This window comes from Vibrio sp. R15-SG3-ISO1A, from assembly GCF_059833955.1.
The window spans coordinates 1-103,980 of sequence record NZ_JCBDGH010000012.1 but is presented as its reverse complement, the minus strand read 5'-3'; the positions used below and the strand labels follow the sequence as shown (position 1 = coordinate 103,980).

Sequence of the window (103,980 nt, the reverse complement as noted above, 5' to 3'; positions counted from 1 at the left end):
TTATCCCAATACCACGACCACTTGGTTGACAGAGCCTTGAGGCTGAACCGGAACCACACCCTCGAAGACTTGGCCGTTCACCGTGATGGATTGAACCCCTTTGCTCACCGAATTCGGATTGTCGACTTTGATGTGATAAGTGGCACCTAGCCACTCACGCGTAACCTCAAAGCCCGGCCAATCGGTCGGAATACACGGGTCGATGGTTAGGCCATCAAATCCACTGCGCACACCCAAAATAAAGTTGGTGACCGCAAAGTAAGCCCAGCCTGAGGTGCCGGTTAGCCAAGGGTGGTTGGCGCGGCCATGATCTTGATGATCGCGCCCCATGATGAATTGGACGTAGGAGTAAGGCTCCGCGACACGTTTCTCGATGATGTCGTTTTGGTTGTATGGGTTGAGCGCATCGTAGAACTTCATCGCACGATCGCCGCGGCCCAGTTTGGCCTCTGCGACCCAAGCCCAAGGGTTAGGGTGTGAGAAGATGGCGCCGTTTTCTTTCACGCCCTGGTAGACGCGAGTAACAAAGCCGATGTCGTCATTAGGGGTCGCAAATGAGGGCGAGTTGAGATGCAAGCCGTATTCGGAGAATAGGTGTTCATCAACTGCGTCCATGGCTCGCTCGCCACGCTGCTGCGAGACCGCACCAGAGAGGACGGCGAGGGTGTTCGACTCCAGATGGACACGGCCTTCTTTTTGCTGCGCAGTACCAATCTTGTCGCCATTTTTGGTCAAGCCGCGAATGTACCAACCGCCTTCGTCGTCCCAGAGGTGAGTTTCACACGCTTCACGGACATTAGCCGCCATTTGGCTGTATTTCTCCACATCCTCCTCTTTACCAAGGAACTTGGCCAAGTCGATGAACTCTTGCAGTGCCCAGAAATGGAGGAAAGAGACCATCGATGACTCGCCGCCACCAAGGTTGAGACAGTCATTCCAGTCAGCGCGCAGGCCTTTACAGATGCCGGTTTGACCGACGTACTCAGCCGAGAAGTCGAGCGCGGCTTTCATGTGCTCATAGACACTGGCTTCGCCGCCATCGGCATACGGAATGGTCTCATCAAAAAATCCGTGCTCGCCCGTTTCCATCACGTATTTACAGATGGTCGGCACCAACCAAAGGTGATCGTCAGAGCAGGTATCTTCAATGCCGTGGATCTTATCTTCATCGGAAGGGGTTGGAACCACGGTTGGTGATTTGGAGGGTTTCACATCTGCTTTTTCAGGATCGAACCAGTCAGGATCAAACAAGTGCAGACCGTACCCCGCTTTGACCTGACCGCGAAGCAGATCGACAATGCGCTTGCGCGTCATTTTCGGGTTGGCGTGTGGGACGGAAATCGCATCCTGAGCCGTGTCACGATAGCCCAACCCAGTACGTCCACCCACTTCAATAAAGGAAGCGAAACGTGACCAGACAACACAGGTCTCGGCTTGGTACAGCGTCCAAGTGTTGATCATGGTATCCAGACCTTCGTTCGGCGAGCGGACTTGGAACTTGTTGCAGCGCTCGTCCCAGTGCGCTTTGATGCCCGCAAAGGCGCGATCGATCTCACTCACATCTTGGTATTTGGCGCGCAAACGCTCGCCATTACCTTTTCCGATACCCAGCAAGTAGGCGAAACGCACTTCTTCACCCGGTGCAAGTGTGAACTGTTTGTGCAGTGAGCCACAGTGGTTGTAACAAGTTTGCGCGCTGTTCGAGCAGCGTCCTTGCTCGACGGCAATCGGATTGGCTTCGTCACGATAGAGACCAAGGAAACGATCGCGTTGACCATCATACGAGTCTGGATCGAAGGTGGAGGCGAGGTAATAGAAGCCTTCAAAGTCGTTGGTGTTGTAGTAGAGATCATACTCAATCACGCCGTCACGGTATTCGGTGCCCGCAGAGTAAAGTGACATCTGGTGGTTTTGATTGTCCGATTGAATATGGCTAAATGAGAATTCGATGAACGAAAATGCGCTGATCGTGCGTGGCGTATCTGAGGTGTTTTTGATCACCACATCCCAAATTTCAACGTCTTCGCCTTTCGGTACAAATAAGGTTTTGGTCGCGCTAATGCCACTGTACTCACATTTGAATTTGGAGTAAGAGAGGCCGTGGCGCACTTCATAGGTCGCTTCGTCTAAACTCTTCGCAACCGGCTGCCATGAGATAGACCAGTAATCACCGCTGACATCATCGCGCAGATAGACGTAATGCCCAGGGCGATCAAAGCTGGCATTGGGGCGGAATTTGGTGACGCGATTGTACTCAGGGGAGTTGTAGAAAGAGTAGCCGCCCGCATTGTGCGAAATGACGGTACAGAACTTTTCTGTGCCTAAGTAGTTAGTCCATGGTGCAGGGACGTCTGGTCGAGTGATGACGTATTCACGATGTTCGTTATCGAAATAGCCGTATTTCATGTGTCTTTCCTTTTAACAAGTTACCAATCAGTAACCAAATCTAAGCTAGTGAAAACTGTAAGTAGTGATTCAATGGGTTAAGTTCATCGTCAGGATTTCGGGTCTCTAACCCGCGCTATCCGACGCTCATTTTTTTGTCTCGTCACCTCGTTATTTGGGGGCTTGAGGTTTGGCGCCAGTGCTTGCAGCTGTTCGCCAAGGTGCTCTATAGGCCACCCCTTGTTTGTCGAGCAGCGGTAAGTGGGCGTTGAGTCGCGCAAGGTAGTCCAACCAATCGCGCTGGTGTTTTTCACTCCAGCCCGCTTCGGCAAGCGCGGTTAGGCGCGGGAAAATCATGTAGTCCATGCGTGCAGGCTCGGTGACAATTTCGCTCCATAGCGCACATTGAATGCCTAAAATGCGACGTCGAATTGGGTCGTTGTCGGCGATGTCAGCTAGTGGCTCGTAGCGATACGCCTTTTCAAGCGGGATCACGCTGGCCCAATCGACGCCCGGCTCTTCAGGGGCGTAATCTTGGCTCATATCGAGATAGGTGCTTTGACCAGGCTGTAAGATGACGTCAAAGCCTTGTTTGGCGCAGTGCAATGCAGCGTCCTCACTGAGCCAAGAGTAGATCACGGTATCTTTGCTCACTTTGTCACCATGTTGCGCTTCTTCCCAACCGACCATTCGCTTACCTAAGCTGCGTAACTTGCGTTCGGCGTAACGCAGCAGATGACCCTGTAGCTCTTTGCTGCTCTGGTAGCCGTGCTCTTTCATTAGCGCGATGCACGCTGGACTCTCTAGCCACACTCCTTGTGGTACTTCGTCGGCGCCGATATGCACCCAAGGAGACGGGAAAAGCGCCGCCACTTCCTCAAGTACCGCGTCGAGAAACGCATAGGTACCAGGCAGAGCGGGGGACAACACGTTGTCGCTGTAATGCTGGATACTGCGGTAGTTTGAGCGATCACTGGCGTCATACAGCCATTCCGGTAGGGATTGGATCGCCGCTCGGCAGTGGCCTGGAATATCAATTTCAGGGATCACTGTGATGCCGCGTTCTGCGGCATAGTCGATCACGGCGGCGATCTCTTCTTGGCGGTAGTATCCACCGTAGCGCTGTCCTAGATGACTAAATTGCGCTTGTAACGCCAAATCTGGACCGCGAAACGCCCCAATCTCAGTTAATTGAGGCAAGGATTTGATTTCAATGCGCCACCCTTCGTCATCGGTAAGGTGCCAATGGAAGGTGTTGAATTTGTAGTGCGCCAGTTGGTTGATGAGGCGTTTGATCTGCGCCACCGAGTAAAAATGGCGCGCGCAATCTAGCATCATGCCGCGATAGCCAAAACGGGGTTTATCGCTGATGGTGACTAACGGCAGGGCGAGCCCATTGCCTTGTTTCGCGGGTCTGATGAGCTGCAGCAAGGTGGCGCTGGCATGGATAAAACCGACGTCCGAGCCGGATTCAAGCTGAACACCATGATGAGTCACGGTTAAGTGGTATTCCCCCTCATCAAGTGTTGGGTTCGAGCGAAAGAGGATGTCACTTTGCCCAATCGTGTGCACCTCAAAATCATGCAGTGTGGCTAGCTCTTGTTGCAGCCAAGTAGCGCCGCGTTCTGCCAATGCGGTTTGCAAGGTGATTTGGCTGTGTTCAGAGAGACGATATTCGCCCTCTTTGAGTGCTAGAGCATTGGGCTTTGGAATCAGAGCCAAGGGCGCTGACGGCAGCTCTGAGCGGGCTGGGATCTCGGCGCGCTCGCGGTAGGGCGAGGCGAGCGCGATCGGCGAGACATGCACCGCGTGTGTTTGGTGTTGCTCAAGGTCGATCAGCAGCGCATCTTTTAGTCCATCAGTATAAAAACGTAGCGGCGCGGTTCTGATGTTAAATTCGCAATAAAAGTGTTGGTTAGCGGTTAACGTGTCGATATCTGGCGTTAAAGTGCAAAAACTCCCAATCTGCACAATCTGCCCGTGGCTGACACTGTTTGGCTGAATGTAGCGATCAAGAATGAACTGTAACTGCCAGGTGGGCAGGTCTTGATCGGTTAAGTTGTGCAAGGTGAGGCCAAATCGGCAACCTTCTTTGCTCTCATTGAGCACCGCAAAATCCACTCGATAACTCATTGTGCACCTTCGTGTTGAATGTCGCTCAGTCTATAAAGGTTGTGCTCAGGTTTACCTGCAAACATCAGTGCCCCTTCGATGGCGTCGAACTTAGCAGGCACAATCAGACTTCTCATCGGTGGCGATAGCCACGCTTGCATGCGCTCCGCCACTCCGCCCATCAAACAGATGCGCGTCGCGCCTCGGCGGCGTAATGCTTGCAGCCACATTTCGATATCGTCACGGGTTTGTTGTAAGAGTGCCTGTGCCAACGGGCATCCTTCATCGGCGAATTGAAATATCTGAGGCGAAAACTGACCATAATCGCGAGGCAGCGCTTGTTTTGACCAGGCAACAATCGCATCGACGTCATGGTGAAAGTGTGTCATCACGTAATGGTAGAGTGGTGTTTGGGGCTCAATGTCATCGTAGGCGAGCAGCACTTTTTGGATTAGCCTTAGCCCCATCATCGCGCCACTGCCTTGATCGGAGATGGGAAACTCACGGCCACCGACCACTTGCTGCTCACCACCGTTGATCAATAGGCCGCATGAGCCTGTACCAGCAATCAGAATGGCACCATCTTGGCCGTCATGCGCACCAAGACAAGCGCCATAGGCATCCGTATTGAGAACGATGGAGGCGAATGGGTGAGGCTGCTCCATCATCGCAAACCATGCAGACTTTTGCTCCGCGCCCGCGAGGGCAAGGCCAAGGTGCATGCGTGTGAAGTCAGTGCTCGTCAACTCGGCCTGAGTAGCTGCTGTCGTGACGGCATCGACAATGGATGTCAGGGCAGATTCGATGCCGAGTAAAATGTTAGCGCTGCCGCTTTTTCCCTCGCCAAGTAAGCGCCCCTGCGCATCTCGGATTCGCGCTCGGCACGAGGTGCCGCCGCCATCAATGCCGACATATAAATAGGTCATTGCGCTTGCTCCTTTGAGAACGGGTGAGTTTGAGAGAAGCGACGCGCCTGGTGACAAATGGCGAGCAGATACCACGCCGCATGAGGAATCCACTGTTCGCCCCAACGCCAGTTTTGCAGCATGTCATCACATTGAGGGGACGGATTGAAGGCGATGTCTCGTTCATCATCAAATCCGCTGGTAATGCCGTTACAAATCCCCCCTTTGGCGTTAAAAAAGCCCAGCTCAGGCAGGTAGTCTGGGTTGTTGTGACCTGCGCCATCAAGCATGCAGAGATCAAATGGGTTCAAACCCAAAATCCAGCTCAAACAGTCCTCTGCAAACCTATCTAGTTGCTGATATAGAGCCGGGTTATCAAGGTGGCGCTGAGCGATATGGGCCATGCTCGCGAGAGAGCCGAGCCGCGCGTTTTCGCCTTGCCACCAGTAGCCGGTTTCATTGTCATGGGGAACGAAAAAGCGCGCGCTTTTCTCCTCTGATAGAGGCTTAGTGTACTGGCGAGGGTAACCAAAGGGATTGTGCACCGCTTGTGTGATGGAGAGTTCAAACCGCACCGCTTGTTCAATCACACGCTGGACGCTGTCTCGCTGCGCCGTATCGGTTTCAATATCCAGATAGCGACACAAGCTGATGACTGGTAATCCTGCGTCACTGGCATGAAAGTAGGGGCGTGAGCCATCGTGATTCGCGGACCAGAAATGGCGCTGATCGTCATCGCTGCATTGACGTGCCATCAGTTTGTTGGCCCACTCTTGGCATTGTTGCAGATAGCGTGTCTGTTTTGTAGCGCGATAGAGCTCGCAACAGGCCAGTAATGCGCAGTACTCATCGATGATGTTTTCAACGCCATCGTCTAAGTACTCGCGGTTGTGTGAGATAAGGTGCCAATAGCCTTTTTCCGCCGCCGCCAAGTAGTCGTTGGGTCGATATTCTCCGCCTTGCTCGCACTGTGCGGCGGTAGCGAGCGCAGCAATTGCAATGCCGCCGCCTTGACGAAATCCAGCTTGAAAGTCCGAGGACTTATGGCCCAATTGTGTCGCATAGGCGCAAATATGGCGTTTGCTGGTCTCTTTTGACCACTGGTCAAACACTGTCATGTAAAAGTAGCCATCAGGATGTTGCATTCGCACTAAAAAATCGGCGCCGTGCAATGCTTCTTCTGCCATTCTCAGGCGAGTAAACGCGGGGACGGAATCGAGCGTTTGCAGCTGCTCTAAGCCATTGAATAGGTTCCACACGACCATGGGAATCTGCTGTGGATTGAAGTGATTAGCGTAAGAGAGGTGGCTGAGGTATTTGCTGACATCGCCGGAGGCATCATACCAGCCGCCGTGGACATCCGCGTACGCATCATGGCCGTAAAGGGGCACGTGGCGATCTTGCTGATCAAACACGCCCGTACAACGCTGAGACTTAAAGTAGTGCAGCACATCGGACAGCGTGGCGCTGAGCAAGTGTTGATGGCGAATCTCGAAAGTGTGGGAGCGGACAGAGTCGTCATTGCTCAAGTCACTTTCACTCGACGTATCTTTTTTTAACGTATCTTTGTTCAACCTATCAATGGCCAAGTAGAACTGGCCGATTTGGTCAAAATTGGAAAACGGAATGCGAAAAAAATGCCCTTGGTGCCAATGGTCGACGGTGCCACCGGGCTCGGTTTGATAGGTGGCGAGCGTCTGATGACTCTGCGCGCACACAAGACGAGCAGTGGGGAGCGTCTCTAGTGCGTGGTTTGTCATCAGTACCGCCTGTTTTGGACCAAGGGCTTCATAACCAAGATGGTTAGTCAGTAGCTGCATTCTGTTCTCCGAACGTGGTATGTCTTATGCCGCGCAAGCGCGGGTATTCAAGGTGTTCATCACAGCCAAGGAGCGCCCTTGGCTGCGTTTTTGGTGCGATGGCTGTTTAAGCGCGATTAGTGTTCAAACAGATAACAACGCACAAAGTGGTTTTCAGACAGTTGAGTGACCTCAGGTAATTGCTCACGGCAGCGCTCAGTAGCGTGCTCACAGCGCCCTGCAAATGGACAGCCAGTTGAGACGGGCGTCCAAAGCGGAATCTCCCCTTTATTGCCTTTGAGCTTCTCGTGAATCGATTTACTCGGATCGGGCACCGCAGAAACCAGCAGCTGCGTGTAGGGGTGTTGAGGTTTATGGATGATCTCTTCGGTATCGCCCCACTCGACCATGTGACCCACGTACATCACCGCCAGATCTTCAGCGATGTAGCGAGCCGTGGCGATGTCGTGCGTGATGTAGAGCAGTGACATCTGTTTGTCGAACTTCATCTCTTCCATCAGGTTCAATACCCCGGCACGAATCGACACATCGAGCATCGAGGTCGGTTCATCGGCAAGTACAACCTCAGCGCCAACGGCAATATTACGCGCTAAGTTGACCCGTTGGCGCTGACCACCGGAGAGTTGGTGCGGGTATTTTTCTGCGGTCTCTTTCGGCGGAATAAGGCCCACTTGTTCCAGCAGATCGTACACTCGCTCTTGCAGCTCTTTTTTGTTGCCCGGCGTGACTTTTTTATGGATCAGCAAGGGGCGGGCAATGTGGTGGAAAATATTGTGTGTTGGGTTGAGCGAGCCAAATGGGTCTTGCCAGACCATTTGTACCCCTTCGCGATAACTCATTAAGTCCGATTTTGACTTGATGGTTTGAATGTCGCGGCCCTTGTAAATGATGTCGCCTGAGGTTGGCGCATACATCTTGGCGATCATTTTCGCGGTCGTGGATTTACCCGAGCCGGATTCGCCCACCACCGACAAACCGCGGCTTTTGTACATTTTGAATGACACGTCGTTGATCGCGCGCATCATAGGTTGTTGCAGTGCATTGCTGTTGATCGGGAAATCTTTGACCAGATTTTTTCCCTCAATCAACAAGTCGCCATATTCTGTGCTCATAATGGTCTCCAATGAAATTCTTCAGCTTCTCAATTCGTTACAACTTTGCTTGCGCAATGGGCTCACCGTATAGGTGGCAGTTTGAGAAACGACTTGGCTCGATTTCTCGCAGTGAGGTCGCTTTGCGGGTACAGGTGTCATGGACACGATCACAGCGCGCTTGGAAGCGACAACCTTGCGGTATCTCCAGCAAGTTGAGTGGGTTACCAGGAATGCCCGTCAATTTGGTTTTCGGCCCGGTTAATGGAGGGAAAGAGCTACCCAACCCCTTGGTGTAAGGGTGGTATGGACTTTCAAGAATTTGTTTTGAAGGTGCGACTTCAATCAGTTCACCGGAATACATGATGCCGATACGGTCTGAGAACTCGACCATCAGGGACAAATCATGAGTAATGAACAAAATAGAGAAACCGAACTCCTCTTTCAGCGCGTAGATCTTTTGCAAGATTTCGCGTTGCACCACCACATCAAGCGCGGTGGTAGGCTCATCCATGATGATCATTTTCGGATTCAACGCGAGAGCGATGGCAATAACCAGACGCTGACGCATGCCACCAGAGAACTGGTGAGGGTAGTCGGTCAGGCGACTTGGGTGAATATCGACGATCTCCAACAAGCCTTCGGCGCGGCGTCTGGCTTGTTCACGCGTCATATTGGTGTGGCGCATGATCACATCGCAAAACTGCTCTTCCATGGTCAACACGGGGTTGAGTGCGTTCATGGCGCTTTGGAAGACCATCGACATCTCGCTCCAGCGGAACGACTGCATTCTGTCATCGCTGTATTTGAGGATGTTTTCACCATTGAAGATCACCTCGCCACCGGTAATAAACGCGGGCGGCTTGTGCAGACGCATGAGCGAGAATGCGACAGTGGATTTACCACAGCCCGATTCACCGGCGAGACCGAAGACCTCGCCCGGAGCAATATCGAAGCTGACATCATTACAGGCGCGCACGTCACCGGCGGCTGTGATGTAATCAACGCATAAGTTGCGGATAGAAATGAGAGGTGCTGTCATGATTATTTGTCTCCGCTCCAGATTGCAGGTTGAGGTTCGAGCTCAGGTTTACGCTCTTTCTTGTCTTGCTCGGCTAGTTTCTTCCAGCGCTTCATACCTTTGTGGGAACGAAGTTGCGGGTTAGCAATTTCATCAACAGCAAAGTTAAGCAGGGCAAGGCCAGTCACAAGCAGTACAAGCGCCGCACACGGAGCCAGTAGTTCCCACCAAGCGCCAATCAGCATCGAGGAGGAAGTCTGGACGTTGTAGAGCATGATGCCCCAGCTGACCGTGTTCGGGTCACCAAGACCCAGGAAGGAGATGGTCGCTTCCATCATGATGGCGTACATCACTGAGCCAATGAAGCTAGCGCCAACAATGGGGATAAGGTTTGGCAAAATCTCGACGAAAATGATGCGCCAAGAGGACTCACCCAACACTTCCGCTGCTTTGACGAACTCTTTCTCACGCAATGCTAAGGTTTGCGAGCGTATCACCCTCGCGCCCCACGCCCAGGCGGTAAAGCCGATAATGAGCGCAATCGTTAGCGGGCCTGCTTCACCGATGAAGGCGGCAAGAACAAACAGCAATGGGTATTGTGGGATAACCAGCATGATGTTCATTGCGGCAGTGAGGAAGTCATCAATGCGCCCACCAAAGTAGCCTGCAGAGATACCGATGATGGTGGCAAGAAAGCAGACGGTGATCCCTGCGCCAAAGCCAACCGCCAGTGAAACGCGAGCGCCGTGGACAAACTGAGACCAAACATCGCGGCCCATACGTGTGGTGCCCATGACATGATCCGCCTTTTTCGACATGATCAGCGTGCGGCGATCCGTGGCGAGGTTTTCAGCCACCCAACCTTCAGGGTTGCTCTGCGCAGCTTTAACCACAAAAGAGGGGTACTCATGCGGGTTGCCCGAACGTTTGTCTGGCGCATGCTTGGTCAGCATGGGCGCGGCGAGGGCGATAAATAGGAACAGGCTCAAAATAATGCAGCCAACGAGCGCAATCGGGTTGCCAACGATCAGTTTAAAGAAACCTTTCATGATTATTTCCCTCCCTTACGTAGGCGAGGATCGAGCACGACATACAGCATGTCGGCAAGAAGGTTAAAGAACAGCATAAATAACGTCATGATCAGGAGCTGACCTTGCAGCACTTGGTAGTCACGCGCTTTGATGGCGTTAAACAAGACAGAACCAAGACCGGGGTAGTTGAAGATGATTTCGATGATCAACTGACCACCGATAGCCATACCCAATGCCATCGAAAGTGCGGTAACACTTGGCAAGAGCGCATTACGTGCCGCGTAGTTGAAGACCACTCGGTTCTCGCTCAGCCCTTTTCCTTTCGCCATGGTGATGTAATCTTCGGCGAGTAGGTTGATCATGTTGTTACGCATGTTGACCAAGAAGCCACCGATCTGAACGATAGAGGCACAAAATAGGGGCAGAACCGCGTGATAGGCGACATCTTTAATAAAGGCCCAGCTGGTCCAGTCGGGAATGGTGCCTGCGGTATAGGCATAGCTTGTCGGGAACCATTTCAAGCCGATGGCGAAGACAAACATGGCGATCATGGCGATGACCACTTGGGGCACCGCTTGGATGATCAGCATGCCTGGCGTGACAAACGCATCGTATTTGCTACCTCGTTTCCAGGCGGCGAAAATGCCCAAGATAGAACCGAGTGAGAACGAAATCACCACCGCGGTACCCGCGAGAAACAGTGACCAACCGAACGCACTGCCCAACAGCTTGTTCACCGAGAGTGGGTAGAACTGAATCGAAGTGCCGAGCTCCCAGCTCAGAATGTTTTTCATGTACGCGTAGTACTGAGCGAGATAGCCGCCTTCGACAAAGCCGAGTAGCTCTTTCATAGCAGCGATACGCTCAGGCGTCACTTGAACCGATGCATTGGCAAACATCATGGTGACGGGGTCGCCTGGCATGGCGCGCGGAATAATAAAGTTTAACGTCGCAGCAACGAGCAAAGCGACAAAATAAAAGGACAAACGTCTTAAAAAGTAACCCATAACTCACACCTTACTTATCCAGATTTTTCCTGTTTCTGGTTTCAGGTCGCTCAAGCAAACCGTAAATTTTGAGCGAAAAATCCCCTGACGACGGGCGCCATAGCTTTAACAACTTAAAGTTTTGGGGATTAAGCGGCGTACGGATGCACGCCGCAAAGACAAAGCAAACTCACTTATTTCACTGGTTTTAGGTCCAGTACGTGAAGTAGACGCTCTGGGATACCAGCCCAAATGTTTGGACGGCCTTTTGGATTCTCTTCGTTCCACCAGCCAGTGAAGCGAGTGGTGTTGTATTGGTACATGTAAGCACCAGACATCACAGGAATCGTCACTTGGTCAGCGGCAATGATTTGCTGGATACCGTGAGCGATCTCTAGCTGCTCATTTTTGTCCGCTGTTTTGTAGAAGCTATTGAGTAGTCCATCTAGCTTGTCGTTTTTGTAGAAGTGCATCGCGAAGCGCGGCATACCTTCACCCGATTGCAGTGCTGAGTTGTACGCACTGTTCCAGTAAGTGTATGGGTCGGCACCGTGGAAGTAGTTGGTGTACGCCACATCGTATGTCCCTTCAAGCATGGCTTGGTTGTAGACAGAGAAGTCTGGAGTACGTGCGCGGGCTTTGATGCCCACTTCTGCGAGTTGTTCAACTGCAAGCTGTACTGTGTTGTTAAAGTCGGTCCAGCCGTTTGGTGATTGAATCAATAGCTCAAACGATTTGCCTGATGGCGTGTCGACAAAGCCATCTTTGTTGACGTCTTTAAAGCCCGCTTTCTTCAGAAGTTCTTTCGCACCTTCCACATTGTACGTGTTGTAGCCTTTGTACTTGTTGTGAGTGCTCTCATCAGACCAAGCTTCAAACGCGTAACCCAGACCAGAGGCAAAGTCATTCACTGTACCGCCGCCGTAGAACGCGATGTCGATGATGGTTTGACGATCCAGTGCCATTGAGAACGCACGACGGAAATCAACATTCGTCAACGCTTCGTTTTTAGCTGGATCTGGGTTTTTGTAGTTGACGACAAACGCTTGTGTGCCCGCTGGCGGGTACCAGTATTGGTGATTCGGACTTGCTGCTGCGTACGTGCGATCGATGTCCGGAATGAAGGATGATGTCCAGTCCATCTCACCGTTCACGACTTTACCTAGGAATTGGTCGTTATTCGCGATTTGTGGAACGCGTAGACAGTCAACCTCAAGGTTGTCGGCATCCCAGTAGTTAGGGTTTGCACACTGAATGTAGAGCTGAGCGGTGAAGGTGTCGATTTCAGTAAATGGACCTGAACCTACTGGGTTTTCGTTAGTAAATGTCGCAGGATCTTTGACGTCTTTCCACACGTGCTCAGGGACGACAGGCACTTTCGCAATTTCGTAAGGAACGTTTGAGTTCGCTTCCGTTAGGCGGAATTTCACTTGGTAGTCGTTGATTTTCTCAACGCCAGTAACCCAAGAGTTGATACCGCTTTGGTCCAGTTCAGGTTTGTTTTTCACTAGGTTGAAAGAGAACACGACGTCGTTCGCGTCAAATGTTTCGCCATCAGACCATTTCACGCCTTTACGAATGTCAAAAGTGACGCTCATTAGGTCGTCTGACATCTTGTACGCTTCTGCCAAACGGAACACTGGTGTGTTGCCGTGCATCTCATTGAAGACAACGAGTGGCTCATACATGAAGTCTGTTGTGGTGTGAAGGTTGGTCGCACCTAGGTACGGGTTGAAGTTACGAACAAAGGTCGTGAACTCTTTAGGGTGTACGGTTAGCTCACTGCGCTCTGCCGCTGTTGCTACTGATGCAAAACCTGTAGTTGCAGTTGCGATAATCGCGGTTGCTAGTGCTGTTTTCTTAATGTTGGCAAGCATAGCTGTTCCTTACTATTTGCTTTCATTTCACAATGGTTGGAATGTCATCAATTGATAAACACTCACTAAGGCCTACCTCAGATTGGTGCTGACCAAGACGGAGGATCCAGTCAGCCAGAGTGGCCTGTAGGCCTTAGGCACAGTAAGAAAACACCGGAAGCGGAAAACGTGCAATCCTCTTTCCCGTTAAAAACGTTAAAACCAATCAATGACTCGTTAAAACCGTTAAAAAACACAGTAATTGTTTTAAATTTAATCAATTTTTTGCTTTGAAGTCTATCGCAGAAAAGCGCCATGCTTGGTGTGTTTGTAAGTGCATACTATCGCGTAGGATTTTTTAATAAGGTCTTGTTGACGGGGCTTGCTTTGATTGAGATCTTGGTCACGTGCCCAGATTTAGGTTAATTTACCCCGTTAATTATAATCTGCCGTTCTGTTGTGATTGGCTTCGCAAACTGCCGTAATAATTCCTTCTTGCCGGTATTTGAATGTGTTAATCGTCGATATTTTGCCGCATCACACGAGAGAAATAACCTGGCTATCATGGTTTTTTTACGCCGTGTAGTAACTGTTTGAGGCGTGAGGAAGGGTGTTTTTCAGGGCAGAAAAAAGCCCGCTAGGCAGCGGGCTCAATCAGCTTAGTTGGTCAATAAGTGATGCAATTTATCGCGCAATTCTTCGATATGTTCGCGCTGTGGACTGCGTTCCTGGCAGTGCTCCAAGATGTAATCGAGCGAGCTTAATACCGTGCGCCAGCGTGGCGTTTTAGGCAGTGTTTCAACTCGTAGGTATTTGTCTAATGTACGAGTTTGCAGTGTGCTGCGGTCTAAATAGACGCGCCACAACCCACTTTGTTCAGCGAAGGCGAATTTCGTCTGACCGGTCACGCTCTCCCAATAGTCTAACGCTTGAGTCATGGCATCGACCAAGACTTCGCGCATCAGATCTTGCTTGGATTTATTGTCACCGCTGACGCGCTCGGCTAAACGAGTAAATTCGCCACCGAGCTCTTTGAGTTCTTGCAGTTTGGCCTTGTCGCCTTCAAAGGCAAAGGTAGAGAGTGCCTCAATGGCCGTCTCTAGGTTGTGGATACGAGTGGCATTGACACTGCCACCCACATTGAAGATGTACATGGCGCGCAGGTCGGAGCCCTCAGGCATACGCAGGATGTCGGCGGAGATATGCTGACGAACATCTTCTACATAGACATCGATAGTACCGCAGTAGTGATCTTGTTTGACACTGAGGTATTTTGGCGCAATAAGCTCGTCTGCGTTTGAGCGTTTGAGCTGCTCCGCAGAGCGGCGGAAGAGGCGTGAAGCCGCTTCATTGGCAAAGCGCACTTTGCCATCTTCACGCACACAAATGATGGCTTCAGGGGCCGATTCAAGTTGCTCGAGCAGTCGTCCTTGCGTTTCCAGTAAGCTGGCTTCGACCGCTGCCCGTCGTTTTAACTCGATTTGCAGCTGCTGGTTCTCTTGTCGACGCAGCTCCGCTTTACTGGCGGTCAAGTGGGCTTGAATGCGCGCCGCCAACTCTTGCTTGTTGAAAGGTTTGGATAGGTAGTCATTCGCGCCCGCATTGAAGCCTTTGACGCGATCGTCGCTTTGGTTAAGCGCCGTCAACATGATCACCGGCAGCGCTGCGTGGTCGTATTGTTGACGCACTTTTTCACACACCTGATAGCCGTTCATTCCGGGCATCATGATGTCGAGCAGTAACAGTTGTGGTGGCTCTGCATCCAAGGCTTCCAACGCTTCTTGGCCATCTTTCGCGCAGCGTACACGATAGCCTTCAAGGCGCAGGAAGCTATCAAGCACCCGCAAATTGACCGGTTCATCGTCGACCACCAGTAGCAACTGACCGTCTGGATTTTCTGGCAAACTCGATATTTCAGGCAGCTCGATCTTAGTATTATCAGGCGCTTTAAAGTGAGGCAGTACGGTCTGATTGGCTTGGGCAATTTGTTCGTCGCTTGCCACCGGGAGTGTAAAGCTGAAGGTCGTCCCCACCATGGGCTGGCTGCTGACGTACAGATTGCCGTGCATTAAATCGATCAATTGACGACTGATCGACAGACCAAGCCCCGCCCCTTGGCGGTATCGATGGGCGTCACTGCCTGCTTGAATGAGTGGCTCAAAAATGTGTTCCAGTTGATCGGCGGGAATACCTTGACCGGTATCTACCACTTGCACGCGTATTTGATCATCCACCACGCTGGCTGAGATAACGATCTTCCCTTCGCTGGTGTATTTGATGGCATTGCCAATTAGGTTATAGAGCACCTGTTCGAGGCGTTGCGGATCGGCACTGACCCAAACCGGCTCAACAGGGACCTGATTGATGATTCGAATCGGTTTGTTGCCCAGTAGGTGCGATGAGAGCTCAAGCACTAAGCGAGTGGCAGAAGAGAGATCCACTGCGCTGGTTTCAATATCGAGATTGCCATAGCGCATCTTGTGGTAATCGAGCAGATCGTCGACCAAGGTAGCGAGACGCTGGCCGCTGCTGATAATGATCTCTAGCTGGTATTTATGATCTGAGGTGATCGGGCCATTGGCGCCCGAGATCAGCGCTTCGGCGATGCCAACCATGCCATGCAGCGGCGTTCTGAGTTCATGAGAGGTGGTGGCTAAAAACTCATCTTTGAGTTTATTGGCGAGCTGTAACTCTTCATTTTGCTTTTTGATCAGCTTTAGATGGCTTTCGAGCTCTTCATTTTGCTCTTTAATTAACTGAATTTTCTCTCGAATGGAGCGCTGCATGCGCTCGAAACTGACCGCAAGTCGGCCAATCTCATCTTTACGGTTAGTGTTGTTAATGTCCGCTTCTAAGTCGCCCGCCGAGACTTTTTCCGCCGACCAGGTCAGTTGCAGCAGCGGCGAAGTGATGAAGTTGGACAGGTAATGCGAGGCGACAACGACTAAGACGATGGCACCTAACATGGCGAGAATAAACAGGGTTTCTAACTGATTGACGCGAGCAAAGGCGACCTTCATCGGCACTTCAACCACCATAGCCCAATGAATGCCGTTGACTTCAATCGGTGTGTACGCGGCAAACATCGACTCGTTATTGGCATTGGTGTAGGTGCCAACGGCACTTTCCCCGCTTAGGGCCAAATTGACCACCTCAAGGCTTTTTTCGACCTCGCTCTCATCGTAAGAGAGGGTGCGCGAGCGGTGATCTTGGCCGACCAATAAGGTTTTGATTGCCACCTGATTGCTTTTGTCCGCGATGAGTTTGGTGATGCCATTATTGGGGAGGCGAAACATCGCATAGCTGTGTAGGTAGCCTTGTTGAACAATGGGTGCACCAAACCACGCCACCATGCGACCTTGCTCGAGCGAAAAGTCAGAGATAATCACCGGGGTGTAATCTTCGTTGGTTTTGCGTCGTTCGGTCACTTGCTTGCGCAGGGCTTGAAAGGTTTTACCGAGATTTTGATCTTTGTAGCGGCCGCTCAGCAGGTTAGTGCCATAGTTATCGTACTTGTAAATGGAGTAGGTGACATTACCTTCGCGGTCAACCAGCAGAATATCGTCAAAGTCGGAGCGTTTGAGCAGCTCTAGGTACGCCCAATGGTAGCGTTTGTGTAGCAGGCGATAGCGCTCTGTGCCGGTGTAGACACTCGATTGAGGCAAAATAGAGGTTTTGATTTGATCACCAGAGCCAGGAATATAGCGTTTTTGTGCGTACTCGCGTGCTTGTTCAATATCCAAGCCCAAGCTTTGAAAGGCGTTGACTAAGCCGTAAAAGCGACCACCACTGGCGTAGGCCAGTTCTGAGCGAACAAAGCCCATGACTTCCGACTCTTTGGCGTAGAGGTAATCCTCAACCTGCTGCTGTTTGGTATCGCGCACTGAGGTGAGGTGGTAGGTGCTTTGCTCTTGCAGATCTTTGGTATGAGATTGGAGAAAAAAGATGGCCATTAAAGTCAACGGCGTGATGCTCAGTACCAAAAACGCCAACATTAACGTGTTTTGAAGACGCTTAAATCTTTGCTTTTTATACAACTTAAACATGTCGTGGGGGCTTATGGCTAAAAACGTTAATTTCTTAAACTGACAAATTTAACGAGTTTTTTTACTTTGACAAGTAAGTTGCCCGCAAAGCGTGGTTAGCGGCGCATTTTTAACGAAAAGAGGACAAAATAGCCCAACTTCTGAGCGAGGTTGGGCGAGATAGGCTAGCGTTTGGCGTGATAAATAGCGAACTTGTTGGTCTTATTTAGCGTCTCGCATTTACCGAAAGCGGCGTCGATAATCGGCGGGTACTTGAGAAAGCTATTGGCAACAATAAACAGCGCTCCTTGGCGATTAAGGTGAGTGGGCGCTTGCTCTAGTAAGGTCTCGGTTGCGCTGTAACTGGTATCAAGGCCTGAGTGGAACGGTGGGTTGCTGATGATAAATTGATAGTCATCATCGGTATCAGAGTAGATATCGGACGCAAACACACGCCCGGTTAAACCATTGGCGGCTAAGGTCGCTTGGCTTGATGCCACGGCCAGGGCGCTGATGTCACACATCTCTAGCTCTATACCAGGGTTGAGTGCAGCCATCACGCTGCCAATCACGCCCGCGCCACAACCAAAGTCGAGTACTTTTCCGCTGAGTGGCGGCAGGGTATCAAGCAGCAGTTGGCTGCCAATATCAAACTCACCGTGACTGAATACCCCAGGCAAACTGTGGATCGTCAGGCGCGTCTCTTGGTAGCTCACTTCATAGCGCTTAAACCAAGCGTCCAATTGAAACGCTGGGGGAGTTTGTGTGCATTGACCCCAATAGAAGGAGCAGCGGCGTGCTGAGTCATATTTGCGGATTGTGCCGTAGGGCTTGAACATCTTTTCGATGCTTTTAATGCCTGAGCGATTTTCCCCAACAACGACGATTTCGCACCCTTCGCCCAATTGGGCCATCAACATTGCCAGTAGGTATTCTGCTTCCGCTTTGGCTTTTGGCCAGTACAGCAGCACTAAATCCGCTGGCGCTTTATTCTCGTCTTTGGGTTCGTATTGCACGCCAAACTGACAATCTATGGTGGTATGCGCACTCAACTGGCGATAGTAGCCATAGTGGGTGGTGAATACGGTGACCGATTGGCAGTGGTTGGCCAATTCAATGGGAAAGAGATCTTCGGATTCTCCTGCCACTAAGACGTGTTTACCTTCAAAGTAAGCGAGTTGACGTTGGGCAATATGGCTAGGCGCGATGTAAGCAGACATAATGAGCTCTGACGGAAAAAGACGGGGGATTTTCGCACAATCCCCCGATGATACCAAGCGCCCAGTCATACTAAGCATTAGACGTGAGGTCAGTTTTGATCTTGGCGGTCGAGAAAGTCTTGAAACTCTTCCTCATAGATGTTGAACAACACCATGGTCACGGCAAAGATCAGCGGACCGTAGATTAAGCCAATCAAACCAAATAGATGGATGCCGCCAAGCAGGGAGAAAAAGATCATGAGCGTGTTCATCCCCGCGCTGCCTTGCATCAGCAAAGGTCTGAGTAAGTTATCGATGGAGCCCACCACCGCAACGCTCCACACCGTGAGGAAAATCGCCCAAGTGGTATCGCCACTTAAAAATAGGTAGCTCACGGCAGGAATCCAAATCAGAGCAGTACCGACGACGGGGATAAACGATGCAAACCCCATCATGGTGCCCCAGAACAAACCCGGGAATCCCGCCAACCACATGCCGATGCCGCCTGCTACCCCTTGCGCAATAGCGGTTAAAAACGATCCCATCACCGCCGATTTGGATACCTGTTCTATCTCATCAAGCAATTTGTCTTCTTGGCTGCGTGAAAGCGGCAGGATATGACGAATGGCGCCAATGATCTTCTCGCGATCGCGCAACAAGAAAAACAGTACAAACAGCATGAGGAAGAAATCCATCAAGAAGGTTGTGGCATCACCTAAAATTTTCGCGCTGATGCCGACCAAGTTGGAGCCAAAACGGGTGGCAAACTGGCCCACTTTTTGGGCGATTTGCGAGGGCTCAATCGCATCAAAGGGGAGGTAGTTGTTGACGATAGATAAGCCTTTGACAACCCAAGGATGCTCAAACAGCGCTTGAATCCCACCTTGCGTGACCCATTGATAGACGTTTTGTGAAAAGGCCGAGCCTTGCTGCACAATCGCAGCAAACACAAACAGCAGAGGGACGACGATAATGAAGGTCAAAATCACGCAGGAGAGCAGGGCGACGACATTGTTGTGCTTGGGCATTTTACGCTCAAGAGCCTGATGAATCGGCAACATGAGGATGGAGATGATAAACGCCATGACGATGGAGTTGACGTAGGGTTCGACTAACAGATAGCACGCAAATCCGGCCGCTAACAAGGCGAGGATCAATACCCAATGACTCGAAGTGATGGTAACTTTGTTTGACACGATGACGTCCATTTATGCAACAAGGTAGTCGTATAATGGCGTTAAACCCTTCAAGCTTCAATCACTAACGTGCACAGCGCCGGTTAAGGCTGCGATGTAAGGAGAAAAATGATGGGCTGTTGTAATAATGAGAACGGTGATTGCCCTACGCGCGCAAAGCGTCGTGGACTCTCTTGGTTTGGTCTGTTGATACTCGCGCTGGTGGTCACCGTGCTCTTCTTTTGGCGATGATTCTACGGGCATAAAAAAGGCTGCGCGATGCAGCCTTTCTCTTTGCCTTTCATTAGGGGCGCAATGCCGCCTAGATGCGATTAGGCTTCTTGCGCAAGCTGAGCGAAACAGCGATCCGCCGCTTCAAGCGTTGCTTCGATCTCTTTGCTGCCGTGAGCGAGGGAGGTGAAGCTCGCTTCGAACGCCGATGGGGCAAGGTAGACGCCGTGTTCTAACATCAAGTGGAAGAAGCGCTTAAATCGCTCGATGTCACAGCGTGTCACATCTTCGTAGCAGGTGATGCGTTCTTGATCGGTAAAGAAGAAACCGAACATGCCGCCGACTTGATTGACCAGCAGCGGAATGCCGTGCTCGGCAGCCAACGCTTTAAAGCCGTCAGCCAGTTGCTTGGTTTTTGCCGCTAGGCGTTTTTCATTGCCCTCTTCACGCAGAACCGACAAACAGGCGTAACCCGCTGCCATCGCGACTGGGTTGCCGGAGAGTGTGCCCGCTTGGTAAACCGGCCCTGTTGGCGCAATGTATTGCATGACGTCTTTGCGGCCGCCAAAGGCGCCCACAGGCATACCGCCACCGATCACTTTACCCAATGTGGTGAGGTCTGGTTTGATGTTGTAGTGGCCTTGTGCGCCGCCAAGGGCAACGCGGAAACCTGTCATGACCTCATCAAAAATCAGCAAGGCGCCTTCTTGGTCACAAATCTCACGCAGCCCTTCATGGAAGCCATCAACAGGTGGAATACAGTTCATGTTGCCTGCCACAGGTTCAACGATAATACAGGCGATCTCACCTGGATTGGCAGCAAACAGCTCGCGCACAGAATCAAGGTCGTTAAACGTTGCTGTTAGGGTGTGCTTGGCAAAATCGGCCGGAACGCCAGGCGAGCTTGGTTGACCGAGTGTCAGCGCACCAGAGCCGGCTTTGACCAGCAAGCTGTCGGCATGACCGTGGTAGCAACCTTCAAACTTGATGATTTTGTCTCGGCCAGTGAAGCCACGTGCAAGACGAATCGCACTCATGGTAGCTTCAGTACCAGAGCTGACCATGCGCATTTGCTCCATTGATGGCACCAACTCGCTGACCAATTCCGCCATGGTGATTTCCATTTCCGTCGGCGCGCCAAAGCTGAGTCCGCGCTGCGCTGCGGTGATCACGGCATCACGAATCGCCACATGGTTGTGACCAAGAATCATTGGACCCCAAGAGCCAACGTAGTCGATGTACGCTTTGCCATCCGCATCAAAAATCAAAGGGCCATCGGCTCGCTCGATAAAAATCGGTGCTCCGCCCACGCCATTAAACGCACGAACGGGAGAGTTCACGCCGCCTGGGATTGTTTGCTGTGCCTTTTGATACAGTTCGGCTGATTTGGTCATTGGGATATCCTCTTCTGATTGCTCGGACCAATTTGCCTCGCATTGTACCTGCCCCACTGATGCGATTAAAACGCTTTCCACCACAGAACGGGGAGTTTTTCATCACGAAGCGGCGAAATTGTTAAAAATACTCGGGCAAAGATGGTGAATACTTGAACGCTTCACTCAGGTATTAGATAATCGTGGCTATTATATAAAGATGAACCATCCAGCGCGAAAGCTGTTGGGTTGACACGAGTGAGAGAGGTCATCGTGAGCGAAGTAAATATCCCACTAACATTTTCTGATGCCGCAGCGAAGCGAGTTGGTGCTCTGATTGCAGAAGAAGAAAACCCAAACCTAAAACTGCGCGTCTACATCACCGGGGGCGGCTGTAGCGGCTTCCAATACGGTTTCACTTTTGATGAGAGTGTTAACGAAGGCGACACCACCATTGTGAATAGCGGCGTGACCTTAGTGGTGGATCCGATGAGTTTGCAATACTTGGTCGGTGGTCAAGTTGACTATACAGAAGGGTTGGAAGGCTCGCGCTTTTTCGTTAATAACCCGAATGCGACCACTACCTGCGGTTGTGGTGCGTCCTTTAGCGTGTAACCCCATACTCCTTTTCCTACCGACAAAGGCTGCCGATTGAGCAGCCTTTGTTTTTTTAGCATGGTTTTATGAGAATCCTTTTGCCTGTTTGATTTTATCGCTGACAATCCCGTACAACGGGGCGTTTTCCTGAAACTGAGATCTCAGCTAAATATCCTTGTCACACTGTTTTCTTTTTATGTGGTTAATTTATATCCTAAATTAACACGACAAAATAAAACTCAAAGGACTGTCATGGCTAGATTCTCTCTGTTGCGGTTTTTCGCGGTCAGACCCTACTTGGTGTCACTGATGATTGTGATCGGATTATCGGTGTGGCTAGGCATGGGGGCGACCAATGCGGACGAAGCCGAAACAGCCAGCGCGGCGCCGCCCATTCCTCTTGCTAAGGTCTCTTATCAGACATTCGAGGCGCAAAATACCCACAAAACCATTGAATTGTATGGACGCACTGCACCGAACAAGCAAGCACGTTTAGGGGCAGAGATTGCCGGTAAAATCGTCTCACTTCAGGTTGAGAAAGGTCAGTCAGTCACCCAAGGTCAGGTGATTGCTCTGATTGATAAGGCCGATCTCGGTATTCAACTCGAACGAGCGCAAGCAATGCTGCAAGTGCGAGAAAAAGAGTACAAAGCTGCACAATCGCTCAAAGACAGAGGGCTGCAAGGGGAAGTGGCGTTTACTACGGCTCAAGCGGCGCTGGTGGAAGCCAAGGCAATGGTCAGCAATGTCAAAACCTCATTGGCGAACACATCCGTGCGCGCGCCGTTCAATGGCATTGTGGATCACCTCTTTATTGAACAGGGGGATTTTGTCGGTATCGGCGACCCCGTGGCGACCTTGATTGATCTTGAGCGATTGGTCATTGAAGCGGATGTGAGCGAGCGACATATTCGCGATTTGTCTCTTGATCAAGAAGCGCAAGTGAGCTTAATTCATGGCGACCAGTTGGTTGGCAAGATCCGCTATATCTCCCGTGTCTCTTCCGCCTCTACCAATACGTTTCCAATTGAAATAGAGCTAGAGAATCCCAAGCAAGCGATCCCTGCAGGGGTGAGCGCAGAAGTGACCTTGAATCTTACAGAGCAGTTGGCCGTCAAAGTGACGCCGGCCATGTTGGCACTCGACGAAGCCGGCAATTTGGGCGTGAAGACCTTGCAGGGTAAGCGGGTGAAGTTTGTCCCGATTCAACTGGTTAAGGCAGAGCAAGATGGCGTATGGCTCACGGGCCTAGGTGAGCGGGTTGACATCATTACTGTAGGGCAAGGGTTTGTGCGTGACGGTGATGAAGTGAATGCGGTGGCGCGATCGTCCTCTTCAGACTCTTCCACCTTGCAGCAATAGGGGCGCACTATGTTATCCATGATTGATGCGGCGCTGTCGCGTACGCGTACCATGTTGGTGTTATTGCTGTTTATTTTGGTCGCTGGTGTGATGACGTATGTCACCATCCCTAAAGAGTCGAGCCCTGACATCACCATTCCTATTATCTATGTGTCCGTCGGCCACCAAGGCATTTCGCCCACCGATGCGGAGCGCTTATTAGTGCGCCCAATAGAGCAAGAGCTGCGCGCCATTGAAGGGGTCAAAGAGATGACCTCAACCGCATCAGAAGGGCATGCGTCAGTGATGCTGGAATTCAGTGTCGGCGTGGATTTAAACAAAGCAATGGCGGACGTACGTGAAGCGGTGGATTTAGCCAAGCCTAAATTGCCCGCAGACAGTGATGAGCCTACGGTCAACGAAGTGACATTGGCCTCTGAAGAGCCCGCGTTGACCGTGGTGCTGTATGGCACCGTACCTGAGCGAACCATTGTTCAAATCGCCCGTCAGCTACGAGATAAGCTAGAGAGCTATCGACAGATTCTGGAAGTCGACATTGCCGGGGATCGCGAAGACATCGTCGAGATCATTGTCGATCCCTTATTGATGGAAAGCTACGGGCTAGATCAAGCGGATATTTATAACCTGATAGCGCTGAATAACCGCGTGGTCGCCGCCGGTTTCGTTGATACCGGCCATGGCCGCTTTTCGGTCAAGGTGCCGTCGGTGTTCGACTCATTAAAGGATGTGCTGGAGCTGCCGGTCAAAGTCGATGGCAAGCAGGTGATTACCTTTGGCGATGTGGCAACGGTGCGCCGCGCATTTCGTGACCCAGAGAGTTACGCGCGGTTAGATGGCAAATCGGCCATTGTGTTGGATGTGAAAAAGCGCGCTGGGGAAAACATCATCGATACCGTGGCACTGGTCAAAGCCGTGATGAGTGAAGCGCAGCAACGCGATGAGTGGCCAAGCAATCTGCTGGTCAAATACACCTACGACCAGTCTGATGATGTCAAAATGATGCTCAATGATCTGCAAAACAACATCATGTCGGCGATCATTTTGGTGGTGATAGTGATCATCGCCATTCTTGGTGTGCGAACTGCCTTGCTGGTGGGGGTGTCGATACCGGGCTCGTTTCTAACCGGTTTGTTGGTGCTATCAGTGTTTGGCCTCACGGTTAACATTGTGGTGCTGTTTTCACTGATTATGGCAGTCGGTATGTTGGTCGACGGGGCCATTGTGGTCACCGAGTTCGCTGACAGACGGATGCAAGAAGGGACGCCAAGGCGCGATGCATATCGTGATGCGGCCAAACGTATGGCGTGGCCTATCACAGCGTCGACGGCGACCACCTTAGCGGCGTTTGCACCGCTGCTGTTTTGGCCAGACATTACCGGCGAGTTTATGAAGTATCTGCCTTTGACCTTGATCGCTACCTTAGCGGCTTCTTTGGCAATGGCACTGCTGTTTGTCCCTGTGCTAGGCAGTTTGATTGGACGTCCACAAAATGTGACGAAAGCGCAGCGAGAGAAGATGGTTGCGCTGCACGAGGGTGATTTTAGCCAAGCGACCGGTATTACTAAGCTTTACTATCACACGCTGGATATTGCTCTAAAACATCCGTTGAAAATTCTGCTCAGCGCCATTTTGCTCTCGGTGGGGGTGGGCTTTGCGTACTCAAAAGCAGGCTTAGGGGCGGAGTTCTTCCCTGAGGTTGATCCGCCATTTTTCACGGTGAAAGTACGTTCGTATGGTGATCTCTCATTGGATGAGAAAGACGTCATCATGCGCGATATCGAAGCGGTGATGCTCGGTCATGATGAGTTTGAAAGCGTCTATACCAAAACCGGTGGCGATGATGAAATTGGCCAGATCCAAATCACACCAGTGGATTGGCAATACCGTCGTAAAGTCAAAACCATTATTGAAGAGTTGAAAGCGCAAACCGATCACTACGCCGGCGTTGAGATTGAGTACAAATTTCCCGATGCGGGCCCGCCAGTTGAGCACGATTTGGTGATCGAAATGTCCGCGCGAATCCCGACCGAACTCGACTCGGCGGCCAAAGTGGTCCGTCACTGGGCCGATGGCTACGAGGCTTTCACTAACGTCAGTGATACCTCCAGTAAAGAGGGGATTGATTGGCAAATTGATATCCGCCGTGATGATGCGTCACGTTTTCTTGCGGACGCTACGCTGGTCGGCAATACGGTGCAGTTTGTTACCAATGGTCTCAAGTTGGGTGATTACTTGCCCGATGATGCGAACGAAGAGGTCGATATCTTAGTGCGCTACCCAGCAGAGAAGCGCGATATTGGCCGCTTTGACCAATTGAAAGTCAAAACCGCGGCAGGCATGGTGCCGATCACTAATTTTGCCAGCATTATCCCGAATCATAAGCAAGATACGATTCGCCGTATTGACGGCCACCGAGTGATCAACATCTTTGCCGATATCCGTGAAGGCTACAACTTGGCGCTGGAACTGCCTAAAGTGAATCAAGCTTTAGCCAGTTTGGATTTACCTTCTGGTGTCGAGTTTAAAATTCGCGGGCAGAACGAAGAGCAAGAAAACTCATCGGCCTTCCTTCAGCAAGCCTTTATGGTGGCGCTGGTGGTGATGGCGCTGATTTTGATCACCCAGTTCAATAGCTTCTACCAAGCGTTTTTGATCCTCAGTGCGGTTCTTTTCTCCACGGTAGGCGTGTTTGCTGGGTTGATCGTGTTCCAAAAACCGTTTGGCGTCATTATGTCGGGCATTGGTGTGATAGCGTTGGCGGGTATAGTGGTGAACAACAACATTGTTTTGATTGATACCTTCAATCAGCTGCGCAAACGCGGTTTGGAAAAACGCGAAGCGATCTTGCGCACCGGCGTACAAAGGCTGCGTCCGGTGATGTTGACCACAGTCACGACCATTCTTGGCTTGCTGCCTATGGTGCTGGAAATGAACATTGATCTGCTCAATCAGAAGATCGAGTTTGGCGCGCCGAGTACGCAGTGGTGGTCACAACTCGCGACGGCGGTAGCCGGAGGTCTGGCCTTCGCAACGGTATTAACCTTGGTGCTGACGCCGTGTTTGTTGATGCTCGGCCGCGAGCACAAAATCGAAGAGTAACGCCATACAAGCGTAACGCTATACATGGTAGCGATAACAAAAACGGGCTGCATCGCTTTCGGATTTTCCTAAAGCGATGCAGCCCGTTTTTCTTGTTCACTTAACGCGTGGCTAACAGCTCACCATAGCGTTCGAGTTTATCTAAGCGAATCTTGGCGTTGGCAATAAAGGTGGTTTTCTCTTTACCCGTTAACGACTTTGATTGCGGCAGTTTGACCGTTCTTGGGTTTTTGTGCACGCCATTGACCAAAAACTCATAATGCAAGTGCGGCCCAGTCACACGGCCAGTGCCACCGAGCGTACCCACGGTTTGACCCTGTTTAACCCGTTGCCCGGTTTTGACTTTGCGTTTTTGCAGGTGCAGGTACTTAGTAATGTAGGTGTTGCTGTGCTTGATAAAGACGTAGTTACCATTGAACTGGTTATAGCTGGATTTAATCACTACACCATCACCAGCGGCCCATATCGGCGTGCCGACAGGCGCGGCGTAATCGGTGCCGCGGTGAGCACGTACCTGTCCGGTGACCGGATGGCGACGCGTTGGGTTAAAGTTAGAAGAGACGCGGCGAAAATCGAGCGGTGAGCGCAAAAAGGCTTTTTTCATCGCGCGGCCATTTTCATCGTAGTAGTTGCCCGTGTGGTCATCTAAAATCGCCGTGAAGTTATCACCTTGGTTGGTAAATAGCGCAGCGATGATTTTACCTCGTCCGACAATTTCCCCTTCGACCACTTTCTCTTGGTAAAGAATCTTAAAGCCGTCGCCTTGGCGGATATCGAGGGCAAAGTCGATGTCCCAACCAAAAATCCCAGCCAGCTCCATGATTTGGTTGGCGGTTAAACCGGCGCTGACCCCTGCATTCCAAAAGTTAGAGGTAATGGTCGCTTCGGCGTAGTTGTATTGATAAAAGACTTCTTTGACATCAAGACTTGAACGAAAGCCGTCTTCAGAGCGGGTGATCAGGAATGATTCGTACGGGCTGAGCTCGCGTTTGATTTGCACCAGTTGGTTGTTTTCATCAAAGCCAAATAGAAACGCATCGCCGGGGCGTACTCTTGTTAGTTGTTGCTCGATCTCTTTATTGGTGGAGGTGAGTTCATACAGCAATCGAGAAGAGAGGCCAGCACGCTGAAAGAGCAGTGCCATGCTGTCGCCAGAGCCAATGGTGTGTTTGTCCCAACGAAGAATTGATGGCGGACCGATCACAGTGTCGATCTCTAACGCGGTGGCATCAATCGCGATAGGGTAAGGCGTACCTATTTGGTAGCGCTTATCATCCTGACGCAAATCCTGAGGTGTGGGAAGAAACAAGGCAACCACAATCAGCGCGCTAAACAAAGCGATAAAAGCTCGGTGAAACCAAGGAAGTCGAGCGAAAAGAGACAACATCGTTTGTCCGTTCTAAAAAATTCGAGAAAAAGCCTAGCTGTTTAGTCTAACTGGTTTCAAAAAGCATCGCTATTCAAGTAAGATGGGAAATTATCAAATTTTTGCCAAATCTGTGGGAGTGAACAAGAATGGCGAGCATTGAAGCTGCACTAGCGGAGATTAAGCGCGGTGTTGAAGAGCTAATTCCAGAAGAAGAACTGATTGCTAAGTTAAAAGAAGGGCGTCCACTACGCATTAAGTTGGGCGCTGATCCCACGGCTCCCGACATTCACTTAGGCCATACGGTTATCCTAAACAAGCTGCGTGCGTTCCAAGAGCTAGGCCATGATGTGACCTTTTTGATTGGTGATTTTACCGGCATGGTGGGTGACCCAACCGGGAAGAACACCACACGTCCACCACTGACTCGTGAAGACGTACTGCGCAACGCAGAAACCTACAAAGAGCAAGTATTTAAGATCCTCGATCCTGCCAAGACCAAGATTCAGTTCAACTCTGAGTGGTTATCTGAGCTGGGCGCTGAAGGTATGATCCGTCTTGCCGCGCAGCAAACTGTGGCGCGTATGCTTGAGCGTGATGATTTTAAAAAGCGTTACACAGGCGGCCAGCCAATTGCGATTCACGAGTTCATGTACCCACTACTGCAAGGTTATGACTCGGTGGCGATGGAGACCGATGTTGAGCTAGGTGGTACGGACCAGAAGTTTAACCTGCTGATGGGACGTGAGCTGCAAAAAGCGCACGGACAAAAACCGCAAGTTGTGCTGACCATGCCACTGCTGGTGGGCTTAGATGGTGAGAAGAAGATGTCTAAGTCGGCGCACAACTACATTGGTGTCAGCGAAGCGCCGAGTGAGATGTTTGGTAAGATCATGTCTATCTCTGATGATCTGATGTGGAGCTACTACGAGTTGTTGTCGTTCCGTCCTCTTGAGGAGATCGCGCAATTTAAAGCCGACGTTGCTGCGGGCAAAAACCCACGTGATGTCAAAGTCTTGTTGGCGAAAGAGATCATCGCCCGCTTCCATAGTGAAGCTGATGCGGATGCCGCTGAGCAAGAGTTTGTTAACCGCTTTGCTAAAAATCAGATCCCAGATGAGATGCCTGAGTTTACCTTTGACGCTGGTACGCCTGTTGCCAACCTGCTTAAAGACGCCGGTTTGTGCGCCTCTACTTCAGACGCGATGCGCATGGTGAAACAGGGTGCGGCGAAAATAGAGGGTGAGAAGGTCGCGGACGCGAAATTCGCACCTGAAGCGGGCACTTACGTATTCCAAGTGGGTAAGCGTAAGTTCGCACGTATCACGATTGAGTGATGGGTTTTGGTTCCTAGTTCCTAGCGACTAGTGACAGAGGGTAAAACGAGTGGAAAAAGCGTCGATATTCGGCGCTTTTTTATTGCCTGTAATGATGGGTTGGTGCCAGGTATAGGGCAAATCTATCGGGCTTTTTAACACGATTTTGACTGATTTTTTCTGCTTGTTTTGCTACACTCTCGCCGCTGCCAATTTGGTGGTTCTTTTGGAGATTTTTATGAACACTACCGACCATCCCCCTAGTATCAAAGGGGAAAAATAATCCGCTGTCGGTATGGCCTCCATTTGCTCTACCTCGGTGGTAGAGTCCAGTTTCCTTTCTCGCGTTTTTCTCCTCACAGCATTTTCGCTTATTCATACTAGTTACGCATTTCTCATGCGTGATGGTCGTTACCTTTTTGCCAATCGGGAGATTCGCCATGACGGTAATGAGCAAACCTTTTGTAGACACACAATCACACTTTTCTCGTGAAGAGATTGGTGCCGCTCGCAGCGCGTTTTTGCAATACGAGCAAAGTCATCAGCTTCATCTGTTGACGGTAATGCCGATTGAAGAGGCGGTGGCCATTTTACACCACTGCACCATCGGTTACGTTCAGACCTTGATTTCAAAACTCGAGCTTCAAGGGCATGACAAACTGGCGCGTCACTATGCGCACCAACTGGGTCTTATCCACTCGGAAGTAGAAACCGGGGATAGCTATCTGAGTACGTCGGTGCTGGAGCACGTGAAGCAACGTATCGGTTGGATCATCGCGTTGGCCCTACTCGGGATCGTCTCTGGGTTGATCATCGCCCAATATGAAGACACTTTAAGCCAACTGGTGCTATTGGCGGTGTATATGCCTGTCATCGCGGCAGCAGGGGGCAATACCGGCACCCAAGCGGCGACCTTGGTGATTCGAGCGTTAGCGACGGGAGAGCTGCGTAAGCGGCAATGGCTGCTAGTGCTGTGGAAAGAGAGTCGCGTGGCACTGTGCCTCGCGTTGGCGATTGCTCTGGTGATGGTTGGCCGCATTTTGTTGTTCAGCGACAGCGCCTCAGCCGGCGGGTTTGACATTGACCTAATTGCGCTCGCCATTGCGGTGGCTTTGTTTATCCAAGTCACCCTATCAACGACGTTAGGCGGTGTACTCCCCATTGTCGCACGGGCTTTCAAGTTGGATCCTGCGGTACTTGTCAGCCCGGTGTTGGCGTCGATTGTTGATATTTCGGGGATGTGGATCTATTTCACTGTGGTTAACGCGTTCTTAGGGATTGCCTGACTGAAATTGACCACGTCTTGATAAAACAACGCTTCAAACTGGGTAATAGCCGCGGGGCCTCTTGGGGCGTTGCGGCTCTCCTCTCCCGGGTGGTAATCGGCCACAAACTGAATAAATAGCGTGGTCGGTGTACCATGCTCATCAAGCCCAAAGCCAGCCATATTCATGCTGCCGTAAATCGAGCCACTTTTCGCCACCAATGCGCCCTTGATGGGCGATTGACGCATACTGCGTCGATATTGCAGCGTGCCATTTTCACCTGATTTTGGCATGGCAGCGATCAGATTTAAGTCTTCATCGTGTTGCCAGATGTAGCGAAGCACCTTCGCCATCATGGCTGTCGTGATGCGATTGTTGCGTGACAATCCTGAGCCATCGGTCATGGGGACATCGGATAAATCAATGCCGGTATGGGCGAAGATAATCTGCTTAATCGCCTTGGTACCATTACTGAAACTGCCCGGCTGAATATAGAACTTTGCGCCCAATGTTTTGGTCAGGTTATCTGCAATCAAGTTGTCGGATTTGGTCAACATGGTGGCAATCAAATCGGATAGCGGTGCAGAGCGGTGAGTGGCGATACGCTGAGTGTCTGCCGCTGGCGGTTGGCCAATACGAACCTGTCCTTTCAGCGTAATGCCGAGTGCGCGCAGTTGCTGGCTTACCATACGTTGAGTGTAAAGCTCTGGGTCTTGAACCGCGAATTTGAGCGGCAGCGGCTTTTCACGCTGGGTTAAGCATCCTTGAAGCTGGTAGTGGTTGTCGGGCGAAGAAAGCAGCTCCAAATCACACTGTGTGGCTTGTTGCTCGGTTTGACTGACCGATTTCGCGCTTGATGTGACGTAAATGGGGTACTGCTCAGGCACATAGACACGTGTTTTGCCATCGTCTTGGGTATAAATCGACGCGTAGACACAGTTTTCATCCAGTGAAATGGTACTGGCAGGCGCGCTGTAGCACACACCTAAGCTATCCCAAGGCCAGCCAACAGCGCGGTCATAGCCGGTAAACGCTCGGTTATCTAGCCAAAGATCCCCTTTAATCTCAGCACGACCATCGCGTTTGGCGAGAGCGAGCAGATTGTTGAGATCTTGGCTCATTAGAGTCGGGTCACCACTAAACTGAATCACCCAATCTTGACCGGCTGTCGCAAGATGAGTCTCAAAGCGGAAGTTGTCGTCAAGCTCTAGCTTGGCCGCGAGCGCCGTGAGAAGTTTCAACGTGCTGGCTGGGGGAAAATATTGGTCTTGGTTGTCGGTGACGAGCGCGGTGTCCCTCTCCACTAAGTTTTCTATTCTTAGCGCACTGCGACTGCCTGCGGGCAGATGAGAGAGTGGGGGATAAGGCTGCGCAGTGGACTCTGGACTCGATTCAATGTTGGCGTGTGTGCTAGGGGCCACGAATAGGCAAAGCGACAGAGAGACAAGGGAGCGAAGAAGAGAAGTCATACCAAAGCACCGATTAAGAAACGAGTGTCAGTATAACGAGAAAAAAAAACGCCTGCTAGCAAGCAGGCGTCTTAGATTGTTGACAAAGGGTCAGCAAATTAGAAGTCGTAACGTAGACCTAGAGCTAGCTCGTCTTCAGCTTGTGCTTTAGTTGCTGTAGAGTTACCACCAACTTTACCGTAAGCATCACCTTCACTGATTAGGTTGAAGTTGTATGAGATGTACGTGCGGAAGTTTGGCTTGAAGTAGTAAGTCGCATCGATTGCAACGTTGTCTGCAGATGTTTCATCGTTTGTTTCTGCATTGTTGTACGTTAGAGTGAACGCAGTTTTCTCTAGTTTGTAAGCGGCTGCTAATTCGTAGCCTGTGTAGTCGCCGTCAGTTTTCGCTTTTTCACCGTCTGTGAATAGACCTGCAAAGTAGAAATCATTCACTTTGTATGATGCAGCAAGCATGTACTCGTTTTGCTCGTCTTGATCAGCATAACCTGCACCAACGCTTAGACCAGTTTCGCCGATAGCGTAAATAGCTGAAAGTGAGTAACCATCCGCGTCGTTTTCATCGTAAGATACTACGGTGTCACCCACTTCTACGTTTTCACGATCCGCGAAACGGTAGCTTGCTTTCAGACCAAGAGCGTCAAATTGGCCTTTGTAAGACACCATGTTGTCAGCACGGTCAGCAACGTTGATTTTGTCTGCTGCGGAGTTACCGTGGTAAGACATGATATCTGTGAAGTCTGTGATTACGCCTAGCGCGCCGTCGTTTTTACCGTAAGTGATTTCGCCGAACTCACCGCCGATACCCGCGTATGCGTAACGGTTTGTGATGCTGTCGCTGTTTTTGTCAGTACCTTCACCCATTTCTGCTGTAGTGAATTCACCTTCGTAGAAACCCACACCGTAAAGACCATCAGTGATTTGAGTTTTACCTAGGAAGTTTAGACGTACGCGTGTTTTGTCTTCGGCTTTACCGTCTTTTAGAGATAGGCGAGCTTCAGCACGGCCACCGATTTCTAGTGAGTTACCGTTTGAGCTGTATACAGAAGTACCTTCGATACCACCAGCTTGGATGCCGTCTGCTGCGGTTGCGCCAGTTGCCACTGCTGCCGCAGATACTGCTAGAGCGATTAGAGTCTTGTTCATCTTATTTAGTCCTAATTTACTGTCCATAAATTTTATATGCAAGTGATGTCACTTGCGTGTTTATCCTCGTACGCATTCCCTGAAGACTCAATGTTCATACTTAAGAAAAGGCGGATAAATATGAAATACTGATTTGAGTCGCCAGAGCAATTCGTGCTCATGTTGTACCGTCAAAGTTCCCCTGAGCGGTAGTAAAACGATATAAAAACCGTTTTTGAACACTGTTTTATTGAGGGTAAAAAAATATCAAACCATTGATTTATTTTGATTTTTACCTTTTTGATTAGGCATCGAAAAAAACGAAAAATTTATCATTTTTTATCTTGATTGTCGGATTTTTGACCGCTGCGAAAATCTGGTTCTGGTGTTGGTTTGGTTGCATATGTGTGCATTAAGAGTGTGATCTCTCATGTACGATGAATTAAGATGATTTCGTTGCCAAGTTTGTTTACACTAGAACAAACCGATTGATTGAATCCCTACCTAGTCCTCGTGATTAGGTAGTTTTGTTTTGTCCAAAGAATGCTTTGGAATGAGGTAATAATGGAAAAAGTCCCAATGACACTGCGTGGCGAAAAGCAGCTACGTGAAGAACTCGACCGACTCTTGAAACTTCGCCCACAAATTTCTGAAGCGATTGCTGAAGCTCGTGAGCTTGGCGACCTGAAAGAAAACGCTGAGTACCACGCGGCTCGCGAAGAGCAAGGTATTTGTGAAGCGCAGATCCGTGATATCGAATACAAGCTGTCGATCGCTCAAGTGATCGATGTCACCAAGATGGAAAACACAGGCAAAGTGATTTTCGGCTCAACGGTCACACTGATCGATTGCGACACTGAAGAAGAAAAAACCTACCAAATCGTCGGTGACGATGAGGCTGATATCAAAGCGGGTCGCATTTCTGTCAGCTCTCCGATTGCTCGTGGCTTGATTGGTAAGATGGAAGGCGATGAAGTCGTGATTGCAACCCCAGGTGGTGAGCGCGATTTCGAAATTGATCGTGTTGAGTACCTTTAGTTGAGAGTATCTAAGTTAGTTGAGAGAATATAAGTCAGCAGGATGCTCGCTGAGCAACGACTTGAGTCAACCGCTCATCGGTGTGTTCAGAAAAGGTTTCAAGCAACAAAAAAGGTCGCAGCGCGACCTTTTTTGTTGGATTCAATACTCTACATTGCAATGAGTACAGCGGGTGTACCCAAACAGTGTGCCTACTTAAGTGCGTCTACCTAAGTTTTATCTACCTAAGCTTTATCTATATAAGTAAGAGGGAGCGTGAATCTTGGTGTGGCAAGTGACTTGTCCGCCGTGATGGAGTGCCCATCGTCTCGGACGAGATTACTTGCGTGGAAGTTCGATTTTACGATCTTCAGATTGACGGAACAGAACAAGCGTTTTACCAATCACTTGGACTTTCTCTGCTTCTGTTTCACGCACGATGGCGTCGACAATCAGGTTTTTGGTGTCACGATCTTCAGAGGCGATTTTTACCTTGATCAGTTCGTGGTAGTTGAGAGCAATGTCGATTTCCGCTAGAACAGCTTCCGTGAGTCCGTTCGCGCCGAGGAGCACAACTGGTTTCAAGCTGTGTGCTAGGCCCTTAAGATGCTGCTTTTGTTTGGTGCTTAGGTTCATTACGCGGCCAATTTTCTTTAATATTAGGGTTGAAAAGCCCTATTTTAACGCCATCTATGGTGGAAGACTATCATTTATTGAGCGATGGTTAATTATCAAGCGGGCGGGAATGATCGAAAGATGAGTTTCCTTGCTCCAGAGTGAGCCGCAATAGGGTTTCCCTATTACAGCAATAGCTCCTATTTACGTCTTATTAGGATTAGAATGAGTAAACAAAAGCATTCGGCCAGTTCTGGTCGATGGTTGAAAGAACACTTCGACGATAAATATGCCAACGAAGCGAGAAAAAAAGGCTATCGCTCTCGCGCTTATTTTAAGATGGAAGAGATCCAAAGCAAAGATAAGCTACTAAAACCAGGCATGACTGTGGTGGATTTGGGCGCTGCGCCCGGTGGTTGGTCTCAATATGCTGCTAAAATAGTGGGGGACAGCGGGCAAATCATCGCGTGTGATTTGTTGCCGATGGATCCGATCGCTGGGGTGAGCTTTCTGCAAGGGGATTTTAGGGACGATGCCGTGCTCGAAGCCCTGCTAGAGCGAATCCAACCGTCTATGGTCGATGTGGTGATGTCCGATATGGCGCCGAACATCGCTGGTAATAACTCAGTGGACCAGCCAAGAGCGATGTACTTGGTTGAGCTCGCGTTAGATATGTGTCGACAAGTTCTAGCACCCAATGGTAGCTTTGTCGTCAAGGTTTTTCAGGGCGAAGGCTTCGATCAATACGTGAAAGAAGTCCGAGATTTGTTTAAAACCGTAAAAGTAAGAAAACCAGACTCATCGCGAGCACGCTCACGTGAAGTCTTCATCGTGGCTACTGGCTACAAAGGCTAATCAAGCTGGCCGCTAGTTACAAAGGTTAACTATTTGCTCTTTTTCGCAGCGGTTAACACTGTAGCTACAGTTTTCAAACTGTAGTACCCTACCTTTAATTACAATTAGTTATCGAGAGGCTGACACCTTGAGTGACATGGCAAAAAATTTAATTCTGTGGCTAGTGATCGCCGTAGTCTTGATGTCGGTATTCCAAAGCTTTGGGCCGGGAGAGAGCAACGGACGAGCAGTAGATTACACCACGTTCGTACAGGAAGTTGGCCAAGGCCAGATTCAGGAAGCAACATTTAAAGACGGCGAAATCACGTTCGTGCGTCGTGGCGGTGGCTCTCGTTATGTGACTTACATGCCCGTCTACGATCAAAAACTCCTCGATGACTTGATCAATCAAAACGTGAAGGTGCAAGGTACGCCGCCGGAAGAGCAAAGTTTGCTCGGTACTATCTTCATCTCATGGTTCCCAATGATCTTACTGATTGGTGTATGGATTTTCTTCATGCGTCAAATGCAGGGCGGCGGCGGTAAAGGCGCGATGTCCTTCGGTAAGAGCAAAGCTCGTATGATGAGCGAAGAGCAAATTAAAACCACCTTTGGCGATGTGGCTGGCTGTGATGAAGCGAAAGAAGACGTCAAAGAGCTGGTGGATTACCTGCGCGACCCGAGTCGCTTCCAAAAGCTGGGCGGTAAGATCCCAACGGGTGTGTTGATGGTCGGTCCACCGGGTACGGGTAAAACCTTGCTGGCGAAAGCGATTGCCGGTGAAGCCAAAGTACCGTTCTTTACTATTTCTGGTTCTGACTTTGTCGAAATGTTCGTCGGTGTCGGTGCCTCGCGTGTTCGTGACATGTTCGAGCAAGCGAAGAAAGCAGCACCTTGTATCATCTTTATCGATGAGATTGATGCGGTAGGTCGTCAACGTGGCGCAGGTGTGGGTGGTGGCCACGATGAACGTGAGCAAACCCTGAACCAAATGCTGGTTGAAATGGATGGTTTTGAAGGCAACGAAGGCATTATTGTTATCGCTGCGACAAACCGACCAGATGTACTGGACCCAGCCTTGTTACGACCAGGTCGTTTTGACCGTCAAGTTGTCGTGGGCTTGCCAGATGTACGTGGCCGTGAGCAAATTTTGAAAGTTCACATGCGTAAAGTACCGTTGGCGGGTGATGTAGAACCTTCATTGATTGCGCGTGGTACACCGGGCTTCTCGGGGGCTGATCTTGCTAACCTCGTCAACGAAGCAGCATTATTTGCGGCGCGCGGTAACAAGCGCAATGTCTCTATGGTGGAGTTCGAGCTGGCAAAAGACAAAATCATGATGGGGGCAGAACGCCGCTCTATGGTGATGTCTGAAGAGACCAAAGCGTCTACCGCTTATCACGAGGCGGGCCACGCTATCGTTGGCCGTCTTGTCCCTGAGCATGATCCAGTATACAAAGTGTCGATTATTCCACGTGGACGTGCGCTTGGTGTGACCATGTATCTGCCAGAGCAAGACCGAGTCAGTATGTCTCGTCAGCACCTTGAGTCGATGATTTCGAGCTTGTATGGCGGCCGATTGGCGGAAGAGCTGATTTATGGCCCTGATAAAGTCTCGACAGGCGCATCGAATGACATTGAACGTGCGACTGACATTGCGCGTAAGATGGTGACGCAATGGGGCTTCTCGGAGAAGCTAGGGCCATTGTTGTACGCTGAAGATGAAGGTGAAGTGTTCCTAGGACGCAGCGTAACGCAAACCAAGCATGTGTCTGATGATACCGCCAAGCTGATTGACGATGAAGTGCGCAAGATTATTGACCGCAACTATGACCGTGCGAAGAAAATCTTGGAAGACAACATGGACATCATGCATGCGATGAAAGATGCGTTGATGAAATACGAAACCATCGACGCGGGTCAAATTGATGACCTGATGGAGCGTAAGAGCGACATTCGTGAGCCTGCAGGATGGGGAGATAACGCCTCAAACAAGAGTGCAGCCGAGCCTGTCGAAGCCGATGAAACGGTGGAAAACAGCAGCAGCGAATCAGCTGAAAAAGCGCAACCTGCTGAAGAAGGCACTGAGAAAAAAGACTCAGAATAATTTCTGTTAATGACCAAACCCCGAGGCAACTCGGGGTTTTTCTGTTTATGATGATTCTAAAAGCAAACAATAAAACCCTCGATCTCTCCACGCCTCAGGTGATGGGGATCCTTAATGTTACGCCCGATTCGTTTTCTGATGGCGGCCAGTTTAACTCCTTAGAGCGCGCCTTAGAGCAAGCGCAGCGTATGATAGACGCCGGTGTGACTATCATCGATATCGGTGGTGAATCGACGCGTCCCGGGGCGCCGGACGTGAGTTTGGACGAAGAACTTTCGCGCGTGGTGCCTATCATCCAAGCGATTCGCGCCCGCTCTGATGTGTGGATCTCTATTGATACCAGCAAAGCGCAAGTCATGGCGCAAGCGATAGCGGCGGGAGCGGATATCATCAATGATGTCCGAGCGCTGCAAGAGCCAGGGGCGCTAGAGGTGGCGGCTCAATCTGGGCTGCCGATCTGTTTGATGCACATGAAAGGCCAGCCGCGTACCATGCAAGCAAACCCGACCTATGATGATCTCTTAGTGGAGGTGGGCGAGTTTTTGCAAGAGCGCATGCAAGTTTGTCAGGCGGCAGGGATTGATAAAGCGCAGTTGATCCTCGATCCTGGATTTGGCTTTGGCAAAACCCTTGAACACAACTATCATATGCTCGCGCATCTTGAGCAGTTCCACCGTTTTGGTTTGCCTCTCTTGGCGGGCATGTCACGTAAATCGATGTTATTTAAACTGCTCGACAAAGCGCCGGCTGAATGCATGGCGGCGAGTGTCAGCTGCGCGACAATCGCAGCGATGAAAGGGGCGCAAATTATTCGTGTGCACGACTACGAACAAACGCTTGATGCCATGAAGGTGGTTGAGATGGTCAAAGCGAACCATTCACCTTCTGCGGCGATAAAATAAAAAGATAAGGACTCACCATGTCTGATAAAAGACGTTATTTTGGAACCGATGGGGTACGCGGCAAGGTTGGCCAATACCCCATCACCCCTGATTTTGTATTGAAACTCGGTTGGGCGGCTGGCCAAGTACTGGCAAAGCAAGGAACGAAAAAGGTCATCATTGGTAAAGACACGCGTATTTCTGGTTACATGCTAGAGTCAGCGCTTGAAGCTGGCCTTGCTGCCGCAGGTTTGAAAGCGACCTTTACCGGTCCAATGCCTACGCCAGCGGTGGCTTATCTGACACAAACTTTCCGTGCTGAGGCAGGGATTGTTATCTCTGCATCGCACAACCCATATTACGATAACGGGATTAAATTCTTCTCATCAGAAGGCACCAAATTGCCCGATGAGGTGGAGCTCGCGATTGAAGCGGAGCTCGATAAAGAGATCGAGTGCGTGGAATCAGCCATGCTGGGTAAAGCGAGCCGCTTGAATGACGCAGCAGGGCGCTACATTGAGTTTTGTAAAAGTACCTTCCCGTCGTCATTGAGCTTAGCTGGGCTCAAAATTGTCGTCGATTGTGCTAACGGCGCGACTTACCATATTGCGCCAGCGGTCTTTAGCGAACTCGGTGCTGAAGTGATCGCGATGGGTGTGGAGCCGAATGGCACCAACATCAACCATGAAGTCGGTGCGACCGATGTACGTGCGCTGCAAAAACGTGTCGTCGAAGAGCAAGCCGCGCTGGGTCTCGCCTTTGATGGTGATGGCGATCGCATCATCATGGTGGATCATCTGGGCAACAAAATTGATGGTGACCAAATTGCTTACATCATTGCGCGAGATGCGTTGCGTCGTGGTGAATTAAAAGGCGGCGTGGTTGGCACTTTGATGACCAATTTGGGCATGGAAAATGGCCTCAAGGCGTTAGGGATTCCTTTCGTTCGTGCGGCTGTCGGTGACCGCTACGTGATGGAGCAGTTGATCGAAAAAGGCTGGCGTATTGGTGCGGAAAACTCTGGCCACGTTATCTTGCTTGATAAGGTGACCACTGGTGATGCGATTGTCGCAGCGCTGCAAGTGTTGGCATCAGTGGTGGGCAGTAAACTCACTTTGAACGAGTTGTCGCAAGGTATGACACTGTACCCGCAAGTGTTGGAAAACGTGCGTTTCTCGGGCGACTCCAACCCGCTAGAAGCGAAAGCTGTGCAAGAGAGTGTGGCACAAGTTGAAGCCGAGCTTGGTGATAAAGGCCGCGTGTTATTGCGTAAGTCGGGCACTGAACCTCTGATTCGCGTTATGGTGGAAGGCGAAGATGCTAAACTGGTTCAAGCGAGCGCCCTCAAAATTGCCGATGCGGTGAAAGCGAGCTTTTAATCGCTCTCGCGTGTGAGGATTTTCCCGACCAAGTGGCTAGCTTCATTTGGTCGGGAAGCCCAAATGATGCCTTTCTGCGCATTAGTCCGTTTTGATTAACCGATTCTCATCAACCCCGTTTTCTCATGAATCCGTTTGTCATGAATAAAGGATAACCAACCGATATGTCTTTGTTAAACACTGGCTATCTCCATGAGATGGGCATTGATACCTACCAACTAGAGCATCCCTCCCGTCTTCATGGCGTAGAGCTTAGTCCCATCACACTGGATGATGACTGCCGTTTGTTGTTGGTATCACCTGTACTGCCTCAAGGCAGCGACGCCCTATTTTTGCAAAAGGTGTTGCAAGCGATGTCATTGACCCTTGAGAATGTGCGCCACGTTTATCCTCATCAGGTGATGGCGGTTAATAGAGAAGCGTTGACATGGGTTTGGTATGCCGGTTGTGATGCTCACCAATTTGAGGGCGTGAAAACCTTGGTGTCGCCAGAGTTAGCTGCGATTGATGGGAATCAAGTGGAGCGCCGCGCGTTGTGGCAGCAAATCCAAACAGCTCTCAAAGGAGAATAACATGGCACTGGTTCCATTAGCGCCAACGCACCTTGATGAGGTGTATCGCATTGAGTGTGCCGCGCATTCACATCCTTGGTCTGCCAACTTGATTAACGCCATTGAGAGCCGCGGTGCGTGCCATCATGTGCTTGAGGTGAGTGGCGAGGTTGTGGGCTATTTTTACGCGCAGAATATTGTGGGTGAGGTGACATTACTCAACATTGCCGTCGATCCCGCCAAGCAAGGACAGGGCTTTGGCCGAGTGCTTATTGAAGGCTTCTTGTCGATGTGTGAGGCCGCGGGCGCTGATAGCGCTTGGCTTGAAGTACGAGAAAGTAACCAGGTGGCGTTAACTCTCTACCACGAAGTCGGCTTCAATGAGATTGACCGTCGCGTCAACTATTACCCAACGAGCAAGGGGAAAGAAGACGCGATCATCATGAGTTATCTATTTTTCTAAGCTTTTTTCGCATCAGCTTAGAATTTTATTAACGCTGCGCGAACTTTGCGTTTTCCGGTAATTCTAGCGGATAGTAGTTGGCCTCGAAGCGGCTTTTCAGCTCACTCGACGGCAGAGGCTTATCAAAAATGTAACCTTGGAACTGTTCGCAACCCAATTTTTTCAGCGTCTCCAACTCGTACACATCTTCCACCCCTTCTGCGATGACTTCCAAGTTCAAACGATGCGCTGTCATGATGATGGTATCGACAATCGCTTGGTCACTTTCGTCTAAATGCAGTTGGGTGACAAATGAGCGGTCAATCTTAAGTACGTCTACCGATAAATGCTTTAGGTAGCGCAACGACGAGTAGCCGGTGCCAAAGTCATCAATCGAAGTTTTGAGATTAAACTCTTTGAGTTTAACCATCTTTTGAATTGCGCCTTCCACATTCTCGAGCAGCAAGTTTTCAGTGATTTCCAGTTCGATGCACTCTCCACTGATCCCTGCTTGCGCTAAGGCTTCATTGATGTGATCAACGAAGGACTCTTGCGCGAACTGAAGCGGACTGATATTGATCGCCAAGCGGCGGAAAGTGTCTGGCAAGATGCCCTGTTTCTTCCACTTGGCATACTGGTAGCACGCTTCCTCAATAATCCAATTACCGATTTGAAGGATCTGGCCGGTCTCTTCCGCGACCGGCATAAACACGCCCGGAGGCAATAGCCCTTTTTCGGGGTGGTTCCAGCGAATTAAGGCTTCAACCCCGATAATTTGGTGTTTATCACTGACCTGAGGTTGATAATAGAGTTCAAGCTGTCCTTTATTGATTGCCTGATGCAACCCCTTTTCAATCTCTAGGAAGGATTCGACTTGCGCCTGCATTTCAGGCTCGTAGAAGGTGTACTTGTTCTTACCTGCCACCTTGGCGCGATACAAGGCGGTATCCGCTTGGCGCAGCACATCAATGTTGGTACAGGCGACCGACGGAAAGGTCGCGATACCGACACTGACGGTACAGTAGAGTTGGTGATCATCAATCGAATAGGGGTTTGAGATCAGTGCAAGCAATTGCTGAGCTAAACTTTTGGTTTGCTCTGGGCCCACATTGGGCAGCAAGATCGCAAACTCATCGCCGCCGATCCTCGCTGCGGTGTAGCCTTTTTGCTGCCACGAGACAATACGTTTGGCAATCGCTTTGAGCAGCTGATCCCCTATAGTATGACCGAGTGAGTCGTTGATGGTTTTAAAACGGTCTAAATCCAAGTAAAACAGCGCACCGGTTTGATTATTGTGTACCGCTTGGTCAATAGACTTTCCTAGGGTTTGCATCAATAAGCTGCGATTGGCCAACCCAGTGAGCGAGTCGTAGTATGCGAGCTGATTGAGCTTCGCTTGCGCCACTTCACGGTCTTGCCATAGGGAATGGAAGGTCTTGGCAAGGTGACCGAGCTCATCGTTACCTTGAAGCGGAGGAGGCGTGGTCGCACTGTGCTGGTCATTGAGTGAGCGTACCCAATTAAGCAGAGTAATCAGTGGCTTAGACAGTTTTTTGTAGAAAAAGATCAGCAAGATAGTGGTCAGCAAAATATTGCGCAGCAAATCAAACAGTAAGATTTTGCTGGTTTTGGCGATAAACTCGCGCGCAATGCTGATGCCGTTCACGGAGAAGCTGAGTGAGCCTACCACAACATGAGAGTTTGGCTGATGGAGATCGGTCTGATAGACCGGCGATGTCGGCGTGAGATAAGTGGCCACCAGTTCAGCAAAATCCCCTTGGCGTGTCACGCTGCGCTCATTACGGGTCAGGGTATCGCCAAAGTCATCGATGATTTCCACACGGTAGATGGCGTTATCCATCATCAGCGTTGAGGCCACTTGCTCGGCCAACAACTGGTTAAGGTGATAGGCCGCTTGACTCGCATTAGAGTAATTTTGCAGCAACTTGAACTGATAGTGATCTTCGATACGTTGTTGCTCTTTCGATACGTCAACAAAAATCTGATACAAGCTGAAGCAGACGCCCAGCAGGACAGACACCAAAAACACCGTTTTTGCTTGGCGGATGGCTAACGAATTGATCTTTATAGTCTCGGACATAGCTTCTACTTGTGAGATGTACTTCTTAAGTTATAGCTCATATTTATTGATATTCTAATCTATCGACGAAAAGCGTGACTTTTCAATTCATCTTTTTGTATGAAGTTGCTGATTGCATCAATATAAGCGAGAATACCGCGCAAAATAGAATCGAACCCAGAGTGGTTTAGGCTCGGTATGACCGAGAAAAACGGCTTACAGATAGTTAAGAAGACCTGTTCATGTCAAATACCCCATTTCTAAGCGAAGTGTCTAAACGTAGAACATTCGCGATCATCTCGCACCCCGATGCGGGTAAAACCACCATTACTGAAAAAGTGTTGTTGTTCGGACGCGCCATTCAGACCGCCGGTACGGTGAAAGGACGCGGCTCCGCTCAGCATGCCAAATCAGACTGGATGGAGATGGAAAAAGAGCGTGGCATCTCCGTGACCACCTCTGTGATGCAGTTTCCGTACAACGAATGCTTGGTCAACCTTCTCGATACCCCAGGGCACGAAGACTTCTCGGAAGATACCTACCGTACGCTGACCGCTGTTGACTCATGTCTGATGGTGATTGATGCCGCGAAAGGTGTCGAGGATCGTACCCGCAAGCTGATGGAAGTGACCCGTTTACGTGATACCCCAATCGTGACCTTCATGAACAAGCTTGACCGTGATATCCGTGATCCGATGGAGTTGCTGGATGAGGTCGAAAGCGAACTGAATATGGCGTGCGCACCAATCTCATGGCCGATTGGCTGCGGTAAAGAGTTTAAGGGTGTTTACCATATTCACCGTGACGAAACGATTCTTTACGCAACAGGCCAAGGCCACACGATTCAAGAGCAGCGCATCATCAAAGGGCTAGATAACCCAGAGCTAGACGCAGCTGTTGGCAGCGAATTGGCGGAGCAACTGCGTGAAGAGCTCGAATTGGTCATTGGCGCTTGTCCTGAGTTTGATCAAGAGCTGTTCCTTGCTGGTGAATTGACGCCTGTGTACTTCGGTACCGCATTAGGTAACTTCGGCGTTGATCATATGCTTGATGGCCTGACTGAGTGGGCTCCCGCACCGATGCCGCGTGACGCCAATGAGCGTAAAGTTGAGGCGTCAGAAGAGAACTTCAGTGGATTTGTGTTCAAAATCCAAGCTAATATGGACCCGAAACACCGTGACCGCATCGCCTTTATGCGTATCGTGTCGGGGACATACAAACAAGGCATGAAGATGAACCACGTTCGTCTTGGTAAGCAAGTGAACATCTCTGATGCGGTGACGTTCATGGCGGGCGATCGTTCTCGCGCTGAAAACGCGTACGCAGGTGACATCATCGGTCTCCATAACCACGGCACCATCCAAATTGGTGACACCTTTACTCAAGGTGAAGCACTGAAGTTCTCGGGTATTCCAAACTTCGCTCCTGAGCTGTTCCGTCGTATTCGCTTGAAAGATCCTCTTAAGCAAAAGCAGTTGCTCAAAGGCTTAGTGCAGCTTTCAGAAGAAGGGGCCGTGCAGGTATTCAGACCTTTGCAGAACAACGACTTGATTGTAGGCGCCGTCGGTGTCCTTCAGTTTGATGTGGTGGTTGCGCGCTTGAAAGCGGAATACAACGTGGAAGCGATTTACGAAGGGGTTAACGTGGCGACTGCACGTTGGGTTGAGTGTGAGGATGGTAAGAAGCTCGACGAGTTCCAGCGCAAGAACCAAGTCAACTTAGCCCTCGATGGCGGTGACAACTTAACTTACATCGCGCCAACCATGGTTAATCTGAACCTGGCCAAAGAGCGCTTCCCGGATGTTGAGTTCCGTGCCACTCGTGAGCACTAATACCACGCTTTGAGACTGGCAAAAGTTGCTGAGGTAATCAGCGGCTTTCATTACGCAGAGCCGTGAAGGCCGACGATAAAAAAGGGTTGATGCTTATGCATCAACCCTTTTTCCGTATATCTAAGCGATAGCCTTACTTTTTCTTGCTGGTGCTCTTTTTCTTCGTTTTAGTGACGCTTTTCTTCTTGTCGTCTTTTTTCTTGTTCTTTTTCTTAAACACGGGTTTTTTGTGTTTTGGACGTAACTCTTTAATAAAGCGCTCTTTGATCTCTTCTTTCACGTAGCGAGCGACGCGATCCATCATGGGTTGATCGTGCGCTTCCACCAGTGAGACTGCGTTGCCTTTTTTGCCTGCGCGTGCGGTACGGCCAATGCGGTGCAGGTAAACATCTGCGCTGCGTGGCAAGTCAAAGTTGATCACATGGCTGACATCCGGCAGATCAATACCACGCGCGGCAACGTCGGTGGCGAGCAGTACGTTGACCGTGCCATCGCGGAATCGCGCAATGGCGTTGTTGCGGCGATCTTGTGGCATTTCGCCTTGGATCCACGCACAAGGGATCTGCGCTTTTTCCAGTTCGCCACGTAAGTCCGCCAAACGTTCGCGGGTTTTTAAGAAGATGATGCTACGCTGAGCTTGCTCGGTGAGAATGGTTTTGAGTAGCGCCAGTTTGTGCTCCATATCATCCGCACGGTGATACCATTGAGCGATTTTCTTACGTTCGCGGCGTGATGGCTCGGCATCAATTTCTGCTGGGTTCGTCAATAGATCAGCAGTGAAGCCTTCCACACCTCGGCCTTCGAGCGTGGCAGAAAAGAGCAGAGTTTGTTTACGCCAACGACATTCATTTGAAAGGCGGTCAACCGTTGGACCAAAGCCCATGTCGAGCATTCGGTCCGCTTCATCGAGGATTAACCATTCAATTGCTCGACAATCGAATCGCTCCGCATTGATGTATTCCATTAAGCGGCCCGGGGTTGCAACAACGATATCTTGGGTCTTTTTCAAAATGTCGGCGTGCTCTTCATATTGAACGCCACCAGTAATGGTGAAGATGTTGAGATTGGTGTTTTTTGCTAAAGCGCGCGCTTGATTTGCCACTTGCATTGCCAGTTCACGTGTCGGCGTTAAGATCAGCACGCGTGCAGGCCCAGGTTTACGGCGTGGGAAATCTTGCAAATATTGCAGAGCGGGTAGCACGAACGCCGCTGTTTTGCCTGTTCCTGTGGGCGCAGACGCGAGAATATCTCGACCATCAAGGGCGTGTGGAATTGCTTCCGCCTGAATCTGGGTTGGGCGGCTGTAACCCATCTCTTCGATGGCTTCGAGTAGATTGTTGTCTAGCTCAAGTTCGGCAAAATTTTTGATCACTCTGGTCTCTCCACAAGCGCACGAAATGGTTTTTATCCCTTTATTTTGACCTCAGGGATAACAAAGGTCGCATAGTATAGTGTCTTTGGTGATAAGGATCACACCTTAATTACGGCATCTTTAAATAAAACGCTTTCGTCAGGGTGACAAAATCTTCGCTGTACTCAGCTCCGTCATGGATCTGCAGTGATTGATATTGGCACTCACCTGCGGTGTGTTGCAGTTCAAACATCAAGCGACTGACGGGTTTAGTGGCTGTGGTGCGCACTTCGCAGTGCCTTCTTAACGACCACCCCATATTCTGCGCTAACTCGATAAACGCTTCCCCTTCCACTTGAGGCAAGATGAAACTGGCGGTGCCAAGAGGCGCGAGCAGTTGCTGACATCGTCGCAATAAAGGTTCGTGTGCCAATGTATCCGCATGTCTTGCGATGGCGCGAGCGGGGGCTTTTGCAGACTCGCCATTAGTAAAATAGGGAGGATTACAAATAATCGCGTCAAAGGAGAGTGGGAGTTCGGCGCTGAGGATATCACCTTGAAGAAGAAGTAACCTGCTGTTCCACGGACTGGCGCTGAAATTACTTTGCGCGGCGCAAATGGCGTGATGGTTAATATCTATCGCGCATATCTGTGCATCTGGGTTGCGCTGGGCGCACATTAAGGCCAGTAGCCCCGTTCCAGTGCCGATGTCGAGTATTTGACGTGCGTGCTCTATCTGCGCCCACGCGCCGAGCATGACACCATCGGTACTGACGGGCATCCCAGATTGTCCAGACTGAATAGAAAACTGTTTAAATGAAAACGCTTTAGTGGCTTTGATGGTCATTGGAATCTTATGTTGTCATTGGATGTTATGGTGGTGACTTCAGTGGTTGTTAATGATGTGTATGGTTTTTTGTTCTTATTGTTGTGGTGCTGCTGGTGATTTCGAACGGTATTAAAGTCCAATTTTTCCTCTCCAACTAGTGATTGCTGCTGTATATCTGAGTGTACTCTAAATTTATATGGTGTTTTTCGCCATTCGGTTGCGAAAGCGACACGGTTTGTTCATCATGCGCGCCTTATTTTAAAGATTGAGTGGGTTAATGACATCACTCTCCATTCACAACATCGATATCTCCCATCAGGTTATGGGGTAGTCGAGTTTACTCGATACTGCCGTCATAGTCGCATTGGGAACAGAAGTATAAGAAGGTTCTCTCGTGAATCAGAGTTTAAAAATCACAGATATTCTTGCGCTCGGCTTCATGCTGTTCGCGTTTTTTTTAGGTGCGGGTAACATCATCTTTCCACCGATTGCCGGTCAGTTTGCAGGCGACAATGTGTTCCCTGCAATGATGGGTTTTCTTGCGACGGCCGTCGGTTTGCCACTGGCAACGATCATTGCGATCGCCGTAGCCGGTGGTTCATGGGATCATCTGACAGAGCATTTGCCAAAGCGCGCTGCTGTGGTGATGGCGGTACTGATTTTCGTCATTATCGGCCCAGCCTTCGCGGCTCCTCGTACCGGTTTGGTTGCCTATGAGATGGCGATCAAACCCTTCTTGGCTGACGCCGCGCAAATGCAGTTGACCATGTTCTCCATTCTCTTTTTTGCGGTTGCGGTGTTCTTTGCTTGGTCTCAAGGCAAACTGATTGATGTGATTGGTAAAGTGCTGACGCCGGCGCTGTTTATTGGCCTGATTGTCTTGGCCGGTGCGGTCTTTATTGATCCTCAAGGCGAGATTTTAGCGGCGCAAGGTGAATACTTAACTCACCCATTGCAAAAAGGGTTTCTGGAAGGCTATAACACCATGGATACCTTTGGCGCCTTGATGTTTGGGGTGTTGATTGTCGATGCGCTGCGCCAAAAAGGCATCACGTCACAAAAAGCGACCTCAAAATACCTGATCAGCGCAGCCTGCATTGCCGCAGTGGGACTTGCGTTTGTTTATATCTCACTCTTCTACCTCGGCGCGACCAGTTCTGCAGTTGCAGCAGGAGCGGACAATGGTGGTCTAGTGTTAAGCTTGTATGTTCAAGCGCTGTTTGGTCCGTACGGTCAAGTGGTTCTCTCTGTCATCGTGTTGCTGGCGTGTTTGACGACGGCGATCGGCCTTATCTCTGCGTGTTCTGACTATTTCAGCTCGCTCACTCTGCTCTCTTATAAGCAGTGGGTGATCATTAATGGTGTGGCGTGTGCTGTGGTGGCGAACGTCGGCCTCGCTCAACTGATTGCCTTTTCAGTACCTGTGCTGTTTGCGCTTTATCCGGTTGCTATTGCTCTGATTGCGTTGACCTTTATGCGCAACAAGCTCGCGAATCCAGCTATGGCGTATCGTGTGGTGATTCTTGTTGCTTTACTGTTTGCGCTTATTGATGCCGCTAAGGTGGCAGGGTTGGATATGTCAGCACTGAGCATGTTGCCGCTTTTTGATGTCGGCATGGGCTGGTTGCTGCCAACGGCGGCGACGATGGTGTGCATGATGTTCATCGGCCAATCTGAGCAAGCGTCACTGGCGCAAGACAACGCTTAACCGCTCGTATTTCTTTGCGCTCAATCCCTTGTCATACCCTGTGTGGCAAGGGATTGTTGTTTCTGGTGCACTGCCAGTCCTGTTCAAAAAATTCCTGTATCTTCGTCACACTTTTCAGTACAATTCTTCGGTTAAATTCTACTCATCAATGTTGAGCAAACATGTTTGAAATCAATCCAATTAAAAACCGCTTACAGGACGTGTCTCAGCGCACTTTAGTCCTGAGGGGGTATCTTTGACTATGACGCCAAAAAAGAGCGTCTAGAAGAAGTCAACGCAGAACTGGAACAACCAGATGTCTGGAACGAACCTGAGCGCGCACAAGCGTTAGGTAAAGAGCGTGCGGCGTTAGAAGCTGTCGTGGAAACCATTGATCAGCTCGACCAAGGGGTTGAAGACGTTGATGGTTTACTTGAGCTTGCGGTCGAAGAAGACGATCAAGAAACTTTCGATGAAATCGAGCCCGAGCTTGCGGAACTAGAAGCGAAGCTTGAACAGCTTGAATTCCGTCGTATGTTCTCTGGCGATCACGATGCGTCTGATTGCTATATCGACCTGCAATCTGGTTCAGGCGGTACTGAAGCGCAAGACTGGACGTCGATGATGCTGCGTATGTACTTGCGCTGGGCAGAAGCCAAAGGCTTCAAAACCGAAGTGATCGAAGTGTCAGAGGGTGAAGTGGCGGGCTTGAAAGGCGCGACGGTGAAAATCTCTGGCGAGTATGCTTATGGTTGGCTTCGCACTGAAACCGGCGTGCATCGTCTAGTCCGTAAATCGCCGTTTGACTCTAGCGGCCGCCGCCATACTTCGTTTGCTTCTGCGTTTATCTACCCAGAGATTGATGACAACATCGATATCGACATTAACCCTGCGGATTTGCGCATTGACGTGTACCGTGCGTCCGGCGCGGGTGGTCAGCACGTTAACACCACCGAATCGGCGGTACGTATTACTCACGTACCCACCAACACAGTCGTGCAATGTCAGAACGATCGCTCTCAGCACAAGAACAAAGATCAGGCGATGAAGCAGTTGCGCGCTAAGCTCTTTGAACTTGAGATTCAAAAGCAGAATGCAGAGAAGCAGGCCAACGAAGACGCGAAGTCTGACATTGGTTGGGGCAGCCAGATTCGTTCTTACGTCCTAGATGACTCGCGCATTAAAGATCTGCGTACCGGGGTAGAAAACCGCAATACACAAGCGGTACTGGATGGCGATCTAGACAAATTTATTGAAGCTAGCCTGAAATCAGGCCTGTAAGCTTTTCACCGACACTCAGAAACGAAACAGGATACATCGAAAATGACTGATGCTGTTCAAAACGAAAATCAACAAGACGTCCTTTCACCTGAAGAAAACAAGCTGATTGCTGAGCGCCGCGCGAAGCTGGACGCTATCCGCAAGAGCTGCAAGGCAAATGGCCATCCTAATGACTTCCGTCGTGATGCACTAGCGGGCGATCTACAAAAAGAGTTCGGTGAGAAGAGCAAGGAAGAGCTAGAAGCGCTCAACCACGTGGTGGCGATTGCCGGTCGTATTATGGCTAAGCGTGGTCCGTTCCTTGTGATTCAAGAGACATCTGGCCGCATTCAAGCGTATGCGGCAAAAGACGTACAAAAGCACCTTAAAGAGCAATACCAAGGTTTGGATATTGGTGACATCATCGGTGTTAAAGGCGCGCTGCATAAATCCGGTAAAGGCGATCTTTACGTGAATATGGAAGAGTACGAATTGCTGACTAAGGCGCTTCGTCCACTGCCAGAGAAATTCCACGGCCTGACTGACCAAGAGATGCGTTACCGCCAGCGTTACGTTGACCTGATTGTCAATGAAGATTCACGCCAAGCGTTTATCATTCGCTCTAAACTTGTTTCTGCGATCCGGAACTTCATGAGCTCAAAAGGCTACCTTGAAGTGGAAACGCCAATGATGCACGTCATCCCTGGTGGTGCGACCGCTCGTCCATTTGTGACGCACCACAATGCGTTGGATATCGACATGTACCTACGTGTGGCGCCAGAGCTGTACTTGAAGCGTCTCGTTGTGGGCGGTTTTGATCGCGTATTTGAGATCAACCGTAACTTCCGTAACGAAGGTCTATCGCCACGTCACAACCCAGAATTCACCATGATGGAATTCTACCAAGCGTACTCTGACTATAAAGATCTGATGGATCTCACTGAAGAGATGCTCAGCACAGTGGCAATGGATGTTCTTGGTTCTACCTCTATGCCTTACGGTGATGAGACGGTAGAGTTTGGTGGTACGTACGCTCGCATGAGTATGTTTGAAGCTATCAAGCACTACAACCCAGATCACGCTGAGATCCAAGCACTAACAGAATCGGATCTGCAAGATCGCGAGAAAATGGTCGCGATTGCTAAATCTGTTCACGTTGATGTTGAACCGTTCTGGACGTGTGGTCAGCTACTTGAAGAGATCTTCGGTGAAACGGCTGAACCTCAACTGATTCAGCCAACCTTTATTACCGGTTACCCGGCGGATATTTCGCCTCTGGCTCGCCGTAGCGATGACAACCCGTTCTTTACTGACCGTTTCGAGTTTTTTATTGGCGGCCGTGAAGTGGCGAACGGTTTCTCTGAGCTTAACGATGCGGAAGACCAAGACGCACGCTTTAAAGCGCAAGTGGATGCTAAAGATGCCGGTGACGATGAAGCCATGTATTACGATGCAGACTACATCACGGCACTTGAGCACGGCTTGCCACCCACAGCGGGCCAAGGGATTGGTATTGATCGCCTAGCGATGCTCTTTACCAACACGCACACGATTCGTGACGTGATTCTGTTCCCTGCCATGCGTCCGCAAGCGCAATCTTAATCGGATACGCGATTGACGTTAAAAACCACCTTCGGGTGGTTTTTTTATGCCTGGATAAGGTGAAAAGAGAAAGAGTAATAAATAATGCGAATGTTTTTTGGATCTGTATCTCAAGCTCATATGTAAGATGTGGCATTATCTAAATAGTCTTAACATTAAGACAGACACTCTGCGAGAGTCTCTATAATGTAACTAACCAGTGTCGCATTTTCGATGAGTGGGTGTGATGTGAATGGTCTTAAGGGGCGAGATTGTTCCTCTTATATATTTGCCATCCAGCCTTACTCACCGCTGGCGAAACCGCCGATAGCAGTGACACAGTAGTAGAATAATAGTGATAAGGAATAGCGTCATGGGAAATCAATTCCGCATGGATTCCGTTCCGGGATCGTTAGTGGTCGTGGGAGGAACGTATGAGCCTTGGTTGTCAGTGCTGGAACAAGTTGGCTGGCGGTGTACCCAAGTCGCGGATTTAAGAAAAGCCGATAGCTTGTTCAACGAAACCGGACCTTGTATCGGTATTGTCGATTTAAGTCATGATGAGTTTAGTCTCAATGGTATTGCGAATTTGGTGAGCAATCATAAGCAGGTGCGTTGGCTCGCCTTTATTCGTGAGTCACAGCTGAGCTCTGACACCATCTGTCAGTTTATCGTCAACTTCTGTATTGATTTTTTCACCGCTCCGATCCCTGATGCGCAACTGCTCAGCACCATAGGTCACCAATTAGGGATGCTCAAGCTTGAGCAAAAGGTGTGGCCTTACTACGGCAACAATAGTGATATGGGGCTGATTGGTGACTCTATTCCAGTCAAACGCCTACGCGATCAGATTAAACGCATCGGGCCTACCGATGTCAGCATTCTGATTTACGGTGAAAATGGCACGGGCAAAGAAACGGTGGCCAGAGCGGTACACAAGACCTCCTCAAGAGCCAACAAAGAGTTTGTTTCCGTCAATTGTCGAGCCATGTCTGAGAGTCGAATTGAAAGTGATCTGTTTGGTCTTCAACGTCATGACAGTGATGAGCCTTGTTTGCTGGAAAAAGCCCATGGTGGAACCGTGTTATTGAACGACATTCTCACTTTGCCCAAATCTCAGCAAGTGAACTTACTGAGATTCTTGCAAGAGGGGACGATAGAAACCAAAGAGGGCCCAAAAGAAGTCGATGTGAGGATTCTTGCCGCGAATTCAGCGGATATCGAGAAAGCTTTGATTGATGGAGACTTCAATGAGGAGCTTTATCACTACATCAATGTGCTGCGCATCAACGTTCCGAGTTTAAAAGAGCGTGCCGGAGACATTGCGATTTTGGCGCGTCATTTCTTGCAGGAGTACTCTAAGGAATACAACGCCCAAGCGCGCAGTTTTACTGAAGAGGCGTTGCGAGAGCTCACTCGTTACCATTGGCCTGGTAACGTGCGGGAGCTGATGAACCAGATTAAGCGCGTGGTGCTGATGTCCGACAGTGTGATGCTAGACGATCAGCAATTGGATCTCCCTAAACGCACCGACGGTAAACGAAGTTTGAAAAGCATCCGTGAGCGAAGTGAGCGCGATGCGCTGTTGCTGGTGCTTGAATCCCATTCGGGACAAGTGTCGATGGCGGCCAAAGAATTGGGTGTATCGCGTGCCACTATGTATCGTTTGTTAAACAAACATAACTTGATCAGTGACGCGACTGTTTAATTGATTGTTTTGTAAATAAAAAGCCATGCGTCGATTGCATGGCTTTTTGCTATTGGTTTAACAGGATCTGCCATATATAAGATATTCACAGTTTGAATATCTTATATTCAGGGAGAATAAAAACATGATTCAGTTGAAAAACGTGTTTTTAACTTTCCATTAATAAATCGGTTGATTAATCATCCTTGGTGGTTAGAATTTAACCATGAGCTCAACGCTCTACACACCCAACGGATTCTTTATTTTTGCTAGGAGGCGCACAATGACACATTTCATCATGACACCCGTGTTTACCCTTTGTGCCTCTGACGCCGTTAGCGCCGCGATGATCATGACAGATTGGTCTCACACCCTATCTATGTCTGATATCGCCCGAAAACCGGCCCGCACACAATAACGTATCCGTATCCTTTTTCTTTTAATTGGCTGCGGAAATGCAGCGAATTAAAAGTGATGGATCACACGACTCTTTCCTCATTTTTGCTTCCATGTGTTTCCCCAGCCACGTATAGACTGGAGATTTCTCATGAGTCATTCTGTATATCTAAAACTTGCTACCCTACTTGTTAAAGCGGACTTGAACCGAGAAGAGCGAGCCTGGAAACGAAAAATCAGACGCAGTGCGCACCACATCCCATGGGAGAACGCGCACCTGCTAAGAGATATTGGTTTGGAAAGCGATGGTCGTCCGATTGGCCTCAGTGAACCTGCCCACGTCAAAGCCGAGCGCCGTATTCGTCATCTTCGTCGAGTGCTGAGTGCGCGAATACCGACGTAACCTTAGGGGCTGGCGGTGATGACCGTCAGCCCCTGTAATCGAGCAAAAAACCGACCGTGAAGGTCGGTTTTTACGTTTGTACGCCAGTGTGGTGAATACGCCCTTATGGGCAAGGGTTGGAATATTGAATACCAATCGCTTGCAAGCCATCAAGCAGTTCAGGGCTTAAAGTGATATCGAGACTGTCAATATTGGATTTCAACTGTGTCAGGCTGGTGGCACCGATAATGTTGGAGGCGACAAACGGTCTTTGATTGACGAAAGCCAATGCCATCTGCGCGGGATCTAGCCCATGTTCACGCGCCAACGAGACGTATGCCTGTGTGGCGGCGATCCCTTGTGGCGTAAAGTAGCGCACAAAGCGTTCGTACAAGCTGCAACGGGCGCCTGTAGGTTTGGCACCATCAAGGTATTTACCACTCAAACAGCCAAAGGCGAGCGGGGAATAGGCCAGAAGTTGCACGCCTTCGAAATGGCTGATTTCAGAAAGACCGACTTCAAAGCTGCGATTAAGTAAATTGTAGGGGTTTTGAATCGAAACGATCCGTGGCAACTCATGCTTCTCTGCGAGTTTGAGCAGCGACATCACTCCCCAAGGTGTTTCGTTAGAGACGCCGATATAGCGTACTTTTCCTGCACGGACCAATTCCGCCAAGGCTTCTAGGGTTTCGATCAGGGTGACTTCCTGCTGCTGATCCGGATAAGGGTAATTGAGCTGACCGAAACAGTTCGTCTGACGCTGAGGCCAGTGGATTTGATACAGATCGACATAGTCGGTTTGCAAACGCTGCAAGCTATCATCAATAGCTTGGTGAATGTTACGCCAATCGAGCCTCATGTTGTCACGGATATAAGGCACGCTACGTGGACCGGCGACTTTGGTCGCTAAAATGACTTTCTCACGCTTACCTGATTGTTTGAGCCAGTTGCCAATATAGGTTTCGGTTAACCCCTGGCTTTGCGCTTTGGGCGGTACCGGGTACATTTCGGCGGTATCAATAAAGTTGACGCCACGCTCTAAGGCATAATCTAGCTGACTGAATGCGTCTTGCTCTGTGTTCTGTTCACCAAAGGTCATGGTTCCAAGAGCAATCTGACTGACTTCGAGAGATGAGTGCGGTAACTTGTTGTATTGCATGAACCTTCCTAGTTTCCAGTGGAGATAACTCCAATATAGGGCAAGGTGTGGCTGGTGGATATAGGGTTTATTAACAATTTCGCAAAATTCTGCGTCTTGACTATCTTTAAGAGATCCAGGTCTTTAAGGGATGAAGGTGCGCGATGCAAAAAGTTCAGTTAGATAAATGGATCCACGGCGATCACAAAGAGAGCTATCAGCCGCCCAAGGTGTTCGTTATCGGATGTTCCGATGTATCGCAATACTTGTTAGCGGTGGAATACAAGCATAAGCTCGAACCCATCAGAGAAGGAGAAGACCCCCTTCATTTTGATTCGATAGAGCAGGTGAGAGAGGCGCTGTTGAAACTCGGTGTTGAGCGCGCCTACTTAAGATTGCACAACACTTATGATGAGTGTGGCTCGGGCAGTGGACCTCGTTTTCACGATGTGGCATTGTCGCTCACGACGCATTGAGCTGGCGCTAAATAAAATGACGAGCGAGTATGTTGGCGGTAAATTGCGTACGCAAGTAAAAGCCGCGAGGTAGCGTCTTGATGCGTTTTCCTGTTGCGCCGTAGGCGTCGGTTGAGACTCGACTGTTGGCGGCTTTCGGTCTGATTTGCAGGACTTCACCGTGCTTAGCGGTAATGTGGCTGACTTGGCCTAGTACGATCATCTCCATCAGCTCTTCCCAGTCCGCTCGCAATTGACGTTCTTCTTCGACACTTGGCGACCACAAAAGCGGGGAGCCAACACGCCGATCTGGCAGTGGAATTTCTCGTTCCCCCTCAACCGGCACCCACAGTACCCGTGATAATTTGTTTCTGACGTGGCTGTTTTCCCATGTTAAACCATGCACTCCCGTTAAAGGGGCGACACAAACAAAGGTGGTTTCCAGTGGCTTACCGCTATAACTGATGGGAATGGTCTTAAGTTCAATCCCGAGATGCTCAAAGTCTTGCTGTGGTTTGCTGCCTGCGGTAGCGCCTAAATGCCATTCCAGTAATTGACCGACCCAGCCTTTGTCACGCTGTAGATTTGCCGGCACCGTCATCTGGGCTTCCTGGGCGAGTTCTGCAAAGGTGAGCCCTGCGATTTGGCTAGCTCGTTCAAACAGTTCTTGCTCGGAGTGTGGGGCTGGTTTCATCAATACGCTTCCTTAAGGTTGGTGAGACATTGTATCGAATCCATTCGAGTGATGAAATCTTGCTTGGGATCCCAAGTGGTGAAAGATCCTACTAAATAAACTTATCCACAGAATTTCATCGACATTAAGCAATATTTTTAATATCTGGATCAATTAACAGGGGTTTTAGGGCTTTTTTAGGCTTGATTTCTGCGGTTGTTGCTATTTTACACCTTGCCTGTGTGGATAAAGTGTCCTGTGGTGGATCTTTAACCGATCTGTGTTGTGCGTGAAATATGTCAGATAAAAAGGGATTGGTAATAAGTTGGCCTATTCTATTTTATTGTTTTTAAATGATTTTGTGGCATAGCGTTCTTTCTGTTTTATTTTGCCAGGTGAGACTTGGCGGGAAAATGATCAGTTGAACCGAGATTCTTCACATAGTTATACACAGAAAAGGTGAATAAATGTGGTCCATGTCTCACAACTGTGTGAATAACTGTAGGGTTGACCGAAAAATATGCAGAGTAGGTGCGTGACGCCATAAATTGAGTGTGAGTCACAATAGGAAGTTTGCTCCGATTGGGGATATGTGGAAAAATCACTGTAATAAAAGATTTTACTAGAGGGTGGCCAGTGATAGATGGCGATGGTTACCGCTTAAATGTGGGAATTGTAATCTGTAACAACCATGGTCAGGTATTCTGGGCTAAACGATACGGACAACATTCTTGGCAGTTTCCTCAAGGGGGAATTGACGACGGTGAGACTCCCGAGCAAGCAATGTATCGGGAACTGTATGAAGAAGTGGGTTTAACAAAGAGTGATGTCACCATAGTGGCAACGAGTCGTCATTGGTTAAGGTATAAATTACCCAAACGGCTGGTTCGATGGGACTCAAAACCTGTTTGTATCGGGCAAAAACAGAAATGGTTCCTCCTGCGGCTAGATTGTGATGAAGCAAAGATCAATATGCAGCACGGGAGTTCCCCTGAATTTGATGGTTGGCGTTGGGTAAGTTATTGGTATCCGGTGCGACAAGTGGTTTCTTTCAAGCGTGATGTGTATCGCCGCGCAATGAAAGAGTTCGCCTCGATGGCAATGCCGTTCAAAGAACGCAGGACGAAAGGCAAACGTAAACACAAAAGAGGATAGACATGCTGTCTCAACTAAGGGAAATAGTTGAACAAGTTTCTAAGGTCGATGATGTGCATCAGGCCTTAGATGTATTGGTTAAGCAAACGTGCAACGCGATGAGTACGGAGTGTTGTACTGTCTATCTTGCAAATGAAGAAATGCAGCGCCTTGAGCTGATGGCGACTCAAGGTCTGCGCTTTAAAGGGGATAAAATCCATATCCGCTTTGAAGAGGGCTTGGTAGGTTTGGTCAAGCGCAGTGCTGAGCCGCTCAACCTCGCTGAAGCCTCCAAACATCCGGATTTCAAATACTTCTCCGAGCTGGGTGAAGAGATTTATCACAGCTTCCTTGGCACACCGATTATCCACCGTAAGCAAGTGTTGGGTGTTTTGGTGGTGCAGCAAAAGACGCCGCGTCAGTTTGACGAAATGGAGGAGTCCTTCCTTGTTACCCTAGCGGCGCAGCTTGCGGTGATTATTGCCCATGCTCAAACCCAAGGTCATTGGCGATTAGAGAAAAAGCAGCAAGCGATTCGAGGACTGCCTGCCTCAAGTGGTGTGGCCATTGGTGAGTTCTGGTGGGACGATACTCAGCCAGAGTTATCTGAGGTCTACCCAGCCTCGACACTGGATATCGAACGAGAGCAAGAGTGGCTCTTACTGGCGATTGAAGAAGCGCTCGGCGATTTTCGTCGCATGCGTAAAAAGCTCGATAGCGAAATCAACAAAGACGCTTTAGCCATTTTTGACCTTTTTACTCACTTGCTTAACGATCCCATGTTGCGCAAAGATCTCAAGTCGCAAATCCAAAAAGGCGATAGAGCTGACTGGGCGTTGAGGCAAGTGGTCGAGTCCTACTCGAACCGTTTTGCCCGCATGTCGGATCTCTATCTACGAGAAAGAGCGCAAGACATTCGCGAGCTGGGTCAACGCTTACTGTTTTTCTTGCACAATACCGACAAAGAGCAGCAATTGATTGAGCGCCCAATCATCCTCGTGGTGCGTGAACTGACCGCTTCTCTACTCGCCTCTATCCCGAAAGACAAGTTACTGGCGGTGATTGCCTTAGAGGGCGCGGCGAACTCGCACGCTGCGATTTTGTCGCGTGCGCTCGGTATTCCGGCCGTGATGGGCGTAAACCTCAATCTCAAAGCGATCAATGGTAAGCAGGGGATTGTCGACGGTTACAGCGGTAAGATTCTGATTTCACCGAGTAAACAGTTACTGAGAGAGTATCGCGCGCTGGTCAACGAAGAGGCGGAGCTGTCTAACTTGGTCAATCAGACCATTCAAGCTCCGGCTTGCACTCAGGATGGTGAACGAGTGGAAGTGATGCTCAATGCTGGTCTGAGCGCAGACACCAACATTGCCATCAATCAGGGCGTTGATGGGGTTGGCCTCTATCGAACCGAAATCTCTTTTCTGCTTCAGCACCGGTTTCCCTCGGAAGAAGAGCAAACCCAGCAGTATCAAGCGGTACTCAATAGCTATCCAGACAAACGAGTGGTGATGCGCACGCTTGATATCGGCGGGGATAAAGCCTTACCCTATCTGCCGATTGAAGAGGACAATCCATTTCTTGGTTGGCGCGGTATCCGTTTTACCTTAGATCATCCCGATATTTTCTTGATGCAGATACGCGCGATGCTACGCGCGAGCACGACGCATCATAACTTAAGTATTTTGCTGCCAATGGTATCAGGGGCGCAGGAGTTGGATGATGCTATCACTCTGATTGAACGGGCTTATCAAGAAGTCAAACTGCTCGATGAGCGACTGAGTATGCCGCAAATTGGCGTCATGATTGAAGTGCCTTCGATGATTTATCTGCTTCCGATGATTGCCGAGAAAGTCGATTTTGTCTCTATCGGGACGAACGACTTAACCCAATACCTGTTGGCGGTGGATCGCAATAATTCACGCGTGGCCGATGTCTATGAATCTATGCACCCATCGGTGGTGATGGCTCTGGATCACATTCGCCGTACCTGCGATGAGTTAGGCATTCCGGTGTGCATCTGTGGTGAATTGGCGGGCGATCCGATCGGGGCGATGTTGATGGTGGGGTTAGGATATCGAAGCCTGAGTATGAATACCTCGAATGTCGCCAAGATCAAATATCTCCTCAGACATACTCAAGTCGATGAGCTTCAACATTTGGCGCAAAATGCGCTGTCACAAGCTTATGGAAAAGACATCTATGCTATGATGCAGGCCTTTTTTGAGCAGAAAGGTTTTGCCGGCTTTATTCGCGCAGGTAAACGATAGGATAGGCAGTGTTTGTAGTATTTCTTGGCTTATTGCTGGTACTCGGTGCCTTTGTCGGCATGATGGCTGGCTTACTTGGTATTGGCGGCGGTTTGATTGTCGTTCCCTCATTGCTTTTCTTACTCCCGTTGGCGGGGATTGATCCAGATATTGCCATGCACATGGCCCTCGCGACCTCGCTTGCGTCGATTATCATCACTTCCGGTTCATCGGCCCTCAACCACTTTAAACTCGGTAATGTCGATATGTTCGTCATCAAGTGGCTGATGCCTGGTGTGGTGATTGGTGGCTTTCTTGGCGCGCACGTCGCAGAGTGGATACCGGCCGTTTACTTACCCAAAGTGTTTGGAGGCATAGTTCTGCTCCTCTCTTTGCAAATGCTGTTTTCTCTCAAAGCGACTCAAACGAGAGAAATGCCGGGGCAGGCGGCAACGCTCTCGACAGGGATGGGAATTGGTGTGGTGTCGAGTCTGGCCGGGATCGGTGGTGGGTCATTGTCGGTACCGTTTCTCAATCGTCATGGGATTGAAATGAGAAAAGCGGTCGGGTCGTCATCGGTCTGTGGCTGTGTATTGGCCATCTCGGGCATGTTGGGGTTTATTCTTAACGGCATGCAGACACAAGCACTGCCCACGGGCAGCCTGGGCTACGTCTATTTACCGGCCTTAGTGGCGATCGCCTCCACCTCAATGTTGACCACTCGTTTTGGCGCGACATTAGCGACCAGTATGCCAACCACGAGGCTGAAAAAAATATTTGCACTGTTTTTAATGTTCGTTGCGGGAACTATGCTACTGTGACGCACTCTCAACTTCTATCTTGAACTCATTGAACACCACAAGAGAATCTCTCCTATGTCCCAGGGATATCTAGACTTTCCAAATATTGATCCGGTATTACTCTCCATTGGCCCACTCTCTATCCGTTGGTACGGTTTGATGTACTTGGTGGGATTTGCTTTTGCTCTTTGGCTAGCGAACCGCCGCGCAGATAAGCCCGGCAGTGGTTGGACACGAGAGCAGGTGTCCGATTTACTGTTTGCTGGTTTTCTCGGTGTGGTCATTGGTGGCCGAGTTGGCTACGTGCTGTTTTACAACTTTGACCTCTTCCTTCAAGACCCGCTTTATCTGTTTAAAGTATGGACCGGCGGTATGTCATTCCACGGTGGCCTGCTGGGTGTCATTAGCGCGATGTTCTGGTACGCGAAAAAGAACGGTCGAACCTTCTTCGGTGTGGCCGACTTCATCGCCCCGCTGGTGCCGTTTGGTCTCGGTATGGGCCGTTTAGGTAATTTTATGAACAGCGAGCTGTGGGGGCGTGTGACGGATGTGCCTTGGGCGTTTGTCTTCCCAAATGGTGGTCCACTGCCGCGTCACCCGTCTCAGTTATACGAAATGCTGCTCGAAGGCATAGTGCTGTTCTTTATTCTCAACTGGTTTATTAAAAAGCCGCGTCCGCTTGGCGCTGTATCAGGGCTCTTCCTTGCCGGTTATGGTACCTTCCGTTTCTTGGTCGAGTACGTACGTGAGCCTGATGCGCATTTGGGCCTCTTTGGCGGGTTTATCTCTATGGGGCAAATCTTGTCTCTACCAATGGTGATCATTGGTGCCTTGATGGTCGCTTGGGCATATCGGCGTGGGCTTTATAAAGATGAATTACCACAACAAACGAAGTAAGGATTGGCTGTGAAACAGTATTTAGATCTTTGTCAGCGCATCGTTGACCAAGGAGAATGGGTAGAAAATGAGCGCACGGGCAAGCGTTGCCTAACGGTCATCAATGCCGATCTCACTTATGATGTAGCGCAAAATCAATTCCCACTCGTGACCACACGTAAGAGCTTTTGGAAGGCCGCTGTGGCCGAGCTGCTAGGATACATCCGAGGGTATGACAATGCCGCTGATTTTCGTCAGTTAGGCACAAAAACCTGGGATGCCAATGCCAACTTAAATACCGCTTGGCTTGAGAACCCATACCGCAAAGGTGACGATGACATGGGACGCGTCTATGGCGTTCAAGGTCGAGCTTGGGCCAAACCTGATGGCGGTCATATTGATCAGTTGCGAAAAATTGTCGATGACCTGACTCGAGGCGTGGATGATCGCGGTGAAATCCTCAATTTCTATAACCCGGGTGAGTTTCACATGGGCTGTTTACGCCCGTGCATGTACAGCCACCATTTCTCTCTGCTTGGGGATACCTTGTACCTCAATAGTACACAGCGTTCGTGTGATGTGCCGTTGGGCCTGAATTTTAATATGGTTCAAGTGTATGTCTTCTTGGCGATCATGGCGCAAATTACGGGCAAGAAAGCCGGACAAGCCTACCACAAGATTGTCAATGCACACATCTATGAAGACCAGTTAGCCCTAATGCGAGATGTTCAGTTGAAGCGTGAACCTTTGGCCGCGCCCACGTTCCACATCAACCCAGAGATCAAAACCTTGGAAGATTTGGAAACTTGGGTCACCTTGGATGACTTTTGGGTGGAAGGGTATGAGCACCATGACCCAATCAGCTATCCATTCTCAGTGTAATAGCCACCTTCAGGGTAATATCTATTTTCAGTGCAATAGCTATTCGCACTGCAATGACCAACAAGAAACCAGCGTACTCGCTGGTTTTTTGTATAAAAAAAGCCCTCAACCGAGGTTGAGGGCTTAGTATGCGATGGCAAGTCTGTTTAGGTTGTCAGTGCAAGGATAGCGCCTGGTAGGACTAAAAATACTGTCACCAAATAGGCGGCGACGACCGCTTTGTTCTTCACCGCCATGTCCGAAATCATATCGGCGGCTTTGACCGGTAGCTCACGTAAGAACGGAATACCGAAGATGAACACGGTGGCCAATACGTTAAATGCGAGGTGCACCAAGGCAATCTGCAGTGCAAAAACCGCGAACTCACCCGAGGCTGCCGTTGCAGCAAGCAAGGCTGTGATACAAGTACCGATGTTCGCACCCAGAGTGAATGGGTAGACGTCACGGACTTTCAACACGCCAGAGCCTACAAGCGGTACCATCAAGCTGGTCGTAGTAGATGAAGATTGAACCAGTACGGTCACTACAGAGCCAGACACGATGCCGTGGATAGGACCACGACCGATAGCGCTCTTCAAAATCTCACGAGCACGGCCAACCATTAAGCTCTTCATCAATTTACCCATAACGGTAATGGCCACGAAGATGGTCGCAATGCCTAGAACAATCAATAGCACCCCACCCATGGTGTCGCCAAAGGTTGCCAACGGCTCCTTGACGGCATTCACAACAGGCTTAGTGATAGGTTTGATGAAGTTCAAGCCTTTCATGCTCATATCACCCGTTGCAAGGAACGGAGAGACCAACCAGTGGGAGATTTTCGCAAGAATGCCAAACATCATTTCCAACGGAAGGAATATCGCAACGGCAAGCAGGTTGAAGAAGTCATGAATTGTGGCACTGGCGAACGCACGTTTGAACTCTTCTTTATTGCGAATGTGACCAAGAGAGACCAAGGTGTTGGTGACTGTCGTACCAATGTTGGCACCCATGATCATTGGAATGGCGGTTTCAACAGGCAACCCACCTGCCACCAAACCGACAATAATAGAGGTGACGGTACTTGAGGATTGGATCAAGGCGGTGGCCGTCAAGCCAATCATTAATCCAGCAATAGGGTGTGACGCAAATTCAAATAGGACTTTAGCTTGATCGCCGGTTGCCCATTTAAAGCCGCTACCTACCATAGAAACAGCAAGTAGTAGTAGGTATAACATGAATGCCAAGTTAGCCCAGCGTAACCAGCGAGTCGTACTCGAGATTGGTGCTGCTGTAGTAGTAGCTTGGTTCATAATTTTCTCCGTGGACCGTTTAATACTTATTGGTCGGTTGTTGAAATTGAGGCTGATGTTAGAGAGGAAATATTTCAGTAATATTACATTTCTATGTAATGCGGTCTTTTTTGAGGGATAGCGAGGCTTATCGGTGTAATTCTTACGTTACGATTAAATTAACTTATTGAAAATTATTAATTATTTTTACATTGATAAAACTGTGCACGAGCGCATTTTTTGACAAAAAATTCAGCTGATCGGCTTTTTCTCGTCAGTTTTATGACAGAAGAGTGTCATAAAGTCATTATTAAATTTCGGTATTAGTAGTGAAAATTTAGTGATTGTTCGGTTTTGACGAGTTATTGTTGTCATCAACGAGTTTTGATATAACCCTTATCTATTGTGCGCTTATTGAAGTTGTTTCCCCTATGTCTCATTTGAACTATAACCACCTCTACTATTTTTGGATGGTGTGTAAACAAGGCTCAGTGACGAAAGCTGCAGATGCCTTGTTTTTAACGCCGCAAACGGTCACCGGCCAGATCAAAGCGTTAGAAGAGCGCATGGATGGAAAGTTGACTAAGCGCAACGGACGCAGCATCGAGCCCACTGAACTGGGCCAATTGGTCTATAAGTATGCGGACAGAATGTTTGGTCTAAGCTATGAGATGTTGGATATCGTCAATTACAGCCAACGTTCCAACCTGCTGTTTGATGTGGGGGTAGCGGATGCGCTCTCAAAGCGTTTGGTTAGCAAGATCCTGATGACCACGGTGCCGCAAGACAACAGTATTCATTTACGCTGCTTTGAATCGACGCATGAAATGTTGCTTGAGCAATTGTCGCAGCACAAGTTGGATATGATTTTGTCTGATTGCCCGGTGGACTCAAGTCAAAGTCCAGGTCTGTACAGTAAAAAGTTGGGTGAGTCCAAGATGAGCTTTTTCTGCAGTGGCCAAGTGGCTGGGGCGAGTTTTCCCAGTGTGTTAGAGCATCGAAAACTGCTGATCCCCGGTAGTCGCACGGCAATGGGGCGCAAAGTGCTGCAATGGTTTGATCGTCAGGGTTTACAACCGAATATTTTGGGCGAGTTTGATGACGCTGCGCTCATGAAGGCGTTTGCTCGTTATCATCAAGACGTGATCTTTTTGGCGCCTTCTTTATATGTCTCGGAAGTGGATAGCGATCTGCCGCTGCAACACATCGGTGATATTGAGGAGCTAAAAGAAGAGTACTACGTGATATTTGCTGAGCGAATGATTCAACATCCAGCGGTGAAAAATGTGTGTGACGCAGATTTCAATTCTTTGTTTAATTTATAACCTTGCCTAAATGAGAATAGATTACTGTTCTTATTTAGATTACTATCAGCAGCCTGCGGCAAATGGGCCGAAACAGCGATAAAAGAGTATCAGGTGCGGGAAGTGAGGGCTTCTTTGCTCATCGGGTTTAGGGGTAGGTAGTGATGAATCTGGAAGAGATGGAAAAGAACTCTGCTCAAGCAGTTGTCTTACTCAAAGCGATGGCGAACGAAAGACGTTTGCAGATTTTGTGTCTTTTGCACAACCAAGAGCTGTCGGTTGGGGAGCTATCCGCGCAGTTGCAGCTAAGTCAGTCTGCGCTATCTCAACACTTAGCGTGGCTACGTCGTGATGAACTCGTGGTGACGCGCAAAGAAGCGCAGACGGTGTATTACACTCTTCACAGCGAAGAAGTGAAGAAGATGATCGAGCTGTTGCACCATCTTTACTGTTCTTGATGCATGGATTACCACAAGAACTGGTGTAAGGTTCGACAAATTTCAGATATAAAAAAACCGGCAATAGCCGGTTTTTTCTTCACTGGGAAATCAGAGTTCTATTATAGAGCTTTGATTGCAGCAGCGAAACGAGACTTATGACGAGCAGCTTTATTCTTGTGAATAAGGCCTTTAGTTGCCATGCGGTCTAGGATTGGTGTAACTGCAGCAAATGCTTCAGTTGCAGCAGCTTTGTCGCCTGCTTCGATAGCAGCAACAGTTTTCTTCATGTAAGTGCGCATCATAGAACGACGGCTAGCGTTGTGCTGGCGACGTTTCTCAGCTTGGATAGCGCGCTTCTTAGCAGATTTACTATTTGCCAAGGGTCTAACTCCCAAAAACTTTAGTTCGGTGACAATTTAAGGGCGAGGAATATCCCTCATTTGCGCCTAAATGTCAAATGATTTGTGCAAAAACCCATCGCAGCCAAACAAATTTTGGATTAGAAAGGTCTTCACGGTTAAGATGGCGGGGATTCTATCAGTATTTTTTTTTCAATGCTAATACTAATCTGCTCTCAATGAGTTATTCCCTAATAACCCAAGCACTGAATTGTTAGTATGAGCGAGTTCTTGAGGTAGTCGTGAGTAAACGTCTCTTAAAATCAGGCATGATTGTCAGTGCTATGACATTGATTTCTCGAGTGTTGGGCCTTGTGCGCGACGTCGTGGTCGCAAACTTGATGGGCGCAGGGGCGAGTGCTGATGTCTTCTTCTTCGCCAATAAAATTCCCAACTTTTTACGCCGCCTGTTTGCAGAAGGCGCGTTTTCTCAAGCCTTTGTGCCGGTATTGACCGAATATCACGCCACTGGTGATGAGGAGAAAACCCGCCAACTGATTGCCCGCGCGGCCGGAACGCTCGGCGTCATTGTTTCTATTGTGACACTGCTTGGTGTGTTGGGCTCGGGTGTCGTCACGGCTCTGTTTGGTTTTGGCTGGTTTCTCGATTGGCTGAGTGGCGGACCATCGGCGGAAAAATTTGAGCTGGCCAGTCTGATGCTCAAAATTACCTTTCCTTATTTATGGTTCATCACCTTTGTTGCGCTGTCTGGCGCGATCCTCAATACGCTCGGTAAGTTTGCGGTCTCCTCTTTTACCCCGGTGTTTCTCAATGTGATGATCATCGCTTCGGCGTGGTGGATCGCCCCTCAATTGGCGCAGCCTGAAATTGGCCTGGCGATTGGGGTGTTCTTGGGCGGTCTAGTCCAGTTTCTTTTTCAACTGCCGTTTCTTATTAAAGCCGGTGTGATGGTCAAGCCCAAGTGGGGATGGCGTGATCCCGGGGTCGTGAAAATTCGCACCCTGATGATCCCTGCGCTCTTTGGGGTATCGGTCAGTCAAATCAACTTGTTGTTTGATACCTTTATTGCCAGTTTTCTTCAAACAGGCTCGATCAGTTGGCTTTACTATTCGGATCGATTGCTGGAATTTCCTCTCGGCCTGTTTGGTATTGCCATTGCGACCGTTATTTTGCCGGCGCTATCTCGCAAGCACGTTGATGAGCAGCGTGAAGGATTTGCCCACACCATGGATTGGGGGGTAAGAATGGTCACGCTACTTGGGATCCCGGCAATGCTAGGGTTGATGGTGCTGGCCAAACCGATGCTGATGGTGCTATTCATGCGCGGTGAGTTTTCAGCGCAAGACGTCCAGTTTGCCTCGCTGTCGCTGGTGGCGTATGCCTCAGGGTTGCTGAACTTTATGCTTATCAAGGTGTTAGCTCCTGGTTACTACTCGCGTCAAGATACCAAAACGCCGGTCAAATACGGCATCATCGCCATGGTTTCCAACATGGTGTTTAACGCCATTTTTGCTTGGTTTTATGGTTATGTGGGCCTTGCTATGGCGACCGCGCTCTCTGCGTTTGTCAATATGGCGCTGCTCTACCGAGGCTTGCATCGCGCGGGGGTCTATCAATTGACCAGTAGAACGTGGTGGTTTGTTGGCAAGCTTATCGTTGCCGGCGGTTTGATGGTCGCGGCGATAAGCTCACAACTGGAAAGCATGTCGGTGTGGCTGGCGTGGAGTCTTAGTGACAGAGTGGTGTCACTGGTGTTGTTAATCGGTCTTGGCGCAGGGGTTTACCTATTGTCACTACTGGTGATGGGCGTGCGAGCAAAAGATTTAAAAGCAGCGACAGAGTAACGCGGATTAGTATATAATCCGTCAGTTTCACGCTTTAGTAATCACAAATACACAGGTTTTATCAACGTCCAATGGAATTAATTCGAGGGATTCATAACATCAAAGCCCAGCATTATGGGTGTGTGTTGACGATAGGAAACTTCGACGGCGTACATTTAGGCCACCAGGCTGTGCTGCGTCAAGTGTCGCAACAAGCGAGCATGCTAGGCTTGCCGTCAACCGTGATGACTTTTGATCCGCAACCATTGGAGTTGTTTGCCAAGCACAATGCGCCAGCGCGTTTAACGCGTCTGCGTGACAAATTTGTCCAGTTAAGCAAATTGGGCCTTGAGCGACTGCTATGCGTGAACTTTAATCAAGAGTTTGCCAACCTGACGGCTGACGAGTTTATTAGCGACTTGTTGGTCAAGCGTTTGGGTGTTAAGTTTCTGGTCGTGGGCGATGATTTTTGCTTCGGTCGCGGCCGTCTTGGTAACTTTGAGATGCTGAAACAAGCGGGTAAAATCCACGGTTTTGAAGTGGTGAGTACGCAAAGCTTTTGTCTGCAAACCGACCGTGTCAGCAGCACCTTGATTCGTGACGCGCTTGCAAAAGATGACTTAGCGCTGGCCGCGACGATGCTCGGACGTGACTACAGTATTAGTGGGCGTGTATCCCACGGCCGAAAATTGGGAAGAACGATAGGTTTTCCTACCGCAAATATCCCTTTGAAACGTTGCGTATCGCCGGTCTCTGGCGTGTACGTCGTTGAGGCACTAGGTCTAGGCCCACAGCCGATTGGCGGCGTGGCCAACATAGGCAATCGCCCGACCGTCAACGGAGTTCGGCAACAACTCGAAGTGCATTTATTCGACTTTCAAGCCAACTTGTATGGCAAACAGCTAGAAATCGTACTTTTACATAAGCTGCGTAATGAGCATAAATTTGAGTCATTCGACGCTTTAAAACAACAAATTGAATTGGATGCTGAGGCTGCAAGGGTGTGGCTGCGTCAGCATAACCGCTAAACGGTTTAGTCCACCGTTTGGCCTAATGTCTAACTTTCGCCCAACACAACGGAATTAAGAATCGATGAGTGAGTATAAAGATACCCTGAACCTTCCTGAAACAGGGTTTCCAATGCGCGGCAACCTGGCGAACCGTGAGCCAGAAATGCTCGAGCGTTGGTATAAAGAAGACCTTTACGGTGAAATCCGTAAAGCGAAGAAAGGCAAAAAATCTTTCGTTCTACACGATGGCCCTCCATACGCCAACGGTGACATTCATATTGGTCACGCACTAAACAAGATTCTTAAAGACATTATTATTAAATCGAAGACGCTTTCCGGCTTCGATGCGCCTTATATCCCTGGCTGGGACTGCCACGGTCTACCCATTGAATTGATGGTAGAAAAGAAAGTGGGTAAGCCTGGGCAAAAAGTATCGGCGGCAGAGTTCCGTGACAAGTGTCGTCAATACGCACAGGGCCAAGTAGAAGGTCAAAAAGAGAGCTTTAAGCGCTTAGGCATCATGGGTGAGTGGGACAAACCATACCGCACCATGGACTTTGCGACAGAAGCAAACATCATTCGCGCGTTGGGTAAGATTGCCGACAACGGCCATCTGCTAAAAGGCTTTAAACCGGTTCACTGGTGTACAGACTGTGGCAGTGCGCTCGCGGAAGCAGAAGTGGAATACAAAGACAAAGTCTCTCCTTCTATTGACGTGCGCTTTAAAGCGGCGGATGAAGCTGCACTGCTGTCGAAGTTTAACCTCAATGAAGGCCACGAAGGCGAAGGTGAGATTTCGATTGTTATCTGGACGACCACTCCATGGACGTTGCCGGCGAACCGCGCGGTGTGTCTGCGTGACGATCTAGAGTATGTCCTTATTCAAGTTGAAGGTGAGACAAAAGAGCGCATCATCGTCGCTGCTGAATTGGCGAAAGACGTGATGGACCGTGCTGGTATCGAGCATTTCCACAACCTAGGCTTTGCGAAAGGTGCGGATCTTGAACTGACTCAATTCCAACATCCGTTCTACGATTTCACTGTGCCAGCTATCCTTGGCGATCACGTGACCACTGAGTCGGGTACGGGTGTGGTACACACTGCGCCTGGCCACGGTCAAGAAGACTTCGCTGTGGGTAACAAGTACAACCTAGAAGTGGCAAACCCAGTGGGGTCAAACGGTGTTTACCTACCGGATACCGAGCTTTTTGCCGGTCAACACGTCTTCAAAGCGAACGATGCCGTGGTGGAAACGCTGAAAGAGAAAGGCGCACTTCTTCATCACCATGCTTACGAGCACAGTTACCCACACTGCTGGCGTCATAAAACGCCCATCATCTTCCGCGCGACTCCACAGTGGTTTGTGTCGATGGATCAAGCAGGTCTGCGTGCTAAAGCGCTGGAATCCATCAAGGGTGTTGAGTGGATGCCAGAGTGGGGTCAAAGCCGTATTGAAGGCATGATTGAAGGTCGTCCGGAGTGGTGTATCTCTCGTCAACGTACTTGGGGTGTGCCTATCGCTCTGTTTGTACATAAAGAGACCGCAGAGCTTCATCCAAATTCGATTGAACTGGTTGAGAAAGTCGCTCAGCTTGTTGAACAGAAAGGCATTCAGGCTTGGTGGGATCTGGAGATTTCAGAGCTACTTGGCGAAGAAGCCGACAATTACGAAAAAGTACTGGATACGCTAGACGTATGGTTCGACTCTGGTGTCACGCACTACTCAGTGGTTGATGCCCGTGAAGAGTACAACGGCAACAGTGCAGACCTTTACCTTGAAGGTTCAGACCAGCACCGTGGTTGGTTCCAGTCTTCACTGATTTCATCGATTGCGATGAAAGGCGAAGCGCCATACAAACAAGTATTGACGCACGGTTTCGTGGTTGACGGTCAAGGCCGTAAAATGTCGAAATCCATCGGTAACGTTGTGGCACCGAAAGATGTGACCAACAAACTGGGTGCAGATATTCTGCGTCTGTGGGTCGCTTCGACAGATTACACGGGTGAAGTGGCGGTTTCAGACGAAATTCTAAAACGCTCGGCGGATGCTTACCGTCGTATTCGTAACACTGCGCGTTTCTTCTTAGCGAATCTCAGTGGCTTTAACCCAGCGACAGACATCGTGCCAGCAGAAGAGATGGTGGCACTGGACCGTTGGGCTGTGGGTCGCGCATTGGCGGCGCAAGAAGAGATTGTCAAAGCGTACGGCGAGTACAACACGCACGCGGTGACACAGCGTCTTATGCAGTTCTGTTCTATCGAGATGGGCTCATTCTACCTAGACGTGATTAAAGACCGTCAATACACGGCGAAATGTGGTGGTCACGCTCAACGCAGCTGTCAGACGGCGCTGTACTACATCGTCGAAGCTTTGGTTCGCTGGATGGCACCAATCATGTCATTCACTGCCGATGAAATTTGGAATGAAATGCCAAGTGCTTTGCCAAGCGGTGAGTCACGCGACAAGTTCGTCTTTACCGGCGAATGGTTTGATGGCCTGTTTGGTCTTGCACAAGGTGAAGAGCTCAACAACGCGTTTTGGGCGGACATTCAAGCCGTTCGCGGTAGCGTGAACAAGCTGCTTGAAGATGCACGTAAAGAGAAAACCATCGGTGGTTCATTACAAGCGGAAGTTACGCTGTTCGCAGACGACGCGTTGGCCGCGAAAATCAATAAGCTGGAAGATGAACTTCGATTCGTACTCCTGACCTCTGCTGCTGTGGTGAAACCACTGAGCGAGAAAAGCGATGCGGCGCAAGCAACAGAGCTGGACGGTTTGTTCGTTGAAGTGCATGCCACTGATGCGAAGAAGTGCGATCGCTGTTGGCACCACACGCCAGACGTGGGCACGATTGCGGGTCACGAAGCCATTTGTGGTCGCTGTGTCTCCAACGTAGAAGGCGATGGTGAAACGCGTAAATTCGCGTAATTCATTGAACTTTAAGTCAAATAAACAGCCCCAGTATACACTGGGGCTGTTTTTAGGTAAGAGCATGAGTGAGCACGCATTGACATTAAAACAATCTGGCCTGCGCTGGCTGTGGTTGGCATTGGTGATTTTTGTCGCAGACATTGCGATTAAATTGTTGGTGATGGACAACATGGGGTATGGCTGGGCAAATCGTATCGAAGTCTTACCCTTCTTCAATCTTCTGTACGTTCACAATTATGGTGCGGCATTCAGTTTCTTGAGTGATCAGGCTGGCTGGCAGCGCTGGTTCTTTACTGCCATCGCGGTGATAGTGACGGGGCTACTTAGCTACTGGATGAGCAAGCTGCCGAGCACAGAAAAGTGGAACAACATCGCCTACGCGCTGATTATTGGTGGTGCGGTAGGGAACGTTTTTGATCGTATAGTCCACGGCTTTGTGGTCGATTATCTCGATTTCTTCTGGGGTGATTACCATTGGCCTGCGTTCAACTTGGCAGACAGTGCCATTTGCATTGGCGCCGCGATGATCATTTTGGACGGTTTTCGTAGCAAAAAGAGCCAAGCATGAGTCGTAAAGGTCTGTGACAGCAATAACCTTAGGCGTCGTCCGTTGATTCGGACGGCGCTTTTTACTATAACTGGACGCAGAGCTAGAAACTGGACGCAGAACGAGAAACTGGACGCAGAATTAGACCGAAGAATGACAATAACAAGGAAGCCGTAACGTGATAACAATCGCCCAAGACAGCGCAGTAACGCTGCACTTTACCATCAAGATGAAAGATGGCTCTGTTGCCGACAGTACCCACAACATGGGCAAGCCCGCCAAGTTAGTGATTGGTGATGGCAGTTTGAGTGATAATTTTGAGCAATGTTTGCTTGGTCTCAAGCAAGGGGACAGCAAATCGATAGAGCTCGCCGCCAGCGATGCGTTTGGCGTGCCCAATCCAGATAACATTCATCACATGGACCGAACCAAATTCGTCGGCGATGCCGAGGTTGAAGTGGGCACCATCATGGCATTTTCAGGCCCAGATGGCATGGAAATCCCCGGCATCATCACTGAAATCGCGGGCGACTCCGTCACGGTGGATTTCAACCACCCATTAGCTGGGCAAGATGTGACTTTTGAAGTTGAAATTTTATCAGTAGAATAACCGCCCAATTGAAGACGATGACTCGATGAGCAATGAAATGAAAATTCTGTTAGCGAACCCCCGTGGCTTTTGTGCTGGTGTTGATCGCGCAATCAGCATAGTTGAGCGTGCATTGGAGATGTATCAACCGCCAATCTACGTTCGCCATGAAGTGGTACACAACCGATTTGTGGTTGAAGGCTTAAAGCAACGTGGGGCCGTCTTCGTTGAAGAGCTGAGTGAAGTGCCTGACGACAACATCGTCATCTTCTCCGCTCACGGCGTGTCGCAAGCGGTACGCAAAGAGGCCAAAGAACGTGCTCTGACTGTGTTTGATGCCACCTGTCCTTTGGTGACAAAAGTCCATATGGAAGTGGCGAGAGCGAGCCGCAAGAACATGGAAGTGGTGCTCATCGGCCACGCCGGTCACCCTGAAGTGGAAGGCACCATGGGTCAGTATGCCAGTCAAACAGGGGGCATGTACCTAGTTGAGGCCCCAAGTGATGTGATGGCGTTGAAGGCGAAAGTCAAAGACCCTTCGCATCTTCACTATGTCAGCCAAACCACCTTATCGGTGGATGAAACCGCCGATGTGATTGATGAGCTGCGTCGCGTGTTTCCCGATATTCAAGGGCCGCGCAAAGACGACATCTGCTACGCAACCCAGAACCGCCAAGATGCGGTGCGTGAAATGGCGCAAGATGTCGATGTGGTGATTGTTGTCGGCTCGAAAAACTCCTCGAACTCCACTCGCCTCAAAGAGTTGGCAGAAAAGCTGGGTACCCCTGGTTACTTGACCGATTGCCCTGAAGATGTGCAGCCGCAATGGTTAGAAGGTAAAGCGAAAGTCGGCGTCACGGCTGGGGCATCAGCCCCTGAAGAGTTGGTGAACCAAATCCTTGAGCGGATTAAGACCCTTGGCGGCGCAAAAGAGATCGAAGAGATCCAAGGCCGTGAAGAGAACATGTTCTTTGAAGTGCCGAAAGAGTTGCAGATCAAACAAGTTGATTAAGGCAACGGACGGCCCTCGCACTAGTCAAATCACCTGCAAAATAATTAAGGCTCCCAATGGGAGCCTTTTCTTTGGCTGGCCATTCAGGCCAGCAGTGCGAAGCGAAGGTGGATTGAATTAGGCAGTCTTGGTGACGGTTTGCGGCGTTTCTTCATCCGCAAGCTCAGATTCCCCTTTGCCTTTTGAGGTTTTAATTACGTACACGGTCACGGCCAGTGCGAATAGGATACCCGCAATGGTTGAGACTTGAATCGGCAGACCAAAGCCTAGTGTACTGTTGTTTAGGATAAAGGTGACACATACCGTGGTCATGAAGACCGCTGGTACTGTGGTAATCCAGTGCAGTTTGTTGTGACGAAGCAGATACGCCGACGCTGTCCAAAGCATCATCACCGCAGTGGTTTGGTTTGCAAAACCGAAGTAGCGCCAGATGATACCGAAGTCTACTTGAGTCAACACGCCACCAATCACGAACAGAGGCAAGGCCATCAGTAGGCGGTTGCGTAGTGTTTTCTGTTCCATGTTGAAGTACTCAGCCAAGATCAGACGGCTCGAACGAAACGCAGTGTCACCGGAAGTGATAGGCAGAATCACCACACCTAGGAAGGCGATGATGCCACCAAAGACGCCAAGCAGACCAAAAGAGGCGCTGTAGACAACGTTACCTGGGCCACCGTTTTTCACTGCTTCTGACAGTGACTCTAGCGAACCGAAGAATGAAAGCGCAATCGCACACCAGATGAGGGCAATCACACCTTCACCGATCATGGCTCCGTAGAAAACAAAGCGACCGTTTTTCTCGTTTTCCATACAACGTGCCATCAGTGGTGACTGAGTGGCGTGGAAACCTGAAATAGCGCCACATGCGATGGTGATAAACAGTGCTGGCCAGAGCGGCATGTCATTCGGGTTGAGGTTGCTAAGCATGTCAGAGACTTGGAAATCACCCATGACGGTATGCTCGCTAGAGAAGGCGATTGCCGTCATTAGACCGACAGACATAAAGATAAGTAGCGCGCCGAACAGTGGGTAGAAACGACCAATGATCTTATCTACCGGAACGATAGTCGCGATGATGTAGTAGGCGAAAATCGCAATCACCATGGTCGTCATGCTGACACTGAGGCTTGTTTGGTCGTTGATCAAATTGGTGATCATACCGGCTGGCGCAGAAACGAAGACCACACCCACAAGCAGCAATAAGACAATGGCAAAAATGTTCATGAAATGTTTGGCGCCATTACCTAGGTAGCGACCGGTAATCGTCGGTACGGAAGCACCGCCATTACGAATCGACAGCATACCTGAGAAGTAGTCATGGACAGCGCCGGCGAAGATACAACCGATGACAATCCACAGCATCGCAGCCGGGCCGTACAGCGCACCCATTATCGGACCAAAAATCGGGCCGACACCAGCGATATTAAGAAGTTGGACTAGATAAACTTTAGGGGTGGACATGGCCACATAGTCGACACCGTCCGCTTTGGTATGGGCTGGCGTCTGACGCTTTTCATTGATTCCGAATACTTTTTCGACGAAAGCGCCGTAGATAAAGTATCCGCCGATGAGTGCGGCGACACAGGTTAAAAACCACAACATAGCTCGTTCCTTAGTGTTAGTTTTATTGATACACCCTGTATGTTACTCCGCTGTTTGGCGAGTTTCGTGTGCTGGTTAGGTCAGTGGTTGTTTGGTGAGTTAAGTGGTCTGTATGGGTAATGAGTGGTTTTTTCGCGGCGGGAGTGGCTATTTATCGGCTTTAGTGGTGTAGTAGGTGTGTCTAGCTACTAATAATCAATCATCAAAAAGGATATCGAGTGAGAATCGGACTGACGACGCTTTTCAGTGTCACTTCATTCAGTGCTATCGCGCTACTCATTGGTTGCAGTGCGTCTGTGGAACAGCTTGCCCAGCAGGGCGATTGGTATGAAATCGGCTATCAAGATGGCGTGCGAGGCAATAGCCAACGCACGCTCAAAGAGCTGTCTAGCTTGGGCGTCGTTAAACAGCACGATTACGATCAAGGCTATGGCGAGGGTGTACAAGAGTACTGTAACCCCAATTTTGCTTACCAGATTGGATTATCAGGCCAATATTACCAAGGTGCCTGTGAAGGCACCGAGTTTGCCCAGCAGTTTCGCATGGAGTGGAAGCGAGGCTGGGACGAATACAATAATTGATGTTGGATAAGCAAGGTTCATCCATTATCGAGCACACCGTGTTTACTCTTACATTCAATAATCCTTTACTGAATCGCCCTGTACTGAATAACCCTGCACGCTACTGATGTTTCTCGACAGCGGCGCGCAGAAAGCCTTGTTGGTGATGCAACTGCTCACGAGCCTCTCGAATACCCAGCCCAGTCAGGATCATTAAAATGGCCAGTTTGACGTCAAACTCGGTCTCTTCGAGCGTATTTGTGGCCTGTGCTTTATCACAATCTGTCGCTTGCATGACGATGCGTGTCGCTCGCGCTAGCAACTTCTTGTTGGTGGCTTTTACGTCCACCATCAAATTCTGATAGCTTTTTCCAAGTCGGATCATACTGGCGGTGGTCAGCATATTGAGCACCAACTTTTGCGCCGTGCCGGATTTCAGGCGCGTTGAACCCGTCAGCGCTTCTGGCCCCACGACTGGGCTTATCGCAATCTCTGCGATCTCTGCGATGGGGGAGTCAGGATTGCAAGAGAGTGCAACGGTCGTTGCGCCTAACTCATTGGCGTAGGTCAGCGCACCAATGACGTAAGGTGTGCGACCACTGGCAGCAATGCCCACCACCACATCATCTGGAGTTAAGTTGAGGGATTGCAAGTCACTCTCGCCAAGCTGCGGGTCATCTTCCGCACCTTCTTTGGCTTTAAACATGGCGTCTTGGCCGCCTGCAATTAAGCCGAGCACCATCTGATCCGATACGCCAAAGGTGGGCGGGCATTCGGAGGCATCAAGCACACCAAGGCGGCCACTGGTACCCGCGCCCAAATAGATCAATCGACCACCGACTTGAAACGCCTCGACGATTTTGTCGACAGCTTGAGCCACCTCGGGCAGCACTTTCTCCACGGCAAGCGGTACGCTCTTATCTTGTTGGTTTAAGCGTTTGACGATTTCAATCGACGGTTGCAGGTCAATGTCCATGGTGTCAGGGTTGCGCCCTTCAGACACAAGATGAGACAAGGCGGCAATCAAAGCATCGTTAGTCATAGTGTTCCTATTTTTCTGCCCAGTACATCACGCCAAGCGAGGCTGAGCGCTGAGCACCGGTGACATCGGGTAAATTACTCGGTAATCCATGTAGGCGGCGATAGGCTAGCCAAGCAAACGCCATCGCTTCCATATTATCACTGTCGACCCCTTTATCGCTTGTGGAGCACACTTGCCATTGTGGCAATAAGGCGGCCAGTCTGCGCATCAACAGCGGATTGCGAACACCGCCGCCGCACACCAGCAACTCAGGATGGGGACCTTCGGCGTATCGTGTGACTTCATTGGCAATGCTAACGGCGGTGAACTCACACAACGTACGCTGCACGTCTTCGGTGGGCAGTGAAAAAGGAGTGAGTTGTGCCATCAGCCAAGGCAGGTTGTAATGTTCTCGCCCGGTACTTTTCGGGGCAGGTTGGGTGAGGTAGGGATCGGTTAGTAAAGCGTCAAGTAAAGGGGGATGTACCTGACCTTGCTGTGCCCATTGCGCGTCTTTATCAAATGGGGCGCCGCGATGTTTGTCACACCACGCATCCATCAACATGTTGCCCGGCCCGGTATCGTAACCGATGACGGGTTTGCCTGGCCGAAGCAGCGAAATATTGGCGATGCCGCCGATGTTGAGAACCGCTACGCTAGAATCTGTCACAGGAAACAGGGCTTGGTGAAAAGCTGGCACCAAGGGTGCGCCTTGCCCACCGAGCGCCATGTCTTTTCGACGAAAATCGGCGATCGTGTCGATACCTGTTTTGGCTGCAATGATATGGGCGTCGCCGAGCTGGGTGGTAAAGGGAGTCGGGCTGCTGGGTTGATGAAACACGGTTTGACCGTGATTGCCAATTGCAGCGATATCACGGGCTTTAGTGCCAGATTTCGCTAAGAGCGCCAGCGCTGCATCGGCATAAAGGTGGCCTAACTGATGGTCGAGCGCGCCAATCTCGTCTAATCGGGTCGGCTGACCAAGGCACATCGCCAGCACTTTTTGGCGTAGATGGTCAGGGTAGGGGTAGTCGAGTGCATCGCGCAGCGTGACACTTTGGTCATCAATCTCGACAAGGGCACAGTCCACACCGTCCAGGCTCGTGCCTGACATGATCCCGATATATAACGCTTTTTCGCTCATGGTCAAATTTTCGCTTCGCCGACATGCTTTCCATTGTAAACCGAGAATAATCCTAATACTCTCGGCAGCATAGAGAAAAATACCATGGGCTGGAGTCAATTGACATGGGACCATTATGGCTAGATGTGGCGGGGTACGAACTGACCGCTGAAGACCGAGAAATTTTGCGTCACCCTACCGTCGGCGGCGTGATTCTGTTCACACGCAATTATCACGATAGCGAGCAGTTACAAGCGCTGACCGCGTCTATCCGACAGGCGGCGAAACGACCGATCTTGATTGGCGTGGACCAAGAAGGGGGCCGCGTACAGCGTTTTCGCGATGGGTTCTCTTCCATTCCCCCCGCTCAAGCGTACGCCGAGCATAAGAATGGGGAGCAACTGGCTCGTTGGGGCGGCTGGCTGATGGCCTCTGAATTGATCGCGCACGATATCGATTTAAGTTTCGCGCCAGTTCTGGATAAAGGGCATGAATGCCGTGCGATTGGTAACCGGGCATTCGGTGACGATGTGGAGAGCGTCATTCGTCATAGCCGAGCGTTTATGCAGGGGATGAAGACGCTAGGTATGGCCACGACAGGCAAACACTTCCCAGGCCATGGTGGTGTGATTGCTGACTCTCATCTTGAAACACCGATTGATGAGCGCAGTTCGATTTTTGAACTCGATATGCAAGTCTTTAAGGCGCACATCGACGCTGGAGTATTGGATGCCATGATGCCGGCGCACGTCATCTACCCTCATTTTGATGATCAGCCCGCCAGCGGTTCACGTTATTGGTTGCAGCAGGTATTGCGTCAGCAACTGGGCTTTGATGGCATTATTTTCTCTGATGATTTGACCATGGAAGGTGCAGCGGTCATGGGTGGTCCTGCACAGCGCGCGCAGCAATCGCTTCAAGCGGGTTGCGATATGGTTTTGGTGTGCAATCAGCGCGATGCACAAGTGCAAGTATTGGATGGCTTGACCATTCAGGCAGTGCCTAAGGCGCACACGCTACTCAAAACCCAGCGATTTACGCTCAGCGAACTGACCCGGAGTGATGAGTGGAAGCAAGCCTCCGAGGCCATGAAGCGCATGCTGGATCAGTGAAAACCGAGCCGTTCTTTGAGTGTTTTTAAATAGCGGCGGCTGACTGGAATCGGGTAACCACTGACGGTGTAGATCTCCGCAAGGCCGTTTTCGAGCAACTTGATCTCCTTAATGGTTTTCAAGTTGACGAGAAACTGGCGATGGCAGCGTACCAGCGGAGTTTTTTCTTCTAGCACCTTTAACGTCAATTGAGAGGTCGCTTTTTGATGCCGAGTTTGTACATGGACGCCCGAAATATCGCTGTAAGCAAATTCGACCTCTTGCGTTGGGATGATCACGATGCGGTTTAAACCGATGCAGGGAATTTGGCTCAGCGCCTCAGGCGCTAAAGCGGATGGGAGCGGGCGGGGCTCTGTGTGTTTAAGTCGTTTGATGGTTTTTCCCAAACGACAGGGCTCAACCGGCTTGAGTAAGTAGTCAAACGCATTGTCCTCAAACGCTTGAATGGCAAACTCATCATACGCGGTGACAAACACCACCTTGGGCATGGTGTCGGGGTCGAGCATGCTCAAAAGCTCAATCCCTGTGATTTGCGGCATTTGAATGTCGAGAAAGACCACATCTGGCCTCAATTGGTTGATCTTCTTTAGCCCCTCAATGGCATTGCTTGCTTCACCTATGACGGTCACACATTCCGTTTCTTCAAGCAATTGGGTCAGCTCTTCGCGGGCAAATCGCTCGTCATCAATGACTAGTGCTGTCAGCATGTATCGTCCTTACTCATCAATCCGCATTACTTATCAATCCGCATCGGTTCTACGCTACCTTCAAAGGGCGAGGTATGATAAAGCTCATTTGTGTTAATTGGTTGGGTTTTACCTCAATATTGAGCGCTGAACCACGGCCAAATTTACTGGTGAGCCGTTTATCGACAATTTGCATCCCTAATCCTAGGTGGCCTGGCTCGGGTTCTTGATAACTGCCGGCGTTGTCTTCCACCACAATCCTTTCGCCCTGTGGCGTTGTTTCGTTGTATATCCGCACATGCCCGCCCTCGAGCAAGTTTGAGATACCATGCTTGATCGCATTTTCCACCAAAGGCTGCAAAGTAAAGGTTGGGACTTGCAGATTGAGTAACGCGTCGTCAATGTCGATCTCCACTTCCAACCTATCATCAAAGCGCGCTTTCTCGATCGTTAGGTAGGCGTTGACGTGCGCGAGCTCCTCTTTGAGTGTCACACTGGCAATGTTTTGCTTGAGGTTACTGCGGAAGAACTGCGACAAATGCTGAATAAGTTCACGCGCCTTGGCAGGATCGCGACGGATAACGGCACTGATAGTGTTTAATGCATTAAACAGAAAGTGCGGATTGACCTGAGCGTGCAGCAGTTTGATTTCCGCCTGCGAGAGTAGAGTCTGTTTCTGTTGGTAATCGCCATAGAGGATCTGGCTGGAGAGTAACTGCGCGATCCCTTTTGCCATCGTCATATTGATGGTGGAGAAGAGTTTGCGTTTGGGTTCATAGAGCTTAATCGTGCCGATCACCTTATCACCAGAGCGCAACGGGATGATCAAGGCGCTGCCCAGTTTGCATGTGGTTGAGAGCGAGCATTGATAAGGTCGCTCGCTGCCATCGAGATAGATGATGCTGTTTTGGTTGATGGCGTCATAGGTGCTTTGTGAAGAGATCGGCGTTTGCGGTTTGTGGTGATCATCGCCAATACCGACAAACGCGAGGATTTTTTCATTATCGGTGATCGACACCGCGCCGACGTTGGTCTCTTCATAGACAATGCGGGCGATTTTTTCTGCGTTCTGGCTGGTAAAACCGGAGGCGAGGATACCGACAGAGCGCTCGGCAATGTTTAATGCTCGGCGTGAAAACGTCGCCGAGTACTCCTCAAAGATGGTTTTGCGGTCGTGAAGGATGCTCATAAATAGGGCGGCCCCTACAGAGTTGGCGATAATCATGGGCGCTGCAATATCAGAAACCAATGAATAGGCTTGCTCAAACGGCTTTGCCACAATCAAGATGATCACCATCTGCACTACCTCAGCGACCAAAGTAATGGCAAACACCACACTGGCGTTAAAAAGCTGTTCTCCGCGACCTTTACGCAGCAAATAGGTGTGCAGAAGACCACCAATAAGCCCTTCTGCCGTGGTGGAGATCGCGCAAGCTAAGTCGGTAAAGCCACCTAACGTATATCGGTGTAGCCCCCCCGTGAGACCGACAAAAAAGCCAACGACAGGGCCGCCAAACAGGCCACCCATAACCGCACCGATGGCGCGCGTGTTCGCAATGGCATCATTGATTTGTAGACCAAAGTAGGTGCCCATAATGCAAAATAATGAGAAGAGAATGTAGACACTGACCTTGTGGCTCAGCCGACTTGAGATGCTAAGTAAAGGAAGAAAAATGGGTGTCTTGCTGAGCATATAAGCCAACACAAGATAGACACACATTTGTTGCAGCAAAGAGAGGATCAGGTCCATAACACACCGTACGTCTGTTTTTGTATAGTGTATATCGTAAGCCAGCGGAAAGGTATCGCCGAGGCGGCAAGGCACTCTTGATTTAGAATGACCGTTCCGTTCAGAAAGTAATGGGTGTATATTTTAACTTACACCTTGTGTTTTTTATTGTTTACGGTTGCATTCTTTTTTTACTCTGTTATTTTGTCGCTATTGCTTTGTATAAGCACCCAAATAAAAATGAATGTAAATTTAAGTGTACGGTGAGCGAGATGAAAAAGAGTGAGTTAAGTAATATCAATATTACGGACGAGCAGGTCCTAATTACCCCTGAGCAGTTGAAAGAGAAGCTGCCGCTGAGTGACAAAGCGCGCCGTTTTATTCAAGAGTCTCGTCAAACCGTTGCCAACATTATCCATAAAAAAGATCACCGTCTATTGGTGGTGTGTGGTCCTTGTTCTATTCACGACGTCGATGCCGCGAAAGAGTACGCGCAGCGACTGAAAAAGCTCAATGAGCAACTCAGCGATCAACTCTACATTGTGATGCGTGTGTACTTTGAGAAGCCGCGCACGACCGTCGGCTGGAAAGGTTTGATCAATGACCCGCATCTTGACGGCTCTTTTGATATTGAACATGGCCTGCATGTAGGTCGTCAACTGCTGGTGGAACTGGCAGAGATGGAGATTCCACTGGCCACTGAAGCGCTCGACCCTATCAGCCCACAGTACCTCGCGGATACCTTCAGCTGGGCGGCGATCGGTGCCCGCACGACGGAATCTCAAACTCACCGTGAAATGGCCAGTGGTCTTTCGATGCCGATTGGCTTTAAAAACGGTACCGATGGCAGCCTGTCTACTGCCATTAACGCGATGCAAGCGGCCTCTTCAAGCCACCGTTTTATGGGCATCAACAGCGAAGGCCAAGTGGCGCTGCTTACCACACAAGGTAACCCGAATGGTCACGTGATCTTACGAGGCGGCAAACAGACCAATTACGATTCTGTCTCCGTAACGGAATGTGAGCAAGACATGGCAAAAGTGGGTCTTGACGCCTCGTTGATGGTGGATTGTAGCCACGCCAACTCTCGCAAAGATTTCCGTCGTCAACCACTGGTGGCGGAAGATGTGATTCACCAAATTCGTGAAGGCAACAAGTCAATTATTGGTTTGATGATTGAGAGTCACCTAAATGAAGGTAACCAGTCATCTGACATCCCGCTAAGTGAGATGAAATACGGCGTCTCTATCACGGATGCGTGTATCAATTGGGACGCAACTGAGGCACTATTACGTCACGCTCACAAAGAGCTGGTTCCATTTCTACAAGACCGCTTAGCGAAGTCATGCTTCGCAAGTTAAAAAGGGATACGAAGGGATATTGATGGCTGTAGAACTTAGCGGGTTGCGTGATGAGATTGACGCAGTCGATAAACAGATATTAGCTTTACTGGCGCAGCGCCTCGCATTAGTAGAGAAAGTGGGAGAGGTAAAAAGCCAGCACGGTTTGCCCATTTATGCGCCTGACCGCGAAGCGGCGATGTTGGCTTCCCGCCGAGCCGAAGCGGAAAAGATCGGGGTTCCTCCTCAGTTGATTGAGGACATTTTGCGCCGCACTATGCGTGAGTCCTACGCCAGTGAAAAAGACTCCGGCTTTAAGTGTTTGAACCCAGAGCTGCGTTCGGTGGTGATCGTTGGTGGTAACGGTCAGCTTGGTCGTCTGTTTGGCCGCATGTTTACCTTGTCGGGCTATCAAGTCAAAGTGCTTGGCAGTCAAGATTGGCCGAATGCGGACGAGATCCTCCACAACGCGGGTATGGTGGTCGTGACAGTGCCAATTCATCTCACTCAAGGGGTGATTGATAAACTGGGTAATCTGCCCCATGACTGTATTTTGTGCGATCTCACCTCGATTAAGTCTAAGCCGCTGCAAGCGATGATGGCCATTCACTCTGGTCCTGTCGTCGGTTTGCACCCGATGTTTGGTCCTGATGTGCCGAGTTTAGCCAAGCAGGTCATTGTCTATTGTGATGGTCGTGGTGAAGAGCAGTATCAGTGGCTGCTCAAGCAATTTTCAATTTGGGGCGCGAGTTTGTGCCAAATTGATGCCAAAGAGCACGATCAAGGCATGACCCTGATCCAAGCTTTGCGCCACTTTACTTCGTTTGCCTATGGCCTACACCTTAGCCGAGAAAATCCGAATTTGGACAAGCTACTGACGCTGAGCTCGCCGATTTACCGTTTGGAGTTGGCCATGGTTGGGCGATTGTTTGCGCAAGATCCCAACCTCTATGGCGACATCATCCTCTCTTCGCAAGAGAATATTGAGATGATTAAGCGCTTCCATCGCAGTTTCGGTGAGGCATTAGAAATTTTGGAAGGTAAGGACAAACAAGCGTTTGTCGACAGTTTTAACAAAGTGAGCGAGTGGTTTGGAGACCATTCTCAGCAGTTTATGAATGAGAGCCAAAATCTACTTAAGCAAGCGAACGATGCGATTCATCGTGGCTGAGCTACATTCTTGTTATAAAAAAAGCTGCCTAGGCAGCTTTTTTTGATCGCATTGCATTTATCTGCACATCGACCACCCATGTACTTATTGCACGCTGGTGTGCTCAGGTTTCGAGTCGTCCGCTTTTACGGTATTGACCGAGTCATCAACGTACGGGCTTTGCGTCAAGCTCACTTGCAGTCTGACGGTGTTATCAATCAACTGTACCAGCGGAGCCCACTTCACTTTGTTCTCTTTTTCAAACAAGTAGTGGAAGTTGTCCGGGGTCCAATCCATGGTGTATTGCGGGTTTAGCGCTCGCCCTAAAAAGCGGATCTCGTAGTGCAAATGTGGGCCAGTTGAGTTGCCAGAATTGCCACAAGTGGCGATCTGCTCACCTTTACTGACAAACTGACCGCTGCGTACTTTAAACTTGGCAAGGTGCGCGTAGGAGCTCATAAAGCCAAACGAGTGACGTAAGGTGAGGAAGTTACCAAACCCTTTGTTGCTCGGTCGCACGGTTTCTACCACACCATCGGCCGGTGAATAGATAGGCTGACCAGGTTTGCAGGTGAGATCGATCCCGGTGTGTGTATGGCGCTGCCCTGTAATGGGGTTTGTTCGCCTCCCGTAAGATGAGGAGACACGCAGGTACTCCATCGGTGAGTCATTGGGGATCAGACGAAACATCGTCGCACGCACCGCAGAGTCTATTGCTGCAGCATCAATACGGCTTTCCAGTGGGACTTCTTCCAGTGGTGTTTCTTGATTGTCATCAACCAGACCGAGCACCGCTTCCACATCGTACACGCGTCGACCCAATACGCTAATCTGAGTCTTCTTCGCTTCAAGCTCTTGCACCAACTGATGGGTTTCGTCTTGCTGCTGGCTGTAAAGCTGCTCGAGTTGACGCTTTTCTTCACTCACTGCTGCCAGTGCTTGCGTGAGCGCCGCTTGCTCGCTTTGGCTTGTTTGCCAGTAGGTGTAGACACCAGTGCCTGCGGCCATGACACCTACAACCGCTAGGGCCAATGTGGTCGCGACAGCACGACGAGATAGGTAAAAACGCGAAATACCAGCCGGCGCTGGTATCGAAATAGTAATTTTGTTCGACATATGGGTTCTATTAGGCTTCTTCACCTAAATCGGATAAATGTTCAATATCCCTATGGAGAAGATCGTCATCCCCAACATTGAGTTCGACCAGGCGTTTTAGGTGTCCGATACTCTCAATATCAATATGATCGATCGCAAGACGGATGATATTGTTATTGAGTCCAACCACCTTGGCGACAAGTTGAATCTCGACATCACTCCCTGGAAGTGAAAATTGTACATTGACGTCCTCTTCGCGGCTCAGCGTCGAGGCAGCATCACATGCGAGTAATACACCGTGCAAAGAAAGATCACGAATTGATGCGTCAATACGATGCGATCCTTGAACTAACACGGCAGGGGCTTGATAAACCACCCGTGAAAATCGGCGACGTTCTTTCATCTGTTGCTTCTCCCATGACTATGTGTTGAGTCTAGCAGACAAGCGATAAAGACAAACCCTCGACCCTTCTCATTGTTGACCTACTCAACAGAATATTTTGCCCATCAGGCCCAATGCTCTGAGATGGCGCGAACCATCAGTGAGTCGCTATCGTCCTCAATATGAAAGGCCGCTAATCTTAGCGGCCTTTGGGTAAAGATCAAGCGGTAATCGATTACTTGGCGATGCGCTTGTACTTGATACGGTGTGGTTCGGCTGCTTCAGGCCCCAAGGTCTTTTTCAGCCATTCCATGTATTCCGTGTAGTTGCCTTCGTAGAAGTTCACTTGGCCTTCATCACGGTAATCAATGATGTGCGTAGCGATACGGTCAAGGAACCAACGGTCGTGCGAGATCACCATGGCACAGCCAGGGAATTCAAGCAGCGCTTCTTCCAATGCTCGTAGGGTTTCCACGTCGAGGTCGTTGGTTGGCTCATCGAGAAGCAACACGTTGCCGCCCGCTTTAAGCAGTTTCGCTAAGTGGACACGGTTACGCTCACCACCCGACAACTCGCCAATCACTTTCTGCTGATCGCTGCCTTTAAAGTTAAAGCGAGAGCAGTACGCGCGAGCAGGGATTTCGAAGTTGTTGATCTTGATGATGTCCGCGCCTTCCGAAATCTCTTGGTAGACGGTTTTCGAATCGTCCATCGAGTCACGGAACTGATCGACGGATGCCAACTTGACGGTTTCACCCATTTCGATAGTGCCTGAATCCGGTTGCTCTGCACCACTCAGCATCTTGAACAGCGTTGATTTACCCGCACCGTTGGCACCGATGATGCCGACAATTGCCCCTTTTGGCATGCTGAACGACAGGTCATCAATCAATACGCGGCCGTCGAACGACTTGCTCAGGTTAGAGACTTCAATCACCTTGTCGCCAAGACGCTCACCTGGTGGAATAAACAGCTCGTTGGTTTCGTTACGCTTTTGACGATCGCCGCTTTGCAGCTCTTCAAAGCGAGCCATACGCGCCTTAGACTTCGATTGACGACCTTTCGGGTTTTGACGAACCCACTCCAGCTCTTTTTCAATGGTCTTTTGACGTGCTTTCTCTTGTGACGCTTCTTGTTGCAGACGCGCGTCTTTTTGCTCTAGCCATGAGGTGTAGTTACCTTGCCATGGAATGCCTTCACCACGGTCCAATTCAAGGATCCAACCTGCGGCGTTGTCGAGGAAGTAACGGTCGTGGGTAATCGCCACAACGGTGCCAGTGTAATCAACAAGGAAACGTTCTAGCCACGCGACGGATTCGGCATCCAAGTGGTTGGTCGGTTCGTCGAGCAGCAGCATATCTGGCTTAGAAAGAAGTAGGCGACAAATCGCCACACGGCGGCGCTCACCACCCGATAGGTGGGCAATTTTTTGATCCCACTCAGGCAGACGCAGTGCATCCGCGGCGCGCTCCAGCGCGTTTTCGAGGTTGTGGCCTTCTTTGGCTTGAATCAGCGCTTCTAGCTCACCTTGCTCTTTTGCGAGGGCATCGAAATCCGCATCGGGTTCTGCGTAAGCCGCGTAGACTTCGTCCAGACGCTTCATTGCGCCAGCGACATCAGATACCGCCTCTTCGACGATTTCACGTACCGTTTTCGATTCATCGAGCACAGGTTCCTGCGGCAGGTAGCCGACATTCAGGCCCGGTTGTGGACGCGCTTCACCATCGATGTCGGTATCAATACCCGCCATGATGCGCAGTAGGGTCGACTTACCTGCACCATTGAGGCCCAAAACACCAATTTTTGCGCCTGGGAAAAAGCTCAGAGAGATGTCTTTAAGAATTTGTCGCTTTGGTGGCACCACTTTGCTCACGCGCGACATGGTATATACGTATTCAGCCATTGCCGATCGTTCCTAACTATTCAATCTACGTAACTCGTCATTTTATACCAAGCGAACGCGTTTTGTTACTCCCGAGAGGGAGGAAATCGGTTCAACGTCAGTCAAGCCTTGCCACTCAATGTCACTATTGTGTGAATTTATTATTATTTACATCTGAGCTCTTTACAGCAGGGGGGAGGATCGAGTTAATTAGAGAGAGGTTTTCCCTTCAAGGATGAGGCTTTATGACGCTGAGCGATTCCCGTTTGTTGTCCTACTTTTCTAGAACCGCGGTCTGGTTTTGTGCGGTTGTGGGCTGCGCCACTTATGCTACTTCAGCGGTAGCCGACCTCGCCACTCAGCGAGCGTTGTACGATCAAGCACAAGATTTGCTCGATGAGAAAAAGGTTGATGATTATCAGGCTCTAAGGCCCGACATCGCCGACTATCCCTTAACGCCCTACGTCGATTATCGCGCTTTCTTAGTCAACATTGGAGAGCGCTCCTCCGCAGAGGTGAATCAGTTTATTGAGCGCTATAAAACGCTGCCTTTTTCTGGGCGTATCAGCGCACCGTATTTGGACGCATTAGCCAAAGGTAACCAATGGCAGCGCTTGCTTGAATTTCAGACAGCGCTGCCGAGAGGCGAGAGTTATCAGTGTCACTATTACTGGGCTCATTACCAAACAGGCAACAAAGCGTTAGCATGGCAAGGCGCGAAAACGCTATGGCGATCCGGTTCCAGTATTGCGGATGCGTGTGACCCGCTTTTTGCCGCTTGGGATGCGCATGGCCAACGCAGTGATCGTGATGTGCTCGATCGGGTATTACTCGTATTTGACTCTGGAAACGGCAGCTTACTCAACTACTTGGTCAAGCAACTTGAGAGTGAGCAGGCCAAAATTGCAGGACAACGAGCGCAATCTCTGTTTCGCGATCCCGCAACCTTGGCAAAGGCGGCAGCGCAGTTTCCTGATGAACCGTTTTATCATCAGTTAGTCAGCAGCGGCATGAAAAAGCTCGCGCGTCGTAACGTTGTCAAAGCGCAGCAAGAGTACAGTGACGTGATGGCGGCAGTGTCGCTACCCACCGAATCTCAGCAGAATTTGGCCGATTTTATTGCTTTTCGTTTGATGAATCGTGACGAGCCGGAGCTGATCGCGTGGCGTGATGATGTGATAGCGCACAGTGCTAACCTCTCTTTGCTCGAGCGGCGCATCCGTTTGGCGATAGGTGAAGATGACTGGCCAGCGGTCAGTCGTTGGCTTGATGCACTCCCTGTGAGTTATCAAGAGACCCTCCGCTGGCAATATTGGCGCGCGAGAGCGGAAATGGCCGCCGGTCAAATGAGCCAAGCGAATCAGCGTTTAGAGGCTATTGTTGGTCAGCGCAACTTCTACAGCGTGGCAGCCGCGCAAGCGCTTCAGCGTTCGATTGTCTATCCCACCTCCACCATTACATTGGCGCCCGAGCTGGTTGAGCCGTTTGAGACGACTCTCGTGCGGATCGAGGAGTTGATTGATCGCGATAAAATTACCGCGGCCAAAAGTGAGTGGCGATGGCTGCTTGGGCGGGTCAATAAATCGCAGCGAGAGATGCTGGCCGCTTATGCGTCGTTCAAAGGTTGGCACCATTTGACCGTCACCGCCAGTATTCAGGCCAAAATGTGGGACAACCTAGAAATTCGTTTCCCGATTGCGCATCGCTGGTGGTTCAATTTTTATGGCGATAAGCACAACATTGATCCTATCACCCTAATGTCACTGGCTCGCCAGGAGAGTGCGATGGATGTCGAGGCCCGTTCGCCGGTCGGTGCACGCGGTATTATGCAGATCATGCCTTCTACGGCCAAATACACGGCGAGAAAGTATCAGTTAACTTATCAAGGCAGTGCGGATCTGTACGAAGTGGGCAAAAACATCGAAATCGGTAGCCACTACCTGAAAGGGCTGCTTGACGATTACGACCATAACCGCATTCTGGCATTCGCGGCGTATAATGCGGGGCCGAATCGGGTCAAAACGTGGCGTGAGCGCAGTGACGGTAAGCTGGACGTGTTCGCTTTTATTGAAGCGATCCCCTTTAAGGAAACGCGCGGCTATGTGCAAAATATTTTGATGTTTGAAACTTACTATCGTGAAGTGTTGGGTGAGGACGGACACTTTTTGAGCCAAAAAGAGCTGCAAGCGAAGTACTGAGACCGTGACGCTTGAATCCAAAGGTAAAGCTTGGGAATATTGACGCTATCAATGGTCGTACTGAAGTAAACGCAATGGAACCAGAGTACAAAGAGTGGCAACAGATCCTAGACCTTGTCGCCAAAAGCAGTGAGTCTCATCAGCATGAGATGCTACTGACGATGCTGCTTACGCCCGATGAAAGGGAAGCGTTGGTCGCGCGGGTCAATATTTTCCGTGAGTTACTGAAGGGGGAATTGTCACAGCGTCAAATCAGTCAGATGCTGGGGGTAGGGGTAGCTACCATCACGCGCGGCTCGAATGAACTCAAATCCAAATCCGCGCAAGATAAAGCCGCGTTGGCGGCTCTGCTCGAGCGCGGTGAGAGCGATTAAGATTCCACCCCACCTACTGGGAAGTGGTCTGGATTCATAAATGGGATGAGCGCCAAAACAAGCGCTTGATGGTACACAGAGCTACGCGTCAACAAATCGTGGGTCAGTAGGCTGATAGCGCCGCCTTTTTGCTTAATGTTTTCAGTGCCAAAGACCTCGTCCATCACATCGCCAAGTTCATTGGCGTCTTTGAGCTTGTCAAGGACCACCGGTGGCAACATTAAGCTCGCTGAACGCGATTCGCCGCGTTGTTGTTGAGACTCAATCACCATCCATGCAAAGGTCACTTGGCCTTCAATACCGGCTTCTAGCCCGACATAGAAATCCGCATCTGCTACTGCCTGCTTGGCGTTGGTCACACGTTGGCGAGCACCTTGGTACGTCTCTTGATTGCTCATCGGTTGGTCAGCGACGCCGCTTGGCACGCTAACGCCAGAGAATTCAAACGATTGGTTTGGAAACGAGGCAAGAAACGCACTTTTTACCGCATTGATCTTCGCCGGGTTAAGCGAAGCGACAATAACCTTCTTCACGGATATCAATAACCTCTTCTGGTGCTAAGTGGATTAGGCTGAGCTGCGCTAAGGTCAAAGGCGGAGACAAGTAATAGCCTTGCATATAGTCACATTCATAACTGGCTAGCCACTCATGATCCTCTTGCGTCTCAATGCCCTCAGCGGTGACTATCATAGATTGTGAGTGGCAAAGGTCAACCAAGGGTTTGATCACTTTACGGTTATCGGTTTTGACTAGCGTGGCTAAGAATTCTTTATCAAGCTTGATCTTTTGCACTGGGTACTCGACCAGTTGAACGATGGAGGTATAGCCAGAGCCAAAGTCATCAATGGCGAGCTTAAAGCCCATAATCGACAACTCATGAAGCAGTAGATAGCTCTGGGAGTCTGAAGCAAAGGTCTCGGTAATTTCAAAATCGATCAAGCTAGGAGTCACGTGATACTTGTCGCTCATTGTCTGAATAAACTGGGCGAGTTGTAACGAGTCGAGTTCTGCTGATGACAGGTTGATAGAGACTTGCACTGGGCCGTCAAAGCTACTCTGAATATCGGCAAAGTCTTTGAAAGCTTCTTCAATCACCCAACGATCAATACTGCCAAATAGGCCGGTTTGTTCAGAGATTGGAATAAACTCACTGGGTTCGACTCGCCCTAACTTTGGCGACTCCCAGCGCAGCAGCGCTTCAACCCCGCGAATTTCACTACCATCGCGATTGTAATAGGGCTGATAGAGCAAAGTGAACTCTTTGTCGTACTCACCACTGCGCAGCGCGCGCTCGATTTTCTCTTTGCGTCGCACCACGTCATCGAGCGCTTTCGAGTATGGCGCCACTTGGTTTTTACCGGCTCGTTTGGCTTGATACATGGCTGTGTCGGCATTGGAGAGTAACTTGGCCAAGTCTTTGCCATCATCGGGGTAGGAGGCGATACCAATACTGGCCGTGATTGGGAAAGAGCCCAAAGGGGAGTGAGTATGGCTTTGAATCGGTTGCAAAATCGCGTTGGCGATGTAGGTCGCGTAATCGCCTCGTCTGCCAGCGGCAATAAATATGGCAAATTCATCACCAGAAAGGCGAGAGGCGAGGGACTTGACGCCAAAATTGCTTTCCAGTTGGTCGCACAGCGTTTTCAGGTGCTGGGCGAAATTGACCAGTAACGTATCGCCGATGTGATGACCGTACTTGTCATTGACGTACTTGAAGTTATCGAGGTCTATGTAAAGAATCCATGCATGAGTGACGGCCAGAGTATTGGAAAGGCTGCGTTCAACGTACATCTGAAATTGGTAGCGGTTGGCCAACTGAGTTAAATGATCGTTTTCTGCCATTGCCTTGGTTTTTTGATAGCTCGAATCGAGCTCACGATACATGTCGTAAAAACGCATCGACAAGCGACCAATTTCGTTGTCACTGCCTAGCCTGTCGATGTTGTGTCGCTTGTGTTGCTCCACCTCTTGCAATTGGTGATCAAGGCGGGTGATGGGACGAATGACATGTCGATAAAGTAAAAACAGTAAGATCAGCACGGTAACCAAAGAGGACGCACCAAACGAGAGCAGTAGCTTATGTTCGATTTTGGCCAATTTTTCGGTCAGTAGATAGTGCGCTGGGTCAAGCACGGCGAACAAGCCATGTTTAAGCTCGACCGACTGGGTTAAACCAGACTTAAAAATGGGCTTGGGGGCATAGAAAATGCTGCTGTCGTTATCAAATTCGATGATGTGTTTGAGCTGATCATATTTGTCGAGTGTCAAAGCCACCACGACAAAAAATACCCGCTCCTTGTTATAACTCAACGGCACATTGAGGGTACTTTGGTCGAGCACATCATAACGAATCAGAATGCTTTGGCCTTGGAAGTTTTTTGCAAACCCTAGATGGCGCGTTTGGCCGCTATTGTGGTAGGTCTGCTCAACATAGTCGCGCACGTTGTCATCGAGCGTTGCGAACGGGTCGGATTGGTTGTCCGAATAGAACTCCACGTTTTGTTCGCTATCGAGAATCGCGACGGCAATCGAATCATCGTCGCTGGTTTGCAGCTGCTTGACGGATAGCTGCAAATTGCTGATCAGATTCATCTCTCGATAGGGATTTTCGGGCTGTGTCAGGTAGTAACGGATGATGTCGCTTTTGGTCAATGAAAGTGAGTAGCTGTTGAGTAATGCAACGGATTGACGAAAGTGACCGGCGAGCTTTTCCATCGTGAGTTGCAGATAACTGTTCTCACGTTTAATTAACGCATCTTTTTGGTTGATGTAGATGCTATAGCTAGATACCGCCGCGCTCATCAGCACCACGGGGGCAACCAGCAGTAAGACTCTAGTGCTGAGCTTCATGACGTTTGAGAATACTATTAATAATTTTTGCCCTTAGGCTTATGTTGGCCGCGGTGAGCTCGCTGTCTATCAGCGCCCCCTCGACCCTGCTTGATTCTGGAAATAATGATGCATCATTTATGTACCATTCTGGCAACAGTTTCAATGCACTTAAGTTGGGCGTTGCAGCTTTAATATCTGTTGCATTTATTGCAGCAACATTGGGATCCATCAGGAAATTCACAAAGGCTTTGGCGGCGTCTTTGTTGGTGCTGCTTTTCGGAATCGCCAGACAGTCGACCCAAATGAACAACTGTCCTTCAGGAATCACAAAGCCCCATTTCCCTTCACCGTAGAAGCGATTAAGAGAATATTGATCTCCGCTGTAGGCCAGCGCCATGTCCAGTGCGTTGGCATCGGCTTGGCTACGGATATAGCTGAGGATGTACTCAAAGGTCAGCACTCGGTCACTAAATTCAATTAACTGTGGGTATGCCTTTTGTAATATGTCCGGGTTATCTTCGATCGGAGAGAGACCAAGCGCATAAAACAGCGGAAGAAAGCTTTCGATGCTGTCGTTGATCATGCCGATCTTACCTTCGTGCTCTTGGGGCGGGTAGACGAAGTCATGCCATGTTGCGGGAGGATGGTCCACCGCCGAGTGCCGAAATGCAATGCCCACTGTCCCCCAAAAGTAAGGAACGGCATGGGGGCCGCAGACTTGATTCCACTTAGCCGCATTATGTTGACGGTTGGAGAGGTCAGTTAAGTCCTCAAACATGTTGAGGCGACCATAGATTTGCGCAGAGACGTTATCAAGTACGACAACATCAAACGGCAACTGGTCAGTGCGGAGCATTAATAAACTGCGTTTGTCGTCGTTGTCAAAATGGTCAAGGCGCAGCGGGGTAGAGCTTTGTTGCTGCCATTGGTCAATCACGTTCGGGGACAAGGTGTCCTCCCACATGTAGAGATTGAGTGGATTGGCGTACGTAATGGCGCTACAAAAGAGCGGAGCAATGAATGAAAAAAGAGCGAGCCTCATAACTGACTTTATTGAGTTGATGAATGAAAGTCAGCACGTGCTGACACCTTGCTATGCAACTTAATGTACTCATAGTATGAGCATTTGCACTAGGTGTCAGCTTTAATCGTCAATTTATTGATTAGGCTGTGAGCAAAGTTACAGCAATTTCACTTGTGTAGGTTTGACATTTTCACTCGGATAGCATCCCAACACTTTAAGATGTTTGGTAATCCGAGTGAGTTCGTTCAGGGCTTGCTGCATTTCTTGAGAGTCCAGATGCGCCTCGAGATCGACGTAGAACATCTCCTCCCAAGGGTTGCCCATGATAGGTCTTGATTCCAATTTGTTCATGTTGATGCCGTAGCGTTGCAGCACTAGTAGGGTTTCCACCAGGGAACCCGCTTGCTGAGAGGTGGACATGATCAAAGTGGTTTTTGCCGGAATTTGCGCCGACACTTCGACAGGCTTACGCGCAACGACGATAAAGCGAGTGTGGTTCTCGGTTTGATTGGCAATGTTGCCTTGAATTGCTTGAAGGCCATACAACTTACCGCTCGAAGCATTCCCTATGGCAGCGACGTCGCGTCGGTTCATTTCTTGAACTTTTTGCATCGCATCGGCCGTGCTCGCGCAAGACTCTAGCTTAACGCCTTTCAGACGGCTCAAAAACTCGCTGCATTGCTGGTGGGGCTGTGGGTGAGAGTACAAGGTTTTGATCTCTTCTAAGCGGATGTCCTGCGTGGCTACCAAGCAGTGCTCAATCGGTAGTGTCAGCTCACCGACAATATAGAGAGTGGTGTGCTGCAGTAAGTCATACACCTCATTGATAGAGCCTGAACTGGTGTTTTCAATCGGAAGTACGCCATAGTCTGCATGACCGGACTCCACTGTGTTCGCCACTTCTTTAAAGTGATCGCAGTTTAATTCAATTAACTCAGTGTTTTTACGGCTGAAGTATTCTCGGCTCGCGAGGTGAGAGTAGGAGCCCTTGGCACCAAGAAAAGCAACCCGAGCTAACGGTTTGCGGCTCAGTTCTGGGTTAGCGAGGTTTTGTAGATACGATTGCTGGAGGAGTACAGAGTCTTCAATGATGGTGTGAAACAGTTTGGTGATGTATTGCGCATCGAGCTGATACTTCTCTTTGCCATTATTGATGAGCTTAACCAGCAACTGCTGCTCGCGTACGGCGTCACGTACTGGTTTGGATGTTTGAACTTTACTCTTCGCAACCTCAATGCTCATCTCACGGCGTTCAGAAAGGAGTTTAAGCAGTTGGTCGTCGAGTTCGTTTAAGCGTAAACGAATGTCATCAAGTGAGTATTTTTGTTCAGTCATCCTAGTATTCCTTATAAAAAAAGCCTCCCGATGGGAGGCTTTCTGTTCGTTTTTGACTTGTTTTTAAAAACGAGCGAGCCTCCAGTCTAGTGGAGAAAAAACAAGTCAAAAAAGAACAGTGGTGAACGGTGCATAAAAGTCGAGTCCAAATGAATGTTCAACCACAATAAGCAACGGAGTATGGAGCGTCAAGCAAAAAAATAGCGCCCGCCGGGCGCTATTCTCAAATCTTCTCAGTCTGCTGATTACTCTTCAACTTCTTCCAGTTGTGGCTTGTCCGTACGACGTGCCTCAGGTTTGTGGCGGAGTTTATTAAGCTGACGTTCTAATTTCTGTTCTACCTCGTTAACGGCAGCGTACAAATCTTCATGGGTGGCAGAAGCGATAAGTTGGCCTTTAGGAACCGTGATGATAGCCTCGAATTTTTTCTGTTTATTCGGTTCTTCACTAAAGGTGGCTTGGCAACCGATAATGTCTACTTGCCATTTTTCTAGCTTCTGGAACTTGCTCTCAATGTGATTGCGGATTGCAGAGGTGATGTCGATGTTTTTACCAGTGATGTTTACTTTCATAGATGCTTTCCTCTGTGTCATCCCTCATGGGTTAACTCCAGATTACTCACCGCAGGTATAAATAAAGTGATCTAGATCACTATTGTGTAGGCTGTTTTTTGGATTAAATTCAAACGTGATCTAACTCAAAGAGTCGATTCATCACCGCTCAAAAAAGCTTGTTTAACCATAAAAACTCATTAGATTGGAAGAGGTAACACGCTAAAAATCATCCGCTTTTTAGGGACGGTTTACGGTCAAAATAAATCATTGGTTGCATTTTAATCGCATCAAGAGTGTGACACCGCGCTCCCTTTCTCTTCCTTTCTCGATTTTCCTAATACATCTCTGACGACAGCCAGAGTACCCATCATCGTATTTTCTTCTCATTCACTTTGCTTGTCCTCACTATGTAATTTGAAGAAAAAACTGTAATTTGAAGAAACAAAAACGCCGCAAGTTGCGCGGCGAGTAGAGAAAAGAACGGATAGCTTAAGAATCCGGATTGAGCTCGATTAGCGCCTCAGTTCGCTTCACGGCATCCTCTAATCCGAGTTGTTGATAGGCTTCAAGCTGAATCTGCAATGATTTGCGAGCGGCTTCAGTATCAGGATAAGTACGCTGCAACTCTTGGGTACGGTTGATGGCGGCAATCCATGCCTCGCGGCGAAGGTAGAAATCCGCGGTCGCTAAATCGTAGTTGGCGAGGCGATTTTTGAGCGCGTACATGCGTTTTTGAGAGTCCGCTGCGTATGGGCTATTTGGGTAACGCTCAAGAAGACGCTTAAAGTCTGCGAATGCTTTTTTCACCGGCTCAGGATCTCGGTCACTACGATCGATATTGAGCAGATCATGCATAAAGTTGCGATCTTGCGCCATGTGAGAGAGTCCGCGCATGTAGAGGACCCAGTCCAATTTCTCATGGGTTGGGTTCAAACGCGTAAAGCGCTCTATGGTCGCCAAACCGAGCGCCAAGTCATCGTTTTTGTAGTAAGCGTAAATAAGGTCTAGCTGAACCTGCTCTGAGTAAGCACCGAATGGATAACGTGAATCTAGAGCTTCAAGTTGCTCAATAGCGGTGAGCCAGTTGCCGCTTTGCAAAGAAAGTTGCGCTTCAGAATACAGTTCTGATGGTGGCACATCAGGAACGATCTCCTCGCTGCTCGAGCAGCCAACCAATATGGATAATGCCAATAAGCCAGATAATGTATGCTGTTTCATGTCAGGATTCGATTCCTTGAATTAAATATTTAGTACGCCGCCGTTACTTTCTAAGCGGTAACGGATACAATGGCGCTTATTTTTTCATAGTAGAGACTATTAGTCTCACAGTTTTTAAAAAAGTTCGATATGGCTCAGCAGATTGAATTAACCAATACAGTAAAAGATAGCCAGCTAGGTCAACGCCTCGATCAGGCGATTGCCGAATTGTTTGCCGATTTTTCGCGCTCACGTCTAAAAGAGTGGTTACTCGAAGGCAAAGTGAGTGTGGACGGCCAAGTGGTCACCAAACCGCGCACCAAAGTGATGGGCGGTGAAGAGATCACCTTACAAGCGGAACTCGAAGACGAAGAACGTTGGGAAGCGCAAGATATTCCTCTGGATATCGTTTATGAAGATGACGATATTATCGTGATCAACAAACCGCGTGACTTTGTGGTTCACCCAGGTGCTGGTACGCCAGATGGCACTGTGCTCAACGCGTTACTGCATCACTACCCAGCGATTGCGGAAGTGCCTCGTGCCGGGATCGTTCACCGCTTGGACAAAGACACCACGGGCCTTATGGTGGTGGCGAAAACGGTCCCAGCGCAAACGCGGCTGGTTCGTGCTCTGCAAAAGCGCAATATTACTCGTGAGTATGAAGCGATCGCGATTGGTCGTATGACCGCGGGCGGTAAGGTCGAGCAGCCGATTGGCCGACACTCAACCAAACGCACACTGATGGCCGTGAGCCCAATGGGTAAACCTGCGGTGACGCATTACCGCGTGGCCGAGCATTTCCGCGAACACACGCGTATTCGCTTGCGTTTGGAGACCGGACGTACACACCAAATTCGTGTTCATATGTCGTACTTGCAGCACCCGCTATTGGGTGACACCGCGTATGGTGGCCGCGCTCGCATTCCTTCTGGCGCAACCCAAGAGCTGACGGAGAAAATCCGCGGTTTTGATCGTCAAGCTTTGCATGCGGTCATGTTGCGTTTTGCGCATCCGATCACTGGCGAGGAGCTCGAGTTTCATGCGCCTGTGCCTGATGACATGGTTGAGATGACCCTTGCGCTGCGACTGGATGCTCAAACCCATGGTGTGGAAGAAGAGATTTAAATGTCTATGATCATCCCCAACTGGCCAGCGCCATCGAACGTAAAAGCGTTTGCCTCAACTCGAGAGGGGGGCGTTTCTATGCCTCCTTATCAAGGGTTGAATGTGGGGATGCATGTCGGAGACGATCCTGAGTTGGTAGCGCAAAACCGCCAATGGTTGATGGCGCATTCAGGCATGCCTTCGGCGCCGGTTTGGCTCAACCAGACCCACTCTACCCATGTTGTGATGCTCGACTCGGCGACCGATACGGTTTTGGATGCCGATGGGGCGTTGACTCGACAAACCGGCATAGTATGTAGCGCGATGACCGCCGATTGTTTGCCGGTGCTGCTGACCAATCGTGAGGGCACAGAGGTTGCCGCGGTGCATGCAGGGTGGCGAGGCTTACTTGACGGGATTGTTGAGAATGCGGTGCGCTTGATGAGTGGCGAATTGATGGCCTGGATTGGTCCTGCGATCAGCGTTGAGGCGTTTGAAGTGGGTCAAGAGGTCCGTGATCAATTTGTCGCTCATGATTCACAAGCCCAAACGGCGTTTTTACCTGGCCGCCAACCTGGCAAGTACATGGCGGATATGAATCGCCTTGTTGAGCAGCGCCTTCAATCGGTCGGTGTGACGGCCATCTATCAAAGCGGGCTGTGTACCTATCGTGATGCTGACCGTTTTTACTCCTACCGACGCGATGGCGTGACAGGTCGACAAGCCAGTTTTATTTGGCTTGAATCATAATCCCACCTGTTTATTAGGGAAACTCCCCCCTGCTACCTTGAAATTGCCCTTGCGCGTATCCATCTTTCTTTATGATGAAATTCGTTCACCTCATTTGAGTTAGGAAGGTAGGTATGCGTCTTGACAGATTTACGAGCAAATTCCAAATCGCGATATCTGACGCCCAATCGTTGGCGCTCGGCCGCGACCATCAATACATAGAACCCGTTCACCTAATGGTAGCGCTGATGGATCAGGACGGTAGCCCGATTCGTCCTTTGCTCACCATGCTCAACGTGGACGTGATGCATCTACGCTCAAAATTGAGTGAAATTCTTGACCGCTTGCCCAAAGTCAGTGGCATTGGCGGTGATGTGCAATTGTCGAGCGCAATGGGCACGCTGTTTAACCTGTGTGACAAAGTGGCGCAAAAGCGCAAAGATGCGTACATCTCATCAGAAATTTTCTTGCTGGCGGCGATCGAAGACCGCGGCCCACTTGGCAGCTTGCTTAAAGAGCAAGGTCTTACTCAAGATAAAATCGCTGCGGCGATAGATAAGATTCGCGGTGGACAAACCGTCAACGACCCCAATGCCGAAGAGTTGCGCCAAGCGTTAGAGAAATTCACGATTGATCTCACCGAGCGTGCCGAGCAAGGCAAGCTTGACCCGGTGATAGGCCGTGATGATGAGATACGTCGCACCATTCAAGTCTTGCAGCGCCGCACAAAAAACAACCCTGTGATCATTGGTGAACCTGGCGTGGGTAAAACCGCCATCGTCGAAGGGTTGGCACAACGTATCATCAATAACGAAGTGCCAGAGGGATTGCGCGGGCGCCGAGTACTCTCCTTGGATATGGGCGCACTGGTTGCAGGGGCCAAATATCGTGGTGAGTTCGAAGAGCGTTTGAAATCCGTCCTTAATGAATTGTCTAAAGAAGAGGGGAACATCATCCTCTTTATTGATGAGATTCATACCATGGTGGGTGCGGGTAAAGGCGAAGGTTCAATGGATGCCGGTAACATGCTTAAACCCGCGTTGGCTCGAGGCGAGTTGCATTGTGTCGGGGCAACCACCTTAGATGAGTACCGCCAGTACATCGAAAAAGACCCTGCGCTTGAACGACGCTTTCAAAAAGTGCTGGTGGATGAGCCGTCAGTGGAAGATACCGTGGCTATCTTACGCGGTCTCAAAGAGCGCTATGAGTTGCATCACCATGTGGAAATTACTGACCCTGCTATTGTCGCGGCGGCGAGCCTCTCTCATCGATACGTATCGGATCGCCAATTGCCTGACAAAGCGATCGACTTAATTGATGAAGCCGCATCCAGTATTCGTATGCAGATTGACTCCAAACCCGAGTCGCTCGATAAGTTGGAGCGTAAAATCATTCAACTTAAAATTGAGCAACAAGCGCTGACCAACGAACACGATGAAGCCAGTGAGAAGCGATTGCAGATCCTCAATGAAGAGTTGAGTGAAAAAGAGCGAGAGTTTGCTGAGCTGGAAGAGGTGTGGAACGCAGAAAAGGCGGCCTTATCGGGTACTCAACACATTAAAGGGGAACTCGAGCAAGCGAGAATGGATATGGAGTTTGCACGCCGCGCGGGTGATTTAAACCGCATGTCTGAGTTGCAATATGGCCGAATCCCAGAGTTAGAGAAGCAGCTTGATTTGGCAACCCAAGCCGAAATGCAGGAGATGACTCTGCTACGCAATAAGGTCACCGACAATGAAATTGCCGAAGTGTTGTCAAAACAGACGGGCATTCCTGTGTCGAAGATGCTTGAAGCAGAGAAAGAAAAACTGCTGCGAATGGAAGATGTCTTGCATAAGCGTGTGATTGGCCAGACTGAAGCTGTTGAAGTGGTCTCGAATGCGATTCGCCGCAGTCGTGCGGGCTTATCCGATCCAAACAAACCGATTGGTTCGTTTCTATTCTTAGGGCCAACCGGTGTCGGTAAAACCGAGCTGTGCAAAACCCTAGCGAACTTTATGTTCGACAGTGAAGACGCCATGGTTCGTATCGATATGTCCGAGTTTATGGAGAAACACTCTGTGGCTCGTCTTGTCGGCGCGCCTCCGGGTTATGTGGGCTATGAAGAGGGTGGCTACCTAACAGAAGCCGTGCGTCGTAAGCCTTATTCGGTCATCTTATTGGATGAAGTGGAGAAGGCTCACCCTGATGTGTTTAACATCCTGCTTCAAGTATTAGATGATGGACGATTAACGGATGGACAAGGTCGTACGGTCGATTTTCGTAATACCGTTGTCATCATGACATCTAACCTTGGCTCTGCTCGCATCCAAGAAAGCTTTGGTCAGGTCGATTATGAGGGCATGAAGCAGCAAGTGATGGAGGTGGTCAGCAAACATTTCCGCCCAGAGTTTTTAAACCGTGTGGACGAAAGTGTGGTGTTCCACCCATTAGGAGCAGACCATATCAAGTCGATTGCTTCAATTCAGTTGGCGAGACTGTCTGCTCGCATGGAAGAAAAAGGCTTTGTGCTTGAGGTGTCTGACAAAGCGCTCGATCTCATTGCTCAAGTTGGGTTTGACCCTGTCTATGGTGCAAGACCACTGAAACGGGCGATACAACAGAGCGTTGAAAACCCGCTAGCGAAATCTATCCTCGCGGGTGAGGTGATACCAGATAAACCCGTGAAGCTGGTGGTGAGTCACGATCAAATTATTGCTCACCAATAATTATCCTCTAACAGAAGGGCCGAAAACGGCCCTTTTTGCTGCTATTTAAATCGCATCGGTCAAAGCTTGAGCGAACGACGCAAATATTCTGAATTTTTGCTAAATGCCTCTTGCCTCGATGCGATTCCTGCCTATAATGCGCCTCCGTTGGCACGGAAAAGCACACGATGCAATCGAGCCAATAGGTCGAAGAAACGCAATGAAAATTAGTTTCTGAAATTAAGCGAAAAGTGTTTGACACTAAAAGTTAAATCGCTAAAATGACCGTCCGTTTCGAGTGAGCCTAACGGCAAGTGAGAAACACCTAGCTCTTTAACAATATAAACCTATCAATCTGTGTGGGCACTCGTTGATGATAATCCACTTTTGGTTTTCACTTTTTATAAAAAGTAAAATCAAAAACTGATTCTTAGGAATCACTGGCTATCAATGAACTGAGTGACCATTGAATCTTCGGATTCAGCACAGTCAATTCAAGTTTTCTAGGAACTAGCTTCTAGTCACTAGGAACTTATCAGTATTCATTGAGCCAACAAAATCTTAAATTGAAGAGTTTGATCATGGCTCAGATTGAACGCTGGCGGCAGGCCTAACACATGCAAGTCGAGCGGAAACGACTTAACTGAACCTTCGGGGAACGTTAAGGGCGTCGAGCGGCGGACGGGTGAGTAATGCCTGGGAAATTGCCCTGATGTGGGGGATAACCATTGGAAACGATGGCTAATACCGCATAATGCTTTCGAGCCAAAGAGGGGGACCTTCGGGCCTCTCGCGTCAGGATATGCCCAGGTGGGATTAGCTAGTTGGTGAGGTAAGGGCTCACCAAGGCAACGATCCCTAGCTGGTCTGAGAGGATGATCAGCCACACTGGAACTGAGACACGGTCCAGACTCCTACGGGAGGCAGCAGTGGGGAATATTGCACAATGGGCGCAAGCCTGATGCAGCCATGCCGCGTGTATGAAGAAGGCCTTCGGGTTGTAAAGTACTTTCAGCAGTGAGGAAGGCAGGTACGTTAATAGCGTGCTTGTTTGACGTTAGCTGCAGAAGAAGCACCGGCTAACTCCGTGCCAGCAGCCGCGGTAATACGGAGGGTGCGAGCGTTAATCGGAATTACTGGGCGTAAAGCGCATGCAGGTGGTTTGTTAAGTCAGATGTGAAAGCCCGGGGCTCAACCTCGGAATTGCATTTGAAACTGGCAGACTAGAGTACTGTAGAGGGGGGTAGAATTTCAGGTGTAGCGGTGAAATGCGTAGAGATCTGAAGGAATACCGGTGGCGAAGGCGGCCCCCTGGACAGATACTGACACTCAGATGCGAAAGCGTGGGGAGCAAACAGGATTAGATACCCTGGTAGTCCACGCCGTAAACGATGTCTACTTGGAGGTTGTGGCCTTGAGCCGTGGCTTTCGGAGCTAACGCGTTAAGTAGACCGCCTGGGGAGTACGGTCGCAAGATTAAAACTCAAATGAATTGACGGGGGCCCGCACAAGCGGTGGAGCATGTGGTTTAATTCGATGCAACGCGAAGAACCTTACCTACTCTTGACATCTACAGAACTTAGCAGAGATGCTTTGGTGCCTTCGGGAACTGTAAGACAGGTGCTGCATGGCTGTCGTCAGCTCGTGTTGTGAAATGTTGGGTTAAGTCCCGCAACGAGCGCAACCCTTATCCTTGTTTGCCAGCACTTCGGGTGGGAACTCCAGGGAGACTGCCGGTGATAAACCGGAGGAAGGTGGGGACGACGTCAAGTCATCATGGCCCTTACGAGTAGGGCTACACACGTGCTACAATGGCGCATACAGAGGGCGGCGAACTTGCGAGAGTAAGCGAATCCCAAAAAGTGCGTCGTAGTCCGGATTGGAGTCTGCAACTCGACTCCATGAAGTCGGAATCGCTAGTAATCGTGGATCAGAATGCCACGGTGAATACGTTCCCGGGCCTTGTACACACCGCCCGTCACACCATGGGAGTGGGCTGCAAAAGAAGTGGGTAGTTTAACCTTTCGGGGAGGACGCTCACCACTTTGTGGTTCATGACTGGGGTGAAGTCGTAACAAGGTAGCGCTAGGGGAACCTGGCGCTGGATCACCTCCTTATACGATGATTGTCGTTATGAGTGTCCACACAGATTGATATGGTTTAGTAAAACGAGCACACAGTGGGGCTATAGCTCAGCTGGGAGAGCGCTTGCCTGGCAGGCAAGAGGTCACCGGTTCGATCCCGGTTAGCTCCACCACTGTCCCGTTCGTCTAGAGGCCTAGGACACCGCCCTTTCACGGCGGTAACAGGGGTTCGACTCCCCTACGGGATACCATCTTTAAGCGCACTTCTTTTAATAAGAAAGACGACAGTGCTTTTAAAAATGGTTTCGAAAGCTTTATTGCTTGAAAAACTAGCTCTTTAACAATTTGGAAAGCTGACAAAACAACAATTTATTGTTGTTTGTAAAGTTCTCAAAGTATCCATATACATGAATACACAAAAACACATTCAAGTGTTCTTGGCTTTTTGTTTTCACTTTTTATAAAAAAGTAAAATAAAAAGATATTTGAGTCCGGCAAAATCGAGTCTGCATCATGTTTAAATAATTGCAGACAACTTTGGTTGTTTGACCGTAAGACCCTTTGGGGTTGTATGGTTAAGTGACTAAGCGTACACGGTGGATGCCTTGGCAGTCAGAGGCGATGAAGGACGTATTAACTTGCGATAAGCCCAGATTAGGTAGTAAAAACCACTTGAGTCTGGGATTTCCGAATGGGGAAACCCACCTGCATAAGCAGGTATCGTTATGTGAATACATAGCATAACGAGGCGAACCGGGGGAACTGAAACATCTAAGTACCCCGAGGAAAAGAAATCAACCGAGATTCCGAAAGTAGCGGCGAGCGAAATTGGACTAGCCCTTAAGCTTTATATGCGTTAGACGAACGGTCTGGAAAGTCCGGCAATAAAGGGTGATAGCCCCGTAGTTGACAACGCACATTCAGTGAAATCGAGTAGGGCGGGACACGTGATATCCTGTCTGAA

Annotated in this window: 79 protein-coding genes, 2 tRNA genes, 2 rRNA genes, 1 pseudogene and 1 other annotated feature; of the genes and pseudogenes, 46 read left to right on the top strand and 38 right to left on the bottom strand. The window is 49.8% G+C overall.

Annotation, left to right across the window (positions count from 1 at the left end):
- The 13 genes from AC6R0L_RS01480 to hemL form a co-directional block, all read right to left on the bottom strand.
- Positions 1 to 2,406: a glycoside hydrolase family 94 protein gene (locus AC6R0L_RS01480; protein WP_500628019.1), complete on the bottom strand. Its 2,406-nt coding sequence runs from the start codon at positions 2,404 to 2,406 to the stop codon at positions 1 to 3.
- Between the two features lie 150 nt (positions 2,407 to 2,556).
- The gene (locus tag AC6R0L_RS01475) at positions 2,557 to 4,518 is read right to left on the bottom strand and encodes a beta-N-acetylhexosaminidase (protein ID WP_500628018.1); all 1,962 of its coding nucleotides are present in this window, start codon (positions 4,516 to 4,518) and stop codon (positions 2,557 to 2,559) included.
- Complete coding sequence (locus AC6R0L_RS01470; RefSeq protein ID WP_500628017.1) at positions 4,515 to 5,423, bottom strand: glucosamine kinase nucleotide-binding domain-containing protein; 909 nt, start codon at positions 5,421 to 5,423, stop codon at positions 4,515 to 4,517. The genes AC6R0L_RS01475 and AC6R0L_RS01470 overlap by 4 nt, the downstream gene beginning before the upstream one ends.
- The gene (locus AC6R0L_RS01465; protein WP_500628016.1) at positions 5,420 to 7,222 is read right to left on the bottom strand and encodes a glycoside hydrolase family 9 protein; all 1,803 of its coding nucleotides are present in this window, start codon (positions 7,220 to 7,222) and stop codon (positions 5,420 to 5,422) included. The genes AC6R0L_RS01470 and AC6R0L_RS01465 overlap by 4 nt, the downstream gene beginning before the upstream one ends.
- Before the next feature lie 116 nt (positions 7,223 to 7,338).
- On the bottom strand, positions 7,339 to 8,334 hold the full coding sequence (locus AC6R0L_RS01460) for an ABC transporter ATP-binding protein (RefSeq protein WP_334553970.1): 996 nt from the start codon (positions 8,332 to 8,334) through the stop codon (positions 7,339 to 7,341).
- A 37-nt stretch (positions 8,335 to 8,371) separates the two neighbouring features.
- Positions 8,372 to 9,355: an ABC transporter ATP-binding protein gene (locus tag AC6R0L_RS01455; RefSeq protein ID WP_334553972.1), complete on the bottom strand. Its 984-nt coding sequence runs from the start codon at positions 9,353 to 9,355 to the stop codon at positions 8,372 to 8,374.
- A gap of 2 nt (positions 9,356 to 9,357) precedes the next feature.
- Positions 9,358 to 10,383: an ABC transporter permease gene (locus AC6R0L_RS01450; protein WP_334568393.1), complete on the bottom strand. Its 1,026-nt coding sequence runs from the start codon at positions 10,381 to 10,383 to the stop codon at positions 9,358 to 9,360.
- Between the two features lie 2 nt (positions 10,384 to 10,385).
- Positions 10,386 to 11,372, bottom strand: a complete 987-nt coding sequence (locus tag AC6R0L_RS01445; protein ID WP_334553976.1) for an ABC transporter permease — start codon at positions 11,370 to 11,372, stop codon at positions 10,386 to 10,388.
- 173 nt (positions 11,373 to 11,545) lie between these two features.
- On the bottom strand, positions 11,546 to 13,228 hold the full coding sequence (locus AC6R0L_RS01440) for an ABC transporter substrate-binding protein (protein WP_334568394.1): 1,683 nt from the start codon (positions 13,226 to 13,228) through the stop codon (positions 11,546 to 11,548).
- Between the two features lie 638 nt (positions 13,229 to 13,866).
- Complete coding sequence (locus AC6R0L_RS01435) at positions 13,867 to 17,253, bottom strand: response regulator (protein WP_500628015.1); 3,387 nt, start codon at positions 17,251 to 17,253, stop codon at positions 13,867 to 13,869.
- A gap of 164 nt (positions 17,254 to 17,417) precedes the next feature.
- Positions 17,418 to 18,452 (bottom strand): 16S rRNA (guanine(1207)-N(2))-methyltransferase RsmC, encoded by a 1,035-nt coding sequence (gene rsmC / locus AC6R0L_RS01430; RefSeq protein ID WP_500628014.1) that lies wholly within the window; start codon positions 18,450 to 18,452, stop codon positions 17,418 to 17,420.
- Positions 18,453 to 18,541: 89 nt separating this feature from the next.
- Positions 18,542 to 19,627, bottom strand: a complete 1,086-nt coding sequence (locus AC6R0L_RS01425) for an AI-2E family transporter (RefSeq protein ID WP_334553983.1) — start codon at positions 19,625 to 19,627, stop codon at positions 18,542 to 18,544.
- A gap of 311 nt (positions 19,628 to 19,938) precedes the next feature.
- On the bottom strand, positions 19,939 to 21,231 hold the full coding sequence (gene hemL / locus AC6R0L_RS01420; RefSeq protein WP_500628013.1) for a glutamate-1-semialdehyde 2,1-aminomutase: 1,293 nt from the start codon (positions 21,229 to 21,231) through the stop codon (positions 19,939 to 19,941).
- Between the two features lie 252 nt (positions 21,232 to 21,483).
- On the opposite strand from hemL, the gene erpA reads away from it, so the two are divergent.
- The 3 genes from erpA (at position 21,484) to AC6R0L_RS01405 (ending at position 26,268) form a co-directional block, all read left to right on the top strand.
- Positions 21,484 to 21,825, top strand: coding sequence for an iron-sulfur cluster insertion protein ErpA (gene erpA / locus AC6R0L_RS01415; RefSeq protein ID WP_038137912.1), 342 nt, complete (start codon positions 21,484 to 21,486; stop codon positions 21,823 to 21,825).
- Positions 21,826 to 22,059: 234 nt separating this feature from the next.
- Complete coding sequence (locus tag AC6R0L_RS01410; RefSeq protein ID WP_500628012.1) at positions 22,060 to 23,169, top strand: efflux RND transporter periplasmic adaptor subunit; 1,110 nt, start codon at positions 22,060 to 22,062, stop codon at positions 23,167 to 23,169.
- A 9-nt stretch (positions 23,170 to 23,178) separates the two neighbouring features.
- Positions 23,179 to 26,268, top strand: coding sequence for an efflux RND transporter permease subunit (locus tag AC6R0L_RS01405; RefSeq protein ID WP_500628011.1), 3,090 nt, complete (start codon positions 23,179 to 23,181; stop codon positions 26,266 to 26,268).
- 100 nt (positions 26,269 to 26,368) lie between these two features.
- Here the strand turns inward: AC6R0L_RS01405 and shyC are convergent, their stop codons facing one another.
- Positions 26,369 to 27,655, bottom strand: a complete 1,287-nt coding sequence (gene shyC / locus AC6R0L_RS01400; protein WP_487901830.1) for a peptidoglycan DD-endopeptidase ShyC — start codon at positions 27,653 to 27,655, stop codon at positions 26,369 to 26,371.
- A gap of 128 nt (positions 27,656 to 27,783) precedes the next feature.
- Here shyC and tyrS point away from each other — a divergent pair, with 128 nt between their 5' ends.
- Together tyrS and AC6R0L_RS01390 are read left to right on the top strand one after the other, a co-directional pair.
- On the top strand, positions 27,784 to 28,971 hold the full coding sequence (gene tyrS, locus AC6R0L_RS01395; protein ID WP_334553992.1) for a tyrosine--tRNA ligase: 1,188 nt from the start codon (positions 27,784 to 27,786) through the stop codon (positions 28,969 to 28,971).
- A 419-nt stretch (positions 28,972 to 29,390) separates the two neighbouring features.
- The gene (locus tag AC6R0L_RS01390) at positions 29,391 to 30,236 is read left to right on the top strand and encodes a magnesium transporter (RefSeq protein WP_334568401.1); all 846 of its coding nucleotides are present in this window, start codon (positions 29,391 to 29,393) and stop codon (positions 30,234 to 30,236) included.
- Here the strand turns inward: AC6R0L_RS01390 and dacB are convergent.
- A complete protein-coding gene (dacB, locus tag AC6R0L_RS01385) occupies positions 30,197 to 31,684 on the bottom strand; it encodes a serine-type D-Ala-D-Ala carboxypeptidase (protein WP_500628010.1) in 1,488 nt (495 codons plus the stop codon). The genes AC6R0L_RS01390 and dacB overlap by 40 nt on opposite strands.
- A 98-nt stretch (positions 31,685 to 31,782) precedes the next feature.
- Positions 31,783 to 32,829 carry a porin gene (locus tag AC6R0L_RS01380; protein ID WP_500628009.1) on the bottom strand — a complete coding sequence of 349 codons (1,047 nt, stop codon included), beginning with the start codon at positions 32,827 to 32,829 and terminating at the stop codon, positions 31,783 to 31,785.
- 543 nt (positions 32,830 to 33,372) lie between these two features.
- Here AC6R0L_RS01380 and greA point away from each other — a divergent pair.
- Positions 33,373 to 33,846 (top strand): transcription elongation factor GreA, encoded by a 474-nt coding sequence (gene greA / locus AC6R0L_RS01375; RefSeq protein WP_500626631.1) that lies wholly within the window; start codon positions 33,373 to 33,375, stop codon positions 33,844 to 33,846.
- Positions 33,847 to 34,164: 318 nt separating this feature from the next.
- Here greA and yhbY read toward each other — a convergent pair whose 3' ends face one another.
- A complete protein-coding gene (gene yhbY, locus AC6R0L_RS01370; protein ID WP_334554002.1) occupies positions 34,165 to 34,461 on the bottom strand; it encodes a ribosome assembly RNA-binding protein YhbY in 297 nt (98 codons plus the stop codon).
- A gap of 204 nt (positions 34,462 to 34,665) precedes the next feature.
- On the opposite strand from yhbY, the gene rlmE reads away from it, so the two are divergent.
- The 6 genes from rlmE (at position 34,666) to rimI (ending at position 40,655) form a co-directional block, all read left to right on the top strand.
- Positions 34,666 to 35,295 carry a 23S rRNA (uridine(2552)-2'-O)-methyltransferase RlmE gene (gene rlmE, locus AC6R0L_RS01365; RefSeq protein ID WP_334554004.1) on the top strand — a complete coding sequence of 210 codons (630 nt, stop codon included), beginning with the start codon at positions 34,666 to 34,668 and terminating at the stop codon, positions 35,293 to 35,295.
- A 136-nt stretch (positions 35,296 to 35,431) separates the two neighbouring features.
- Positions 35,432 to 37,381, top strand: coding sequence for an ATP-dependent zinc metalloprotease FtsH (gene ftsH, locus AC6R0L_RS01360; protein WP_487901838.1), 1,950 nt, complete (start codon positions 35,432 to 35,434; stop codon positions 37,379 to 37,381).
- A gap of 50 nt (positions 37,382 to 37,431) precedes the next feature.
- The gene (folP, locus tag AC6R0L_RS01355; RefSeq protein ID WP_500628021.1) at positions 37,432 to 38,283 is read left to right on the top strand and encodes a dihydropteroate synthase; all 852 of its coding nucleotides are present in this window, start codon (positions 37,432 to 37,434) and stop codon (positions 38,281 to 38,283) included.
- A gap of 17 nt (positions 38,284 to 38,300) precedes the next feature.
- Positions 38,301 to 39,641, top strand: coding sequence for a phosphoglucosamine mutase (gene glmM, locus AC6R0L_RS01350; RefSeq protein ID WP_500628008.1), 1,341 nt, complete (start codon positions 38,301 to 38,303; stop codon positions 39,639 to 39,641).
- Positions 39,642 to 39,805: 164 nt separating this feature from the next.
- On the top strand, positions 39,806 to 40,213 hold the full coding sequence (locus AC6R0L_RS01345) for a DNA polymerase III subunit psi (protein ID WP_500628007.1): 408 nt from the start codon (positions 39,806 to 39,808) through the stop codon (positions 40,211 to 40,213).
- A gap of 1 nt (position 40,214) precedes the next feature.
- A complete protein-coding gene (rimI, locus tag AC6R0L_RS01340) occupies positions 40,215 to 40,655 on the top strand; it encodes a ribosomal protein S18-alanine N-acetyltransferase (RefSeq protein ID WP_500628006.1) in 441 nt (146 codons plus the stop codon).
- Between the two features lie 28 nt (positions 40,656 to 40,683).
- Here rimI and AC6R0L_RS01335 read toward each other — a convergent pair whose 3' ends face one another.
- Positions 40,684 to 42,735, bottom strand: a complete 2,052-nt coding sequence (locus AC6R0L_RS01335) for a putative bifunctional diguanylate cyclase/phosphodiesterase (RefSeq protein ID WP_500628005.1) — start codon at positions 42,733 to 42,735, stop codon at positions 40,684 to 40,686.
- A gap of 221 nt (positions 42,736 to 42,956) precedes the next feature.
- Between AC6R0L_RS01335 and prfC the strand changes: the two genes are divergently transcribed.
- The gene (gene prfC / locus AC6R0L_RS01330) at positions 42,957 to 44,546 is read left to right on the top strand and encodes a peptide chain release factor 3 (protein WP_500628004.1); all 1,590 of its coding nucleotides are present in this window, start codon (positions 42,957 to 42,959) and stop codon (positions 44,544 to 44,546) included.
- Between the two features lie 133 nt (positions 44,547 to 44,679).
- Here the strand turns inward: prfC and srmB are convergent, their stop codons facing one another.
- Together srmB and AC6R0L_RS01320 are read right to left on the bottom strand one after the other, a co-directional pair.
- Positions 44,680 to 45,918: an ATP-dependent RNA helicase SrmB gene (gene srmB, locus AC6R0L_RS01325; protein ID WP_500628003.1), complete on the bottom strand. Its 1,239-nt coding sequence runs from the start codon at positions 45,916 to 45,918 to the stop codon at positions 44,680 to 44,682.
- 109 nt (positions 45,919 to 46,027) lie between these two features.
- Positions 46,028 to 46,744 carry a tRNA1(Val) (adenine(37)-N6)-methyltransferase gene (locus AC6R0L_RS01320; RefSeq protein ID WP_500628002.1) on the bottom strand — a complete coding sequence of 239 codons (717 nt, stop codon included), beginning with the start codon at positions 46,742 to 46,744 and terminating at the stop codon, positions 46,028 to 46,030.
- A 376-nt stretch (positions 46,745 to 47,120) separates the two neighbouring features.
- Here AC6R0L_RS01320 and brnQ point away from each other — a divergent pair, with 376 nt between their 5' ends.
- From brnQ to AC6R0L_RS01290, 6 genes are all read left to right on the top strand, one after another.
- Positions 47,121 to 48,434 (top strand): branched-chain amino acid transport system II carrier protein, encoded by a 1,314-nt coding sequence (gene brnQ / locus AC6R0L_RS01315; RefSeq protein ID WP_500628001.1) that lies wholly within the window; start codon positions 47,121 to 47,123, stop codon positions 48,432 to 48,434.
- 161 nt (positions 48,435 to 48,595) lie between these two features.
- Positions 48,596 to 49,694, top strand: a protein-coding gene (gene prfB / locus AC6R0L_RS01310; RefSeq protein WP_334554024.1) for a peptide chain release factor 2 whose coding sequence is annotated in 2 segments (ribosomal slippage) — positions 48,596 to 48,670 and positions 48,672 to 49,694 — 1,098 coding nt in all. Because the reading frame shifts where the segments join, the coding sequence is not laid out codon by codon here.
- A 42-nt stretch (positions 49,695 to 49,736) separates the two neighbouring features.
- Complete coding sequence (gene lysS / locus AC6R0L_RS01305; protein WP_500628000.1) at positions 49,737 to 51,275, top strand: lysine--tRNA ligase; 1,539 nt, start codon at positions 49,737 to 49,739, stop codon at positions 51,273 to 51,275.
- A gap of 352 nt (positions 51,276 to 51,627) precedes the next feature.
- Positions 51,628 to 52,962, top strand: coding sequence for a cyclic-di-GMP-binding transcriptional regulator VpsR (gene vpsR, locus AC6R0L_RS01300; RefSeq protein WP_334568414.1), 1,335 nt, complete (start codon positions 51,628 to 51,630; stop codon positions 52,960 to 52,962).
- 262 nt (positions 52,963 to 53,224) lie between these two features.
- Positions 53,225 to 53,359 carry a hypothetical protein gene (locus AC6R0L_RS01295; RefSeq protein WP_334554030.1) on the top strand — a complete coding sequence of 45 codons (135 nt, stop codon included), beginning with the start codon at positions 53,225 to 53,227 and terminating at the stop codon, positions 53,357 to 53,359.
- 129 nt (positions 53,360 to 53,488) lie between these two features.
- Positions 53,489 to 53,740: a DUF1127 domain-containing protein gene (locus AC6R0L_RS01290; protein WP_500627999.1), complete on the top strand. Its 252-nt coding sequence runs from the start codon at positions 53,489 to 53,491 to the stop codon at positions 53,738 to 53,740.
- 103 nt (positions 53,741 to 53,843) lie between these two features.
- On the opposite strand, the gene AC6R0L_RS01285 is transcribed toward AC6R0L_RS01290, so the two are convergent.
- On the bottom strand, positions 53,844 to 54,878 hold the full coding sequence (locus AC6R0L_RS01285; RefSeq protein ID WP_500627998.1) for an NADP(H)-dependent aldo-keto reductase: 1,035 nt from the start codon (positions 54,876 to 54,878) through the stop codon (positions 53,844 to 53,846).
- Positions 54,879 to 55,021: 143 nt separating this feature from the next.
- Between AC6R0L_RS01285 and AC6R0L_RS01280 the strand changes: the two genes are divergently transcribed.
- The gene (locus AC6R0L_RS01280; protein ID WP_500627997.1) at positions 55,022 to 55,333 is read left to right on the top strand and encodes a DUF6482 family protein; all 312 of its coding nucleotides are present in this window, start codon (positions 55,022 to 55,024) and stop codon (positions 55,331 to 55,333) included.
- A gap of 7 nt (positions 55,334 to 55,340) precedes the next feature.
- On the opposite strand, the gene mutH is transcribed toward AC6R0L_RS01280, so the two are convergent.
- Positions 55,341 to 56,006 (bottom strand): DNA mismatch repair endonuclease MutH, encoded by a 666-nt coding sequence (gene mutH, locus AC6R0L_RS01275; protein ID WP_500627996.1) that lies wholly within the window; start codon positions 56,004 to 56,006, stop codon positions 55,341 to 55,343.
- Positions 56,007 to 56,621: 615 nt separating this feature from the next.
- On the opposite strand from mutH, the gene rppH reads away from it, so the two are divergent.
- The 5 genes from rppH to AC6R0L_RS01250 are packed head-to-tail and all read left to right on the top strand — an operon-like array spanning position 56,622 to position 61,926.
- Positions 56,622 to 57,140 carry an RNA pyrophosphohydrolase gene (gene rppH, locus AC6R0L_RS01270; RefSeq protein WP_334554039.1) on the top strand — a complete coding sequence of 173 codons (519 nt, stop codon included), beginning with the start codon at positions 56,622 to 56,624 and terminating at the stop codon, positions 57,138 to 57,140.
- A 2-nt stretch (positions 57,141 to 57,142) separates the two neighbouring features.
- Entirely contained in the window at positions 57,143 to 59,389 is a 2,247-nt protein-coding gene (gene ptsP, locus AC6R0L_RS01265) for a phosphoenolpyruvate--protein phosphotransferase (protein WP_487901853.1), read from the top strand.
- An 8-nt stretch (positions 59,390 to 59,397) separates the two neighbouring features.
- Positions 59,398 to 60,189, top strand: coding sequence for a sulfite exporter TauE/SafE family protein (locus tag AC6R0L_RS01260; protein WP_500627995.1), 792 nt, complete (start codon positions 59,398 to 59,400; stop codon positions 60,187 to 60,189).
- Positions 60,190 to 60,243: 54 nt separating this feature from the next.
- On the top strand, positions 60,244 to 61,065 hold the full coding sequence (gene lgt / locus AC6R0L_RS01255; RefSeq protein ID WP_334554044.1) for a prolipoprotein diacylglyceryl transferase: 822 nt from the start codon (positions 60,244 to 60,246) through the stop codon (positions 61,063 to 61,065).
- A 9-nt stretch (positions 61,066 to 61,074) separates the two neighbouring features.
- Positions 61,075 to 61,926, top strand: coding sequence for a thymidylate synthase (locus AC6R0L_RS01250; RefSeq protein ID WP_500627994.1), 852 nt, complete (start codon positions 61,075 to 61,077; stop codon positions 61,924 to 61,926).
- A gap of 146 nt (positions 61,927 to 62,072) precedes the next feature.
- Here the strand turns inward: AC6R0L_RS01250 and AC6R0L_RS01245 are convergent, their stop codons facing one another.
- Positions 62,073 to 63,218, bottom strand: a complete 1,146-nt coding sequence (locus tag AC6R0L_RS01245; RefSeq protein WP_487901857.1) for a Na/Pi symporter — start codon at positions 63,216 to 63,218, stop codon at positions 62,073 to 62,075.
- Positions 63,219 to 63,628: 410 nt separating this feature from the next.
- Here AC6R0L_RS01245 and nhaR point away from each other — a divergent pair, with 410 nt between their 5' ends.
- Entirely contained in the window at positions 63,629 to 64,522 is an 894-nt protein-coding gene (gene nhaR / locus AC6R0L_RS01240; protein ID WP_334554050.1) for a transcriptional activator NhaR, read from the top strand.
- Positions 64,523 to 64,665: 143 nt separating this feature from the next.
- The gene (locus AC6R0L_RS01235) at positions 64,666 to 64,959 is read left to right on the top strand and encodes an ArsR/SmtB family transcription factor (protein ID WP_334554121.1); all 294 of its coding nucleotides are present in this window, start codon (positions 64,666 to 64,668) and stop codon (positions 64,957 to 64,959) included.
- A 101-nt stretch (positions 64,960 to 65,060) separates the two neighbouring features.
- Here the strand turns inward: AC6R0L_RS01235 and rpsT are convergent, their stop codons facing one another.
- Complete coding sequence (gene rpsT, locus AC6R0L_RS01230) at positions 65,061 to 65,321, bottom strand: 30S ribosomal protein S20 (RefSeq protein ID WP_004744855.1); 261 nt, start codon at positions 65,319 to 65,321, stop codon at positions 65,061 to 65,063.
- Between the two features lie 260 nt (positions 65,322 to 65,581).
- Here rpsT and murJ point away from each other — a divergent pair, with 260 nt between their 5' ends.
- The 6 genes from murJ (at position 65,582) to ispH (ending at position 73,213) form a co-directional block, all read left to right on the top strand.
- Positions 65,582 to 67,144 carry a murein biosynthesis integral membrane protein MurJ gene (gene murJ, locus AC6R0L_RS01225; protein WP_500627993.1) on the top strand — a complete coding sequence of 521 codons (1,563 nt, stop codon included), beginning with the start codon at positions 65,582 to 65,584 and terminating at the stop codon, positions 67,142 to 67,144.
- A gap of 71 nt (positions 67,145 to 67,215) precedes the next feature.
- On the top strand, positions 67,216 to 68,151 hold the full coding sequence (gene ribF, locus AC6R0L_RS01220; protein ID WP_500627992.1) for a bifunctional riboflavin kinase/FAD synthetase: 936 nt from the start codon (positions 67,216 to 67,218) through the stop codon (positions 68,149 to 68,151).
- A gap of 64 nt (positions 68,152 to 68,215) precedes the next feature.
- Positions 68,216 to 71,062 (top strand): isoleucine--tRNA ligase, encoded by a 2,847-nt coding sequence (ileS, locus tag AC6R0L_RS01215; protein WP_500627991.1) that lies wholly within the window; start codon positions 68,216 to 68,218, stop codon positions 71,060 to 71,062.
- Between the two features lie 64 nt (positions 71,063 to 71,126).
- On the top strand, positions 71,127 to 71,633 hold the full coding sequence (gene lspA / locus AC6R0L_RS01210; protein WP_500627990.1) for a signal peptidase II: 507 nt from the start codon (positions 71,127 to 71,129) through the stop codon (positions 71,631 to 71,633).
- 157 nt (positions 71,634 to 71,790) lie between these two features.
- On the top strand, positions 71,791 to 72,222 hold the full coding sequence (fkpB, locus tag AC6R0L_RS01205) for an FKBP-type peptidyl-prolyl cis-trans isomerase (protein ID WP_487901861.1): 432 nt from the start codon (positions 71,791 to 71,793) through the stop codon (positions 72,220 to 72,222).
- Between the two features lie 25 nt (positions 72,223 to 72,247).
- Complete coding sequence (gene ispH / locus AC6R0L_RS01200) at positions 72,248 to 73,213, top strand: 4-hydroxy-3-methylbut-2-enyl diphosphate reductase (protein WP_500627989.1); 966 nt, start codon at positions 72,248 to 72,250, stop codon at positions 73,211 to 73,213.
- 117 nt (positions 73,214 to 73,330) lie between these two features.
- On the opposite strand, the gene AC6R0L_RS01195 is transcribed toward ispH, so the two are convergent.
- Positions 73,331 to 74,815, bottom strand: coding sequence for a carbon starvation CstA family protein (locus AC6R0L_RS01195; RefSeq protein WP_500627988.1), 1,485 nt, complete (start codon positions 74,813 to 74,815; stop codon positions 73,331 to 73,333).
- Between the two features lie 224 nt (positions 74,816 to 75,039).
- Here AC6R0L_RS01195 and AC6R0L_RS01190 point away from each other — a divergent pair, with 224 nt between their 5' ends.
- On the top strand, positions 75,040 to 75,396 hold the full coding sequence (locus tag AC6R0L_RS01190; protein ID WP_487901928.1) for a DUF2799 domain-containing protein: 357 nt from the start codon (positions 75,040 to 75,042) through the stop codon (positions 75,394 to 75,396).
- 100 nt (positions 75,397 to 75,496) lie between these two features.
- Here the strand turns inward: AC6R0L_RS01190 and murQ are convergent, their stop codons facing one another.
- On the bottom strand, positions 75,497 to 76,417 hold the full coding sequence (gene murQ, locus AC6R0L_RS01185; protein ID WP_500627987.1) for an N-acetylmuramic acid 6-phosphate etherase: 921 nt from the start codon (positions 76,415 to 76,417) through the stop codon (positions 75,497 to 75,499).
- 7 nt (positions 76,418 to 76,424) lie between these two features.
- Positions 76,425 to 77,540, bottom strand: a complete 1,116-nt coding sequence (locus AC6R0L_RS01180) for an anhydro-N-acetylmuramic acid kinase (protein ID WP_500627986.1) — start codon at positions 77,538 to 77,540, stop codon at positions 76,425 to 76,427.
- 86 nt (positions 77,541 to 77,626) lie between these two features.
- On the opposite strand from AC6R0L_RS01180, the pseudogene nagZ reads away from it, so the two are divergent.
- Positions 77,627 to 78,631: pseudogene (gene nagZ / locus AC6R0L_RS01175) on the top strand (beta-N-acetylhexosaminidase); the annotation flags it as partial.
- On the opposite strand, the gene btsR reads toward nagZ, so the two are convergent.
- Both btsR and AC6R0L_RS01165 read right to left on the bottom strand, forming a co-directional pair.
- On the bottom strand, positions 78,625 to 79,338 hold the full coding sequence (gene btsR / locus AC6R0L_RS01170) for a two-component system response regulator BtsR (RefSeq protein WP_487901865.1): 714 nt from the start codon (positions 79,336 to 79,338) through the stop codon (positions 78,625 to 78,627). The pseudogene nagZ and the gene btsR sit on opposite strands and share 7 nt — an antisense overlap.
- 49 nt (positions 79,339 to 79,387) lie before the next feature.
- Positions 79,388 to 81,067, bottom strand: a complete 1,680-nt coding sequence (locus tag AC6R0L_RS01165; RefSeq protein WP_500627985.1) for a LytS/YhcK type 5TM receptor domain-containing protein — start codon at positions 81,065 to 81,067, stop codon at positions 79,388 to 79,390.
- Positions 81,068 to 81,318: 251 nt separating this feature from the next.
- Here AC6R0L_RS01165 and AC6R0L_RS01160 point away from each other — a divergent pair, with 251 nt between their 5' ends.
- Together AC6R0L_RS01160 and tyrA are read left to right on the top strand one after the other, a co-directional pair.
- Positions 81,319 to 82,407 carry a 3-deoxy-7-phosphoheptulonate synthase gene (locus AC6R0L_RS01160; RefSeq protein ID WP_500627984.1) on the top strand — a complete coding sequence of 363 codons (1,089 nt, stop codon included), beginning with the start codon at positions 81,319 to 81,321 and terminating at the stop codon, positions 82,405 to 82,407.
- A 22-nt stretch (positions 82,408 to 82,429) separates the two neighbouring features.
- Positions 82,430 to 83,557, top strand: coding sequence for a bifunctional chorismate mutase/prephenate dehydrogenase (gene tyrA / locus AC6R0L_RS01155; RefSeq protein WP_487901868.1), 1,128 nt, complete (start codon positions 82,430 to 82,432; stop codon positions 83,555 to 83,557).
- An 84-nt stretch (positions 83,558 to 83,641) separates the two neighbouring features.
- Here tyrA and AC6R0L_RS01150 read toward each other — a convergent pair whose 3' ends face one another.
- The 3 genes from AC6R0L_RS01150 to ettA all read right to left on the bottom strand — a co-directional run bounded on the left by AC6R0L_RS01150 (position 83,642) and on the right by ettA (position 86,916).
- Positions 83,642 to 84,652, bottom strand: a complete 1,011-nt coding sequence (locus AC6R0L_RS01150) for a M23 family metallopeptidase (protein WP_500627983.1) — start codon at positions 84,650 to 84,652, stop codon at positions 83,642 to 83,644.
- Positions 84,653 to 84,662: 10 nt separating this feature from the next.
- Positions 84,663 to 85,034: a PilZ domain-containing protein gene (locus AC6R0L_RS01145; protein ID WP_487901870.1), complete on the bottom strand. Its 372-nt coding sequence runs from the start codon at positions 85,032 to 85,034 to the stop codon at positions 84,663 to 84,665.
- Positions 85,035 to 85,248: 214 nt separating this feature from the next.
- Complete coding sequence (gene ettA, locus AC6R0L_RS01140) at positions 85,249 to 86,916, bottom strand: energy-dependent translational throttle protein EttA (protein WP_334554083.1); 1,668 nt, start codon at positions 86,914 to 86,916, stop codon at positions 85,249 to 85,251.
- A 224-nt stretch (positions 86,917 to 87,140) separates the two neighbouring features.
- On the opposite strand from ettA, the gene sltY reads away from it, so the two are divergent.
- Together sltY and trpR are read left to right on the top strand one after the other, a co-directional pair.
- On the top strand, positions 87,141 to 89,093 hold the full coding sequence (gene sltY / locus AC6R0L_RS01135; RefSeq protein WP_500627982.1) for a murein transglycosylase: 1,953 nt from the start codon (positions 87,141 to 87,143) through the stop codon (positions 89,091 to 89,093).
- Between the two features lie 74 nt (positions 89,094 to 89,167).
- Positions 89,168 to 89,467: a trp operon repressor gene (trpR, locus tag AC6R0L_RS01130; protein ID WP_500627981.1), complete on the top strand. Its 300-nt coding sequence runs from the start codon at positions 89,168 to 89,170 to the stop codon at positions 89,465 to 89,467.
- Here trpR and yjjX read toward each other — a convergent pair.
- The 6 genes from yjjX to AC6R0L_RS01100 form a co-directional block, all read right to left on the bottom strand.
- On the bottom strand, positions 89,464 to 90,000 hold the full coding sequence (yjjX, locus tag AC6R0L_RS01125) for an inosine/xanthosine triphosphatase (protein ID WP_500627980.1): 537 nt from the start codon (positions 89,998 to 90,000) through the stop codon (positions 89,464 to 89,466). The two genes, trpR and yjjX, sit on opposite strands and share 4 nt — an antisense overlap.
- Positions 89,972 to 92,317, bottom strand: a complete 2,346-nt coding sequence (locus AC6R0L_RS01120; RefSeq protein ID WP_500627979.1) for a putative bifunctional diguanylate cyclase/phosphodiesterase — start codon at positions 92,315 to 92,317, stop codon at positions 89,972 to 89,974. Before AC6R0L_RS01120 ends, yjjX begins: the two co-directional genes overlap by 29 nt.
- Positions 92,301 to 93,341, bottom strand: a complete 1,041-nt coding sequence (locus tag AC6R0L_RS01115) for a polyamine ABC transporter substrate-binding protein (RefSeq protein ID WP_500627978.1) — start codon at positions 93,339 to 93,341, stop codon at positions 92,301 to 92,303. The genes AC6R0L_RS01120 and AC6R0L_RS01115 overlap by 17 nt, the downstream gene beginning before the upstream one ends.
- Before the next feature lie 138 nt (positions 93,342 to 93,479).
- Positions 93,480 to 94,658 carry a prephenate dehydratase gene (gene pheA / locus AC6R0L_RS01110; RefSeq protein WP_334554092.1) on the bottom strand — a complete coding sequence of 393 codons (1,179 nt, stop codon included), beginning with the start codon at positions 94,656 to 94,658 and terminating at the stop codon, positions 93,480 to 93,482.
- 13 nt (positions 94,659 to 94,671) lie between these two features.
- Positions 94,672 to 94,789 (bottom strand) — a sequence feature (Phe leader region).
- A gap of 114 nt (positions 94,790 to 94,903) precedes the next feature.
- Positions 94,904 to 95,230, bottom strand: a complete 327-nt coding sequence (hpf, locus tag AC6R0L_RS01105) for a ribosome hibernation-promoting factor, HPF/YfiA family (protein WP_487901925.1) — start codon at positions 95,228 to 95,230, stop codon at positions 94,904 to 94,906.
- 471 nt (positions 95,231 to 95,701) lie between these two features.
- Positions 95,702 to 96,430 carry an outer membrane protein assembly factor BamD gene (locus AC6R0L_RS01100; protein ID WP_334554096.1) on the bottom strand — a complete coding sequence of 243 codons (729 nt, stop codon included), beginning with the start codon at positions 96,428 to 96,430 and terminating at the stop codon, positions 95,702 to 95,704.
- 129 nt (positions 96,431 to 96,559) lie between these two features.
- On the opposite strand from AC6R0L_RS01100, the gene rluD reads away from it, so the two are divergent.
- The 7 genes from rluD to AC6R0L_RS01065 all read left to right on the top strand — a co-directional run.
- Positions 96,560 to 97,537, top strand: a complete 978-nt coding sequence (rluD, locus tag AC6R0L_RS01095; protein WP_500627977.1) for a 23S rRNA pseudouridine(1911/1915/1917) synthase RluD — start codon at positions 96,560 to 96,562, stop codon at positions 97,535 to 97,537.
- Between the two features lie 6 nt (positions 97,538 to 97,543).
- Entirely contained in the window at positions 97,544 to 98,266 is a 723-nt protein-coding gene (gene pgeF / locus AC6R0L_RS01090; protein ID WP_500628020.1) for a peptidoglycan editing factor PgeF, read from the top strand.
- 113 nt (positions 98,267 to 98,379) lie between these two features.
- Positions 98,380 to 100,953, top strand: coding sequence for an ATP-dependent chaperone ClpB (gene clpB, locus AC6R0L_RS01085; protein WP_334554099.1), 2,574 nt, complete (start codon positions 98,380 to 98,382; stop codon positions 100,951 to 100,953).
- A gap of 542 nt (positions 100,954 to 101,495) precedes the next feature.
- Positions 101,496 to 103,049: ribosomal RNA gene (locus AC6R0L_RS01080) — 16S ribosomal RNA — on the top strand.
- 64 nt (positions 103,050 to 103,113) lie between these two features.
- Positions 103,114 to 103,189: transfer RNA gene (locus AC6R0L_RS01075), tRNA-Ala, on the top strand.
- Between the two features lie 2 nt (positions 103,190 to 103,191).
- Positions 103,192 to 103,267 (top strand) — tRNA-Glu (locus AC6R0L_RS01070).
- A 322-nt stretch (positions 103,268 to 103,589) separates the two neighbouring features.
- Positions 103,590 to 103,980, top strand: a 23S ribosomal RNA gene (locus AC6R0L_RS01065); the annotation flags it as partial.

Coding starts and splice junctions, on each gene's coding strand:
- trpR (WP_500627981.1), top strand. CDS start 89,168: ATGGAACCAGAGTACAAAGAGTGGCAACAGATCCTAGACCTTGTCGCC.
- vpsR (WP_334568414.1), top strand. CDS start 51,628: ATGGGAAATCAATTCCGCATGGATTCCGTTCCGGGATCGTTAGTGGTC.
- pheA (WP_334554092.1), bottom strand. CDS start 94,658: ATGACTGAACAAAAATACTCACTTGATGACATTCGTTTACGCTTAAAC.
- hpf (WP_487901925.1), bottom strand. CDS start 95,230: ATGAAAGTAAACATCACTGGTAAAAACATCGACATCACCTCTGCAATC.
- AC6R0L_RS01470 (WP_500628017.1), bottom strand. CDS start 5,423: ATGACCTATTTATATGTCGGCATTGATGGCGGCGGCACCTCGTGCCGA.
- prfC (WP_500628004.1), top strand. CDS start 42,957: ATGTCAAATACCCCATTTCTAAGCGAAGTGTCTAAACGTAGAACATTC.
- ftsH (WP_487901838.1), top strand. CDS start 35,432: ATGGCAAAAAATTTAATTCTGTGGCTAGTGATCGCCGTAGTCTTGATG.
- ileS (WP_500627991.1), top strand. CDS start 68,216: ATGAGTGAGTATAAAGATACCCTGAACCTTCCTGAAACAGGGTTTCCA.
- AC6R0L_RS01445 (WP_334553976.1), bottom strand. CDS start 11,372: ATGGGTTACTTTTTAAGACGTTTGTCCTTTTATTTTGTCGCTTTGCTC.
- AC6R0L_RS01410 (WP_500628012.1), top strand. CDS start 22,060: ATGGCTAGATTCTCTCTGTTGCGGTTTTTCGCGGTCAGACCCTACTTG.
- lgt (WP_334554044.1), top strand. CDS start 60,244: ATGTCCCAGGGATATCTAGACTTTCCAAATATTGATCCGGTATTACTC.
- nhaR (WP_334554050.1), top strand. CDS start 63,629: ATGTCTCATTTGAACTATAACCACCTCTACTATTTTTGGATGGTGTGT.
- AC6R0L_RS01145 (WP_487901870.1), bottom strand. CDS start 85,034: ATGAAAGAACGTCGCCGATTTTCACGGGTGGTTTATCAAGCCCCTGCC.
- lysS (WP_500628000.1), top strand. CDS start 49,737: ATGACTGATGCTGTTCAAAACGAAAATCAACAAGACGTCCTTTCACCT.
- btsR (WP_487901865.1), bottom strand. CDS start 79,338: ATGCTGACAGCACTAGTCATTGATGACGAGCGATTTGCCCGCGAAGAG.
- rluD (WP_500627977.1), top strand. CDS start 96,560: ATGGCTCAGCAGATTGAATTAACCAATACAGTAAAAGATAGCCAGCTA.
- AC6R0L_RS01475 (WP_500628018.1), bottom strand. CDS start 4,518: ATGAGTTATCGAGTGGATTTTGCGGTGCTCAATGAGAGCAAAGAAGGT.
- ettA (WP_334554083.1), bottom strand. CDS start 86,916: ATGGCTGAATACGTATATACCATGTCGCGCGTGAGCAAAGTGGTGCCA.
- AC6R0L_RS01465 (WP_500628016.1), bottom strand. CDS start 7,222: ATGCAGCTACTGACTAACCATCTTGGTTATGAAGCCCTTGGTCCAAAA.
- AC6R0L_RS01245 (WP_487901857.1), bottom strand. CDS start 63,218: ATGAACCAAGCTACTACTACAGCAGCACCAATCTCGAGTACGACTCGC.
- rlmE (WP_334554004.1), top strand. CDS start 34,666: ATGAGTAAACAAAAGCATTCGGCCAGTTCTGGTCGATGGTTGAAAGAA.
- sltY (WP_500627982.1), top strand. CDS start 87,141: ATGACGCTGAGCGATTCCCGTTTGTTGTCCTACTTTTCTAGAACCGCG.
- AC6R0L_RS01285 (WP_500627998.1), bottom strand. CDS start 54,878: ATGCAATACAACAAGTTACCGCACTCATCTCTCGAAGTCAGTCAGATT.
- AC6R0L_RS01195 (WP_500627988.1), bottom strand. CDS start 74,815: ATGTTGTGGTTTTTAACCTGTGTCGCCGCACTCATCGGCGGATACTTT.
- yhbY (WP_334554002.1), bottom strand. CDS start 34,461: ATGAACCTAAGCACCAAACAAAAGCAGCATCTTAAGGGCCTAGCACAC.
- tyrS (WP_334553992.1), top strand. CDS start 27,784: ATGGCGAGCATTGAAGCTGCACTAGCGGAGATTAAGCGCGGTGTTGAA.
- murQ (WP_500627987.1), bottom strand. CDS start 76,417: ATGACTAACGATGCTTTGATTGCCGCCTTGTCTCATCTTGTGTCTGAA.
- glmM (WP_500628008.1), top strand. CDS start 38,301: ATGTCTGATAAAAGACGTTATTTTGGAACCGATGGGGTACGCGGCAAG.
- AC6R0L_RS01405 (WP_500628011.1), top strand. CDS start 23,179: ATGTTATCCATGATTGATGCGGCGCTGTCGCGTACGCGTACCATGTTG.
- AC6R0L_RS01100 (WP_334554096.1), bottom strand. CDS start 96,430: ATGAAACAGCATACATTATCTGGCTTATTGGCATTATCCATATTGGTT.
- tyrA (WP_487901868.1), top strand. CDS start 82,430: ATGGCTGTAGAACTTAGCGGGTTGCGTGATGAGATTGACGCAGTCGAT.
- AC6R0L_RS01480 (WP_500628019.1), bottom strand. CDS start 2,406: ATGAAATACGGCTATTTCGATAACGAACATCGTGAATACGTCATCACT.
- mutH (WP_500627996.1), bottom strand. CDS start 56,006: ATGAAACCAGCCCCACACTCCGAGCAAGAACTGTTTGAACGAGCTAGC.
- AC6R0L_RS01435 (WP_500628015.1), bottom strand. CDS start 17,253: ATGTTTAAGTTGTATAAAAAGCAAAGATTTAAGCGTCTTCAAAACACG.
- AC6R0L_RS01380 (WP_500628009.1), bottom strand. CDS start 32,829: ATGAACAAGACTCTAATCGCTCTAGCAGTATCTGCGGCAGCAGTGGCA.
- AC6R0L_RS01280 (WP_500627997.1), top strand. CDS start 55,022: ATGCAAAAAGTTCAGTTAGATAAATGGATCCACGGCGATCACAAAGAG.
- AC6R0L_RS01320 (WP_500628002.1), bottom strand. CDS start 46,744: ATGACCATCAAAGCCACTAAAGCGTTTTCATTTAAACAGTTTTCTATT.
- AC6R0L_RS01345 (WP_500628007.1), top strand. CDS start 39,806: ATGTCTTTGTTAAACACTGGCTATCTCCATGAGATGGGCATTGATACC.
- AC6R0L_RS01165 (WP_500627985.1), bottom strand. CDS start 81,067: ATGGACCTGATCCTCTCTTTGCTGCAACAAATGTGTGTCTATCTTGTG.
- folP (WP_500628021.1), top strand. CDS start 37,432: ATGATTCTAAAAGCAAACAATAAAACCCTCGATCTCTCCACGCCTCAG.
- AC6R0L_RS01115 (WP_500627978.1), bottom strand. CDS start 93,341: ATGAGGCTCGCTCTTTTTTCATTCATTGCTCCGCTCTTTTGTAGCGCC.
- AC6R0L_RS01390 (WP_334568401.1), top strand. CDS start 29,391: ATGACGGTAATGAGCAAACCTTTTGTAGACACACAATCACACTTTTCT.
- AC6R0L_RS01460 (WP_334553970.1), bottom strand. CDS start 8,334: ATGAGCACAGAATATGGCGACTTGTTGATTGAGGGAAAAAATCTGGTC.
- AC6R0L_RS01120 (WP_500627979.1), bottom strand. CDS start 92,317: ATGAAGCTCAGCACTAGAGTCTTACTGCTGGTTGCCCCCGTGGTGCTG.
- shyC (WP_487901830.1), bottom strand. CDS start 27,655: ATGTTGTCTCTTTTCGCTCGACTTCCTTGGTTTCACCGAGCTTTTATC.
- AC6R0L_RS01455 (WP_334553972.1), bottom strand. CDS start 9,355: ATGACAGCACCTCTCATTTCTATCCGCAACTTATGCGTTGATTACATC.
- rimI (WP_500628006.1), top strand. CDS start 40,215: ATGGCACTGGTTCCATTAGCGCCAACGCACCTTGATGAGGTGTATCGC.
- ptsP (WP_487901853.1), top strand. CDS start 57,143: ATGCTGTCTCAACTAAGGGAAATAGTTGAACAAGTTTCTAAGGTCGAT.
- dacB (WP_500628010.1), bottom strand. CDS start 31,684: ATGACTTCTCTTCTTCGCTCCCTTGTCTCTCTGTCGCTTTGCCTATTC.
- hemL (WP_500628013.1), bottom strand. CDS start 21,231: ATGACCAAATCAGCCGAACTGTATCAAAAGGCACAGCAAACAATCCCA.
- AC6R0L_RS01440 (WP_334568394.1), bottom strand. CDS start 13,228: ATGCTTGCCAACATTAAGAAAACAGCACTAGCAACCGCGATTATCGCA.
- ribF (WP_500627992.1), top strand. CDS start 67,216: ATGGAATTAATTCGAGGGATTCATAACATCAAAGCCCAGCATTATGGG.
- AC6R0L_RS01235 (WP_334554121.1), top strand. CDS start 64,666: ATGAATCTGGAAGAGATGGAAAAGAACTCTGCTCAAGCAGTTGTCTTA.
- AC6R0L_RS01335 (WP_500628005.1), bottom strand. CDS start 42,735: ATGTCCGAGACTATAAAGATCAATTCGTTAGCCATCCGCCAAGCAAAA.
- AC6R0L_RS01290 (WP_500627999.1), top strand. CDS start 53,489: ATGAGTCATTCTGTATATCTAAAACTTGCTACCCTACTTGTTAAAGCG.
- clpB (WP_334554099.1), top strand. CDS start 98,380: ATGCGTCTTGACAGATTTACGAGCAAATTCCAAATCGCGATATCTGAC.
- AC6R0L_RS01150 (WP_500627983.1), bottom strand. CDS start 84,652: ATGTCGAACAAAATTACTATTTCGATACCAGCGCCGGCTGGTATTTCG.
- lspA (WP_500627990.1), top strand. CDS start 71,127: ATGAGTGAGCACGCATTGACATTAAAACAATCTGGCCTGCGCTGGCTG.
- ispH (WP_500627989.1), top strand. CDS start 72,248: ATGAGCAATGAAATGAAAATTCTGTTAGCGAACCCCCGTGGCTTTTGT.
- AC6R0L_RS01295 (WP_334554030.1), top strand. CDS start 53,225: ATGACACATTTCATCATGACACCCGTGTTTACCCTTTGTGCCTCTGAC.
- AC6R0L_RS01180 (WP_500627986.1), bottom strand. CDS start 77,540: ATGAGCGAAAAAGCGTTATATATCGGGATCATGTCAGGCACGAGCCTG.
- AC6R0L_RS01450 (WP_334568393.1), bottom strand. CDS start 10,383: ATGAAAGGTTTCTTTAAACTGATCGTTGGCAACCCGATTGCGCTCGTT.
- rsmC (WP_500628014.1), bottom strand. CDS start 18,452: ATGTCTGCTTACATCGCGCCTAGCCATATTGCCCAACGTCAACTCGCT.
- greA (WP_500626631.1), top strand. CDS start 33,373: ATGGAAAAAGTCCCAATGACACTGCGTGGCGAAAAGCAGCTACGTGAA.
- AC6R0L_RS01160 (WP_500627984.1), top strand. CDS start 81,319: ATGAAAAAGAGTGAGTTAAGTAATATCAATATTACGGACGAGCAGGTC.
- pgeF (WP_500628020.1), top strand. CDS start 97,544: ATGATCATCCCCAACTGGCCAGCGCCATCGAACGTAAAAGCGTTTGCC.